115 protein-coding genes, 2 tRNA genes and 2 pseudogenes (2 of these 119 only partly in view) are annotated in these 110683 nt (G+C 69.9%); 62 read left to right on the forward strand and 57 right to left on the reverse strand.

What is annotated here, in order from left to right:
• From BLU27_RS00525 to BLU27_RS00540, 3 genes are all read left to right on the forward strand, one after another.
• A protein-coding gene (locus tag BLU27_RS00525) for a dolichyl-phosphate-mannose--protein mannosyltransferase (protein ID WP_092649531.1) crosses the window boundary here: on the forward strand, positions 1 to 114 show its 3' portion. Its footprint begins 1536 nt before the window's first position; the window shows 114 of its 1650 coding nt (coding positions 1537–1650); its start codon lies off the left edge, out of view; the stop codon is at positions 112 to 114.
• A 361-nt stretch (positions 115 to 475) separates the two neighbouring features.
• A complete protein-coding gene (locus tag BLU27_RS00535) occupies positions 476 to 1123 on the forward strand; it encodes a DinB family protein (protein ID WP_092649535.1) in 648 nt (215 codons plus the stop codon).
• An 89-nt stretch (positions 1124 to 1212) separates the two neighbouring features.
• Positions 1213 to 1857: a CBS domain-containing protein gene (locus tag BLU27_RS00540; protein WP_092649537.1), complete on the forward strand. Its 645-nt coding sequence runs from the start codon at positions 1213 to 1215 to the stop codon at positions 1855 to 1857.
• 22 nt (positions 1858 to 1879) lie between these two features.
• On the opposite strand, the gene BLU27_RS00545 is transcribed toward BLU27_RS00540, so the two are convergent.
• Positions 1880 to 2395: a hypothetical protein gene (locus tag BLU27_RS00545; RefSeq protein WP_092649539.1), complete on the reverse strand. Its 516-nt coding sequence runs from the start codon at positions 2393 to 2395 to the stop codon at positions 1880 to 1882.
• A 295-nt stretch (positions 2396 to 2690) separates the two neighbouring features.
• Positions 2691 to 4127: a GuaB1 family IMP dehydrogenase-related protein gene (locus BLU27_RS00550; RefSeq protein ID WP_092656953.1), complete on the reverse strand. Its 1437-nt coding sequence runs from the start codon at positions 4125 to 4127 to the stop codon at positions 2691 to 2693.
• A gap of 277 nt (positions 4128 to 4404) precedes the next feature.
• Between BLU27_RS00550 and BLU27_RS00555 the strand changes: the two genes are divergently transcribed.
• The gene (locus tag BLU27_RS00555; RefSeq protein WP_092649541.1) at positions 4405 to 5544 is read left to right on the forward strand and encodes an alpha/beta hydrolase; all 1140 of its coding nucleotides are present in this window, start codon (positions 4405 to 4407) and stop codon (positions 5542 to 5544) included.
• A gap of 14 nt (positions 5545 to 5558) precedes the next feature.
• Here BLU27_RS00555 and BLU27_RS00560 read toward each other — a convergent pair whose 3' ends face one another.
• Positions 5559 to 6260 (reverse strand): pentapeptide repeat-containing protein, encoded by a 702-nt coding sequence (locus tag BLU27_RS00560; protein ID WP_092649543.1) that lies wholly within the window; start codon positions 6258 to 6260, stop codon positions 5559 to 5561.
• 158 nt (positions 6261 to 6418) lie between these two features.
• Between BLU27_RS00560 and BLU27_RS00565 the strand changes: the two genes are divergently transcribed.
• A complete protein-coding gene (locus BLU27_RS00565; RefSeq protein WP_092649545.1) occupies positions 6419 to 6871 on the forward strand; it encodes an SRPBCC domain-containing protein in 453 nt (150 codons plus the stop codon).
• Between the two features lie 77 nt (positions 6872 to 6948).
• On the opposite strand, the gene BLU27_RS29450 is transcribed toward BLU27_RS00565, so the two are convergent.
• Positions 6949 to 7242, reverse strand: a complete 294-nt coding sequence (locus tag BLU27_RS29450; protein ID WP_092649547.1) for a hypothetical protein — start codon at positions 7240 to 7242, stop codon at positions 6949 to 6951.
• A 152-nt stretch (positions 7243 to 7394) separates the two neighbouring features.
• Between BLU27_RS29450 and BLU27_RS00575 the strand changes: the two genes are divergently transcribed.
• The 4 genes from BLU27_RS00575 (at position 7395) to BLU27_RS00590 (ending at position 10285) form a co-directional block, all read left to right on the forward strand.
• Positions 7395 to 8384, forward strand: a complete 990-nt coding sequence (locus BLU27_RS00575; RefSeq protein WP_092649549.1) for a phosphotransferase family protein — start codon at positions 7395 to 7397, stop codon at positions 8382 to 8384.
• Between the two features lie 7 nt (positions 8385 to 8391).
• Positions 8392 to 9771 (forward strand): MATE family efflux transporter, encoded by a 1380-nt coding sequence (locus BLU27_RS00580; RefSeq protein WP_092649551.1) that lies wholly within the window; start codon positions 8392 to 8394, stop codon positions 9769 to 9771.
• A gap of 65 nt (positions 9772 to 9836) precedes the next feature.
• Positions 9837 to 10073 (forward strand): hypothetical protein, encoded by a 237-nt coding sequence (locus BLU27_RS00585; protein ID WP_157728123.1) that lies wholly within the window; start codon positions 9837 to 9839, stop codon positions 10071 to 10073.
• A complete protein-coding gene (locus BLU27_RS00590) occupies positions 10070 to 10285 on the forward strand; it encodes a hypothetical protein (RefSeq protein WP_092649555.1) in 216 nt (71 codons plus the stop codon). The genes BLU27_RS00585 and BLU27_RS00590 overlap by 4 nt, the downstream gene beginning before the upstream one ends.
• Here BLU27_RS00590 and BLU27_RS00595 read toward each other — a convergent pair.
• Positions 10264 to 10869: a dihydrofolate reductase family protein gene (locus BLU27_RS00595; protein ID WP_092649557.1), complete on the reverse strand. Its 606-nt coding sequence runs from the start codon at positions 10867 to 10869 to the stop codon at positions 10264 to 10266. The genes BLU27_RS00590 and BLU27_RS00595 overlap by 22 nt on opposite strands.
• Positions 10870 to 11061: 192 nt before the next feature.
• Here BLU27_RS00595 and BLU27_RS00600 point away from each other — a divergent pair, with 192 nt between their 5' ends.
• Positions 11062 to 12264, forward strand: coding sequence for an MFS transporter (locus tag BLU27_RS00600; protein WP_277869324.1), 1203 nt, complete (start codon positions 11062 to 11064; stop codon positions 12262 to 12264).
• A gap of 49 nt (positions 12265 to 12313) precedes the next feature.
• Positions 12314 to 12748, forward strand: coding sequence for a VOC family protein (locus BLU27_RS00605; RefSeq protein ID WP_092649559.1), 435 nt, complete (start codon positions 12314 to 12316; stop codon positions 12746 to 12748).
• Positions 12749 to 12848: 100 nt separating this feature from the next.
• Here BLU27_RS00605 and BLU27_RS00610 read toward each other — a convergent pair.
• The 7 genes from BLU27_RS00610 to galU form a co-directional block, all read right to left on the reverse strand.
• A tRNA-Ala gene (locus tag BLU27_RS00610) sits at positions 12849 to 12925 on the reverse strand.
• Positions 12926 to 13050: 125 nt separating this feature from the next.
• Positions 13051 to 14178, reverse strand: a complete 1128-nt coding sequence (gene sepX / locus BLU27_RS00615) for a divisome protein SepX/GlpR (protein WP_092649561.1) — start codon at positions 14176 to 14178, stop codon at positions 13051 to 13053.
• Positions 14179 to 14327: 149 nt separating this feature from the next.
• On the reverse strand, positions 14328 to 15029 hold the full coding sequence (locus BLU27_RS00620) for a GNAT family N-acetyltransferase (RefSeq protein ID WP_092649564.1): 702 nt from the start codon (positions 15027 to 15029) through the stop codon (positions 14328 to 14330).
• Entirely contained in the window at positions 15026 to 15541 is a 516-nt protein-coding gene (locus BLU27_RS00625) for a MogA/MoaB family molybdenum cofactor biosynthesis protein (RefSeq protein ID WP_197681622.1), read from the reverse strand. The genes BLU27_RS00620 and BLU27_RS00625 overlap by 4 nt, the downstream gene beginning before the upstream one ends.
• Positions 15538 to 16041 carry a cyclic pyranopterin monophosphate synthase MoaC gene (moaC, locus tag BLU27_RS00630; protein ID WP_092649566.1) on the reverse strand — a complete coding sequence of 168 codons (504 nt, stop codon included), beginning with the start codon at positions 16039 to 16041 and terminating at the stop codon, positions 15538 to 15540. Before moaC ends, BLU27_RS00625 begins: the two co-directional genes overlap by 4 nt.
• Before the next feature lie 19 nt (positions 16042 to 16060).
• A complete protein-coding gene (glp, locus tag BLU27_RS00635; RefSeq protein WP_092649568.1) occupies positions 16061 to 17305 on the reverse strand; it encodes a molybdotransferase-like divisome protein Glp in 1245 nt (414 codons plus the stop codon).
• A gap of 129 nt (positions 17306 to 17434) precedes the next feature.
• Positions 17435 to 18379: a UTP--glucose-1-phosphate uridylyltransferase GalU gene (gene galU, locus BLU27_RS00640; protein WP_092649569.1), complete on the reverse strand. Its 945-nt coding sequence runs from the start codon at positions 18377 to 18379 to the stop codon at positions 17435 to 17437.
• A gap of 204 nt (positions 18380 to 18583) precedes the next feature.
• On the opposite strand from galU, the gene BLU27_RS00645 reads away from it, so the two are divergent.
• Entirely contained in the window at positions 18584 to 19219 is a 636-nt protein-coding gene (locus tag BLU27_RS00645; RefSeq protein ID WP_241827707.1) for a 5-formyltetrahydrofolate cyclo-ligase, read from the forward strand.
• Between the two features lie 72 nt (positions 19220 to 19291).
• Here BLU27_RS00645 and BLU27_RS00650 read toward each other — a convergent pair whose 3' ends face one another.
• A complete protein-coding gene (locus BLU27_RS00650) occupies positions 19292 to 21961 on the reverse strand; it encodes a penicillin acylase family protein (RefSeq protein WP_092649571.1) in 2670 nt (889 codons plus the stop codon).
• A 1075-nt stretch (positions 21962 to 23036) separates the two neighbouring features.
• Here BLU27_RS00650 and BLU27_RS00655 point away from each other — a divergent pair.
• The 9 genes and pseudogenes from BLU27_RS00655 to mscL all read left to right on the forward strand — a co-directional run bounded on the left by BLU27_RS00655 (position 23037) and on the right by mscL (position 32659).
• The gene (locus BLU27_RS00655) at positions 23037 to 25196 is read left to right on the forward strand and encodes an ABC transporter substrate-binding protein (RefSeq protein ID WP_092649573.1); all 2160 of its coding nucleotides are present in this window, start codon (positions 23037 to 23039) and stop codon (positions 25194 to 25196) included.
• An 87-nt stretch (positions 25197 to 25283) separates the two neighbouring features.
• Positions 25284 to 26270, forward strand: coding sequence for an ABC transporter permease (locus BLU27_RS00660; protein ID WP_092649575.1), 987 nt, complete (start codon positions 25284 to 25286; stop codon positions 26268 to 26270).
• Between the two features lie 13 nt (positions 26271 to 26283).
• Positions 26284 to 27402: an ABC transporter permease gene (locus tag BLU27_RS00665; RefSeq protein WP_092649577.1), complete on the forward strand. Its 1119-nt coding sequence runs from the start codon at positions 26284 to 26286 to the stop codon at positions 27400 to 27402.
• A 101-nt stretch (positions 27403 to 27503) separates the two neighbouring features.
• Positions 27504 to 28712 (forward strand): ABC transporter ATP-binding protein, encoded by a 1209-nt coding sequence (locus BLU27_RS00670; RefSeq protein WP_092649579.1) that lies wholly within the window; start codon positions 27504 to 27506, stop codon positions 28710 to 28712.
• Positions 28713 to 28720: 8 nt separating this feature from the next.
• Positions 28721 to 29815, forward strand: a complete 1095-nt coding sequence (locus BLU27_RS00675; RefSeq protein WP_092649581.1) for an ABC transporter ATP-binding protein — start codon at positions 28721 to 28723, stop codon at positions 29813 to 29815.
• Complete coding sequence (locus BLU27_RS00680) at positions 29812 to 30348, forward strand: hypothetical protein (protein ID WP_092649583.1); 537 nt, start codon at positions 29812 to 29814, stop codon at positions 30346 to 30348. The genes BLU27_RS00675 and BLU27_RS00680 overlap by 4 nt, the downstream gene beginning before the upstream one ends.
• A 174-nt stretch (positions 30349 to 30522) precedes the next feature.
• Positions 30523 to 30813, forward strand: a pseudogene (locus tag BLU27_RS00685) (FmdB family zinc ribbon protein); the annotation flags it as partial.
• A gap of 373 nt (positions 30814 to 31186) precedes the next feature.
• Positions 31187 to 32050 (forward strand): Flp pilus assembly protein CpaB, encoded by an 864-nt coding sequence (gene cpaB / locus BLU27_RS00690; protein ID WP_092649587.1) that lies wholly within the window; start codon positions 31187 to 31189, stop codon positions 32048 to 32050.
• A gap of 96 nt (positions 32051 to 32146) precedes the next feature.
• Positions 32147 to 32659 carry a large conductance mechanosensitive channel protein MscL gene (gene mscL, locus BLU27_RS00695; protein WP_092649589.1) on the forward strand — a complete coding sequence of 171 codons (513 nt, stop codon included), beginning with the start codon at positions 32147 to 32149 and terminating at the stop codon, positions 32657 to 32659.
• 48 nt (positions 32660 to 32707) lie between these two features.
• On the opposite strand, the gene BLU27_RS29455 is transcribed toward mscL, so the two are convergent.
• Positions 32708 to 32881, reverse strand: coding sequence for a hypothetical protein (locus tag BLU27_RS29455; RefSeq protein ID WP_172804840.1), 174 nt, complete (start codon positions 32879 to 32881; stop codon positions 32708 to 32710).
• 105 nt (positions 32882 to 32986) lie between these two features.
• On the opposite strand from BLU27_RS29455, the gene BLU27_RS00700 reads away from it, so the two are divergent.
• Both BLU27_RS00700 and BLU27_RS00705 read left to right on the forward strand, forming a co-directional pair.
• On the forward strand, positions 32987 to 33922 hold the full coding sequence (locus BLU27_RS00700) for an ABC transporter permease (protein ID WP_092649591.1): 936 nt from the start codon (positions 32987 to 32989) through the stop codon (positions 33920 to 33922).
• A gap of 25 nt (positions 33923 to 33947) precedes the next feature.
• On the forward strand, positions 33948 to 35003 hold the full coding sequence (locus tag BLU27_RS00705; protein WP_092649593.1) for an ABC transporter ATP-binding protein: 1056 nt from the start codon (positions 33948 to 33950) through the stop codon (positions 35001 to 35003).
• Here the strand turns inward: BLU27_RS00705 and BLU27_RS00710 are convergent.
• Positions 34991 to 35560, reverse strand: a complete 570-nt coding sequence (locus BLU27_RS00710) for a GNAT family N-acetyltransferase (RefSeq protein ID WP_092656961.1) — start codon at positions 35558 to 35560, stop codon at positions 34991 to 34993. The two genes, BLU27_RS00705 and BLU27_RS00710, sit on opposite strands and share 13 nt — an antisense overlap.
• A gap of 58 nt (positions 35561 to 35618) precedes the next feature.
• Positions 35619 to 36746 (reverse strand): LLM class flavin-dependent oxidoreductase, encoded by a 1128-nt coding sequence (locus BLU27_RS00715; protein ID WP_241827708.1) that lies wholly within the window; start codon positions 36744 to 36746, stop codon positions 35619 to 35621.
• 105 nt (positions 36747 to 36851) lie between these two features.
• Here BLU27_RS00715 and BLU27_RS00720 point away from each other — a divergent pair, with 105 nt between their 5' ends.
• The 3 genes from BLU27_RS00720 (at position 36852) to BLU27_RS00730 (ending at position 39646) form a co-directional block, all read left to right on the forward strand.
• A complete protein-coding gene (locus BLU27_RS00720; RefSeq protein ID WP_092649595.1) occupies positions 36852 to 37646 on the forward strand; it encodes an aldo/keto reductase in 795 nt (264 codons plus the stop codon).
• Between the two features lie 211 nt (positions 37647 to 37857).
• Positions 37858 to 38643, forward strand: coding sequence for a phytanoyl-CoA dioxygenase family protein (locus BLU27_RS00725; RefSeq protein WP_092649597.1), 786 nt, complete (start codon positions 37858 to 37860; stop codon positions 38641 to 38643).
• Between the two features lie 79 nt (positions 38644 to 38722).
• Positions 38723 to 39646 (forward strand): D-isomer specific 2-hydroxyacid dehydrogenase family protein, encoded by a 924-nt coding sequence (locus tag BLU27_RS00730; protein WP_092649599.1) that lies wholly within the window; start codon positions 38723 to 38725, stop codon positions 39644 to 39646.
• An 86-nt stretch (positions 39647 to 39732) separates the two neighbouring features.
• Here the strand turns inward: BLU27_RS00730 and BLU27_RS00735 are convergent, their stop codons facing one another.
• Positions 39733 to 41598, reverse strand: a complete 1866-nt coding sequence (locus tag BLU27_RS00735) for an MFS transporter (protein ID WP_092649601.1) — start codon at positions 41596 to 41598, stop codon at positions 39733 to 39735.
• Positions 41599 to 41724: 126 nt separating this feature from the next.
• On the opposite strand from BLU27_RS00735, the gene BLU27_RS00740 reads away from it, so the two are divergent.
• The gene (locus tag BLU27_RS00740) at positions 41725 to 41982 is read left to right on the forward strand and encodes a hypothetical protein (RefSeq protein WP_092649603.1); all 258 of its coding nucleotides are present in this window, start codon (positions 41725 to 41727) and stop codon (positions 41980 to 41982) included.
• A 237-nt stretch (positions 41983 to 42219) separates the two neighbouring features.
• Positions 42220 to 42295, forward strand: a tRNA-Arg gene (locus tag BLU27_RS00745).
• A 25-nt stretch (positions 42296 to 42320) separates the two neighbouring features.
• On the opposite strand, the gene BLU27_RS00750 is transcribed toward BLU27_RS00745, so the two are convergent.
• The 5 genes from BLU27_RS00750 to BLU27_RS00770 are packed head-to-tail and all read right to left on the reverse strand — an operon-like array spanning position 42321 to position 45654.
• On the reverse strand, positions 42321 to 42899 hold the full coding sequence (locus BLU27_RS00750; protein ID WP_092649605.1) for a site-specific integrase: 579 nt from the start codon (positions 42897 to 42899) through the stop codon (positions 42321 to 42323).
• Positions 42859 to 43437, reverse strand: coding sequence for a site-specific integrase (locus BLU27_RS00755; RefSeq protein ID WP_157728124.1), 579 nt, complete (start codon positions 43435 to 43437; stop codon positions 42859 to 42861). The genes BLU27_RS00750 and BLU27_RS00755 overlap by 41 nt, the downstream gene beginning before the upstream one ends.
• Positions 43434 to 43619 (reverse strand): helix-turn-helix transcriptional regulator, encoded by a 186-nt coding sequence (locus BLU27_RS00760; protein ID WP_241827709.1) that lies wholly within the window; start codon positions 43617 to 43619, stop codon positions 43434 to 43436. Before BLU27_RS00760 ends, BLU27_RS00755 begins: the two co-directional genes overlap by 4 nt.
• Positions 43620 to 43657: 38 nt before the next feature.
• Entirely contained in the window at positions 43658 to 45421 is a 1764-nt protein-coding gene (locus tag BLU27_RS00765; protein ID WP_197681623.1) for a replication initiator, read from the reverse strand.
• The gene (locus BLU27_RS00770; protein WP_092649609.1) at positions 45418 to 45654 is read right to left on the reverse strand and encodes a hypothetical protein; all 237 of its coding nucleotides are present in this window, start codon (positions 45652 to 45654) and stop codon (positions 45418 to 45420) included. Before BLU27_RS00770 ends, BLU27_RS00765 begins: the two co-directional genes overlap by 4 nt.
• Before the next feature lie 325 nt (positions 45655 to 45979).
• On the opposite strand from BLU27_RS00770, the gene BLU27_RS31055 reads away from it, so the two are divergent.
• On the forward strand, positions 45980 to 46117 hold the full coding sequence (locus BLU27_RS31055) for a helix-turn-helix transcriptional regulator (protein WP_422386118.1): 138 nt from the start codon (positions 45980 to 45982) through the stop codon (positions 46115 to 46117).
• Between the two features lie 677 nt (positions 46118 to 46794).
• Here the strand turns inward: BLU27_RS31055 and BLU27_RS28685 are convergent.
• Entirely contained in the window at positions 46795 to 47130 is a 336-nt protein-coding gene (locus BLU27_RS28685) for a hypothetical protein (RefSeq protein WP_157728125.1), read from the reverse strand.
• 574 nt (positions 47131 to 47704) lie between these two features.
• On the opposite strand from BLU27_RS28685, the gene BLU27_RS00780 reads away from it, so the two are divergent.
• On the forward strand, positions 47705 to 47989 hold the full coding sequence (locus BLU27_RS00780) for a hypothetical protein (RefSeq protein ID WP_092649611.1): 285 nt from the start codon (positions 47705 to 47707) through the stop codon (positions 47987 to 47989).
• 139 nt (positions 47990 to 48128) lie between these two features.
• On the opposite strand, the gene BLU27_RS00785 is transcribed toward BLU27_RS00780, so the two are convergent.
• Positions 48129 to 48602, reverse strand: coding sequence for a hypothetical protein (locus BLU27_RS00785; RefSeq protein ID WP_157728126.1), 474 nt, complete (start codon positions 48600 to 48602; stop codon positions 48129 to 48131).
• Positions 48603 to 48821: 219 nt separating this feature from the next.
• Here BLU27_RS00785 and BLU27_RS00790 point away from each other — a divergent pair, with 219 nt between their 5' ends.
• Positions 48822 to 49304: a hypothetical protein gene (locus BLU27_RS00790; protein ID WP_092649615.1), complete on the forward strand. Its 483-nt coding sequence runs from the start codon at positions 48822 to 48824 to the stop codon at positions 49302 to 49304.
• Between the two features lie 158 nt (positions 49305 to 49462).
• Here BLU27_RS00790 and trpD read toward each other — a convergent pair whose 3' ends face one another.
• The 5 genes and pseudogenes from trpD to BLU27_RS00815 all read right to left on the reverse strand — a co-directional run bounded on the left by trpD (position 49463) and on the right by BLU27_RS00815 (position 54533).
• Positions 49463 to 50143 carry an anthranilate phosphoribosyltransferase gene (trpD, locus tag BLU27_RS00795; protein WP_338417611.1) on the reverse strand — a complete coding sequence of 227 codons (681 nt, stop codon included), beginning with the start codon at positions 50141 to 50143 and terminating at the stop codon, positions 49463 to 49465.
• A 58-nt stretch (positions 50144 to 50201) separates the two neighbouring features.
• Positions 50202 to 50429 (reverse strand): annotated as a pseudogene (locus BLU27_RS30965) (hypothetical protein); the annotation flags it as partial.
• A gap of 295 nt (positions 50430 to 50724) precedes the next feature.
• Positions 50725 to 51273: an IS1096 element passenger TnpR family protein gene (locus BLU27_RS00800; protein WP_092649617.1), complete on the reverse strand. Its 549-nt coding sequence runs from the start codon at positions 51271 to 51273 to the stop codon at positions 50725 to 50727.
• 1130 nt (positions 51274 to 52403) lie between these two features.
• Positions 52404 to 53363, reverse strand: coding sequence for a hypothetical protein (locus BLU27_RS00810; protein WP_157728127.1), 960 nt, complete (start codon positions 53361 to 53363; stop codon positions 52404 to 52406).
• 177 nt (positions 53364 to 53540) lie between these two features.
• Positions 53541 to 54533, reverse strand: a complete 993-nt coding sequence (locus tag BLU27_RS00815; protein WP_092649623.1) for an ATPase domain-containing protein — start codon at positions 54531 to 54533, stop codon at positions 53541 to 53543.
• A 389-nt stretch (positions 54534 to 54922) separates the two neighbouring features.
• Between BLU27_RS00815 and BLU27_RS00820 the strand changes: the two genes are divergently transcribed.
• Positions 54923 to 56202 (forward strand): IS3 family transposase gene (locus tag BLU27_RS00820; RefSeq protein WP_092649625.1). Its coding sequence is split into 2 segments (ribosomal slippage): positions 54923 to 55226 and positions 55226 to 56202, totalling 1281 coding nucleotides; the frame shifts between segments, so codons are not numbered across the junction.
• Positions 56203 to 56230: 28 nt separating this feature from the next.
• Here the strand turns inward: BLU27_RS00820 and BLU27_RS28690 are convergent.
• Positions 56231 to 56983 carry a hypothetical protein gene (locus BLU27_RS28690; RefSeq protein WP_157728128.1) on the reverse strand — a complete coding sequence of 251 codons (753 nt, stop codon included), beginning with the start codon at positions 56981 to 56983 and terminating at the stop codon, positions 56231 to 56233.
• A gap of 203 nt (positions 56984 to 57186) precedes the next feature.
• Here BLU27_RS28690 and BLU27_RS00830 point away from each other — a divergent pair, with 203 nt between their 5' ends.
• The 4 genes from BLU27_RS00830 to BLU27_RS00845 all read left to right on the forward strand — a co-directional run bounded on the left by BLU27_RS00830 (position 57187) and on the right by BLU27_RS00845 (position 60951).
• Positions 57187 to 57609 carry an NUDIX domain-containing protein gene (locus BLU27_RS00830; RefSeq protein ID WP_092649628.1) on the forward strand — a complete coding sequence of 141 codons (423 nt, stop codon included), beginning with the start codon at positions 57187 to 57189 and terminating at the stop codon, positions 57607 to 57609.
• A gap of 451 nt (positions 57610 to 58060) precedes the next feature.
• Complete coding sequence (locus BLU27_RS00835; RefSeq protein ID WP_092649630.1) at positions 58061 to 58564, forward strand: hypothetical protein; 504 nt, start codon at positions 58061 to 58063, stop codon at positions 58562 to 58564.
• A 343-nt stretch (positions 58565 to 58907) separates the two neighbouring features.
• Positions 58908 to 59945 carry a hypothetical protein gene (locus BLU27_RS00840; protein WP_092656969.1) on the forward strand — a complete coding sequence of 346 codons (1038 nt, stop codon included), beginning with the start codon at positions 58908 to 58910 and terminating at the stop codon, positions 59943 to 59945.
• A gap of 55 nt (positions 59946 to 60000) precedes the next feature.
• Positions 60001 to 60951, forward strand: a complete 951-nt coding sequence (locus BLU27_RS00845; RefSeq protein ID WP_092649632.1) for a hypothetical protein — start codon at positions 60001 to 60003, stop codon at positions 60949 to 60951.
• Between the two features lie 9 nt (positions 60952 to 60960).
• On the opposite strand, the gene BLU27_RS00850 is transcribed toward BLU27_RS00845, so the two are convergent.
• From BLU27_RS00850 to BLU27_RS00860, 3 genes are read right to left on the reverse strand one after another with little or no spacing between them, the layout of a single operon-like run.
• Entirely contained in the window at positions 60961 to 61518 is a 558-nt protein-coding gene (locus tag BLU27_RS00850) for a putative immunity protein (RefSeq protein ID WP_241827710.1), read from the reverse strand.
• The gene (locus BLU27_RS00855; protein WP_092649634.1) at positions 61515 to 62366 is read right to left on the reverse strand and encodes a PHP domain-containing protein; all 852 of its coding nucleotides are present in this window, start codon (positions 62364 to 62366) and stop codon (positions 61515 to 61517) included. Before BLU27_RS00855 ends, BLU27_RS00850 begins: the two co-directional genes overlap by 4 nt.
• 37 nt (positions 62367 to 62403) lie before the next feature.
• Positions 62404 to 63006, reverse strand: a complete 603-nt coding sequence (locus tag BLU27_RS00860; protein ID WP_092649636.1) for a TIGR03086 family metal-binding protein — start codon at positions 63004 to 63006, stop codon at positions 62404 to 62406.
• Positions 63007 to 63092: 86 nt separating this feature from the next.
• Here BLU27_RS00860 and BLU27_RS00865 point away from each other — a divergent pair, with 86 nt between their 5' ends.
• A complete protein-coding gene (locus tag BLU27_RS00865) occupies positions 63093 to 64049 on the forward strand; it encodes a fructosamine kinase family protein (protein ID WP_092649638.1) in 957 nt (318 codons plus the stop codon).
• 11 nt (positions 64050 to 64060) lie between these two features.
• Here BLU27_RS00865 and BLU27_RS00870 read toward each other — a convergent pair whose 3' ends face one another.
• Positions 64061 to 64561 carry a GyrI-like domain-containing protein gene (locus BLU27_RS00870; RefSeq protein WP_241827711.1) on the reverse strand — a complete coding sequence of 167 codons (501 nt, stop codon included), beginning with the start codon at positions 64559 to 64561 and terminating at the stop codon, positions 64061 to 64063.
• Between the two features lie 106 nt (positions 64562 to 64667).
• Between BLU27_RS00870 and BLU27_RS00875 the strand changes: the two genes are divergently transcribed.
• Positions 64668 to 65075, forward strand: coding sequence for a VOC family protein (locus tag BLU27_RS00875; protein ID WP_241827712.1), 408 nt, complete (start codon positions 64668 to 64670; stop codon positions 65073 to 65075).
• 31 nt (positions 65076 to 65106) lie between these two features.
• Here the strand turns inward: BLU27_RS00875 and BLU27_RS00880 are convergent, their stop codons facing one another.
• Positions 65107 to 65811: a CG0192-related protein gene (locus tag BLU27_RS00880; protein ID WP_092649644.1), complete on the reverse strand. Its 705-nt coding sequence runs from the start codon at positions 65809 to 65811 to the stop codon at positions 65107 to 65109.
• A 94-nt stretch (positions 65812 to 65905) separates the two neighbouring features.
• Between BLU27_RS00880 and BLU27_RS00885 the strand changes: the two genes are divergently transcribed.
• The gene (locus BLU27_RS00885) at positions 65906 to 67297 is read left to right on the forward strand and encodes an acyltransferase family protein (RefSeq protein WP_092649646.1); all 1392 of its coding nucleotides are present in this window, start codon (positions 65906 to 65908) and stop codon (positions 67295 to 67297) included.
• A 49-nt stretch (positions 67298 to 67346) separates the two neighbouring features.
• On the opposite strand, the gene BLU27_RS00890 is transcribed toward BLU27_RS00885, so the two are convergent.
• Positions 67347 to 67769 (reverse strand): ArsR/SmtB family transcription factor, encoded by a 423-nt coding sequence (locus tag BLU27_RS00890; RefSeq protein ID WP_092649648.1) that lies wholly within the window; start codon positions 67767 to 67769, stop codon positions 67347 to 67349.
• A gap of 58 nt (positions 67770 to 67827) precedes the next feature.
• Here BLU27_RS00890 and BLU27_RS00895 point away from each other — a divergent pair, with 58 nt between their 5' ends.
• Positions 67828 to 69897, forward strand: coding sequence for a heavy metal translocating P-type ATPase (locus BLU27_RS00895; RefSeq protein ID WP_277869266.1), 2070 nt, complete (start codon positions 67828 to 67830; stop codon positions 69895 to 69897).
• Between the two features lie 4 nt (positions 69898 to 69901).
• On the opposite strand, the gene BLU27_RS00900 is transcribed toward BLU27_RS00895, so the two are convergent.
• Together BLU27_RS00900 and BLU27_RS00905 are read right to left on the reverse strand one after the other, a co-directional pair.
• Complete coding sequence (locus tag BLU27_RS00900) at positions 69902 to 70471, reverse strand: hemerythrin domain-containing protein (RefSeq protein ID WP_092649652.1); 570 nt, start codon at positions 70469 to 70471, stop codon at positions 69902 to 69904.
• 156 nt (positions 70472 to 70627) lie between these two features.
• Positions 70628 to 70894: a hypothetical protein gene (locus tag BLU27_RS00905; protein ID WP_157728131.1), complete on the reverse strand. Its 267-nt coding sequence runs from the start codon at positions 70892 to 70894 to the stop codon at positions 70628 to 70630.
• A gap of 329 nt (positions 70895 to 71223) precedes the next feature.
• On the opposite strand from BLU27_RS00905, the gene BLU27_RS00910 reads away from it, so the two are divergent.
• The 3 genes from BLU27_RS00910 (at position 71224) to BLU27_RS00920 (ending at position 72574) form a co-directional block, all read left to right on the forward strand.
• Positions 71224 to 71463: a LapA family protein gene (locus BLU27_RS00910; RefSeq protein WP_092649656.1), complete on the forward strand. Its 240-nt coding sequence runs from the start codon at positions 71224 to 71226 to the stop codon at positions 71461 to 71463.
• Between the two features lie 179 nt (positions 71464 to 71642).
• Positions 71643 to 71969, forward strand: a complete 327-nt coding sequence (locus tag BLU27_RS00915) for an SHOCT domain-containing protein (protein ID WP_092649658.1) — start codon at positions 71643 to 71645, stop codon at positions 71967 to 71969.
• Between the two features lie 221 nt (positions 71970 to 72190).
• Complete coding sequence (locus BLU27_RS00920; protein ID WP_092649660.1) at positions 72191 to 72574, forward strand: SHOCT domain-containing protein; 384 nt, start codon at positions 72191 to 72193, stop codon at positions 72572 to 72574.
• Positions 72575 to 72608: 34 nt separating this feature from the next.
• On the opposite strand, the gene BLU27_RS00925 is transcribed toward BLU27_RS00920, so the two are convergent.
• From BLU27_RS00925 to BLU27_RS00945, 5 genes are all read right to left on the reverse strand, one after another.
• Positions 72609 to 74171 (reverse strand): N,N-dimethylformamidase beta subunit family domain-containing protein, encoded by a 1563-nt coding sequence (locus tag BLU27_RS00925; protein ID WP_092649662.1) that lies wholly within the window; start codon positions 74169 to 74171, stop codon positions 72609 to 72611.
• Between the two features lie 160 nt (positions 74172 to 74331).
• Complete coding sequence (locus BLU27_RS00930) at positions 74332 to 75891, reverse strand: alpha-N-arabinofuranosidase (protein ID WP_092649664.1); 1560 nt, start codon at positions 75889 to 75891, stop codon at positions 74332 to 74334.
• Between the two features lie 30 nt (positions 75892 to 75921).
• The gene (locus BLU27_RS00935) at positions 75922 to 76452 is read right to left on the reverse strand and encodes a hypothetical protein (protein ID WP_157728132.1); all 531 of its coding nucleotides are present in this window, start codon (positions 76450 to 76452) and stop codon (positions 75922 to 75924) included.
• Positions 76434 to 76931 carry a hypothetical protein gene (locus tag BLU27_RS00940; RefSeq protein WP_157728133.1) on the reverse strand — a complete coding sequence of 166 codons (498 nt, stop codon included), beginning with the start codon at positions 76929 to 76931 and terminating at the stop codon, positions 76434 to 76436. The genes BLU27_RS00935 and BLU27_RS00940 overlap by 19 nt, the downstream gene beginning before the upstream one ends.
• Positions 76932 to 77089: 158 nt before the next feature.
• Complete coding sequence (locus BLU27_RS00945) at positions 77090 to 77656, reverse strand: NADPH-dependent FMN reductase (RefSeq protein ID WP_197681625.1); 567 nt, start codon at positions 77654 to 77656, stop codon at positions 77090 to 77092.
• 448 nt (positions 77657 to 78104) lie between these two features.
• Between BLU27_RS00945 and BLU27_RS00950 the strand changes: the two genes are divergently transcribed.
• Genes BLU27_RS00950 through BLU27_RS00970 form a run of 5 tightly spaced genes read left to right on the forward strand, consistent with a single transcriptional unit; the run spans position 78105 to position 82853 of the window.
• Positions 78105 to 79214 (forward strand): ABC transporter substrate-binding protein, encoded by a 1110-nt coding sequence (locus BLU27_RS00950; RefSeq protein ID WP_197681626.1) that lies wholly within the window; start codon positions 78105 to 78107, stop codon positions 79212 to 79214.
• A 25-nt stretch (positions 79215 to 79239) separates the two neighbouring features.
• Positions 79240 to 80082: an ABC transporter permease gene (locus tag BLU27_RS00955; protein WP_092649672.1), complete on the forward strand. Its 843-nt coding sequence runs from the start codon at positions 79240 to 79242 to the stop codon at positions 80080 to 80082.
• Complete coding sequence (locus tag BLU27_RS00960) at positions 80058 to 80897, forward strand: ABC transporter ATP-binding protein (protein WP_092649674.1); 840 nt, start codon at positions 80058 to 80060, stop codon at positions 80895 to 80897. Before BLU27_RS00955 ends, BLU27_RS00960 begins: the two co-directional genes overlap by 25 nt.
• On the forward strand, positions 80894 to 82264 hold the full coding sequence (locus BLU27_RS00965; protein WP_092649676.1) for an LLM class flavin-dependent oxidoreductase: 1371 nt from the start codon (positions 80894 to 80896) through the stop codon (positions 82262 to 82264). The genes BLU27_RS00960 and BLU27_RS00965 overlap by 4 nt, the downstream gene beginning before the upstream one ends.
• 22 nt (positions 82265 to 82286) lie before the next feature.
• Positions 82287 to 82853, forward strand: a complete 567-nt coding sequence (locus BLU27_RS00970) for a flavin reductase family protein (protein ID WP_092656975.1) — start codon at positions 82287 to 82289, stop codon at positions 82851 to 82853.
• 66 nt (positions 82854 to 82919) lie between these two features.
• Here the strand turns inward: BLU27_RS00970 and ku are convergent, their stop codons facing one another.
• Together ku and BLU27_RS00980 are read right to left on the reverse strand one after the other, a co-directional pair.
• The gene (ku, locus tag BLU27_RS00975) at positions 82920 to 83987 is read right to left on the reverse strand and encodes a non-homologous end joining protein Ku (RefSeq protein ID WP_092649678.1); all 1068 of its coding nucleotides are present in this window, start codon (positions 83985 to 83987) and stop codon (positions 82920 to 82922) included.
• A 124-nt stretch (positions 83988 to 84111) separates the two neighbouring features.
• Positions 84112 to 85215, reverse strand: a complete 1104-nt coding sequence (locus tag BLU27_RS00980; RefSeq protein ID WP_092649680.1) for a Gfo/Idh/MocA family protein — start codon at positions 85213 to 85215, stop codon at positions 84112 to 84114.
• Positions 85216 to 85386: 171 nt separating this feature from the next.
• On the opposite strand from BLU27_RS00980, the gene BLU27_RS00985 reads away from it, so the two are divergent.
• The 3 genes from BLU27_RS00985 (at position 85387) to BLU27_RS00995 (ending at position 87476) form a co-directional block, all read left to right on the forward strand.
• Positions 85387 to 86154, forward strand: a complete 768-nt coding sequence (locus BLU27_RS00985; protein WP_092649682.1) for a DUF4118 domain-containing protein — start codon at positions 85387 to 85389, stop codon at positions 86152 to 86154.
• Between the two features lie 46 nt (positions 86155 to 86200).
• A complete protein-coding gene (locus BLU27_RS00990; protein WP_092649684.1) occupies positions 86201 to 86437 on the forward strand; it encodes a hypothetical protein in 237 nt (78 codons plus the stop codon).
• 349 nt (positions 86438 to 86786) lie between these two features.
• Complete coding sequence (locus BLU27_RS00995) at positions 86787 to 87476, forward strand: DUF2267 domain-containing protein (RefSeq protein WP_092649686.1); 690 nt, start codon at positions 86787 to 86789, stop codon at positions 87474 to 87476.
• A 127-nt stretch (positions 87477 to 87603) separates the two neighbouring features.
• On the opposite strand, the gene BLU27_RS01000 is transcribed toward BLU27_RS00995, so the two are convergent.
• Entirely contained in the window at positions 87604 to 89553 is a 1950-nt protein-coding gene (locus BLU27_RS01000) for an ABC transporter substrate-binding protein (RefSeq protein ID WP_157728134.1), read from the reverse strand.
• Between the two features lie 33 nt (positions 89554 to 89586).
• The gene (locus BLU27_RS01005) at positions 89587 to 90408 is read right to left on the reverse strand and encodes a phytanoyl-CoA dioxygenase family protein (protein WP_092649690.1); all 822 of its coding nucleotides are present in this window, start codon (positions 90406 to 90408) and stop codon (positions 89587 to 89589) included.
• Positions 90409 to 90660: 252 nt separating this feature from the next.
• Here BLU27_RS01005 and BLU27_RS01010 point away from each other — a divergent pair, with 252 nt between their 5' ends.
• The 7 genes from BLU27_RS01010 (at position 90661) to BLU27_RS01040 (ending at position 94745) form a co-directional block, all read left to right on the forward strand.
• A complete protein-coding gene (locus BLU27_RS01010) occupies positions 90661 to 91326 on the forward strand; it encodes a MauE/DoxX family redox-associated membrane protein (RefSeq protein WP_092649692.1) in 666 nt (221 codons plus the stop codon).
• The gene (locus BLU27_RS01015) at positions 91326 to 91895 is read left to right on the forward strand and encodes a hypothetical protein (RefSeq protein WP_092649694.1); all 570 of its coding nucleotides are present in this window, start codon (positions 91326 to 91328) and stop codon (positions 91893 to 91895) included. Before BLU27_RS01010 ends, BLU27_RS01015 begins: the two co-directional genes overlap by 1 nt.
• Before the next feature lie 7 nt (positions 91896 to 91902).
• Entirely contained in the window at positions 91903 to 92175 is a 273-nt protein-coding gene (locus BLU27_RS01020; RefSeq protein ID WP_092649696.1) for a hypothetical protein, read from the forward strand.
• A gap of 15 nt (positions 92176 to 92190) precedes the next feature.
• On the forward strand, positions 92191 to 92751 hold the full coding sequence (locus tag BLU27_RS01025) for a hypothetical protein (RefSeq protein WP_092649698.1): 561 nt from the start codon (positions 92191 to 92193) through the stop codon (positions 92749 to 92751).
• A gap of 88 nt (positions 92752 to 92839) precedes the next feature.
• Positions 92840 to 93622 carry a hypothetical protein gene (locus BLU27_RS01030; protein WP_092649699.1) on the forward strand — a complete coding sequence of 261 codons (783 nt, stop codon included), beginning with the start codon at positions 92840 to 92842 and terminating at the stop codon, positions 93620 to 93622.
• Complete coding sequence (locus BLU27_RS01035; RefSeq protein ID WP_092649700.1) at positions 93619 to 94188, forward strand: twin-arginine translocation signal domain-containing protein; 570 nt, start codon at positions 93619 to 93621, stop codon at positions 94186 to 94188. The genes BLU27_RS01030 and BLU27_RS01035 overlap by 4 nt, the downstream gene beginning before the upstream one ends.
• Positions 94189 to 94208: 20 nt before the next feature.
• The gene (locus BLU27_RS01040) at positions 94209 to 94745 is read left to right on the forward strand and encodes an MSMEG_6728 family protein (RefSeq protein WP_241827713.1); all 537 of its coding nucleotides are present in this window, start codon (positions 94209 to 94211) and stop codon (positions 94743 to 94745) included.
• A gap of 45 nt (positions 94746 to 94790) precedes the next feature.
• Here the strand turns inward: BLU27_RS01040 and BLU27_RS01045 are convergent, their stop codons facing one another.
• Positions 94791 to 95588 (reverse strand): TetR/AcrR family transcriptional regulator, encoded by a 798-nt coding sequence (locus BLU27_RS01045; protein ID WP_092649704.1) that lies wholly within the window; start codon positions 95586 to 95588, stop codon positions 94791 to 94793.
• A 306-nt stretch (positions 95589 to 95894) separates the two neighbouring features.
• Between BLU27_RS01045 and BLU27_RS30755 the strand changes: the two genes are divergently transcribed.
• Positions 95895 to 96434: a WhiB family transcriptional regulator gene (locus tag BLU27_RS30755; RefSeq protein ID WP_206744631.1), complete on the forward strand. Its 540-nt coding sequence runs from the start codon at positions 95895 to 95897 to the stop codon at positions 96432 to 96434.
• Here BLU27_RS30755 and BLU27_RS01055 read toward each other — a convergent pair.
• The 4 genes from BLU27_RS01055 to BLU27_RS01070 all read right to left on the reverse strand — a co-directional run bounded on the left by BLU27_RS01055 (position 96333) and on the right by BLU27_RS01070 (position 101445).
• Positions 96333 to 97805: a glycoside hydrolase family 130 protein gene (locus tag BLU27_RS01055; protein WP_092649708.1), complete on the reverse strand. Its 1473-nt coding sequence runs from the start codon at positions 97803 to 97805 to the stop codon at positions 96333 to 96335. The genes BLU27_RS30755 and BLU27_RS01055 overlap by 102 nt on opposite strands.
• Positions 97802 to 98815: a glycosyltransferase gene (locus tag BLU27_RS01060; protein ID WP_197681627.1), complete on the reverse strand. Its 1014-nt coding sequence runs from the start codon at positions 98813 to 98815 to the stop codon at positions 97802 to 97804. Before BLU27_RS01060 ends, BLU27_RS01055 begins: the two co-directional genes overlap by 4 nt.
• Positions 98812 to 99945, reverse strand: a complete 1134-nt coding sequence (locus tag BLU27_RS01065; protein WP_092649712.1) for a glycosyltransferase — start codon at positions 99943 to 99945, stop codon at positions 98812 to 98814. The genes BLU27_RS01060 and BLU27_RS01065 overlap by 4 nt, the downstream gene beginning before the upstream one ends.
• A gap of 174 nt (positions 99946 to 100119) precedes the next feature.
• On the reverse strand, positions 100120 to 101445 hold the full coding sequence (locus BLU27_RS01070; protein WP_197681628.1) for a glycosyltransferase family 4 protein: 1326 nt from the start codon (positions 101443 to 101445) through the stop codon (positions 100120 to 100122).
• A gap of 127 nt (positions 101446 to 101572) precedes the next feature.
• Here BLU27_RS01070 and BLU27_RS01075 point away from each other — a divergent pair, with 127 nt between their 5' ends.
• Positions 101573 to 102151: a DinB family protein gene (locus BLU27_RS01075; protein ID WP_092649716.1), complete on the forward strand. Its 579-nt coding sequence runs from the start codon at positions 101573 to 101575 to the stop codon at positions 102149 to 102151.
• 44 nt (positions 102152 to 102195) lie between these two features.
• Here BLU27_RS01075 and BLU27_RS01080 read toward each other — a convergent pair whose 3' ends face one another.
• From BLU27_RS01080 to BLU27_RS01100, 5 genes are all read right to left on the reverse strand, one after another.
• Positions 102196 to 103389: an enolase C-terminal domain-like protein gene (locus BLU27_RS01080; RefSeq protein WP_092649718.1), complete on the reverse strand. Its 1194-nt coding sequence runs from the start codon at positions 103387 to 103389 to the stop codon at positions 102196 to 102198.
• Positions 103386 to 104231, reverse strand: coding sequence for an HpcH/HpaI aldolase family protein (locus tag BLU27_RS01085; protein WP_092649720.1), 846 nt, complete (start codon positions 104229 to 104231; stop codon positions 103386 to 103388). Before BLU27_RS01085 ends, BLU27_RS01080 begins: the two co-directional genes overlap by 4 nt.
• Positions 104228 to 105256, reverse strand: coding sequence for a 2-hydroxyacid dehydrogenase (locus tag BLU27_RS01090; RefSeq protein WP_092649722.1), 1029 nt, complete (start codon positions 105254 to 105256; stop codon positions 104228 to 104230). Before BLU27_RS01090 ends, BLU27_RS01085 begins: the two co-directional genes overlap by 4 nt.
• Before the next feature lie 69 nt (positions 105257 to 105325).
• Positions 105326 to 107380, reverse strand: coding sequence for a beta-galactosidase (locus BLU27_RS01095; protein WP_092649724.1), 2055 nt, complete (start codon positions 107378 to 107380; stop codon positions 105326 to 105328).
• A 154-nt stretch (positions 107381 to 107534) separates the two neighbouring features.
• Positions 107535 to 108251 (reverse strand): nucleotidyltransferase domain-containing protein, encoded by a 717-nt coding sequence (locus tag BLU27_RS01100; RefSeq protein WP_092649726.1) that lies wholly within the window; start codon positions 108249 to 108251, stop codon positions 107535 to 107537.
• Positions 108252 to 108404: 153 nt separating this feature from the next.
• On the opposite strand from BLU27_RS01100, the gene BLU27_RS01105 reads away from it, so the two are divergent.
• Together BLU27_RS01105 and BLU27_RS01110 are read left to right on the forward strand one after the other, a co-directional pair.
• Entirely contained in the window at positions 108405 to 109970 is a 1566-nt protein-coding gene (locus BLU27_RS01105) for an HNH endonuclease signature motif containing protein (protein ID WP_092649728.1), read from the forward strand.
• A 148-nt stretch (positions 109971 to 110118) separates the two neighbouring features.
• Positions 110119 to 110683 carry the 5' portion of a phosphotransferase enzyme family protein gene (locus tag BLU27_RS01110; RefSeq protein WP_241827714.1) on the forward strand. 425 nt of this gene lie beyond the right edge of the window, so only the first 565 of its 990 coding nucleotides appear in the window; the start codon lies at positions 110119 to 110121; its stop codon lies beyond the right edge, outside the window.

The following is a 110683-nucleotide window of genomic DNA, read 5'->3' on the forward strand; positions in this document are numbered from 1 at the left end:
GGGGTGACGCTGCTGGTGCTGCTGAACTTCGCGTACGTCTACCCGATCCTCACCGACCAGGTGATCCCGTACGACACCTGGCTGCGGAGGATGTGGTTCCGCTCCTGGGTCTGAGTGCCTGAGCGCCTGACCGTCCGGCTCGCCGTCCGCCTGATACCGGCCCCGTCCGTACCCGACGAGGCCGACGCGGCGGTCCGCGGCCTGCTCCCACGTGCCGACCTCGACCTCCTGCACGATCTCGCCGGGAGCCGGCGGCGGACCCCTACCCTCCAACGTGTTCTGGCCGGTGACCAGGTTGGAGGTGACAGCAGTCGAGGCATCGGAGCAGGTCGGCCGCGCCTGGTCGAAAGCGGTGGCTCTCGCGGGTAGGCGCCGGACCTGAGGGAACGCGATCGAGGAGGGCCAGCGAAAACCGACTGCGGACGTGGGCGTCCGGGTGACATGATCCCCGCGAGTTGACGATCGGGGAGGTGCAGTGGCCGGGAATTCGAACACGCATGGCGAACCGCGGATCGCGCTGCTGCACTGGCAGCTCGACGTCGCGTGGTCCCTGCTCGAGGTCCACCTGAGCGACCTCGACGATGCGGCCTACCTGTGGGAGCCGGCTCCCGGAGCCTGGACCGTACGCCGGGGACCGGACGGGCGGTGGACCGCCGACCGCCCGATGACCGACCTTTCCGTTCACCCCGAGCCGGCCCGCACGATCGGCTGGCTGACCTGGCGGCTCGGTTCCTGGTGGGCCGAGACGTCGGTCCGGTGCTTCGGCTCGGGGTCCGGCGGCCTCCGCTGCCCCGACGGGCCGGCCGACGACCGAGCCTCCGACGGCGACTGGCCCGGAGACGGCGAGGCGACGCTGGACTGGCTGCGCTCGGTCCGGGCCGGCTGGTGCAGCGGCCTGAGCGCCCTCGACGACGCCGACCTCGACTCCACCGCACGGGCGGAGTGGCTGCAGCGGGGAACCCGGCCGTTCGGGTACGTCGCCGCCTGGGTCAACACCGAGGTCACCCGCTACGCCGCCGAGATCGGCCTCCTCAGGAGCCTGCACCGGGCGGCCACCGATCCGTGGCACCGGCCGCGAACCGGTCGCCGCCCCGGGCCGGGCTGGCACCGGCACACCGCCTGACGCGTACGGGACCTTCGGCTCTACGACCTGCCCGGTGGCCCTCGTGACAGTGAGACCAGCCCGCGCATCCGAGGTCCGGCTGGAGTGAGATGACCGTCCACGTCGGCGACCGCATCGTCCTGGCCCACGAACCCCACCGTGCGCGCCGCCGGCACGGGACCGTACGCGAGGTGCTGGGCACCCCCGAGTCGCCGGAGTACCGCGTGGCCTGGGACGACGGGCACGAGTCGTTCATCTGCCCGGGGCCGGAGGCCATCGTCCTGCCCGCGGGGACCGACGACACCGACGACACCGCGCGCATTCCTGAGGCGAGAAGCGAGGAGGGCCAGGGCTCGGTAAGAGTGGGCCGGCACGATCCGGTCGAGCGGATCATGCGTTCTCCCGTACGCACCGTCGACGCCACGAGCACGCTGCGGACGGCCGCCGAACTCCTCGCCGAGGCCGAGGTGGGCGCGCTCGTCGTGAACCGGAACGGCGTACCCGTGGGCATCCTGTCCGAACGCGACATCGTCCGCGCCCTCGCCGGTGGCGGCGACCCGGACGAGGTGTGGTCCGCGGACGTGATCGGCATGGACACCGTGTGGGCCAGCCCGAGCGACCCGATCCTGCAGGTCGCCGGGCTGATGCGCCGGCACTACGTACGCCATGTGCCCCTGCGTACGCGAGTGCATCCGGCGGTCGTGGGCATCGTGTCCGCGCGCGACGTTCTCGCCGTGCTCTACGACAGCCGTTGAGTTTCAGGCCGACCGCCGAGCACTACGCCGGCCGCTGTGCCCCGTCCAGCCGGCGAATCTCGGCGATCACCAGGTCGAACACCTCGTCGACCGCGCGGTCGGCGAGCACGCTGGTGGCCTCGCCGGCTTCCTCGGCCCCCGCCTCCACGGAGAAGACCACGACCCGGGGCGGCAGGTGCAGGGACGTGAGCACGCCCATGACCCCGCCGGGCCCCGTCGTTCCCGGCTCGGGCAGACCGGGCCCGTGGGTCTCCATCACCGACTGCCGGATCGAACCCGGCGTGCCACCGGCTCTTGTCGACTCGACCATGATCAGCTCGGCCAGGCCGCTGTCCGCGCTCAGCAGGCGTACGGGAAGATCGGTGCTGGCCAGTACCTGCACTCCCTCGACGCTCGTCCGCTCACCGGACGCCCGCTGACCCGGGACCGGCTGCCCCCCGGTCAGCCGGTCTCCGGTCAGCCGCGCCACGATCCGCGGGCCGACGTCCCAGACAGCAGGCCCGGTGCCCCCACTTCCCACGACTGCGACGGTCAACATCGGACCCTCCCCCGGCTTCGGGCCGCTGCTGGCGCAACTTCACAACGCGGCAAGGGAAACCCCTCTCGCCCGCGGCGCGGCACTGCATCGTTCACCCCCGCTGCCGTGCCGCTGCGCCGAAGGGTTTCCCTTGCCACCTCACTTCAGCATCGGGCGGGACGGCTCAGGAGAGTCGTTGGTCACCGCGCCGAGGGACGTTCGGCTGGCGCGTCCCGGTTTGCCGGAACGCTCACGCTTGCCCGCCTCGTCACGCCGGAGCTTCCGCCATCGGGCCCGTGATCGCCGCTCGCGAAGATCACCAGCTGGTGGCGAGCGGCATTCCCTCGGCGAAGCCGGCCGCGGTCTGCACGCCGACCACCGCGCGGGCGTGGAACTCCTCGATGTCGGCCGCACCGACGTAGGTGCACGAGCTGCGTACGCCGGCGACGATCCCGTCCAGGACGTCCTCCACGCTCGGCCGCTCCGGGTCGAGGTACATCCTGGAGGTGGAGATGCCCTCGCCGAACAGGCCCTTGCGTGCCTGCTGGAACGGTGTGTCCTCCGCGGTGCGCAACGCGACCGCCCGGGCGGAGGCCATGCCGAAGCTCTCCTTGTAGAGCCGGCCGTCGGTGTCGCGGTGTGCGTCACCGGGCGACTCGTACGTTCCGGCGAACCACGAACCCACCATGACGTTGGACGCCCCGGCCGCCAGGGCGAGCGCCACGTCGCGCGGGTGCCGGACACCGCCGTCCGCCCACACGTGCTTGCCGAGCTCCCGTGCCCGGGTGGCGCACTCCAGCACCGCGGAGAACTGCGGCCGGCCCACGGCGGTCATCATCCGGGTCGTGCACATCGCGCCCGGTCCGACGCCGACCTTCACGATGTCGGCGCCGGCCTCCACCAGGTCGGTCACCCCCTCGGCGGTGGCGACGTTGCCCGCGACGACCGGGACCTGTGGGTCGAGCCGGCGGACGATGCGAAGCACCTCGAGGGTGCGTTCCTGGTGGCCGTGCGCGGTGTCGATCACGAGGACGTCCACCCCGGCGGTCAGAAGCGCCTTCGCCTTGGTCTCGACGTCGCCGTTGATGCCGATCGCCGCGGCGATCCGCAGCTTCCCGGCGGCGTCGACGGCCGGGGTGTAGAGCGCGGCCCGCAGGGCGCGTTCGCGAGTGAGGAGCCCCACGATCCGGCCGTCGTCGCCGACGACCGGAGCAAGCCGGTGCCGGCCGTCGTGGAGTGTGTTGAACGCGTCCTCGGCGTGGATGCCGTCGGGCAGGGAGAGCAGTTCGCGCGACATCACCGAGGCCAGCTGGGCGAACCGGTCGACGCGTTCGAAGTCGGCCTCGGTCACCACCCCGACGGCCCGGCCGTCCTCGACCACGACGACCGCGCCGTGGCCGCGCTTGGGCAGCAGGTTGAGCGCCTCGCCGACCGTGCCGGACGGCGCCATCGTGATCGGGGTGTCGTACACGGTGTGCCGGTCCTTGACCCAGCCGACCACCTCGGCCACCACCTCGACGGGGATGTCCTGCGGAATCACCGCCAGTCCGCCGCACCGGGCGATCGTCTCCGCCATCCGCCGTCCGGACACCGCCGTCATGTTCGCCGCGACGATCGGGATCGTCGTCCCGCTGCCGTCGGACGTGGCGAGGTCGACGTCCAGACGGGAGGAGACGATCGAGCGGTTCGGGACGAGAAAGACGTCGCTGTAGGTGAGGTCCTGCTCGGGGACGCGGTCGTGGAGGAAGCGCACATCCACCTCCTTGGGCGGCGGCTGGGAGTCGCCGGAGACGACTCGGGACACCTGAAGATTACGGCGCTCGCAGGCCGGCGCGAACGCCACGGCAGGACTACCCGGACCCGGTCCACCTTGCCCGGGTGCGCCCCGGAACGGCACGGTCACGCAAAGCTTCGCGGTGTCTGCGGGGCGAAGGTGGGGCTTCCGGGCCGGGTGACCGCGACGGGCCGCGGTGCAAAGGTAGGACGCGACCCGCGGGCCAGACCCGTGACGACCAGCGAAGGTGGAACCCATGACCCCCGAGTCCACGCCGGGAACCCGCGACGGGCAGCGTTCCCCGTCCGCGGTGCGCACCGCGGAGTACCCCTGGATCCACGCCGACGGCCGGGTGACCTTCGCCGTGCCGGCGCCGTCCGCCCGTACGGTCGAACTTCAGCCGGGCGGCCACGAGAGCGGACTCGCCGCCGGCTCGACGCTGCCGTTCACCCGCGGTGAGGACGGCCTGTGGATCCTGACCGTCCCACCGGTCAGGCCCGGCTTCTACTACTACTGGCTGCTCGTCGACGGTGTACCCACCAACGACCCGAACACCGAGACGTTCTTCGGGTACGGCCGGCCCACCAGCGGCCTGGAGGTGCCCGACCCCGGCAGCGACTTCCACGACCTGCTGGACGTGCCGCACGGCGAGGTGCGGACGCGGTGGTTCCACGCGGCGACCACCGGCCGCTGGCGGCGCTGCCTGGTCTACACGCCTCCCGGGTACGACGACGATCCGGGCAGGCGCTACCCCGTGCTGTACCTGCAGCACGGCGCCGGGGAGGACGAGCGCGGCTGGACCATGCAGGGCCGGGCCAACTTCATCCTGGACAACCTCCTCGACCGGGGTGCGGCCGAGCCGATGATCGTGGTGATGAACAACGGGTACGCGCTGGAGCCGGGCGAGGTGCCGGCCACTTCGGGGTCCATACCGGAACTGTCCGAACGCCTGCTCAACGCGTTCGGCGACCTGCTCGTGCGTGACGTCGTACCCATGGTCGACGCCACCTACCGCACCATCCCGGACCGGAGTTCGCGCGCCCTGGCCGGGCTGTCCATGGGCGGCCGGCAGGCGCTGTCGGTCGGGCTGGCCAACCCGGACACCTTCGCGAGCGTCGTGGCGTTCAGCGCGGCGTTGTTCGACCCGCTCGATCCGGAGACCGCCTTCGGCGGCGCGCTGGCGGACGCGGACGCGTTCAACGCGCGGACCAGGCTGCTGTGGCTGTCCGCCGGCACCGGCGAGCAGCGGTTCGACGAGGCGCTCACCTCCATGGAGTCGGTGCTCGCCAAGCAGGGCATCCGCCACCACACCTATCGGTCACAGGGCACGGCACACGAGTGGCAGACCTGGCGGCGAAGCCTGCACAACGTCGCCCCGCTGCTGTTTCGCGGCTGACGTACCCCGTCTCCTCAGCCGCCGTCGGGTTCTTCGCCGGTCCCGATGACGATCCCAAGGGCCCCGGCCAGGGCGTAGCTCAACGCCACCAGGTCGTCGGGATCGATCACGGCTCCGCGCAGGTTGGCCACGCCGCGCACGCCGGCGAGTACGCAGTTGCGCAGCCTGGCGCCGGTCAGGTCCGCCTGGGCGAACTGCGCACCGGACAGGTCGCAGTCGTCGAAGCGCGCGTTGCGCAGGTCGGCGTTGGTGAAGTCGACCTGGGTCAGCCGGCAACCGACGAAACGCACCGCGGTCAGCGTGCAGAACCGGAACGCGGACAGGTCCAGCCTGCACTGGTCGAACACGACGTCGCGGATCGTGCCGTCGGTCCAGTGCAGGCCGGTGGTGCGCAGACCCCGCAACTCGCATCTGATCAGCGAGGAGTTCGTCGTGACGAGGTTGGCGAGGTCGCAGCGTTCGAACCGGCAGTCGGCGAACGTCGACTTCGTGAGCACGCCACCGCGGAGTTCGACGCCTTCGAAGAGACACTCCTCGACGTCGCAGGAGGTGACGTCGCGCTCGGCGAGGTCGAGGTCGGTGTAGACGAGCCGGCGCAGGTGGCCCTCGTCGGCCAGGTCGTGGTCCGGCAGCACCGCGGGGGTCAGGTTCTTCGGCAGCCGGGGCCTCGCCGGCCGGCGGCGGGCGGGGCGCCCGGATCGGGCAGGGGGCGGCATGCGCCGACCCTACGAGTCACCACCCCCGGAATCGGCCGGGACACCAGGGCTGGTCCAGCCTCTGTATGCCGTACTGGCAATATACCCTGCCGGTGATATATGGTGACGCACGTCAGAGCCCGCAACCTCGCGCCAAGCGCCGAGAGACAGGAAGAGCGATGTCCGCAGACCGTGTACGAACAGCGAACGGCGAGATCAGCTCCCGGGCGGACGGGACGGCGACAGTGCGGTTCGAGCGTCGGCTGGCACATCCGGCAGCTGCGGTGTGGCGGTCGCTGACACGTACTGAGCATCTTCGGGTGTGGTTCGTGGAGATCCTGGACTACGACGCGTCACGGCTGCACTTCGCCGAGGGCGCGGAGCTTCGATTCGTTCCCAAACCTGACACCGGGCTGCCCGAGGGACACGGCGAAGTCCTCCGATGCGACCCACCACGCCTGCTGGAATACACCTGGGATCAGGAGACGCTGCGGTGGGAGATCCATCCCGACGGCGACTCCGCCTGCGTGCTGGTGTTCGTCAACACGGTCCCCGGTCCGGAGATCGCGGCGCAGGTCGCGCCAGGTTGGCAGACCGGACTGGACCGGCTTGCCGACTCACTGGACGCGTAGAGAGTCACGTGTGGCGGCGACGAGCGCCTGGTCCCCGTTCCCCTCGCCGCGGACGCCGTGTCCACAGGCGGAACCACTCAACATCCACCGCCGTCGCCACCTCCACCGCCGTCGCCACCTCCACCGCCGCAGTCCCCGCCCCATCCCCCACCGCCATCCACGCCGCCCACGTAGCCACCGCCGGTGTCCAGACCCCCGTGTCCCGAAGGCGAGCCGCGTGGCGTCGCGCGGGTGAGCGGCCGGCTCGCGCCACCGCCGTGCTTGTGTCTCGGCCCACGGTGTTTCCGATCGTGACGCGGCTTGCGGCCACGCGTGAGCAGGAGCACCACGATCGCCGCCGCGATCCCCACGCCCACCCAGTAGAGGCTCATGGCAATGAGAGTGAGCGCACGTGACGGCGATGTCCATGGCCGGACGAGACGGGCCGAGGTGGTTGCCACCCGGTGACCGGTGCCTTGTCGGTGTCGGCGGCAGCTGGGAGGCTTCGTCCGTAGCGTTCCTCCGGCGTCAGGAACAGGCATCGATGGAGAGCATCACCAAGAACCGCCAGTCCCCCCGGACCCTCAAGGCGATGGTCGCGCGCGCCTACGGTCCGGACCAGGTGCCGGCGGACGGCGACGGCTGGGTGAGTGAGCTGGGGCACGGCTGGTTCAACGTGGCGTACCGGATCCGTCTGCGTGACGGCTCCAACGTCGTCGTCAAGATCGCGCCTCCGGCCGGGGTCGAGGTGATGACGTACGAACGCGGTGCGATGGCCGTCGAGCTGGCGGCGCTGCGCCTCATCCGGGAGCAGACCACCGTGCCGGTGCCGACGGTCGACTTCGCCGACAGCAGTCACGAGCTCTGCGACGCCGACTACTTCTTCATGCCGTACATCGACGCCGACAACCTCGGCATCGTCAAGGAGAACTTGACACCGGCCTGTCTGGGCACGTACCAGGAGGCGCTCGGTGCGGCCAACCGCGAGCTCAACTCGATCCGTGGCAGGGCGTTCGGGCCGCTCGCCGGGCCTGGTGAGCCGAGTTGGCGCGTGGTGTTCACCGGGATGTTCGAGGACGTGCTCGGCGACGGCGAGCGCCGCCAGGTCGACCTCGGATGGGACTACGACGTCGTGCGCGAGGTGTTCGCCGACAACGCCGGCTCGCTCGAGGAGGTTGTCGAACCGCGGTACGTCGAGTGGGACCTGTGGGACAGCAACGTCATGGTCCGCGACGGGAAGATCATCAGCATCATCGACCACGAGCGCGCCTTCTACGGCGACCCGCTGATCGAGGCGGGTTTCGTGCCCACCCAACTCGCGGCGTTCGGTGACGCGACGGCGTTCATGCGCGGTTACGGGCAGGGCAAGCTCACCGAGACCGAGCAGGTTCGCCGGCGGCTGTACTGCCTGCACCTGGCGCTCATCATGGTGATCGAGACCGTCTACCGCGGGCACACCGACAGCGGTCAGTACGACTGGGCGCGCGAGCAGGTCGCGGAGCTCATGGGCCGGTTCGGCCACCGTTCCCGGTGAGGGCGCGGTGACCGCACCCCCGGACAGGCGTTCGCGGATCGACCACGCGTCAGCGCTGGGCGCCGCGCCCGTCGGCCGACTGCTGTGGCACGCGTGCTCCCAGACCACGCTGTCCGTGGGTGTCTACGGGATCTACGCGCTGACCAACGCGTGGTTCGTCGCGCGCGGGGTGGGCGCGCTCGCCATGGCCGCGGTCAACCTGGTCACTCCCGTGTTGCTGGTGCTCGGGGCGGTGTCGACGACGGTCGGGGTCGGCGGCGCCTCGCTGGTGTCACGCAGCCTCGGGGCGAACGATCCGCGGACCGCCGCGCGGGCTGCCGGCAACGCGTTCGTGGTGTTCTGGACGACCGCCGTCGCGGTGACCGTCGTGGGGCTGGTCGCGCTGGGTCCCCTGCTGACGCTGCTCGGCGCGGTCGGGAGCACGCGCACCCTGGCAGCCGAGTACGCGGTCGTCATTCTCGCCGGGGCGATCTTCTCCACCGGATTCTCCAGCCTGGTAAGGGCCGAGGGACGGATGCGCTTCTCGACCATGCTGTGGCTGGTTCCGATCCTGGTGCAGATCACGCTCGACCCGCTGCTGATCTTCGGAGTTCACCTCGGTGTGCGCGGCGCGGCGCTCGGCACCGTCGGCGGGCAGGCGGTGTCCGCGGTGATGAGCATGTGGTTCTTCTTCGTACAGCGGCACCGGCCTTACCGGATCGGCCTGGCCGACCTGCGGCCGCATCCCCCGACCATCCGCGCCCTGCTCGGCGTCGGCGCTCCGTCGTTCCTCGCGGGCTTCGGTGCCACGATGCTGGCGGTGCTGGTCAACACGACGCTCTCGCGGACGGGCGGCGCGACGGCGCTGGCGGCGTTCGCCGTGTGCGCGCGGATCCAGACGTTCGCGATGATGCCCCAACTCGGCATCAGCCAGGGCCTGCAACCGGTGGCCGGCTACAACGCCGGGCGCGGTTTGTACGACAGGGTGCTGCGCGCACGGACTCTTTCCCTGCGCGCCACGGTCGGCTACGGCGTACTCGTCCTCGTCGCGGTCGTCGTGTTCGCCGGCCCGCTCGTGGCGGCGTTCGTCGACGACGCAGGCGTCGCGGCGACGGCCCGCAACGCCCTGCGCATCATCGCGCTCGGGTTCGCCGTCGCCGGGGTGGCGCCACTGGTGTCGGCGTACTTCCAGTCACTGGGGCGACCGCGGCCGTCGTACCTGATCTCGATCGGGACCATCCTGGCGATCAAGGTCCCGCTCGTGCTCGCGCTCAGCCACGCAGGTTCGTCGGGCGTGTGGGTCAGCCTGGCCGCGGGCGAACTCGTGTCGGCCCTGGCCGCGCTGGTCGTCCTGCGACGGGTCCGACTCGATGGTCGAGGGTACTGGACACGCTCGCCGGATGGCTGAGGCAATGTCTGGTGGCCTCGCGAAGCCGGTGCGCCGGGGAGACACGGTGGAACGCGGGCTTCGGCGTGGAAGCCCCAACGCGCATGCTCTGCTGCGGCACCTCGTTCGACGGCAACCGGGACGTCGGCATCCTCGACTGGGACAGCATCGGGCCTTCCGACCGGGTGTGGGATCTGGCCTACGCGGCGCACCAGTTCGTGCCCTTCCACCCTCCCGCGGGCCTGAAAGCGTTCGGCTGGCACACCGAGCCGGACCGCGCCGCCCGGCTGAGGATGTTCGCGGAGGCCTACGGCTGTGGGTGACGCCCGAGGAGATCGTCGACCTCGCGGCACTCAGGTTGCTCTCGACAGGGGCCTACATCGAACACCAGGTTCGCGCCGGTGACCCGAGCTTCGAGGTACACCGCGAGGAGGACCACGCGCGGGGCTACCGGATCGCGGCCGAGTTCGTGCTGGCCAACCGGCAAGCACTGCTCGGCCGAACGCGATCTGCTCAGTCCCTGACCACCTCGTAGGTGAGGTGCGTCGCCCGCGGTGATGCGGTGACCTCCCGCTGGATCAGAGTCATCGGACCGACGAGTTCGAACAGCCGCGTGCCGCCGCCGAGCACCAGCGGCGACAGGTGGATGCGGAGCTCCTCGACCAGCCGCGCCGCCAGGCACTGGTCGATGACGTTCGCGCCACCCATGACCACGACATCCTTCTCGCCTGCGGCCCCCCGGGCCTGTTCGACGGCGGCCGCCACTCCCTCGGTCACGAACCGGAACCTGGAGGTGAGCCGCACCTGCGCAGGCTCTTCGTGGGTGACGACGTAGCACGGCGGTGCGGCCGACTGGTCCTGGTCGTGTCCGTACCCGACGTCGTCGCTCCAGCCGTGAGGCCCGTCCACGATGTCGTACAGCCGACGGCCCATCACCACCGCACCGGTCTGCTCGAAGCTGCGCACCAGCACCGCCTCGTCGGTGGCTGAACGGGGCTCCTCGAGCACCCACGCGTGGATCGCCTCGCCACCGATGCCGAGGCCGTGCTCCAGGTCCACACCGCCCGCGGTCACGTATCCGTCCAGCGACATGGAGATGTCGGCGATCACCTTGCTCATGTTCACTCCTCAGGGTCCGTTGCGGGCGTAGACCCGCCAGGTGTGCACAACTCATCGGTCGCGGTCAGGCTGTGCCGCGCGATGCCGAGCGCCGACCGATCCCGGTCGTCGGAAGGAAACCGGGACGGCATCGCTGTAACGTCGCCGGGCCGCGTTCTCAGGGGGCTTCGGGTGTCGGTGCAACAGCTCAGTGTGCGGGGACATCGAGACTTCCAGCGACTGTGGGCCGGCATGGCCGTCAGCCAGCTCGGCTCGGCAGTGGGCGGAGTGGCTCTTCCGATCGTCGCCGTCACGGACATGCACGCGTCGACCTTCCAGATCTCCCTGCTCGCGGCGTTCACCGCGGTCACCACCGCCCTGCTCGCGTTTCCGATGGGCAACTTCGTGGAGTTCCGGCGCAAGCGCCCGGTGATGATCGCAGCCGACGTGGCCCGTTTCGTGAGCCTGGCGAGCGTCCCGCTGGCCGGCCTGTTGCACGCTCTGACGTTCGCCCAGCTGTGTGTGGTCGCGGTGATCAACGCCACCAGCGGTATCGCCTTCGGCGGCGCGGCCCAGGCACACCTGAAGGCCCTGGTGTCACCGGAGCGTCTCGTCGACGCCAACGGACGACTGGAGTCCACCAACTGGCTGCGCATGTCGGTCGGTCCCTCACTGGGGGGTGCGCTGGTCGGCCTGCTCACCGCGCTCGGCACTCTCCTGATCGACGCCGTGTCGTTCCTCGCCAGCGCGCTGGCCGTCCGCCTGATCCGTCAACCCGAGCCTGCGCCGCCCGTCCGCGACGGCGAGCGGTCCCGGCGCAGCGAACTCGCGGGAGGACTGCACTTCGTCTGGGGACACCAGGCCCTGCGCAACATGCTGATCAGCTGGGTCTGTTTCGCGGGCGCGACAGCCATGTCAGGGCCCGTCACCACGATCTTCTACCTGCGCGAACTGCACTTCACGGCTTTCCAGTACGGCCTGCTGATGGGGTTGCCGTCCCTGGGCGGTGTCGCCGGAGCCCGGCTCGCCCGGAGGATGGTCGCCCGTTTCGGCCCGGTGCGCGTCCTGTGGTGGGCCAGCCTGCTCCGAGGGCCGTGGAACTTCCTGATCCCGCTGGCCACACCCGGCCTGGCCGGTCTGGTCCAGTGCGGGATCGGCTTCGCGGGCCTGCTGTTCTTCGCCGCGATGGCGAACTCCACCATGGCGAGCTACCGCCAGCTCACGACCCCGAACCACCTGATGTCACGCGTGTCCACGCTCTGGGTCTTCGCCACCACAGTTGCGCAGCCGCTGTTCATCCTCGTCGGCGGGCTGATGGCCGCCCAGCTCGGCTCGCGGGTGACCCTGGTCGTCTCCGCGATCCTGGTGTGCGGTACGGCGTTCCTGCTGCCACGGCAGGAGATCACCGGCCCGTGAACGACGACGTAGCTTCCCGGCTCGTGCACGGTGCCTCTATGGTGAGCCGATGACGTCGGTCAGGCAGGTCCAGGTCACCTTCGACTGCGCGGAACCCGAGCGTGTCGCTCGCTTCTGGTGCGAGGTGCTGGGGTACGTCGTACCGCAGCCACCGGAGGGGTTTGCCAGCTGGGACGACTTCGACCGCACGCTGCCGGCTGAGCATCAGGGTTCGGCGTTCGCGTGCGTCGATCCCTCGGGGGTGGGCCCTCGGCTGTTCTTCCAGCGCGTCCCCGAAGGCAAGGTCGTCAAGAACCGGCTGCATCTTGACGTACGGGCCGGCACCGGGCTCGTCGGTGCGGAGCGCCTGGCCGCGCTGGAGTCCGAATGCACCCGACTGCTCGCGCTCGGCGCGGTGCGGGTGCGGCTCCTCCCCGCCGACGACCACAACGAGTCGTGCATCGTGATGCAGGACGTCGAGGGAAACGAGTTCTGTCTCGACTGAGGGCGCGGGGCAGTCGCCGGCAAGGGGGACCGATGAGGTCGTACCTTCCGACGAACGCGCGAAGGCCCTGCCGGGTGATCCCGACAGGGCCTTCGACCTGTGGTGGAGCTGAGGGGATTTGAACCCCTGACCCCCTCGATGCGAACGAGGTGCGCTACCGGACTGCGCTACAGCCCCATCCCGTGTCACGTCCCCGCGGTGTGCGGCGCGGGCGGCGAACGACCAAGACGATAGCACGCGCACTCACCCAGAACGCCACCGCGTCCGCTGCCCCGCCGGGGACGAACCGACCGGAATCCGGCTCAGTCGCCCACTGCTCGCCGGCCGGCGTCGCCGCTGTCCCGCTCACCCTGGCCGGTCCGCCGGTCCGCGTCGGAACGATCACCGGCGCCGGACTCGTCGAGCAGCATCTTCGGCGCGTCGTCCGGCCGGGTCAGCAGGCCGTCGGCAGGCGTTCCGGCGGCGGCCCAGATGCCCGACTGGGCGAGATCTACCGTACGAACGGTCCGTGGCGCCTTGGCCTTGGTGACGTACGTCGGCAACGGCACCCGCACCGGGTCCCAGAGTTCGCCGGACGGCACCGCCGGTCCCAGCGACACCTGACTCGGCGCGACCGGGACGGGCGTCTCGACGGCCGGGCCAGGCGGCGCGGAGGGGACGGACGGTACGGACGGTGCATAGGCGGCCGCGGTCATCGGGGGCGTCTCGACGGTGACGTCCCGGCCCCGATCCTGGTCGAAGGAAGGGCGGGCCTGCCGCTCGGCCTCCCGGTCGACCCGGCCTGCGGGTGTGCTCCACGTCGCGTCCCGTCCTGCGACCCGGCCTGGGTCGTATGTCCCGCCGGCGCCGGCCCGCGCGGCGCGAGCAGGCATCGCGTGCCGGGAGACGGTCCGCGGCGACGGCGCTTCGCGGCGGTCGTCGAACCCGCGACTGTCGGTCGTGCGCCGGGCAACGGGCTCTTCCGCCCACCGGCGCGCCCGCTCCCGTCGGGCAGCAGCGGCCGAGACCACCAGGAACCCGGCGGTCAGCCCGACCGACACCAGGACACTCCACCAGCCGACGACGCCGGCCATCGACAGGACGGCCGCCAGCGTGGTCAGGACGGTGAGCAGGAAGAGCGTGCGTCTGCGGCGGGCTGCCGCGGAAACACCCGGAGCGCTTCCCCGCCGGTGCGCATGCGCGTAAGCCGGTGAGAACTCCGGAGAGGTCGAGGAGGTGCGCTGCGGTGGCACCGCAACCTGCCCACCAGACTCGGCCGGACGGGCACTTTGACGGCGAGCCAGCACGCGCGAAGTCGACGGGACGTCCTCGGAAGGGACGTCGTCGACCGGCCGCGCGGCGGTCGCCTCGTCGTGCCGACGTAACCAGAGGGGGACGAGGTAGACGGCCCACGCAGCCACGATCGCTGCATAGATCAGGCCAGTACCCACGCGTACGAACGTACGCAAAGAATCATGGAATCAGGCGCAAGTAACACGGTGTGTCGCCGGACTCGCCCGAGACTTGTCCCGGAGTCGTGCCGGACACGTCCCGGACTCGGCTCGGGTTGGTCCGACGTCGCGGCGTACCCCCTCCGGACTCAGCCGGGCGGCGCGTTGCTGCCGTGTTGCTCGGAACTCCCCCGCTGCTCCGGCGGGGTGCTTCGCTGCGCACGGCGCCAGCGGTTCAGCAGACCCTCGGGCACCTCCTCGGCGTTCAGCGCGAACGCCAGATGGTCGCGCCAGTCGCCGTCGATGTGGAGGTAACGCGGACGCAAGCCCTCCTTGCGGAAGCCGAGCTTCTCCACCACCCGAAGGCTGGCGGCGTTCTCCGGGCGGATGTTGATCTCGATCCGGTGCAGACCGAGAACGAAGAAGCAGTGGTCGGCGGCCAGCGCCACCGCGGTCGGCATGATGCCGCGCCCGGCGTAGGACTGGTCGATCCAGTAGCCGATCTGCGCCCAGCGGGCCGAGCCGAGTGTGATGCCGCTGACGGTCAACTGGCCGACGAGGCGTTCGACCTGCGTCCCCCGTCCGGGCGAGCCCGCCGGCACCGGCGGCTCGGTGTAGGTCACCACGAACGGCAGGCAGATGCCGGCGCGCGCCTGTGCCCGCAACATCCGCACCATCGACCGGAACGTGCGCGGACGCGGCTCGACGCCCGCCGGTGGCGTCGCCTCCCACGGCTGCAGCCAGCTGAGGTTGCGCGCGCGGACGTCCCGCCAGGCCCGTGCGTCGCGGGTCCGCAGCGGGCGCAGCCCGACAGGTCCCTCGGAAAGCCGTACCGGCCAGGTCCTGGTCAGCGTGCACCTCCCGCGTGATCGCCCCGTACGTGATCTTTGGGTACGTGGTCGCCGCCGGCCACCTGGTCGACGGCATGGACGAGCACCGGTGCGAGCACCGCCAGGCCGTCCCGCGCCCCTCCGGTCGAGCCCGGCAGGTTGACCACGAGGGTTCTGCCCGCGAGCCCGGCAAGACCGCGGGACAGGCTCGCCGCGGGTACGCCGTGCCCGAGACCATATGCCCGGATCGCCTCCGCCAAACCCGGAACCTCCCGGTCGAGCAGCGGCCGGGTGGCCTCCGGGGTCCGGTCGGTGGGGCTCAGGCCGGTGCCGCCGGTGGTGAGCACCACGTCGTACGCCGCGGCGACGGCCTCCCGCAGTGCCTGCCCGACGGGCTCGCCGTCGGGCACCACCCGTGGTCCGTCCACCTCGAATCCGAGGCCCGCCAGCCCCTCGACCAGCACCGGACCGGCCCGGTCGGCGTAGACGCCCGCGGCCGCACGGTTGGACACCGTGACCACCAGCGCTCTCACGAGGGCCGCCGCCAGTCGCCGGACACTCCGCCGGCCTTCTCCTCGACCCGGACGTCGGTGATCACCGCACCCGGGTCGACGGCCTTCACCATGTCGACCACGGACAGGGCCGCCACCGAGACGGCGGTGAGCGCCTCCATCTCGACACCGGTCCGGTCCGCGGTGCGTACGGTCGCCGCGATCTCCACCGCGTCGTCGGCCACTGTCAGGTCGACCTTGACACCGGTCAGTGCGATGGGGTGGCACAGGGGTACGAGGTCGGGTGTCCGCTTCGCGCCCATGATCCCGGCGACCCGGGAGACGCCGAGCGCGTCGCCCTTGGGCACGCCGTCACCGCGCAGCAGCGCGACGACTTCCGCGCTGACGAGCACCCGCCCGGTAGCGCGCGCCGTCCGGGCGGACACCTGCTTGCCGGACACGTCGACCATCCGGGCCTCCCCGGACTCGTCCACGTGGGTGAGACCACGGGGCCGTGCCGGTCGCCGAGCTGGTTCGGACATCCCGCCGCCTTCCTCTCGCTCAGCCGGACGACTGCCCGCCCGCGTCCTCGGCATCGAGCAACATGACATCCAGGGTCGCGCCCTCCGCGACCTGGGTGACGTCCTCGGGCACGATCGCGAGCGCGTTCGCCCCCGCCAGGCCGGCCACGAGGTGCGAGCCGGGCCCGCCGACCGGGGCCACGTGGGCGCGGCCGTCCTCGCCGACGGAGTAGTGCACCCGGGTGTACTGCCGCTTCCCCTCCGGCGAGGTCCACCCACCGGTCGCGGTGGCGGTGACCGTCGGCGCGACGTGCGGGGCGAGTCCCAGCATCTTGCGCAGCACCGGCCGCACGAACACCTGGAACGAGACGTACGCGCTGACCGGGTTGCCGGGCAGGGTGAAGATCGGCGTGGCGTCCTCACCGACCACCCCGAACCCCTGCGGCTTCCCCGGCTGCATCGCGACCGTGCTGAACTCCACCGTGCCGAGCCGGCTCAGCACGGCCTTGACCACGTCGTACGCACCGACGCTGACCCCGCCGCTGGTGACCACGAGGTCGGCCCGGATCAGCTGGTCCTCCAGCACCCGCACGAACTCCCGCTCGTCGTCGGGCACGCCGACAACGCGGTAGGCGATCGCGCCGGCCTCACGGGCAGCGGCAGCCAGGGTGAAGCTGTTGGAGTCGTAGATGGCGCCCACGCCGAGCGGCTGACCGGGTTCGCGCAGCTCCGAGCCGGTGGAGAGGACGACCACGCGAGGCCGCGGGCGTACCCACACGACGTCGCGGCCGACCGAGGCGAGCAACCCGATCTGGCGGGCGTCGAGCCGGGTACCGGCGCGCACCAGGAGCTGACCGGTGCGGACGTCCTCTCCGCGCCGCCGGATGTAGTCCCGCTCGCCGGGGGCGCGGGTGATCGAGACCTTGGCCACGCCGCCGTCGGTCCACTCCACGGGGACGACCGCGTCGGCGCCGTGCGGGATCGGCGCGCCGGTCATGATCCGCAGCGCCATCCCGGGCGCCAGCGCCAGTGCCTCCACCCCGCCGGCCGGCAGGTCACCGCTGACGGGCAGCACCACCGGGGAGCCCTCGCTCGCGGTCTCGACGTCCTGGCGGCGGACGGCGTACCCGTCCATCGAGGAGTTGTCGAACGACGGAAGGTCGAGCCCGGCCTCGACGTCCTCGCACAACGCGCACCCGTGCGCATCAAGGAGGTGCTGCTGGAACGGCGGCAGCTGCTGGACGGCGGCCAGCGCCTGGGCGAGGTGCTCGTCGACGGTTCTCACCGCGGATCCTCCGATCTCACCGCACGTACCGCGCGTCCTGTCCCGGCCGGGGCCTTCTCCACGACCCTGGCGTCCTGCTACCTGCCGTGCCTATTCGCCCTGCCTGGTTGCCCTGCCTGGTTGCCCTGCCTACTTGCCCTGCCGCCGGCCGCTCCGGCCGTTCTGCCCGTCCTTCTCCGCCACGAACTCCCGCAGCCAGGACAGGAACTCCGGTCCGAGGTCGTCCCGCTCGGCCGCCAGCCGCACCGTCGCGCGGAGGTAGTCGGCGCGGTCGCCGGTGTCGTAGCGGCGGCCGCGGAAGAGGACGCCGTGCACCGGGCCGCCTTCCTCCGCCTTCCGCCCGGCCAGCGTGCGCAGGGCGTCGGTGAGCTGGATCTCCCCGCCGCGCCCGGGCTCGGTCTCGCGGAGTACGTCGAACACCTCCGGCGCCAGCACGTAGCGGCCGATGACGGCGAGGTTGCTCGGCGCCTCCGACGGGTCCGGCTTCTCCACCAGGTCGGTGATCCGGACGACATCCTCGCGGTCGGTCGCCTCGACGGCGGCGCAGCCGTAGAGGTGGGCCTGGGACGGGTCGACCTCGATCAGCGCCACGACGCTGCCGCCCTTCTCGCGCTGGACGTCGATCATCGCGGGCAGCAGCGGGTCACGCTCGTCGATGAGGTCATCGCCCAGCAGGACTGCGAACGGCGAGTAGCCCACGTGCGGCGCGGCGCACAGGACCGCGTGTCCCAGCCCCTTCGGCGCACCCTGCCGGACGTAGTGCACGTCGGCCAGCCGGCTGGACAGCTGCACCTCGGCCAGGCGTTCCTCGTCGCCCTTCTCCCGCAGCGCCTCCTCCAGCTCCCACGCCCGGTCGAAGTGGTCCTCCAGGGCGCGCTTGCCGCGGCCGGTGATCATCAGGACGTCCTCGAGTCCTGCGGCGACGGCCTCCTCCACGACGTACTGGATCGCGGGCTTGTCGACTACCGGGAGCATCTCCTTCGGCGTCGCCTTCGTCGCGGGCAGGAAGCGGGTGCCGAGCCCAGCGGCGGGGATGACGGCCTTACGGACTGCGGCGGAAGCGGAGTGACCCATGCGCCGAACCCTAGTGGGTGTAGGGGTATTCGCTCCGGAGCACCGCCGAGCCTGGCCGTTGATCACTGCGCGTACAGCTTCGCCTACCGCGGTCGGTCACGATCTGTAGACACTGCCGGAAAATTTGCGCACGGTCGGTTTATCCGGTTGGTCATTTCCCGGAAGTGATGCGGTCACCCGAAGGTTGAGAGAAGATAACGAACCATGCAGGCCGAGAGCTTCCCGCCGCCTGACAGGCAGCTTGCCAAGGAGAAGATGCGCCGCCGCGTACTGGCCCGGCGGGCTCGGCTGCGTCCGCCCGACCTGCAGGCGGCGGCCGTTGCGCTTCGTGACGTGCTGCTCAGCGTGTCCGAGGTGAGCAGGGCTGCCGTCGTCGCGGCGTACGTCGGGGTGGGCACCGAACCCGGCACGGGTCCGTTGTTGGACGCACTCCGCCAGCGCGGCGTCCGGGTCCTGCTGCCGGTCCTCGAGCCCGACTTCGACCTCGACTGGGCGGTCTACACCGGACCCGACGGGCTGGTCCGAGCGCCGCGCGGCCTGCTCGAACCGGCCGGCCCACGCCTCGGCCCCACCGCGGTCGGCACCGCCGACGCCGTCCTCGTGCCGGGGCTCGCCGTCGACCGCTCCGGCATGCGGCTCGGCCGCGGCGGCGGCAGCTACGACCGGGTGCTCGGCCGGGCCGCCCGGGAGGCGTTCCGTTGCGCGGTCCTGCACGAGGGTGAGCTCCTGGACGACGACGTGCCCGCCCAGCGGCACGACCAGCGGGTGCAGGCGGTGGCGCTGCCTTCCGGGCTGGTGCGCTTCCCCCTCGCCAGGCACGAGAACACGCTCAGGGCCTAGGGTCCGTCCTGAGGTCCGCCGTTCGCCGGGCCTCCGGGTCGGTACGGAACGGTCCCGAGCGGTACGGATCGGCTAGGGAACCAGCGCCTGCAGGTGCGCGGCGGCCCGCTCCACCGCTGGTTTGGCGTACGGCCAGGCGAACGTGCCGCCGGCCTCCCAGGTTGGGAACTGGTCGTTGTAGTGCCCCGACCCCGGATGCCCGGAGATCCCGGTGAGGTTGACCCACCGGGAACGGTCGAAGTCGGCGAGGTCGACCACCATCCGCATCGACGGGACGGCCCGCACGTCGAAGCCGGTCGCGGCGTTCCAGGCCGTCGCCAGCACCGCGTCCGTCCCGCCGGGCAGGTCGTATGGCCCGCGGTTGAACAACCGCTCCAGCGGCGCCACCCCGCTTCGCCCGAACGACTGGTCGACGAGTTCCAGCCGGTGCAGCCGCCCCCACCGCCACTCGGCCGGGTCCTTGGCCAGCCGACGGGTGAGGTCCCGGCGGGCACCCTCCAGCGCCCGGCGCAGGATGTCGTCGCGGTCCTCGCGTACTCCCTTGGTGCGCACGTCGTCCCACCACTGGCTGTTCGGCTCGCGCAGCAGACCGCGCACGACCTCCCACCACCGGTCACCGCCGGACGGCCAGGCGGTCCTCGGCAGCTCGTCGTGGAAGGTGTGGCCGAGCAACCTCGCCCAGACCGCGTTGAAGTACGCCGCCGGTGCGGAGTCGGCGCCCTGGCTGTAGTTCCAGCCCCTGAAGAGCCGCTGTGCCTGCGCGGTGAAGGCATCCACCCGGATCCGCAGGAGGTACGGCACCAGCATGGCGGCCGCCTCGTTGCGGGTGTCGGTCTGGATGGCCTGCATGTCGGCCACGCCGAGCCGCCCCTTGCGGCGGATCAGCTCGGCGATCAGGTCGCCGATCCGGTCGCTGCGGTAGCCGTAGGACCAGTGGTCGGCGAGCTGGAAGGGGTACGACGCCGGCGCCACCGCCTGGTTGGCGGTGACGATGTAACCCCGCGGCGGGTCGAACTCGGCCGGCAGCCGGTCGAAGGGCACCCAGCCGGTCCAGTCGTAGTCGCTGCTCCACCCCGGCACCGGCCAGCGGCCGTCGCTTCCCTTGCGGATCGGGATCCGGCCCGGCGCCTGGTAGCCGATGTGGCCGTCGACGTCGGCGTAGACGAGGTTCTGCGCCGGTGAGTCGAACAACTCCGCCGCGGCGCGGAAGGACTGCCAGTCGCGGGCGGCGTCGATGCCGAACAGTGCCTCCGCGGCCCTGCCCGGCTCCAGCGCGGTCCACCGCAGCGCCACCGCGGTCTGCCAGCCGCCGGCGCGCGACCAGCGGCCGACCCGGGACCCTCCGATCGCACGGCCCACCGAACTGTTCGCGTCGGACAACAGCGGGCCGTGCCGGGTGGACCGGACGATGAGCTCCACCGGGTGCCGGCCCCTGACCTTGATCGTCTCCCGCCGGGTGGTCAGCGGCTCCCGGGCCCCGTCGTACAGATAGCTGTCGCCGTCGATCCGCTCGACGTAGAGGTCGGTGACGTCGGCGCCCAGGTTGGTGAGCCCCCACGCGATCCGGTCGTTGTGCCCGATCACCACGCCTGGCATGCCGGAGAAGCCGAAGCCCGCGACATCGAACGGACAGTCCTGGCCGACCACGCGGCAGTGCAGGCCGATCTGGTACCACAGCGAGGGCATCTGGGGAGCCAGGTGCGGGTCGTTGGCGAGCATCGGCTTCCCGGTCGCGGTGTGGGAGCCCGCGACCACCCAGGAGTTCGAGCCGATGCCGGCGTTCGCGCCGTCGCCGACACCGAGCGATGAGGGCGCCGCGGCGAGGAACGCGCGGGCCTCCCGCAGCGCCCGCGCGGAGTCGGCGGGCAGGTCCGCGCGCAGGTCAGAATTCCGGCCGGCAGTCAGGTCGGCGGGCAGGTCTGCGGCGGCCGACGGCGAGTCGGGCGCCGGGGTGTCCGACTCGAGCGGGACGCCCGCCACGCGGCCGGGCATCCGGGCCGACCCCGCGCCGGGAACGGGACCGGACTCGCCCGCGCTGTCCGCCGTCGGCAGCCGGGTGACGATCGGCGGGTGCCGGTCGAAGGGGTACGCGGGGTAGAGCTGGTCGACGCGCTTCGGAGCGACCCTGGCCGAGTCGAGCGCCCGGGCGATCTCGTCGTCGAGGTTGCCCCGCAGGTCCCACGCCATCGCCTTCAGCCACGCCAGCGAGTCGACCGGTGACCAGGGCTCGGGGCGCTGCTCGGGCCCCAGCAGGCCGAGGGTGTACTCCACCGACAGGCGCGAACCGCTGTGGGTGTCGAGGTAGGCGTTGACGCCGTCGGTGAACGCCAGCAGGTAGCCGCGTACCGACGTCGGCAGCTGGGGGTACTCCTGCGCCGCCACCCGGCGCCAGCCCATCGTGCGCACGAACCTGTCGGTGGACACCAGCCGCGGGCCGAACCACTCCGCCAGCCGCCCGGCGGTGAGGTGCCTCCGGAAGTCCATCTCGTAGAAGCGGTCCTGCGCCTGGACGTACCCCTGGGCCTGGAACAGGTCCTCGGGGGTGTCGGCGTAGATCTGCGGTACGCCCTGCGCGTCGCGCCGGACCTCCACGGCGGCGGACAGGCCGGGCAGCCGCGCCTCACCGTCGTACCCGGGAAGCGACCGCCGAACCGCGACGATCACGGCGGCGCTGCCCGCGACCAGAACGAGCGCGAGCAGGGTCGCCAGGGCGACCGCGAGGCGCACCAGTCGTCGTTGCACGCTCCGCAGCCTAGTGGTTACACCAGGACGTTCAGGGCACGTCCAGGACACGCCCCGGACACCCCGGACGACGATCACAGCGGCCGCGACCGGCGGCGCAACAGCCACGGCCCACCGCCCGTAGCCCGCCGCCGCGGGCGGACCGGCCGGGAATTCGGCGCACGGCGATTAACGGAAATGCGGGAAAGCCGCCGCCGGAGAAACAAAAAACGGCAGCACAATTGAACGACGACAAAACCAGGCGCCTCGAAGAATAGCCCCCGACCGCCGTCGGTCGCGGAAGTATGGCACAACATCCGCAACGCCGTGGTCAAGAGGTGAACGTAGAGCCGGATCCGCGACGTCCCGGATCCGAAGGGTGGCCACCCGCCCTCGACCGGGACCGGCCAAGAACTTCACCGGGACCCCTTGCACTACAGGGCTTCCGACCGGTATAAGCAGATCACTTCGCTGGCTTCCGACCGCCCGGCCGGGGCGTCCGAGAAGGTCTGTGTGGGATCGATTCCAGCACGTAGCGCATTCTTGCCACAACCGGTTGTAGTTCCTTCCACATTCTGACGTTTAGTTTCTTCCAGACCCTTGGAACCCCGCCCCGGGCGGCATTAACATGCCCGAAATTACGCGCAGGTCTCCGAGTTGGGAGGCCTGACGCGCAGTGTCCGGAAGAGGTAACGAGACGGTCGCAAAACGATGACAATTCACCAGCACGCAACGCGGGTTCTGCGGGGGGATGCTCCCCGCCAGTGCCGTGCTGCCGTCTGCGCACCGCATGGCTCGCGCCGATGCGCTGGGCCTGTCGCCTCGGCGAGCCGGGCATGACCAACTTCACGACGCCGGGGGCCACGCCCACCAGGGCCGCCGCCCACCGCGCCGTCGTGACACCGGGGGGCGCCTGCGTTGGCTCTCTCCTGACCACTGCACAACGCGCACACGTATCCACGCGACCGGGGCGTCCAGATCGTCCTGCGGTGGGATCGCGCGGTACTGAATCACTTCGGGTTCGGCCAGTCGGCAACCTCCGGCGGTCCCTCGGGATGCCGGCCCGCAGCGCCTTGAAGGAAAGGGCACAGATCAAATGACCGGAAAGGCCATGCTCAACCGGCGGACGTTCCTTTACGGGTCCGCCGCCGCCGCAGGTGGCGTCATGCTCGGTGCGTGTTCGAGCGGCGGAGGCTCGACCTCCGGTGGCGGCCCGAAGAAGGGGTCGGGCGGTGGTGGTGGCGGCAACACCACGGCCGCCAAGGGTTCGGAGACGAAGGCACTTCCCAAGCCGTCGAAGTTCCAGGAAGCTCCGATGCTCGCCGAGCAGGTGAAGGCGGGCAAGCTGGACGCGCTTGAGAAGCGTCTCCCCGAGAACCCCTTCGTGATTCCCCACAAGTGGGTCAAGCCGGGCAAGTACGGCGGCAACCTGCTGATGATCAGCCCCTCCGCCACCGGTGGTGCGATCGACGCCTCCAACAAGGAGTACATGTACGGCCACACGCTGCTGCGTTGGCTGAACGACGGTCTGGCCATCACCGGTGGACTGGTCGAGTCCTGGGAGCACAACGCCGACGCCAGCGAGTGGACCCTGCACTTCCGCAAGGGCCTGCGCTGGTCGGACGGGCACCCCTGGTCCACCGAGGACATCATGTTCTGGTGGAACGACCTGGTGCTCAACACCGATCACAGTGAGACTCCGCCGGACGAGTGCAAGTCGGGCACCGGCAAGGTCGCCCAGCTGAGCGCGCCGGACGAGAACACCCTCAAGATGAAGTTCGACGCCCCCGCGCCGCTGACCGCCGACCGGCTGGCCATGTGGGTGAAGGGCACGAACGGCAACGGGCCCAAGTGGATGGTGCCGGCGCACTTCGCCAAGCAGTACCACCCGAAGTACAACAAGAAGGTCGGCAAGAACTGGGCATCGGCCGGCGGGCTCTTCGAGACCAAGGTCGATTTCTCGCGCAACCCCGACTGCCCGACCATGACCGGGTGGCGCCTCAAGTCCCTCAAGGAGGGGCGCACGATCGTCTGGGAGCGCAACCCCTACTACCACTGCGTCATGCCGAACGGCGACCAGCTCCCGTACGTCGACACCCTCAACATGTCGATCGTCCAGGACAAGCAGGTCGGCAAGCTGCAGATGCAGCAGGGCAAGCTCGACTACGTGCACGGCGCGTTCTTCGGTGTGGACCTGCCCGACATCTCCGCGATGAAGCAGTCGGCCAACACGTCCAAGCTGGACGTGATCTTGTGGGACGGCGGCTCGGGCACGAGCTCGGTCTTCTTCTTCAACTACGACCACAAGGACCCGAAGTTCCGCAAGCTCATCCGGGAGCCGAAGTTCCGCAAGGCGCTGTCGATGGCGACCAACCGGGCCGACATCCAGAAGGCGATCTACTTCAACACCGGTGAGAAGACCACCGGCACGCTGAGCCCGAAGGCCAAGGAGTACGTCGCCTACGACGAGGGCAAGCAGGTCTACCAGCAGTGGCGGGACTCCGCGCTGAAGTACGACCCGGAGGCGGCCAAGAAGCTGCTGGACGAGCTCGGCGTCGTCGACAAGGACGGCGACGGCTTCCGCGAGTTCCCCGACGGCAGCAAGCTGAAGATCTCGCTGGACTACCCCGCCGACACGGTGGACGAGCACAAGAAGAAGAACGCCTACCTCGAGCGGGACTGGAAGGCCATCGGCATCAAGGCCCAGCAGAACCCCGTCACGCCGGAGGGCTGGGGCGACCTGTGGAACACCGGCAAGCTCACCTCCACCACCGCGTGGGAGGTGGGTGACGGCCCCAACCACCTCGTCTACCCGCAGTGGCTGGTGCCGATCGAGAACAGCCGGTACTGCCCGCTCGAAGGTCAGTGGTACAACGTCCGCGGCACGCCCGACGAGGGCAAGCAGTTGAACGTCGACCCGTTCAAGCGGACGCCGCCGCGGATGGAGCCCGAGAAGGGCGGTCCGATCGAGCAGCTGTGGAAGATCTACGACAAGACCAAGGTCGAGCCGGACGAGATGAAGCGGACCAAGATGGTGTGGGACATGATCAAGATTCATGTCGAGCACGGTCCGTTCTTCCAGGGCTCGGTCGCCAACACTCCTCGGGTCGTACTCGCCCGCCAGGGCCTGATGAACATCCCGAAGAAGGAAAACCTCGCCCAGGGTGGGTTCGCCAACCCGTGGATCCACCCCACACCGGCGGTCTATGACCCCGAGACCTTCTTCTGGGACAACCCCGACCAGCACAAGGTCTAAGGCGCACACGTGGGTGGGGGCGCCGATCGGCGCCCCCACCCTCTGCCGCCTCGCCCCACCGGGATCGACTGATCGGGAGACGCACAGATGGTCGTTTTCATTGTTCGGCGTTTGCTCTACATGATCCTCACGCTCTTCATCATCTCGATCGTCAGCTTCGTGATGATCCAGGCGCCGCCCGGAGACGCACTGACGGCCGAGATCCAGCGACTGCGCAGTATCGGCAACAACGTGTCGCAGGACCAGATCGACGCTCTCAAGACGCGCTACGGCCTGGACGACCCGGTGATGGTGAAGTACGGCAAGTGGATCGGCGGTTTCGTGAAGGGCGACTTCGGTCAGTCGTTCACCTACCGCCAGCCGGTCGGCGACCTCATCTGGGGCCGTCTCGGGCTCTCGGTCATGCTCGCCGGCGGCGCGCTCGTCATCGCCTGGTTGATAGCCATACCCATCGGGGTCTACTCAGCGACCCATCGATATTCGTTACCCGACTACATCATCACTCTGTTCCAGTTCATCGGCGTGGCCGTGCCCGAGTTCCTGCTGGCACTGGTCGTCCTGGTGTTCGCCGCGAGGTTCCTGGGGTCCGACGTCGGCGGGTTGTTCTCCGCGCAGTATCAGGACGCCCCCTGGAGCGGCGCGAAGTTCGTCGACTTCCTCAAGCACCTGTGGATTCCGCTGGTCGTCATCTCCGCGAGCAGCACCGCCTGGCTCACCCGCGTGATGCGGGCCAACCTGCTGGACGTTCTGAACCAGCAGTACGTCCAGACCGCCCGTGCGAAGGGCGTCCTGGAACGCCGGGTGATCTGGAAGCACGCCACCCGCAACGCCGTGCACCCGCTCATCATGGCGCTGGGTACGACGTTGCCGGTCCTCATCTCCGGTGAGGCGATCGTGAGCATCGTGCTCAACCTGCCCACGACCGGACCGCTGTACCTGCAGGCGCTGCTGAACCAGGACATGTATCTTGCGGCCACGCTGCTGATGTTCTTGTCGATGCTGCTGATCGTCGGCAACCTGCTCGCCGACATCGCACTGGCCTGGGTCGACCCCCGGGCCCGGTCCGCCGAGTGAGAGGGCGCCACTGATGGCGATTCTGCAAGAACCAATCTCCCAAGAGCACGCGGCGCCCGTGGAGAAGGGCTCCGACGTCGGCGAGATCCCCCAGTGGCGGTTGATGGCGCGGCGCTTCAAGCAGAGCAAGCTCGCGGTGGCCGGCGGGATCATTCTGCTGGTGATGTACGGCATCGCGTTGTTCGCGCCGTTCCTCGCGCCGTACGACGCGAACGCCGTCAACTCCGACCGGGCCAACGCCTCACCGGCGAAGCTCACCTGGAAGGGCGGGCCGGCGGTCTGCGGCGTGGCCCAGACGCTGAACAAGGACACCTTCACCTGGGAGTACAAGACCGACTGCAACAAGCCGACGCCCATCCACTTCTTCGTCAAGGGTGCCGACTACAAGATCTTCGGTCTCATCCCGACCACCACGCACCTGTTCGGGGTGGACAAGCCCAACACCGTCTACGTCTGGGGCGCCGACGACCAGGGCCGGGACATCTTCAGCCGTACGATCATCGGCTCGCGGGTCTCCCTGACCATCGGTCTGGTGGGTGTCGGTATCGGCACGATCCTGGGCGCCATCATCGGCACGATCTCCGGCTACTTCGGTGGCCTCGTGGACAACGCCCTCCAGCGCATCATCGAGATCATCCTCTCGGTGCCGACGCTGCCGCTGTGGGCGATGCTGGCGGCGATCCTTCCCCGCGACATGACGGTGACCAAGCGATATCTGTTCATCACCGTCATCCTGTCGCTGGTGGGCTGGGCAGGCCTGGCCCGGCAGATCCGCGGAAAGGTGATGTCGTACGCCGGTGCGGACTACGTGGCCGCGGCCCGGGCCGCCGGCAGCGGGCACGCCCGGGTCATCCTCACCCACATGGTGCCCAACGCGATCAGCCACCTGGTGGTGGTGACCATGCTGGCGATTCCGACGACCATCATCGCCGAGACGTCGCTGTCGTTCCTCGGTATCGGCATGCTTCCACCGGCGGTCAGCTGGGGTGTGCTCCTGCAGGACGCGCAGAAGGTGCAGGCCGTCCAGCAGTACCCCTGGATGCTCATCCCCGCCGTGGCGGTGGTGCTGGCGGTGACGTGTTACCAGCTGCTCGGTGACGGCGTACGCGACGCGGTGGACCCCTATGGCTAGGCCGTACCCGCACACCATCGGCATCCGCGGCACGAGCGAGGCGGGGCGCCACCTGGGCGTCCCGGCCTCGTTCGGCAACGAGGAGAGACAGGGGTCTCGACATGAGTGAGGCAACCATCAGCAACCCCTCCACCAAGATGGCCGCCGACGCCGTCGTCAGCGTCCGCGACCTGCAGGTGGAGTTCCCGACCCAGATCGGCGTCGTACGGGCGCTGAACGGCGTCACCTTCGACGTTCCCCGCGGCCGGGTCCTCGGGATCGTCGGCGAGAGCGGCTCCGGCAAGAGCGTCACCGCCCGCGCGATCCTGCGGATCATCGAGCGGCCGGGCCGGATCACCAACGGCGACATCCTGTTCCGGCCTGGTCTGGAACGGAAGGGCGGTGGCCGGGCCACCAAGCGCAACCGGGGCCGCACAGGAGGGGCCAAGGAAGCCGCGCCCGAGGCCGGCACGACGGACGGGAGCGACACCGCGACGCGGGCGCCCGCCGAGAACTCCCAGGGCGTGGTCGACCTGACCTCGCTCGACCCGACCGGTGACCGGATCCGGGCCATCCGCGGCCAGGAGATCTCGATGATCTTCCAGGAGCCGATGACCTCGCTGAACCCCGTCTACACCGTGGGCGACCAGATCGCCGAGGCGATCCTGCTCCACCAGACGCCGGACCGGAACGAGGCCAACAAGCGGTCCGTGGAGATGCTGCGCCGGGTGGGCATGCCCAACCCCGAGCGCATCGCCAAGAGCTATCCCCACCAGCTCAGTGGTGGTATGCGTCAACGCGCGATGATCGCGATGGCGCTGTCGTGCACGCCGACCCTGCTGATCGCCGACGAGCCGACCACTGCGCTCGACGTGACCACCGAGGCGCAGATCCTGGAGCTGATGCGCGAGCTGCAGGACGAGTACGGCATGTCGATCATGTTCATCACCCACAGCATGGGCGTCGTGGCCCAGTTGTGCGACGAGGTGGTCGTCATGTACCTCGGGCGGGTGGTCGAACGCGCTCCGGTCGACGACATCTTCCACGACCCGAAGCACCCCTACACCGTCTCGCTGCTGCGGTCGATCCCCCGGATCGGCGTCAACCGCGGGACGCCGCTGGAGGTCATCAAGGGCTCGGTGCCCGATCCGTACTCCGTCGTTCCGGGCTGCCCCTTCCACCCGCGCTGTCCAAGTGCGATGAAGGGGTTGTGCGACACGGTGCTGCCGATCGAGGCTCCGGTGGAAGGAAAACCCGACCACAACGTGCGGTGCCACCTCTACCCGGGCAGCACACCTGCCGAGGCCGCGTCCGCCGCCGCGGGCAAGTAGGAGGAATCGTGAACGACGTTTTGCTCGAGGTCACCGACCTCAAGAAGCACTTCCCCATCAAGCAGGGCTTCCTGAGGCGGACCGTCGGCCACGTGAAAGCCGTGGACGGAGTCAACCTCTCGGTCAAGCGCGGCGAGACCTTCTCGGTCGTCGGGGAGAGCGGTTGCGGCAAGAGCACCACCGGCCGGACCATCCTCCGGCTGGAGGAGCCCACCGACGGCTCGGTGGTCTTCGACCACTCCGAGCTGGGCAAGGTCAACATCGAGAAGGCCGACAACAAGACACTGAAGCGGATCCGGCCGGAGATGCAGATCATCTTCCAGGACCCGTTCTCGTCGCTCGATTCGCGGATGACGGTCGGCCGGATCATCGCCGAGCCGATGATCATCAACAACACGCTGTCCGGGCGGGCGCTGCGGGACCGGATCGCCGAGCTGCTCACCGTGGTCGGGCTGCGGCCCGAGCACGCCAGCCGCTACCCGCACGCGTTCAGTGGCGGCCAGCGCCAGCGCATCGGGATCGCCCGGGCACTGGCGCTGAACCCCAAGCTGATCATCTGTGACGAGCCGGTGTCAGCGCTGGACGTGTCGGTGCAGGCCCAGGTGCTCAACCTGCTGGAGGACCTCCAGCAGCGCTTCGACCTGACGTACCTCTTCATCTCCCACGACCTCAGCGTGGTCGAGCACATCTCGGACCGGGTCGCGGTGATGTACGTCGGGAAGGTGGTCGAGGTCGGCACCACCGACCAGCTCTTCTACAACCCGAAGATGCCCTACACCGAGGCGCTGCTGTCGTCCCTTCCGCAGCCGGACCCGCGCAAGCGGACCCGGCCCACGCTGCTCACCGGCGACGTGCCCAGCCCGGCCAACCCCCCGTCCGGCTGCTACTTCCACACCCGGTGTCCGTACGCTCAGGACATCTGCCGGACCGAGGAGCCGCCGCTCCGCGACACCGGTGACAACCACATGGCAGCCTGTCACTTCTCCGACACCCTCGAGCTCAAGGGCGCGAGCCGCCTCACCGAGGTCCCGGTGGCGCCGGAGGTCATGACCAAGCAGGCGGAGAAGCAGCAGGCGCAAAGGCAGCAGGAGGCAACGAAGTGACCACTCCCGTCCGCGAGGGGCGGCCCCGGTTCACCGGGGTGAGCACCTACCAGGACCCGATGGGGCGGTTCTCGTTCCGGTTCCCGTCCGACTGGTACCAGTTCGAGTTGGACGAGGACCGGGAGGGCGTGCTGTTCTCCCCCGAGGAGGACGACCCCAAGACGTACTTCGCGGCGTGGGTCAGCAAGCTCGACGACCACGTGGTCGCCGAGGACCTGGACACGATCCGTGAGGGCATCGAGGCGGGGCTCGCCCAGCTGCCCGGGTGCGAGGTCGAGAGCCGCAAGGACGACCTGCTCGGCAACCTCGTCAAGCTGGAGCGGGTCTACACCTTCGAGGAGGAGGGCACCGTCCGGAAGCGGCGGGTCTGGACCCTCTACGTCGACACCTGGCGGATCGTGCTGGTCTGGCAGGGTTCGACCGTCGACGAGTACGACTACTGGCTGCCGATGGGCAACTACTCGTACGCCACGTTCGAGATCCCCGAGGCGCTGTGGTTCGCCACCGACCGGGACCTGAAGGCGTTCGACTGAGGTGCCGCGCCGGTGGAAGTCCGGTGATCGTCGTTGGTCTCCGAGGCAAGGACGGCTTAGCAGTCCTTGCCTCGGAGTGCTAATCTTTGCTGCGGTATCGCCTTGGCCAGGCCGCCTTCGACCGGGTCGCCGAGGCCGGCGAAGGTCTTCAGACCGTGCACATGGAGGGTGGCAGTGCCTACCTATCAGTACTCCTGCGTCGACTGCGGCGAGCAGCTTGAGGCCGTCCAGAAGTTCTCCGACGACCCGCTGACCGTGTGCCCCGCGTGCAGCGGCAAGCTTCGCAAGGTCTTCAGCGCCGTCGGTGTGGTCTTCAAGGGTTCCGGCTTCTACCGCACCGACAGCCGTAACGGCCAGCAGCGGTCCGGTGGCAACGGCAGCAACGGCAGCAAGGACTCCGGGTCCAAGGAGTCCAGCGGGTCCGGCAAGGAGTCCGCGAGCACCTCGTCCGACTCCGGTTCGTCCGGCTCGAACGGCTCCTCCGGCTCGGGCAGCGGGTCCGGCAAGGACTCCGGGTCCAAGGCGGGCACCGCCAGCGGCTCCGGATCCTCCAACGCCGCCTAGTTCGTTTCCTGACCGCCGGCGTGAGCCGGCGGAACTTCGTTCGTACGCACTGCCGCCCTCGGTCGAGGGCGGCAGTGCGTATGTCCGGGTCAGGTGGGCCGTCGTGGGCCGGCCGTCCGCGCCGGCCGTCCGTGCCGGCCGTCCGTGCCGGCCGTCTGTGCCGGCCGTCCTGGGCGGCCCCGGTTTTCGTCCACAGACCGTGGTTCGGCGCTTCTGAGCGGCCCGGCTGTGGACAACCGCCTCCGGGTGAGCTCGGCTGCCTAGCCTCGTTGGCATGTCCCGCCGCCGCTTCGTCACCTCGCGCCCCGACGCCTCGCCCACCGACCCGTTCGGCGCGGGTGGGCTGTCCTCGGCAGCCTCGAGTGCCGGCCTGCCCGGCTCCCCCGGGCGGGCACACGACCGCACCGGCCGGCGAGGGGTCCTGAGAGAGGTCACCCGGGCGATCTCCCGGCATCGCCGACTGGTCGCGGCCGGGCTGGCCGCCGCGGGCGTCGCGCTGGCCCTTCACCTGCTGGCACCCGAACCCCCGCGCACCGTCGCCGTCCTGGCGGCAGCACGCGACCTCTCCGGCGGTGCGCCGCTCACGCCGGCTGACGTGCGCGAGGTCGCGCTCCCTCCCCAGGTCGTCCCCGCCGGTGTCCTGCTGCCCGGCGACCCGCGCTCCGGTGGGCCGGGACGCCGCGGTGCCGTGGTTGCCGGTCCCGTCCGGGCGGGCGAGCCGCTCACCGACGTCCGGCTGCTCGGCCCCGACCTGCTGGCCCGGGTGCGATCCTCCACCCAGGTGGTGGCGGCTCCCGTACGCGTCGCCGACCCCGGCTCACTTGCCCTCGTCCGGCCCGGCGACCGGATCGACCTGCTGGCCGCCGACACCGGCGTCGACCAGGCGGCTGCCCGTCCGGCCCGGGTGGTGGCCACCCACGTCCGGGTGCTCGCACTGCCGGGCAGCACCGGCGAAGGGGCGAACGGCTCGGGAGGCGACGACGGCGAGCCGCTCGGCGGCCTCGGCTCCGGCGGCTCGGTCGAGACCGGCGGCGAGGGCGGCCTGGTCGTGGTGGCGGTGCCGGCGGAGACGGCCGCCGACCTTGCCCGCGCGGCCGTGACGTCGCGGATCTCCCTCGTGCTGCGGGCGGTTCCCTGACCCCGCCCCGGGCCTGACTCGGACAGCGGGTGATGTGGCGAAGCCGGGGGACGGTAGGTTCCGGCAACGACCGAACACGGCCTGGGAAGGAGCCCGATGTTCAAGGGGTTCAAGCAGTTCCTGATGCGCGGAAACGTCCTCGACCTCGCGGTCGCGGTCGTCCTGGGCGCGGCGTTCACCAAGATCGTCACCGGGCTGCTCGACGGTTTCATCAACCCGCTGGTGGCGGCGATCTTCGGCAAGCCCGACCTCACCAACGTGGGAGGCTTCACGGTTCACCACGCGCACTTCAGCCTCGGGCTGATCATCGACGCGGTGTTCAACTTCCTGATCATCGCCGCCACGATCTACTTCCTCGTGGTGGTGCCGGTCAACCGGCTGGCGGCCCTGCGCCGGCACCGTCACGACCCCGAGGCCGCCCCGGAGGTTCCACCTGCCGAGGACATCCTGCTGCTCCGCGACATCCGCGACCTGCTGGCCGAAGCGCGCGAGCAGCGAGACGGCCAACATGGCCGTGCCGGCGAACTGCGGCGAGACGGAGCCGGCGACCAGAGCCCGGGCCGCGACCTGCCACCGGCTCCACCCGGGCAACCGACGGTCTCCCGCTGACGGCCGCCCCCAGCCGGGCTGGGGTTGCCACTGCTTCCTACCGGCTTCCTACTGGCCGTGGTGGGGCGGCACCTCGTCGCGCAGGCGGCGGTCGGCGTCGTCCTCGGACCCGTCCCGGTCGCCCCAGCGCTCCGGGTCGTCCTCAGCCGCTCGATCTGGCAGCAACGGGCCGATCGCATCCGCACGTCGGCCGGAGCGGCGAGGCTGCCTGGGTTCGTCCATGTCCTCGATGATGCCTCCTCGTCGCGGCGCCGGGGTGATCCGCCCCGCCCACACCTTCCCCGTCCCCGTCACCTGGCGGAACGGGGGCCGACCTAGGATCCCGGCATGGCCCGACGGACCGGTGGACCCGCTCCGCGCACCGGTCCCGACACCGGTGCCGGCCAACCGGGCTCCGCCGGCTGGTCCCCCACAGAGCAGGACGCTCAGCCCGACGGCGCACGAACCGCCCAGAGGGAAGCCGGCGAGCGGCGCCGGGCCGGCGTGCGCGCCCGGGTTCCCGTCGTCCTCGCCGTTCCCGCCTTCGTCGGGTTGGCATTCCTGGTCGTCCCGCTGTTGGGCCTGGTGGTCCGGGCACCCTGGTCCGGACTGGTCGAGGAGCTGGGCCGGCCGGAGGTCTGGCAGGCCCTGCGGCTGTCCCTGGTGTCGGCCACACTCGCCACCCTGGTCGCGCTGGTGCTCGGCGTCCCGCTCGCCTGGGTGCTCGCCCGCAGCACGCTCCCGGGTCGCGGACTGGCGCGCGCCCTGGTGACCGTCCCGCTCGTCCTGCCCCCCGTCGTCGGTGGGGTCGCGTTGCTGCTCGTCCTCGGCCGTCGCGGCCTGGTGGGCCAGTGGCTGGACGCGTGGTTCGGCCTGTCCCTGCCGTTCACCACCGCGGCCGTGGTCCTCGCCGAGGCCTTCGTCGCCACGCCGTTCCTGGTGCTGAGCGTCGAGGGAGCCCTCAGGGCGGCGGACCGTCGTTACGAGGACGCCGCCGCCACGCTCGGCGCCTCGGGCTGGCTGACGTTCCGCCGGGTCACCCTCCCCCTGGTCGCCCCCGGCGTCGCGGCCGGCGCGGTGCTCGCCTGGGCCAGGGCGCTGGGCGAGTTCGGGGCCACGATCACGTTCGCCGGCAACTTCCCGGGGACGACGCAGACGATGCCGCTCGCGGTGTACGTCGCGATGGAGACCAGCCCCGACGCCGCCATCGTCCTCAGCCTCCTGCTCCTCGTCGTCTCGGTGGTGGTGCTCGCCGCGCTGCGCGACCGCTGGGTGCCCCGATGAGAACGACGCGAACGGGTGAACGCCGATGAGTCTGCGCGCCCACGTCGTCGTCCGGCGGCCGGCTTTCACCCTCGACCTCGACCTGGCCGCGGGCCCCGGTGAGGTGGTCGCGCTGCTCGGGCCCAACGGTGCCGGGAAGTCGACCACGCTGCGGGCGCTGGCCGGGCTGCAGCCACTGAGCGCGGGCGAGATCCACCTCGACGAACGGGTGCTCGACCGGCCGGCGACGAAGGACTACCTGCGCGTGGACCAGCGCCCGATCGGCGTGGTCTTCCAGGACTACCTGCTGTTCCCGCATCTGTCCGCGCTGGACAACGTGGCGTTCGGTCCGCGCGCGCACGGCGTGGCGAAGGCACCGGCGCGGGCGGCGGCACTGTCCTGGCTGGAACGCGTCGGGCTCGCCCATGTCGCGGGCGCCAGGCCCCGCGCCCTGAGCGGCGGGCAGGCGCAGCGGGTCGCGCTGGCCCGGGCGCTCGCGGTGAAGCCCCGTCTGCTCCTGCTGGACGAGCCGCTCGCCGCGCTGGACGCCGCCACCCGGGTGGACGTCCGAGCCGACCTTCGCCGGCACCTCTCGGCGTACGACGGAACCTGCGTCCTCGTCACCCACGAACCCCTGGACGCCATGGTGCTTGCCGACCGGCTGGTCGTCCTGGAGAACGGCCGGGTCACCCAGTACGGCTCACCGGCGGAGGTGGCCCGTACGCCGCGCACCGAGTACGTCGCCCGGCTCGTCGGCCTCAACCTCTTCCGCGGCCACACCGACAAGGCCGGCGTCGTACGCCTGGCCGACGGCGGCGAGCTGACCACGGGAACGCGAGCGGCGGGCGAGGTGTTCGTGGCGTTCGCACCGTCGGCGGTGGCGTTGTACCGCACCGCGCCCGGGGGCAGTCCGCGCAACTGCTGGCAGGTGGACGTCGCCGGCGTCGAACGCCACGGCGACCTCATGCGCGTACGCCTGACGGGCCGGCCGCCGGTGCTCGCCGACGTCACCGCCGACGCGGTCGCCGACCTCGGCCTGCAGCCGGGCGCCCGGGTCTGGGCGAGTGTGAAGGCGGCCGAGATCCGCTGCTACCCCGCGTGACTGTCGGCCGGCCGGGCTCGGCGCATGCCAGCGGCTTTGATCCGGTAGAGCACGTTCCGCCGCAGCGGACCGTCCGGCACCGAAGGATCATCGAAGTCCTCAGCGGGATCGCGGGTCATGCCGATGCGCCGCATCACCGCCTGCGACCGGTGGTTCCCAGCTGTCGTCACGGCCAGAATCTCCGGCAGTGCGAGCGTCCCGAAGCCGAACGCCAGGGTGGCGAGCGCGGCCTCGGTGGCGTAGCCGTTTCCCCAGGCGTGGCGAGCAAGCCGCCAGCCGATCTCGACCCCGTCGAACGGCATGTCCTCCTCCACCGGGTCCAGGCCCGCGAAGCCGATGAACGTCCCAGTGGCGAGTTCCTCGACGGCCCACCATCCGTAGCCGCGCTCGTCGAACTCCGCCTGGAACATCTTCACCGAGGCCGCGCTCTGTTCGGGTGTCAGCAGGTCACCCAGGTGCTCACGGACGGCCGGGTCGGCGTTCATCGCTGCCCACGGTGCCAGGTCGGCGGCCTGCCAGCGGCGGAGCAGAAGGCGATCGGTGCGAATGTCGGTCACGGGATGAGCGTGCGGGCGCGGCGAGCCCGAGTGCAAACCAATTGCATCCGGTCTCCGGCTACCCAGCGCGGGATCCGCCCTTGACGCCTCCGCCGGTCCAGGCCTGGGCGAGGAGTTCGAAGCTGCGCAGGCGTTCGGGCAGTCCGTGCGTCATCGTCGTCACCATCAGCTCGTTGGCGCCGGTGGCAGCCACCAGGTCGGAGAGTTCGGCGAGCACGGACTTCGGGTCACCGATCGTGGGCCTGCTCGGGCCCTGCTCGATGATCCGGAGCTCGGCGTCGGTCCATTCATGGGCGGCGGCCTCCTCCGGCGTGGGCGTCCGCCGCGGACGGCCGGTGTACAGCGAGACCTGGGCCAGCCGGGCCGGGCGGGCGATGGCCTCCGCCTCCTCGGCGGTGTCCGCGACGTACGCCGACTGGGTGACCATCGCGTACGGCTCGGCCAGCCGCGCGGACGGCCGGAAGGTCGAGCGGTACAACTCCATCGCGGGCAGCGTGTTGGCCGCGCTGAAGTGGTGGGCGAACGCGAACGGCAGCCCCAGCATCCCGGCGACCTGCGCGCTGTAGCCGCTGGACCCGAGCAGCCACACGTCGGGTGCCGAGGTCGCCACGGGCGTCGCGCTCATCCGCCGCAGGGCGAGCCGTCCACCGCCCTCCCCGATCCCCAGCAGGTCGAGCAGGTCGGCGAGCTCCTGCGGGAAGTCCTCGGCGCCGAGCCCTTCCTTCGTCCGGCGCAGCGCCGCCGCGGTCGCCGGGTCGGTGCCCGGCGCGCGGCCGATGCCGAGGTCGATCCGCCCCGGGCTCAGCGCCTCCAGCATCGCGAACTGTTCGGCGACCACCAGCGGCGGGTGGTTGGGCAACATCACCCCGCCCGAGCCGACCCGGATGCTCCTGGTCCGCGCGGCCAGGTGCCCGATGAACACACCCGGTGACGTGGACGCCACTCCAGGCATGTTGTGGTGCTCGGCCACCCAGAAGCGGCGGTAGCCGAGTTCCTCCGCCCGCTGGGCTAGGGTCGCGGCCGCGTTCAGCGCCTCCGCGCTCGTATGCCCCTCACCGACCGGGGCGAGTTCGAGTACGGAGATCGGGATCCGGCCGGTCGACGAGGCGTCGGCGAGGTCGGTCGCGTCTGCCGGCCGGGTCGGCGGCTGGACCGCGGGCTGAGGCTGGGACATCGAGTCGGACACCCTTCGAACGTACCTCCGCGAGCCGGTTCGGCCACATCTGGCCAGCCCGCCCCCGCCACGCCCACTGGTTGGCGTTCGGCGGGTCCCACGGGGTAGGACCGATGCATGACTGACATCGGCCTGTCCTCCCAACTCACCGCACCGCTCTCCCCCGACGCCCGCATCCCGCTGATCGGGTTCGGCACCTGGCAGCTCTCCGGCGACGAGGCCCGTCAGGCCGTCAGCTGGGCGCTGGAAGCCGGCTACCGCCACCTCGACACGGCCACCGGCTACGGCAACGAGGACCAGGTTGGCGCCGCACTTCGCGACAGCGGCGTACCCCGCGACGAGGTCTTCGTCACCACCAAGCTGCCACCGGACCACGTCGGCCGGGAGCGGCAGACCCTCCAGGAGAGCCTGGACAAGCTCGGCGTGGACCACCTCGACCTGTGGCTGATCCACTGGCCGCCGAACGGCACCGCCGGCGTCGAGTCGTGGAAGGTGTTCGTCGAGGCGCAGAAGGAGGGCCTCGTACGCCACATCGGCGTGAGCAACTACTCCCTGGACCAGATCGACGAACTCACCTCGCAGACCGGCGTGACGCCCGCGGTGAACCAGATCAAGTGGAGCCCCGTGCAGTTCGACCGCGACCTGCTCGAGGGCAGCCGGGAACGCGGCGTCGTCGTGGAGGGCTACAGCCCGTTCCGCGCCGCCAAGTTGGACGACCCGGTGCTGACCGGGCTCGCCGACAAGTACGGCAAGAACGTCCCGCAGGTGATCGTGCGCTGGCACCTGCAACGCGGCGTCGTGGTGATCCCCAAGTCGGCCAAGCGCGAGCGCATCGAGTCCAACATCGACGTGTTCGACTTCGAGCTGTCCGCGGACGAGCTCACCGCGATCGACAACCTGTCCGAGGCGTGATCGGTCGAGGTGATGCGGACGACCTGTGATCGGGAGGCCGCACCGCTGAACCGCTGAACCGACGCCGCACCCGGCCCGGACCCTGGCTCCCGGGCCGGGTGCGGCGTCAGCCGTTTCGGGCCAGGCGGCGACCGCAGGCGGCCAAGAGGTGGAACACCCGCCCGGAGGCGGCGAACCATGGTGCACGGGAGACGACCGAACGGAGCGCACCATGGACATGGCGACCGCACTACGCGACCTCGCCGTCACCGACGAGACCCTGTCCACGAAGGAGAAGGACCAGCTCGACCGGGACGGGTTCCTCCCGCTGCCGGGCATCCTCAGCTCCGAGCAGGTCGCGGCGTTCAACGCCCGCCTGGCCGAGCTCACCGCCGCCGAGGGCGAGCGGGCCGGCCTCGAGGTCCACCAGGAGGAGGGCGCGGACCGGCTGTCGGACCTGATCAACAAGGACCCGATGTTCGACGTCTGCTTCACCCATCCGCGGGTGCTGGCGGGGATGGGTCACGTACTCGGCGACTTCAAGGTGTTCTCCCTCAACAGCCGCGCCTCCCGCCCGGGCAAGGGACTACAGGCCCTGCACGCCGACTACGGCGAGCCCGTCCAGCCTGGTGCGTACCGTGTGTGCAACTCCATCTGGCTGCTGGACGACTTCACCGCCGACAACGGCGCCACCCGTGTCGTTCCGGGCTCGCACCGGTGGGCCAAGCTTCCCGGCCAAGAGATGGCCGACCCCAGGGATGCCCACCCCCACGAGGTTCAGCTGCTCGCGCCCGCCGGCACGGTGGTGATCTTCAACAGCCACCTGTGGCACGGCGGGACACTGAACAGCTCCGACCGTCCCAGGCGTGCGATGCACATGGCCTTCTGCACCCGAGACCTTGCCCAGCAGCTGGACCAGAAGGCCTACATCCGTTCCACGACGTACGACCGGCTCAGCCCCGCTCAGCGGTTCCTGCTCGACGTCACTGCCGAGGACGTCGCCCGGCGGGCAAGCTGACAACGACGGCAAGCTGAGGTTGGCGAAGGGCCCACCACCGCTGGTCGCGGGTGAGACCGGCGCGGAGATACTGGGACGCATGACCTCCGGTGCACGTACTCCCAAGATCTACGTCGGCCCGCAGCAACTGCCCGAACTCCTCGAGGCCGTGAAGACGGCCGGCGGGGAGGTGACCGACGATGCCGCGCAGGCCGAGGCGCTGGTGTGGTGGGGCGGCTCGCCCGAGCAGTTCGAGGACGTCGACCACGACGGCATCCGGTGGGTGCAGCTCCCGTCGGCCGGCATCGAGTCGTGGTTCCGGGCCGGCATCTTCACCTCCGGCAAGGTGTACACCTGTGCGGTCGGCAGCTACGCCGACGGTGTCGCCGAGCACACGCTGGCGCTCATGCTCGCCGGCGTACGCCAGCTGCACACCCTCGCCGGCGAGCGCACCTGGACGGGCGTGCGGTCGGGAACGCTGCTGGACTCCACGGTCGGCATCGTCGGCTGCGGCGGGATCGGCCGCGCGCTGATCCGGATGCTGGAGCCGCTGCGGGTACGCGTGCTGGCGATCACCCGGTCGGGTACGCCGGTGCCGGGTGCCGCTGAGACGTACACCCCCGACCGGCTGGACGACGTACTCACCGCCTCGGACGTGGTCGTGATCGGCGCCCCCTCGACCCCCGAGACCAAGCACCTGATCGGCGCCCGGGAGCTCAAGCTGATGCAGCCGCACGCCTGGCTGGTCAACATCGCCCGGGGCTCGCTGATCGACACCGACGCGCTGGTCGAGGCCCTGCGTACGGGCAGCATCGCCGGCGCCGGCCTGGACGTCACCGACCCCGAGCCGCTGCCGGACGGCCACCCACTGTGGGACGAGCCGCGGGCGCTGATCACGCCCCACTCGGCCAACCCGCCGAATCTGCTCATCCCCGGACTCACCAAGCGGGTGCACGAGAACGTCCGACGCTACATCGCGGGCGAGGACCTGGTCGGGCTGGTCGAGGTGGAACGCGGCTACTGAACGCCGGCGGGCGCGCCTGTCGTCGACCGGCGCGCCCGCTGCTCCTGCTCTGGTGCCCTGGTGCGTGTTGCTCCCTGGTCGTTCCCCTAGCGGTTCTGGTCCGCAGGCGGGCCGAACTGCCGGCGACCCGTCTGCCTGACGAGACCTTCGGCGACGGCGGTCCGCAGCGCTGCGTCGAACCTTCGGGGTCCCCACCGGCGGGCGCCGAGCTCGCGGAACAAGGCGTCGCGGTCCATCGTCCCGCGATCGCGTACCAGGTTGGCGATCCGGGCGACCTCCTCGTCGAGGGCACGTTCCCCGGCCACGCGGCTCTGGCTCGGCGAGGTGCCGGAAGCGTGCATCCCGGGCGAGTAGAACGACGTACCCGGGCCGGGGCGATACCGCTGCGTGCGCAGGCGTTCGGACCGCCGGGCGATGCGTTCGTCGCGTTCGGCCTCGGCTGCACGCGCCCGCGCCCACTCGTCGTCCTCGGGTCCTGCTTCCGCCTGCTCCCCCGCACCCGCACCTTCGTCGGCCTCCTCCGCGGTGAGCGGGCGGGCGATGTTCTCCAGCGACTGCTGCTCGGCGCGCACCCCGAACACCAGCTCGGCGATACCGCCGAAGGCCATCGCGATGGCACCGATGAAGAAGCCCAGTGCCACCAGCCCGAGGTTGCCGCTGTGGATGAACTGGCCGAACAGCAGCGGCCCGGTGATGCCGCCGATGGCCGTACCGACCGCGTAGAACAACGCGATCGCGAGCGCCCGGGTCTCCATCGGGAAGATCTCGCTGACCGTGAGGTACGCCGAGCTGGCGCCGGCCGAGGCGATGAAGAACCCGAGGGCCAGCAACACGATGAACGACACGGAGCTCAGCGAGTTGCTCAGGAGCAGGAAGCCGACCACGGCCGTCACCACAGCGGCGCCGAGATAGCTGCCCGCAATCATCGGTTTACGTCCGACAGTGTCGAAAAGCCTTCCCAGCAACAGCGGACCGAGGAAGTTGCCGACCGCGAACACGGCCAGGAAGAACGGCACCGAACCGGACGCCACCTTGAAGTACGTGCTGAGGATGGTGCCCAGGTCGAAGGTCACCGCGTTGTAGAGGAACGCCTGCCCGATGAACAACGCCAGGCCGAGCAGCGTGCGGTGGGGGTACTTCTTGATCGCGACCTTGGCGAGCTCCCGAAAGGGGATGGTCTTGCGCTGGCGAACCGTGATGCTCTCGCCGGGTTCGGGAAGATCCTCGTCGGCTTCGGCGCGAACCTCGCGTTCGATCGAGTCGACGATCTTCTCCGCCTCGTCCTCGCGCCCGTGGATGAACAACCACCGCGGGCTTTCGGGGACGTGACGGCGGACGATGAGGATGGCCAGGCCGAAGATGCCACCCAGCCCGAACGCCAGCCGCCAGCCCAGGTCGGTGGCGAAGAGGTCGGAGAGCAGAACGATCGCGGCCAGGCTGCCGAGCGCGGAACCGACCCAGTAGCTGCCGTTGATGGCGATGTCCGTCTGGCCGCGGTTGCGGGCGGGGATGAGCTCGTCGATCGCGGAGTTGATCGCGGAGTACTCACCGCCGATACCCATGCCGGTGAAGAACCTGGCCAGGAAGAAGTACCACGGTGCGAACGCGAACGCCGTGGCCACCGTGGCGACGATGTAGACGCCCAACGTGAGCAGGAAGAGCTTCTTGCGGCCGAACCGGTCGGTGAGCTGACCGAACAGCAACGCGCCCAGGCAGGCGCCCAGGACGTAGATCGCGGCGGCGGTACCGATGTCGCCGGCAGTGAGGTGGATCCCACTGCCCTTCTCGATCATCCGGGAGGCGACCGAGCCGACGATCGTCACCTCGAGGCCGTCGAGGATCCAGACCGTGCCGAGACCGATCACCACCCGCCAGTGGAAACGCGACCATGGCAGGCGGTCGAGCCGGGCCGGCACCCGGGTTCGAATGGTGTCCAACGTGGTTGACGACATGAGCAGTCCGTTTCACTCGCTCAGACAAGGCGGATGGGACGCGTGCAGAGATGCTCCGCACGCGCCGGGGGGACTTCCTCGCGGCGAAATGGCGTACGTCCAGGTGGCGCCGTAGGATGCGCCGTCATGGTGCGCTGTCGGGTTCTCGGCCATCGGTATCGCTTCTCGGCCGAGGGCGAGACCATGGTCTGGCGGTGCCAGCGCGGCTGCGGTGCCGCCGGCAGCAAGAGGTACCCCACCGCCTCCGACGCCGTCCGGTACGCCGCCGCCTTCGACCGCGAGGACAGCAAGGATCTCGGCCGGCGTGCCCCGCTTGTCGGACTGCTCCCGCTTCGCGTGGTGCGCGCCGTACGTGCCCTGCGTGAGCGCCGGGCGAACGGCTGACCAGGCTCCGGGCCCGGCCTGCGGGCGCGTCCGGGGGCCCACCAGGGGGCCTACCAGCGGGGCTCCTGCCAGGCCTGCTACTGGGCGTACGTCTGCCGGGGGCCGGGACATGGGCGGCAACATACTCCTGCGAAACGGTTGTCGCAGGTCTCATCCGGGCGGCCCCGGCGGTACAGTCCACACCGGGCAGTCCTGGGCATTGGTGCCCCTCCGGCGCCCGGTAAGGTGAGCAACCGCGCCCTCGTAGCTCAGGGGATAGAGCAACGGTTTCCTAAACCGTGTGTCGCAGGTTCGAATCCTGCCGGGGGCACCAGCAGAACCGCAGGTCAGCGACATGATCACCGGCCGACCTCCGCCCTCGTCGCCTCCGAACCGTCGTTCTGGCCACGTTCTGGCCACACCCCCGACTGGCCCGCGACCTCGTTGAGCCGCGCCGCCCAGGTGTCCATCTCGTCGGGGTACAGGTGGCCATACAGGTCCATCGTCATGACCACGGACGCGTGGCCGAGCACCCGCTGGACGACCTTCGGCGGCGTGCACGCGGAGATGTAGAGCGAGGCGGCCGTGTGCCGGAGGCCGTGGATGGTGAACCCATCGAGGCCGGCCGCCTTCACCGCCGGCGTCCACACCCGCTGCCGGAAGTTGCCGACCCGCAGTGGCCCACCTTCGGGGGCGGTGAACACCAGCGCGTCACGATCGCGGCCGGCGACCAGGGCGCCGAGCTCGTCGCGGAGTGCAGCAGGCAGCGGGACCGACCGCGACTGGTGAGTTTTGGGCTTCCCCTCCACCAGCTGGCCGTCGATGTCGACGTACGCACGCCGCACGTCCAGCCGCCCACGCGCCAGGTCGAGGTCACGAACGCGGAGCGCGATCACCTCACCCCAGCGCAGCCCTGTGTAGGCAAGGGTGCGGACCAAGGTGCCGTATGGACCGGCCTCGTCCGAGCTTGGCCACCTCCTCGTGACTCAGGAACCGCCGTTCCCCCGACGACACCAGCTTCGGCAGCTTGATGCCGGCCACCGGGTTCGCGAGTAGCCGACCGGTCCGGATCGCGTGCTGGCACACCGAGGAGAACACGTATACCGTCTGCCGCACCTGCGACGCCGACAGCCCCGACGAGGCAAGGTCAGAGATCCATTCGGGCAGCATCCCGGCGACCTTGCCCATCGGGATCCGCTCCCACCGGGGCAACACTCGCAAGTCCAGCAGCCGCCGGTACGACGAGCGAGTCCGCGGCTTCAGGTGCAAGGTGCCGTCGAACCACTCCCGCGCAACGGCGCCGAACTCCACCCGCAGCGCCGCCGGGTCCACCCACTCACCCCGCGAGAGCCGCACCTTCTGGTCGGCAAGCCACCGTTGCGCGTCGAGCTTGCGCCGGAAGCTCTTGTTGCGCTCCCGCCCATCCGGGCCGCGGTACCGGGCTCGCCACTTGTCGCCGCGCTTCTCCACGCTCATGCGGCGGTCGCCTTCTGCTCCTCCACCCAGGCATATACGTCGGCCGGGTCGTAGCGCAGATGCTTCCCGATCCGCGCGGCCCGAGGACCGGTGCCGATGTAGCGCCACCGGTACAGCGTCTCGACCGGCACGCCCAGGTACTCACACACCTGGGCGGGCGTCCACAGTCGCTCGTGACTCACGCTCCTGATCCCTTCCCTGCAATGCAGTCCGATGTGCGTCAACCCGAAGTTGCGATCTCCAGCCGTCCGACTTGCCGCCGCTCGCGGGCCATGGCGGCTGCGGTGTTGGCGAGCATGGCGTCGCCGGTGGTGTGCCAGCCCGAACCGGCGAACACGAGTTCACCGACCGACTCCAGGACCTCGTTCTCCTCGAGGTGCTCGGCCGACTCGTGGTGGGCGCGGCGGTAGTCGACGCGGGCTTGGCGGAGTCGTTTGAAGGTGGTGGAGTAGCGGCGAGACTTGGAGAAGAAGTGCCCGCCGTAGCCGAGCATGTGTGCCCACCGCCGCAGCGCGTAGTACTTGCTGTCCCGCCACTCCTGAGCCGACTGGTCGCCTTTCTGGCTGAGCCGCCAGCACGCCTCGATGAGCCGTCCGGGGTGGGTGTCGTTGGCGTAGAAGTCGACCGTCTCGTCGGTGATCTTGCGGGAGGTGTGCCCGGCAGCCTCGGTCGCCTTCGTGGCGTACTTCGCCAGATACCCCGCCACCGCGGGGCCGGACAGCAACCGCCGCCGTCCATGCTTGTCGAGCTGGCCGGTGCCGCCGGTGGCGTCACTGTGGTCGAGCTCGTCGACGACCCGTTCGCCGGACAACTTGTCCTCACCGCGAAGCCGTACCGGTCGGACGTCCACCTGCGATCCCCACCGCAGGAGCCACCCGTCGGGTCGGTCGACGAGGGTACGGCCGTCGTGGTCGTGGACCACGTGCGGCGGGGTGCGGTACGCCGTTGCGGCGAGGGCCTGTTCGAGAATCCAGGACAGCAAGAACACGTTCGCCCAGTCAGGCGGCGGAACTACCAGGTCCGTGTCCAGAGGGTGGATACCGTCGAAGCGAGCGAGGACGTGGAAGTGGACCAGGCCGCGGCGCTGGAACTCCGCGACCTTCCCGAACGAGATCCGCACCGGCACCTTCGACGAGACCTTGCCCGTCTCGGGGTCCTCGACCCGTTCGGCGTAGCCGTGGCGGCGGGCCCACTTCCGCAGCTCGCGGTTGGCTTTCATGGTGGTGTAGCGCCACAGTTCGCCGGCGAAGGTGTTCCACACCGCGTGGTGGTCGTAGTCGTAGCAGTCCGGGCACAGGGGCCGGCCGAGCCGCTCGTCCCCCTCGGCGTGGCTGGTCATGCACCGCATGTCGACGCCGTGCGGGCACAGGTCCGGGGCACGACGAGCCCGGCAGGGTTCGGGCTTTCCACTCTTCTTGTTGGTGCGGGTGGTGTGCACCACCCCGAAGCCGGGCGCGGTGGCGGTGGCGAACACCGCCGGATGCCCCGACACGGTCTCGGGGACGCCTTTGCCGCCGCGCATCCCGGCGAGCACCAGCTGGTAGGCATCGGCGCGGTAGATCTCCGAACACGACGGACACACCGACGCCCGGCGATTGCCGCAGGCCTTGTAGATCACCCCGTCGGGCATGTCCTCGGTCACCGTCTTGGTCTCGGTGACCTCACCCGTTCTGGTGTTGACGTTGGTGGTGCGGACCATGCCCGCCAACCGCACAGGCTGAGAACAACCCGCCGCCGAATGCACGTGCGAGAGCCAGCGCCGGTAATCGGGCGAAGCACCGCGGACCATCGCGGTCGTCGACGCGGAGAACCTGTCCGCGCCCCGCAGGTCCGTGAGGTCCAGTCCGTCGGGCTTGGGTCGGGGCGGGGTGTGCAACCAGACCGCGCCGTTGGCGTCGACGGTCCGGATCGTCTCGGCCACGGCCACCGCCCCCGCCACCGTGGGTGTGGTGTCGGGGGTGATGGTCGCCGTCGAGTCGGTCACCCTCGCCGTCCAGCGTTGTTCCGCCGGTCGGCGAGGTGGGTGATTTTGCGGTCTTCGGGTCGGGTGCCCTCGCGTGCCGCGCAGGCCGGGCACAGTGCGTTGTGACCGTCGACGGCCCAGCCGAAGTCCGCCAGATCCTCCGGCTCACACGGCATCTCGTTGTGGTTGGTCTCGAACTCGGCGTCGCAGGAGTCACAGGCGGCGCCCCACCACTGGTACGAACGCACGGCCATGGCTGGGCTTCCTTCTTCGTCTGATGAGCGTGGCAGATGTCGCTGCAGGTTCCTCGCCATGGACTGCAGGCGGAACCGCAGGACACCGAGGTCCGTTGCCTGGAATCAAATGGAAGGAGGCACCATGCCTCACCACACGCCACCGTGTGGCCACATGTACGCGCCCGATTCGAAGAAGCTCAAGCCGATCTGACGGCGAGCCGTGCGCAAACTAGGTTGCCCATGAAGAGGGCTGGTCGTCCGCCCTGCGGACAGTTCGACCATGGTGGGACGGATGAGTCCCGTTGTCAAGAAGAACACGTCCCTGGAAGATGTAGGCATGGAAATGTCGAAGGTGCTCCGAGGCCGACGCCGTGAGCTGGGGTTGTCACAGGCGCAGCTGGCCCAGGCAGCCGGCGTGCACATGCGACAGATCCGAAGATACGAAGCAGGCGACCAACAACCGTTGTTCCCGTCGCAGTAGCCATCGCAAAGGCACTGGACATCTCACTCGCCGAGCTCGCCGGCATGCCCACTCATCCCATCCCTCCACCGGAGACCGGTGGGCGTCCTTGCAGACGTCGAAGAACCACGAGCACCTCGACCTCGAAGCCGACTAATGTCGAGGCCGGCGCAACACACTGAAGAGCTCGGGATTATCCGCTACGACCAACCTGGCTTGGGGCACATGGAGGGGCACGCCGCGCTCAGTCCATGCGTTCGAACCAGGACGAGGACAGGTTCGTGGGAGGGCCAGGCGATTCAGGCTGTCTCGGTCCGGACGCTTCCACTTCCACTCGTCTGTCTCGCGGTGCCTGGATGGCGTCGCCAAGGTCACAAGGTGACGTACCGGCCGTACCAGTGAGCCGAGCTACGCATTACGAGTGGGTTCTCGTGCGCCGGGCCTCGCAGCGCGTGTCTGACGCCGAGCATGGTTCGAGGCGGCGAGACTTGATCATTAACGGCTGCTGTGGGCCGGTCGGGGGCACGTCAGGGGCACAGCTCCGCCTGGACGACGGTCAGCTTGGGAATCTGAGGCGGGTCGCGCTCGACCGGCGTTCTGCCGCTCGCGAGCGTGCTCCGTGGGTGCCCGGGATTGACCCCTCAGAGCCCGTGACGGATAGCACGCGGATAGCACGCAGATGGCACGCCGGCCGGGGACTAGCAACGTGCATCGAAGCCAAGGAGGTTGTCCTCACCGCTACGCCAAATCATGGCGGTATAGGTCAGGCCGTCGGCGTCCGGCTGAGGGCCAGGCGGCGCCTCACTTGAACGGAAGTGCTCACGGATTGACGCCCAGAAGAGCTCGCTCCGTTCTGCAGGGATCCACACCATGGGCCGTCCGAAGCCGTGCACCACGATGCGCCGGCCTTCGCGCAAGAGTCGCTCGACATCCTGCACACTCGCCCAGCCGGCGCCGGAACGAATCCAGACCCTGCCCTCGTCATCCCACAGTCGGTCACCGTGCACCCGGTTCCGGGATACATGCTTGGCCACCGGGCAATGATGCCTTGCATGACCTCAGCGGCCTGGAGTGACCTACAGGATCCGGTCCTGGCCCGCCGTAACGGCACGTGGATGGCACGGCCCGATCCATGGCCGACGCGCGGGTTAGGAACCCATCCTCGCTCGTCCAGACCTGTTCGCTGGCAGCTCGTTTACGCGGCCAGGACGGCTCGGGCGCCATTGACAGTCCGAGATCATCCGGGATGGTCTTGCTCGTAGTTGCACGGGGGTTGCACGGGTGGAGGGTGCTGTAGATCGCTGCTGTACTCGTGCTGGCGGGGGTAGCCTGCGCCCGTGGCCACCGAGGAGTCTGCGCCGGCGTGGTCGGCCGACAGGATAGGACGACAGCTGCGCGCGTTCGCGGACGAGCTTGAAGGCGAGCTGGGCCCCCCTGCACGGTGCGACGCCAGTGGGAGAGCTTCGACGAGGGGGCCGGCCCCATCTTGGGCCGGGACAGGTCGGCTCTGGTCGTTGCCGTTGCTGTACTTCGCTCCTGTACGCGGCTCCTGCGCGATGGGCCTTAACCCGCTCGCCTTCGAGTGGGCTCACGTCGGATGATGGCGACGTGGACAAGACGGAGGCCCGGCGGCTGGCGGTGGACCGGATCGCTGAGCTACGTCAGATGTCGTACGCAGAGCTTCGTGATCGCTTCCTCGACCAGCCACAGTGCGACGAAGTACGCGCCGTATCCGGCACCGTCTACCAGGTAGAGACCGAGGGGTTCTGGGACGATCAGGAGGCGGTTCACCTGAGGATCTTGGTCTACGTGGATGACGGTGGCTGGGCAGCGTTCTCTCCTGTCGGAGATAGCTTCATCGTCGCGCCAGACGGCTCCTTCGTGGGTGAGTAGCCCCTCCAAGAGATCCGACTGACCTCATTATCCGTAGAGACAGGCAGCTTGATCGCGAACTGCTGCTTTGCGCTCCGATGCTCGTCGACCAGGTGCTCATCGTCGCCCGATGTGGCAGGTCGTCGGGGTCACGCTGGGGTCAGAATGAACATCCATCAAGGCGCCTTCTCGGCGGCTGGGGGATTATGGCGTTGGGATCCGCGCCGCGGGTGAGGAGCCGTTCACGGACTTCGCTGTGTTCCCTCGGTGTCAGCGCCATCCACAGCCCAGTTCCTGTGTCGCTCGCGCTGTAGATCTGCTCGTCGGACTCAGCCCAGCCTTCCGCACTGATTGTGAACGGTGACAGGGCCACTACCAGGTCGAACTGATCGTCATCGCTAACATCCAACTCGATGCCGGTGTCGCTGGTGTGATGAAGTTCGGCGAGGTCGAGCAGAGCGCGGAGGGCGACTTGCGCCTGCTCAGGCCACGGACTGTCGGAGATGGCGTCTATCCAGACGCGCCGAAGCGCTCCGCGCACGACACGCAGGCCTTCCTGGTGAGCGGCGATCGCGGTGGCCTCATCGGCGTCGTCGGCAAGGGCGAAAGCGGACCGACCGGCTGACATTGCCACGGCGCCTCCTTGAGCAGGGCCTTGGACTCGATTCTGGCGGACCTCGGCTAATGGCCCGTGAATGGCCCGGCGAGGGGCGGGTTAGGAACCCATCCCCACTCGTCCGTAGCGGTCCGCCGGTCGTTCGTTCACGCCTGCAGGAAGGCTCGTACGCCCGGTGATGGTCCAAGATCATCCATGGCTGTCCCGCCGACTGTTGCACGCAGGTTGCACGCCTGGGTGGCGCAGGTCGTTGGCGCCAGGCTGGTTCAGGTTGAGGAGGCCGAATCGGTGCCCGTGGTCGTGCGGAACTGCCATGATCGCGTCATGTCTTCCAACGCTTGGGCAAGCCGCTCGTTCGTCGTCCGCCTCCCGATCGGTATCGCCGCGATTGTCGGCGCGTTATTGGTCGGTGGGCTGGTTGGCGTGAAGCTGCCTGTCGGAGCGAAGCCTGTCACAGTCAGTCGGGGGACAGCCTTCTTCCGCAACACCGACAACTTGGGCACCTTCCAAGCCAACAGGGGCGGCGTCAGCGCGCTAATCCCGGGAGAGGTCGAGTGGACGGACAGGAGCAGCCGCCGCGAGAGCGGTTCGGTGCCGAGTTGCCTTCGACGACGCGGCGAGGAGGCTGTGGCGCAGGCGTCAGTGGAGGCCGGCTACACATGGCTTCGGCTGCCGGACGGCGGATCTTCCCTGATCGTCGGATGGATCCGCTGCCTGTGATGCGGGTACGGCTGGTCCCTTCGTCCCGAACTATCGGCGGCAAGGTTGATGGCGGTCGTACGGGCGCGAGTCACGCCATTGCACGTCGGGATAAGTCGGTTCTGGTCGTTGTCGTTGCTGTACTCCGCTGCTGTGCGACCCCGCCCAGAAGCGGCGACCTATCGAGGCGCAGACGTGGTTGTGGCTGCGGCGATCCATCGCGCGAGTACGTTGGCCGCCGCACCGGAGTTGACGGCCTCGGCGCAGTGGGCGAGCGCCTCTGTCAGATCCTGCGACAAACATTCTTCCGTGGGATTCATCGCCACAATGGCGGCTGCGGCGTTGAGAAGCACGATGTCGCGGACTGGGCCGCGCTCACCGTCGAGGACTCTCCGGACGGTGGTCGCGTTCTCTCTAGCGTTCCCGCCGCGCAGGTCGGATTGCGTGGCCTGAGGTATGCCGAGGTCCCTTGGGTCAAGCTGCACTCGGCGGCCTACCTGGCCGTCTCGAACGACCCAGATCTGTGAGGTCGTCGTCGTGGTCAGCTTGTCCATCCCGTCGTCACCGCGAACGACCAGGGCCGTACCTCCTCGCCGCGCCAGGACGCCCGCGACAACTCTGGTCATCTTCGACGGCGCAACACCGACGAGCTGGTGCGGAGGCCGCGCAGGGTTGATCAGAGGGGCCAGCACGTTGAACGCCGTCGGCACACCCAGTTCGCGTCGTGTCGGGCTCGCGTGGCGCAGACCCGGATGGAATTTGGGCGCGAAGCAGAACGTGATGCCCACCTCTTCGGCCATTTGAGCTACCCGCTCGACCGGAAGATCGAGGTTGAGGCCTAGGCACTCTAGGACATCCATGGGCCAGACCCGCGATTTCCTCCGCTGTCTCCCCTTTCGCCCGCAAGGCCACGAGGAAGGCAGCAAGACGAGCAGGCGAGGCGTCGTTACGGATGACCTGGGCCATCACCCAGGAGGTATCCGCCATGCTCAGATCAGAGCCGGCCAGGAGAGCGCTTAGTAGAGCAGGCCACAAGCGAGTCGACGACATCTGCCGCATGGTGCCAGCCGACTCCTGCCTGTCGCCACCGGCCGCCATCCAGCGGACGGGATGAAGGAGCGGCAGGGTTTGCTCGGTGTCCTGCATCGGGTCGCGGAGACCGGGGGGCCGTAAGCTTCCGCGGCTCGGGCGGGTTCCTGGCCTGCCCGTTGTGCCCCGAGCCGGTCCCCCGGTCTTAGGGTCCTCGATCCGAGGGAGGTGGGTAAAGCCTGCCGGTTCGGCGACTACCTCAGCCACGCTCCCACACCGTCGTGTCGCCCGGTGAGCCCGAGGACGGCGCGCCAGCGCCGCCCGCAGGGCGGCCGGGCGACTGCGCCGCGTCAGCGGCGCCTTGACACATCAGAGCCCAGCTCGGCAATGAATGCCCTAGCGTGTTGGCCAGCTAATCTCTGCGTTCGTGTGGCCCCCACCACGGGAGGATCGGCGGCAGCTCGGCGAGGAGCTGCGCTGGCTGCTTCGGTGCCGGCAGGTCGCCATCGTCGCCGTCCCACCGGCGCCCGTACTGATCAGGCAAGTCACCCCAGCCGAAGTACGGGACCGGTTCGGTGGGCACCACACCCAATTGGTCCAGGGGATCGATGCGGCCGGTGGTGACGGTGCACAGGTGCGCCCAGTTGTCGCCGAGGTCGAACACGTACGCGAACTGTTCACCCGGGCTGAGGCGGCTCAACTTGGTCCTGTGGCTGTCGAGGCTGCCATCCGGCGCCTCGCCGTCCCACCGATCCAAAGCGGTGATCTCGGTCCTGTCGGCGAGGGTGAACACGTCCAGGTGGGCCAGGTCCCACCGGGCGAACGCCAGGTTAATCGCATCGGCGAGCTGGCCGAAGGAATGCGATCTCGCGGCCGCGAAAATGCGGCCAGGGCGGGGCCACAGGTCCGTGCCCCTCCCACCGACCAGCTCTACCCGGACCGACAACCACGTACGAGCCACAATCAACTACCTCCACGCCCAACGACGACGACCGAAAAGTCTATTGAACGACTCCGGTGATGAGTTTCCCTACGTCTTTAAAGGCGGCCTCACGGCCGCCGCGCGCCCGCCTGAACGGCGCCGGCCCTCCCTCCGCGCCTTCGGCGCCGGTCGGCCGGCGCGGCTGGGCGCGACAAGAGGGCCGCCAGAACACTGGCGACCCTCATCAACGTCCCGCTACGCGGGACCAGAACCGTGCGTGGCTGGTGGCGGGCCGGAGGCTTTACCCACCTCGCTTGGCCCGGGACCCGAAGGCCGGCGGCCCACGGCGGGCGGTCAAGGGCGGGCAGCCAAGCTGCCCACCGCGCCCGGGCAGGCTACGGGCCGCCGACCTCCCGGACCAAGCCAGGCCACCGGGTAAACCCTCCGCCCCTCGGAGCTTCCTGAAGCGCTGCAGGTGGTCTCGTGGGCCGGGAGGATGGCGACGTGGGCACGAGTGACGCCGGCGACGAGTGGGACGAGCGCCACAAGCAGCGCGTCCGCTGGATGACCTACGCTCGCCCATCACCAGGCGGATGGAGACCGCCAGCAGGAGTCCGACCCGGATGGAACTGGACCCCACCCGATGGCGTCGAACCGCACCTCGAGCGAGTACCGCGATGGGCACGAATCTGGTTCTGGACACCATGGCTCGACCGGTACGCCTACGAGTGGCTCTGGCACCGCGGCGGCTTCGACGTCCTCCCTCCCGACGCTCCAGGGCAGGCTTGAAAGTGGCCGCATTTTGGCCACACGGCATCCCCAGGAGACGCCAAACGATCACCAATGGCGTCAAGAGAAGCCGCAGGTCAGCCGCCATTTTGAGCCTAAACGAGAACGCCCGGACCAGCTTCCTAAACCGTGTGTCGCAGGTTCGAATCCTGCCGGGGGTACCGACAGAACCGCAGGTCAGCCGCAATGCGGATGATCAGCTTCGCCTCATTCCTCAGCCTCCCGGGCCCGGCCGTGCAACCAATGTGCAACATCATCCCGTGGGCAACCTGTCCAGGCTCGCCGCGATCTCCACGTCACGACCGGCCATCCGCAGCCACGATGGAGAACACCTCGCGCCATGACCGAGAGCGTTACGTCACATCCATCCGAGGCCTGCACTACTCATGAGCGATGGAGGGAGTGCGCGGGATGGATTCGACCACTCGAGCAAGTTGCTCAGCGGCCAGAGGCTCGTCGACTGCGAGACTCCATCGCCATGCGTCGTCGGACCACTCGTGGCGGTGTCGACCGGCAGTCCGCTCACGCCACCAGGCCGGCTCGCTACTGGCAACCGGCCACCTCGCTAACGACGGATACCCGGGCACCTCGAGATGAACGCTGAACGCACCGGTCTGCGGGTCACCGTGATCCGCGGTGTAACCCACGCCGTCCGGCCACCAGCGCGGAACCGGCAGCTGCTGCTCCGCCAGCCACTCCTCTGACTGTCGTAGGGCGGCCAGCTCGTCCTCATGATCCTCGTCCACCGGGCCGTCCCAGGTGAACAGCGCAGGCTCAAGTTCCACATCCGGGTGAAACTCGACGGCTGTGACATGGGCCCCAAGCTCGGGCACCTGCATCCGCAGCACTGCGCCGGTGGCATCGTCGACGGCGACCCGCAGCAGGTGCGGCTTGCTGGTGTTTTCGGGCGACGCTGCAAGCCTGAACTCCCAGCAGGGACGATCCGCTACCTCGACTGGGACGGGCGGGCCCTGCGGGACGGAGAAGTCGTCGCCTCGGGTGAATCGCTCCACCCGATCGTCATCGTTTCCCAGCAGCGTCGCCGGATGACCGCCGAAGTCCGCGAAACCCATCGTGGGGCGATGAAGCCGCAGCATCCCCCCACCGGGCCGGCGCAGGTATGTCCACTCGGAATCCTGAACGTGGCGCACACCCGCCTGGTCCTCGACCCGCCACGAACGCGGAGCCGCGTACCAGAACCGACAGCTCCCCTCCTCGACCTGTCCATACTCGTCCGCGTCGACAGGTTGGCGATACTCGACGACACCAACTGCCGTCCGCACGCCGAAAGCAGCGATCCGACCCAGTGCCTGTGCCCAAGCCGGCGGCTCGCGATCCATGGCCACAGGTTAGGGCCTCGGTCGAAGCCACAAGCCGATCGCGGTCTGATGTCGCACATCATTCGACCGAGCACACGGGTCCAGCGCTGTTGTCTTGACTCAGGAGGTGCTTGGCGGATCTGTGGAGCAAAGTGCCCATGCAACGGGTAGCTCGCTCCTTCCAGTTGCCGGAGGACTTCACACCGATAACGCCGAAGACCAATGCGTCCGAGCTTCTCTGGTCGTGCCAGGTTCCGCGGGACTGGAGGACGGTATGGTGCGTTGGCGTTCCCCGGATAGTTCGACGAAGCGTATTTCGATGTTGACGTCGGCGAGGCTGGCGATCTCGGTTGCGATTGCCGGTGTGGGGGTGGAGGAGAAGCGACCGCTGGGTGCGGAGGTGAGCAGGGTGGTGATCTCGCCTTGGCGGAGCACTGCGCCCAGGGCGATCACGAAGTCCAGGAGTCCCCGGGGTGCGACGATGCGTTCGAGGGCGGAGAGTGTGTCGACGACCATCCTGTTGGGTTCGTAGTCCTCGATTTCTCTCCGCATGCCGAGGAAGTGGTCCTCCAGCGAGGCTTCCTCCGGGTAGGAGGAGACGACGCGGACCAGTCCGGACCTCTCCATCGCTTCCAGGTCCATGCCCCACCCTCGTGCGTTGCGGACGAGGCGGTCGTGGGTCTCGTCGTAGGTGTAGAGCAGGCACTTCTCCCCGGCCTCGAACGCAGCGTTGGCGAACATCAGCCCGGCCAGCGTCTTGCCGGCTCCGGTGGGGCCGGTGAGGAGCGCGATCGCGTCCTTGTAGAACCCGCCGCCGCACATTTCGTCCAGGTCTGGGGTGCCGGTGGACACCTTCGCGGCGGAGGCCTCCTCCCGGGGAGTGAGGAACGCCAGCGGGATGATGACCATGCCCTGGGTGGGGTCGATGGTGAACAGCCACTCACCGGTGCGGTGCGGGGCGCCGCGGAACTTGACGATCTCGATGGGTCGGCGACGGCGTTCGGCCTGGAGGACGTTCCGCAGGACGATCACGTTGTCCAGGACGAATTCCTCGACTCCGAGGTGGGAGACCCCGTCATGCTCCTGGAGGCGTTCGGCGGTGAGGACATAGATGATGCCAAGGGCTTTGAGATGGTTGGAGAAGCGGAAGAGTTCGGTACGGACCTCCCCGACATTCGGATAGTGGGACAAAAGGACGCATCCGGCGAAGCCATTGGTACCCCCAAAATCAGCCTGATATTAGGGGCCGATGCAGTATCCGGCCGCTATCCGGCCGACGGGAAAGGCATTCAATTCACGACACGCCCGCCGGTTGAATCATCACAGCGCTGATCGGAAGATCACCAGACCTGTCCCGGACTCTTGTACCTCATATCAGCCACCACACCGAACCGGACCGCCCGGACACAGGGTCCTACGAGCCGACCTTTCACCGGCATGTGCGCCCAAAGGCCACGTCGGCACCCACCGCCGGATGGACCTACACGGCTCCGAACGGGGACGAAATTCCCTATCCCTTTAATTTCTGAATCGCCCTGGGTCGCTTGGAGGCTCCTGACCTTGGATACGAGGATGGAGCCATGCCGAAGGAGCAGGTGCCTGGGAAGCCGCAGACGCGGCGGTACAGCCCAGAGGAGAAGGCTGCGGCGGTGCGGATGGTGCGCACGTTGCGGACCGAGTTGGGGTCTGAGCACGGGACGGTGCAGCGGGTCGCGGAACAGTTGGGCTACGGGGTGGAGTCCCTGCGGACGTGGGTGCGTCAGGCCGACATCGACGACGGCGCGAAGCCTGGGATGACCTCGGCTGAAGCTGCGCGGATCGCTGAGCTGGAGCAGGAGAACCGGGAGCTGCGCCGGGCGAATGAGATCCTCAAGCGTGCGGCGTCTTTCTTCGGGGCGGAGCTCGACCGCCAGCACAAGAAGTAGCTACCTTCATCGACGCGAACCGTCACGTGGTGTTTGAGGGTAGGGAGCTTGGAGTCGAGCCCATCTGCGCGGTCCTGCGGTCCGCAGGAGTGCGGGTGGCGTCCAGCACCTACTACGCGATCAAGTCCCGCACACCGTCGGCGCGGGCACGCCGCGACGCACAGCTGCGGGCGGTACTGCGCAAGCTGTGGGAGGACAACTACTCCGTCTACGGGGCACACAAGTTGTGGAAGGCGGCCCGACGGGCCGGGCACGACATCGGCCGGGACCAGACCGCCCGGCTGATGCGGGCCGAACACATCGCCGGCGCCCGCCGCAGTAAACGGGTGATCACCACCCGTCCCGGTGAGGGCATACCGCGGCATCCGGACCTGGTGCGGCGCGACTTCACCGCCACCGCGCCGAACCAGCTGTGGGTGACCGACCTGACCTACGTGCCGACCTTCGCCGGTGTCGCCTACGTGTGCTTCATCGTCGACGCGTTCTCGAGGGCGATCGTGGGCTGGCGGGTCGCCTCCCACATGCGCACCCAGATGGTGCCCGACGCGATCGAGATGGCCCGATGGTCACGGGGCACCCGGCTGGGTGGGCTGCGCTGTCACTCCGATGCCGGGTCGCAGTTCACCAGCGTGCGCTACGGAGAACGGCTCGCCGAGATCGGTGCGGTGCCCTCGATCGGCACGGTCGGGGACTCCTACGACAACGCCCTGGCCGAGACGGTCAACGGCTACTACAAGACCGAACTCATCCGCGGCCCAGCACACACGGGCCCGTGGCGCACCGTCGACGACGTCGAATTGGCCACCCTGGGCTGGGTGCACTGGCACAACACCACCCGGCTCCACGGCTACCTCAACGACCTACCGCCCACCGAGTTCGAAGCAGCGTTCTACGCTACCCAACAGGGCGACAAGCCACTGGCCGAAATCACATAGCCAGAGCCTCCACAAGACCCAGGGCGATTCATTCCGCGTCTCGAGGGCGGTCACGGCCGCCGCGTGCCCACCTCGCCAGCCCGGCCCACGGAGTATCCCCCTGCCGAGGCTGCGACAGTTCAGCGGCCCGCCGCGCTACGTTGAAGACATGCCCACCGCCGACGACGGTCGGCAGTACGAACCGATCGAGATCCCCCGAAGGCAGCGGATCGCCCTGACCTTCCGGCAGCGAGCCGCCCAGACGCGCGCGCTCGCGGCGCGGCTGCGGAAGGGAGCGTCGGAGAGAAGGAGACTCCTCGCGGCCCAGGAGGATGAGGCCGCCACGGGGCGCCGCCGAGCACGGGACGAACGCGCCGCCGCCACCGAAGGCCGCGAAGACTCCACCAAAGAACGGCACCGCAAGACCTACATCCGCAACGTGGCGTCCGACGCCCGCCGTCGGCTCGAAGAACTTCGATACATCGAAGCCGACGAACGTTCGCGCGCCGGCGACCAACGAGACCAACTCGGTAACCAGCGCAACCACGAGGCCGACGAACGCGACCGCGATGCCGACGAACGTGAACGAATCGCTGACAAACGGGAGACAATCGCCGACCAGCGCGACCGCGAAGCCCACCAACGGGAAAGACTCGCAGACGACCGCGAGCGCGACGCAGACCAGCGCGACCACGAAGCCGACCGGCGTGACCGCGACGCTGACCGGCGTGAACAAGCCGCCGACGAACGCGAACAAGCCCTCGACGAGACCGGAGGAATCAGCCACGAGGGCGACAGTCATGGCGGACCCCATCACCCCCGCGCCACCTGACGCCGCTCAAGCCGGCCACCCATCCACCGGGCCGTTCACCGGCGATCCATGTCAGGCCCCACGCCCGACCGCAGCAGCGTGGCCCGGGACGGCGAGGGCGGTGTGGTCGAGCGCATGAGCGGTACGGAAGACCTTCCCTCCGGGATGTCTGCGTTCGCGCCTACCATGCCGCCATGGTCGCCCGGATTCCGATCGCAACCGCCGCACTTGTGCACGACGGTCTCGTGCTGATGGCCCATCGCCACCCAATGCGTCAGGCGTATCCCGACCGCTGGAGCCTTGTCGGCGGACATGTCGAGCCGGGCGAGTTACCTCGCCAGGCCGTCATTCGGGAATGCCGCGAAGAACTCGGTGTTCACGTCCACGACCCGCTGCCCATCCCGATGACAGTCAGCGACTCCGCCCTCGACATGCACGGGTTCCTCATCACGCGTTGGGACGGGGAACCCGTCATCGCCGCGCCCGAGGAGCACGACGATCTTCGCTGGTTCCGGCCCAACGATCTCGCAGACCTGAACCTGGCCCACCCGGAAAGCCTGTCGAGCATCCTGAGAGCCGTCCGGGCCGCAACCGAAGAGCGACGGGGGACGGAGTGAAGGTGATACCCCGGCCCGGCGTGGCCGCTGGTTTGTCGGTCTGACACCCAGCCGCCGCCGCGAGAGACACCACCAGAAGCCCCGCGCGCAGCAACCGTCCCGAAACGCCGACACCGCATCGCCAGGTTCCTCGCAAGCCTGGCCCCTCCGGTCGACACGCGAGGCCTCTCATTCGCATCGCCCGGGCTGCCCGGTCGCCCGATCGTTGGATCGCCAAGTGGCGTTGGGTGATGCAACGCCACGTCCAGCACACCGGCACCCGAGAACCCGGTGCCGTCGCGCTGGGATCGCGACAAACCTCGCATCTCCTCGCCTCCCGCCGACCTCCGGGCGATATGCGTAGGTCTGCGCTGTGACCCTGGCCGTCGCGAGTGGGGCACCCACGCCGGTCGCGTGCGGCAGGATGATTCGTGGAGCCGACTTCTGCTGGACGCCTGGGGGGAGGAGTGCCATGAACCAGGCTGTTCTCAACTCGATGACCGCAGCCGAGCGCCGCCTTGTTGCCGAGACGTCGCGTGAGGCGATGGCGGATCTGGACGAGGAGGAGCTGCTCGCGCTCCATTCCCGGATCCGGCGGGCACGCTCGAAGTACGTGTCCAAGTACAGGCGAAAGGCCAGCCGGACCGTGGTGAAGCGTGGCGGGCGGGGATTCAGCTATCCGAAGAACCAGCGGGACCGGAACAAGGCCGAGATCTTCGAGGTGGCGCTCGCATCGGTCAGCAAGCAGGTCGGCCAGCATGCCACCCGGGCCGCGGACGAGCTCAAGGCGTCCCGCCTGGCTGCCGCCCGGTCAGGCCAATCCGGTCCGGCGAAGACAGCTCCGCGGGCTGTGTCCTCACGAAGGCCCGCGACGTCTCGGCCACGGGGGGTCAAGAAGACGACCGGGGGCATCAAGAAGGACGCGTCGAGCCGCGCAGCGGGGGCCAGGCGGCAGGCCAGGCGAGATTCCCGCTGAAAGAACGAGTTCGGCGGTCAGCGGTGCCTCGAGGGAGTTGTCGAAAGGCGGTACGCCGTTCCCCGCCATCAGCAGGCCCCCAGGCTGCCCAGGACGGGCCCACCCTCGGGTTCAGTGCACGGTACGCCGCATGACGCAGTTCCCGCTGCCCTTGCTGCGAAGGAATTCGAAGCCCGCCCGTTCGAACAGGGACCGGGTGCCGTTGTAGAGCACCGCTCGGCTCTCCCATCGTCCCGGCGCAGCTGTTCCCGTACGCCGTGCAGGATCGCACAGAACCCGGACGAGATCGGGTCGGAACACAATTGGAGTGGTGCGAACCGACCGGGCAGGCGACCATGTCTGCGTGCTGAGGGACCAGAGGCTGCCCCCGCAAGGCGGACTGCCGCCGGCGGACGGCGTCGGTGGGACCGTCGTGGAGATCGCCTGCGACGAGTCCGGGTTCTCCGGCACCAACCTGCTGGACACGGCCACCCCGTTGTTCACGCACGCGAGCGTCGACCTGCGGGTGGACGAGGCGGACGACCTCCTCCGGGCGCTGCGGTCCGGGTCCGGATGGTCGCTCAACGAGTTCAAGTCCGGGAGATTCCTGCGCAGCCAGCGTTCGAGTGACGCGCTGGAGTGGTTGCTGACGGCCCTGCACGGCCGGGCGCACGTCCACCTGGTCGACAAGGAGTACTTCCTCGTCACCCGCATCGTCGACCTGTTCCTGGTCGAGCCCTCCTACGCGGCGGGTACCCGGCTGACCCAGGAGCACCGTCCCGCCGCCCTCGCCCTGTACCGCGCGGGACGATCGGGCGGTCACGACTGGACGGCGTTCCTCGCGGCGTTCGTCAGACTGGTGCGTACGAAACGGCAGCACCAGCCGGATCGCAACGTCATGGAACGCTTCTTCCAGGCGCGCGACTCGCTGGCCGGAGCCCGGCTCGGCGCCGAGGCCGACGTCGTCCTCGATGCGCTCACCCGGGCGCGCGTGTGGGAAGTCGTGAACCGGCTGATGAACGACGACCGCTCGATCCCGCCACCGCTGGAGCCGATGCTGCCGGCGCTGGCCGAGACAGTCCTGTTCTGGAGCGGCGGAACACGGCGGGTGCTGGTGATCCACGACGAGCAGAGCGCTCTCACGGCCGGCCGGTTGCGGCGTCTCCAGCAGGTACTCGCCTACGGTGCCGACTCGCCGGCAGTCGACCCGGACGAGGGCGAAGCCCCGTGGGCGAGGGAGTCGCCGTTGGCCGGCCTGGTGACCGTCGACTCCCGGGACGACCCGCGAGTTCAGGTCGCCGACCTGCTGGCCGGTGTCGCCCGGCGGACACCGAACGTCGGCGGCGACGGCCTGCTCCGGCCGTTCCTCTCCCCTACGTCGCTGCGAGATCCCGAGGGATGACGAACGTGTCGATTCCGGCAGTACGACGTCCGGGATCGGCGCTACTTTGTCCGGCATGAACGAGCGAACCCCGCCGATCGACTGGCTGCTCGACTCCGACCCGGCGCTGCGGTGGCAGGTCCTGCGTGATTTGACCGACACGCCCGCCGACGCGGTGGCCGCCGAGCGTGCCCGGGTGGCGAGCGAGGGCTGGGGAGCCCGGTTGCTGGCCGCTCGCGACCCGGACGGCCAGTGGATGGGAGGCGCGTGCTTCCCCGGCCGCGGCGAGCCGCCGAAGGACGGCAGCCAACCATGGACGTCGACCCTGCCCGCCATGATGGAGCTGTACGACTTCGGCCTCGACCCGGCCTGCGAGACAGCTCGCGAGATGACCTCGCTGGTCGCCGCGAACTGCCGCTGGGAGTACGACGATCTGCCCTTCTTCGACGGCGAGGTCGAGCCGTGCATCAACGGCCGCACGGTCGCCCTCGGCGCCTACTTCGGCGCCGACGTGAGCCAGATCGTCACTCGCCTGCTCACCGACCAGCTCCCCGACGGCGGATGGAACTGCTGGACCGAACACGGTGCCAAGGTGTCGTCGTTCCACTCGACGATCTGCGTGCTCGAGGGACTGCTGGAGTACGAACGTGCCACCGGCGGATCGGCGGAGCTGCGGGCCGCGCGGCGCGGCGGTGAGGCGTACCTGCTCGAACGCGCGCTGTTCCGCCGGAGAACCACCGGCGAAGTGGTGGACGACGCCTGGTTGTCGTTCTCGTTCCCGACCAGATGGCACTACGACGTGCTCCGTGGGCTGGAGTACTTCCGCGCGGCCGACGTCAGGGACCCACTGCTGGACGAGGCGGTAGAACTCGTACGCTCCAAGCGCCAGGGCGACGGAACGTGGCTGCTGGAGAACACCCATCCCGGCGCGGTGCACTTCCGGCTCGAGGACGGCGACGGTCGGCCGAGCAGATGGAACACCCTGCGGGCGTCCCGGGTGCTCGCCTGGTGGGACCGGCGCGGCTGACGCGTGGCGTCAACCGAAGGCCGAGCGCAGTGACGCGTCCAGCTGACGGATCAGTTCGCCGACCCGGCCACCTCCGCGCGGGGCGGGCGGATAGCGCCGCAGTACTTCCACCACGGCGGGGTCCGCGAGGGACCGGGCCCGTGCGAGGTGGTCGGCGCCGGCGGCCGGATCGTCTCCGGCGGACAGCTCGAACGCCCGTGCCGCATGGGCCGCTGCCCCGAGGATGTGCTTGACCTGGGTGGCTTTCGCCAACGGGTGAAGGAACGCCGCACCCGCCGCCGCGAGCCCCGCCCGAGCAGCTTCAGCTGCCGCAGCCTGTCCTGCGTCGCGCGCCTGCGAAGCCGCGCGCTGGGCCGCCCAGGCGTTGTCCCGCAGTGCCTTGGTTCGCTCGGCCCCGTCCGCGAACGCCTGCGCGGCGTCGATCGCATCTCGTGGGCGTTGGTCGTCCAGGCGTTCACGTTCGAAGATCACCAACGCCGGTCGCGCGCACGCCACGGCGTAACCGGCGACCTCTCGAAGCTCGGCCAGGCTGAGCTCGACCGTCGTGGAGCCGTCCGCCATGGTCATCGGGTCCACACGTCCGCCGGCCGGCGGCCCGGCCGGAACCCGAAGTGCTCGACCATGGCCACGGCTTCGGGGAAGTTGTTGGCGAGTGCTCGTGGTTCGTGCGCGTCACTGCCGAACGTGATCGCGCGGCCGCCCTCCTCGCTCCACCACTGCGGAATCCACGGGCGCAGCTGACCGCCGACATTCATCTCCAGCGCACGCCCGCTGCCTGCCAGCGCGCGCATCGCCTGCCGGAAGCCGTCCTCGAACCGCCTCGGTTCGAACGGCCCGTTCACCTCACGCGGCCAGTAGCGAACGGCGTAGTCGATGTGGGTGAGCACCTCGAAGGCATCGGAACCGTCGACCATGCGGGGCACCTCGGCGAGGTACTCCCAGATCACCTTGTCCGCCGGCCACATCCCATACAGGGTGGGTGGTTCGTGCCGCCGGCCGTCGACCACCAGCGTGTGCAAGGAGCCGTTGACACGATCCAGTTTCGACACGTCCAGTACGTGCGACGCCACCTCCTCGTCAAGGTGCGGTTGCCCGAACTCCACTCCGGTGAGAATCCTCAGGTCGCGGAAACTGCGCCGGCAGCGTTCGATCGACTCGAGGTAGCCGTCGACCTCCAGGGGCGGAGGGACCAGCGTCTGGTCGGGGCCGACCAGACGCTGCAGGTGACCGGCCAGGTCCGTGGGATCGACCTGCCAGCCCACGAAGTCCAGGTGCTCGGTGAACACGACCGCCGATAGGCCGATCCGCGCCGCGCGTGCGCAGGTCCGCTCCATGGTCCCCGCTGCCGGCGAGTCCGGCCCGCCGGTGTCCCAGGAGTACTCGCTGTGTACGTGGGTGTCCGCCGGAAGCGTCATGCGTACGCACCCCCTGCCGATGCCCGCTGGGCAACGCTCACCAGGCGGCGTTCGGGACGTTGCGGCCGAGCAGCGCGGCGAGCCGGTCGATGGCCGGGGCGTCGTCGGCGACCGGCTGCGAGGCACCGAACGGCCCGCGTGGTCCGGTCCGGGCCCTGCCGACGTTCGCCTGCGTGAACGCCAGCTCCTGCTCGGCCAGCGCCTCGGGAAAGTCCGCCGGCTGCCCGGTCGCCTGGGCGAGGTCCCAGCCATGGACGAGAGTTTCGGTGGTCCGCAGGTGTACGAGGGCGGCGCCGGGAACCTGGCCGACCGGCGAGGGATGGATGCGTTCGAGCACCCCGGGCTGTTCGAAGGCCGCGATCAGGTCGTCGAGGGACTGGCTGCCGGCCGCCGGCGGATCGGTGCCGAGCCGGTCGACCTGGCTGAGCCGGGCGCGTTCCTCCGGCGGCGGAAGGTCGGCGCCGCCAAGGACCGCCGCGGTGAGGATGTTCCCGGCGACGAGGTGGTTGAGCAACGTACGGACGTTCCAGTCCGTGCACGGGGTCGGTGCATCCCACTGGTCCGCACGGATGCCGGCCACGATCCGGTTGGTCACCTCGCCTGCTGACCGCAGGGACTGAAGAGCGGCCGTCGTACTCATCCACGGCTCCTTCCGGCGAGCAACGATGATGTGCTCGACAATCTAGGGCAGACCTCCGACAGGACGGTGGCGGTACGCTCCGGTCGATGGCCACGACACATCCGCTCACCGCTGCATCGACCCTGCGCGCGGTCGAGGGCGCGGCGTCGGCCCACCTCGGCCGGCCCTGGACCGCGACCGGCTTCGCCGACCTGGACGACCGAGCGTCCCACCCGTGCGGAATCTTCCGGGGCGAGCCGTTCTCGGTGTTCGTCAAGCTGGACCGGACGCTCGCGGACAGTGAGCAGTTCACCGCGGAGCTACGAGGTCTGGAGCTGCTGCGGCGACGTGCCGGAGTAGGCACTCCCACCCCCGTCGCCACCGGGCAAGTACGTGTTGACACCGGTTCGCTGCTGTTACTGGAAGCGATCCCCGAGGTGTTCCCGCAGGCACGTTCTGCCGAGCAGTGGCGGTCGATCGGCCGGGCACTGGCGACGGTGCACCAGGTGCACGGACAGCGGTTCGGCCTCGCCGAGTTCGACGGGTTCTTCGGACCGCTGCCCCAGGACAACCGTCCGGTCGACACCGGCCTCTGGCCGGACTTCTACGCCGAGCGCCGGGTGTTGCCCCGCCTGCGGCAGGCGGTCGACAGCGGCCATCTACCGCCCGACCTGGCCCGGGACGTCGAACACCTCGTCGGCCGCTTTCCCACACTCTGCGGACCCGAACCCAAACCGACCCTGCTGCACGGCGACGCCCAGCAGAACAACTTCCTGACGCCGAGCATCGTCGCCGGCACGGCAGCCGATGCCGTGCTGCTCGACCCCGCGCCGTCGTTCGGGCATCCGGAGGTCGACCTGGCACTGGTCGACTACTTCGCACCGGTTCCGGAGGACGTCTTCGACGGCTACCGCGAGATCACCCCGATCGACCCGGACTTCGCGCAGCGACGCGAACTGTGGCGGGTGTTCGGCTACCTCGCTGTGATCACGGTGGACGGCGCGTCGGCGTTCGGGCGTCTGTTCGTCGACCGGCTGGCAACGGCGGTCCGTCTCTACCGATAGCGGCGTGCGGCTCAGTCGGCCAGTTTGAACGCCAGGTCGGTCTCCCACCTGTTCAGGTCCGGCTCGTCCTGCGGGTCCGTCAGGTAGATCTCGAGCCGGGCGGCCCAGCGCTCGCCGGCCGGGCTGTCGGTGACGTCCCAGTGCAGGTCCTCGCTGTCGGCCCACCTGAGCAGCGCCCCCGTGGCGTCGACCAGCTCGTCGGGATGGCCGACGTGCCGCAGCGTGGCGTACCGGCCGGCCGGAAGTACTCCGCACCGGACCCGGTCGTCACCGGTGACCTCCTCGGACACGGGTACGCCGACCTCGATCTCCAGGTCGCCGTCCATGTCGATCACGTTGTACTTCCACAGCGGGGCGCCGGCTGGCTCGATGCCGCGTGCCTCGAGCCAGCCGAAGACCTCGGCGTTCAGTGGCGGGAGGGTGGCGGCCATCCGGGTCATCGGGACCGACGCCGTGATCGCGACGTAGGGTTGCGCGGCGCGCTCGACGATCCTGGGCTCGCTGGTCTGCACGGTCGGACCTCCTCCTTCGGCTTCCCCGGATCCCCCCGGAACCGGAAGCAAACCAGACCGGCCGTCGTCGGGTCTACGATTCGGGGACACTCTGCTGGGAGGACTTGTGACGTCCAAGGCCCGCGAACCCGTCATCTCACTCATGCTGGCCGTGCCCGACGCTACGGCCGCAGCGCGGTGGTACGCCAAGGCCGTAGGTGCCCGTGAGTTGTGGAACCTCGGCTCGGTCGTCGGCCTGGAGGTCGAGGGGGCACCGATCTTCCTCGGCGAACCGGAGAAGAACGGCTGGGCCAGTCCCGGCGAGGCCGGCACGACGACCGTCAGGGTGGAGGTCTTCGTGGACGACCCGGACAACTTCGTCGCCCGCGCGGTCGCCGCGGGGGCGAACTGCGACGACCCAGTACGCGACCACCAGATGCCGTGGGGAGCGCACCGCCAGGGCGCCTTCTTCGACCCGTTCGGGCATCGCTGGCTGGTCGGTGACCGCTCTCCGCTTGGCCCGCATCCCACCTGAGCCCGGACAGGTCGGGACGCTCGGCGGCGGGTCAGATTCGCCGTGCCGTCGCCAACCGCACCGGCCGGGTCTGGTCCGTCCACGCGCCGAGCAGCGCGCCACCCTGGTCGTCACCATCGGTGCGGTCCGTGTCGCCGGTGTCCCCGCCCGGAAGATCCACCAGCCGAAAGATCGTGAGCTCCAGCCCGGGGATCCGTACGACCGTGCGTCCGCTGCCGCCGGCGTCACCCTGCTCCCCCACCGCGTTCACGTCCTCGACCGCCTCGACGACCGAGGGAGTCGCACCACGCGTACCGGTCCCCACCACCGAGACGGTGGGCGTACGCCGCTGCGGACCGTCCGCGACGCTGCCCTCGACGAGTTCCTCCGCCTGCACCGCGTGCCCGAGAACCACCGCGGCCAGCGCGGACAGGTAGACCGGATCACCACACCCGTCGTACACCCAGCGCCGGCCCAGGACCGAGTGGTCCATCGTGCCCACCAGGAACGGCTCACCACCGGCGAGCGGGGCGCCCCGGTAGGTCAGCGGGACCTGCACCACCTGGCCGTCTGCAGTGCGAACCAGCAACGTCTCGATGCCCACCTCGCCACGCGGGTCGTCGAACCTGTACGCCCCCACGGAGGCCGGCTTCTCACCCGGCGCTCCGGCACCGGCGAACCAGGTCTGCTTCGGCAACCAATCGCCGAGGAGCTCGAGCTTGGTCGGACGGATCTCGGCTCGGTGGATGACGGCCACGGCGGCTCCTTCGTTCGTACCCGAAACGCCCGATAGGCACCCAAGTCTGCCCCATGCGTAACCCGCCCCCGCAGGGCGATCCTAGGCTCGAAGCGTGCACAGGCTGCGGGATCTCGCCGACCGGACGCCGGCGTCGCGTGAGCGCTACGTCGACCTGTTGCGTGCACTCGCGATCACCGCAGTGGTTCTCGGACACTGGCTGCTCAGCGTCGTCACCTACGACACCCACGGACGGCTCACCGGACACTCCGCGCTGGAGTCGTTGCCGTGGGCGTACCCGATCACCTGGGTGGCGCAGGTGATGCCGATCTTCTTCGTGGTCGGTGGGTACGCCAATGCCGCTTCCCTGCAGGCCCATCGCCGACAGGGCGAGAACGCCACCGACTGGCTCCTCGGCCGCACCGGCCGGCTGGTCTCGCCGACCTCGGCATTGCTGGTGACGCTCGCCGCTGCCGGCCTGGTGGCCAACCTGGCGGGAGTCCGGTGGATGGGGCTCTCGCCCGGCCTGGTGCGGTTCGGAGTCTGGGTGGCATCGATCCCACTGTGGTTCCTCACCGCGTACCTGCTGGTTGTCCTGTTGGCCCCGACGATGTACCGCCTGCACCGGCGGTTCGGCGTCCGGGTGGTCCTCGTCCTCATCGTGCTGGTCGCCGTGGGCGACGTTGCGCGGCTGGCGGGCTCGGAGTCGATGGCCGCCGGCAACTTCGTCTTCGGCTGGCTGGTCATCCACCAACTGGGCTTCTTCTGGCGGGACGGGCAACTTCCCGACACCCCGCGGGTGTGGATCCCCTTGCTGGTGGGCGGTTTCGGCGTGCTGGCGTTGCTGACACTCGTCGGCCCGTATCCGGTCAGCATGATCGACGTGACCGGACAGCACCCGCACAACGCGTCTCCGCCCACGCTCGCGCTCCTCGCCGCCGCGACCATGCAACTCGGCCTGGTCCTGATGCTGCGCAGACCCGCCGAACGCTGGCTTCACCGGCCGAGTCCGTGGCTCCTGGTGGTGGCGGTGAACTCCGTGGTGCTGACGATCTTCCTGTGGCACATGAGCGCGGTAGTTGTGCTCGTCGGCGTACTCGACGCTCTGCACGTCCTGCCCACCCCGGCGGTGGCGACCCTCCCCTGGTGGCTGTGGCGACTGCCGTGGCTGGTCATGCTGTCCGCGTCGCTGGCCCTTCTGGTGGCGATCTTCGGACGCCTGGAGACCCGGCCACGTCCTCGCCCCACCGAGACCCCGCGCGGTCTGCCGGACGGCGTGGCCCGCACTGTGAGCCGCACGGCACCACGCCTCGTCCTCGCCGCCTCGGGATACGTGGCCGTCATGCTCGGCCTGCTCGACAACAACCTCGCGCCGAACACCCATGCGTACCTGTTCGGCATGCCGGCCGGGGGACTCCTGTGCTACTTGCTCGGCGCGGGCACGCTGCGACTGCTCCGCTCGGTTGCGACGACCTCCGTCAGCCGGGAGAAGCCGTCCGAACCATGACCGGCCCGGATCGCCCGCCGGGCGACGTCGAGGGCGGCGCGGTCCTCGGTCAACTGTGGGCAGCCTGGCCGGAACGCCGCTCGCCGGAGTGCCGATAGCCGGAGTGCCGATGGCCGGGAGGACCCTCAGTGCCGTCGCCGCCGGCGGGCAGGTCGCGATCGAGATGGTCGGCGTGGAAGAGGCCCTGGGTGAGCAGCCGGCGTACGTGCTCGTCGGCCGCGGTGTAGTAGACGAACGTGCCTTCGCGGCGCCCCCGCACCAGCCCGGCGAGGCGGAGCTTGGCCAGGTGCTGGCTGACCGCCGTCGGGGTGGCGTCGGCGAGTTCGGCGAGACAGGCGACCGACGACTCACCCTGCAGAAGCGCCCAGAGGATCCTGATCCGGGTCGGATCGGACAACAGCCGGAACGACTCCGCGGCCAGGTGGACCTGCTCGTCGTTGGGCATGTCGAAGTCCGGCAGCGACTCGTGCATGGCGCCAGCATAGTCCCGTACCTTCATACCTGCGTGTATGCGCAGGTATGCTGCCACGGTGACCGTCGACGTCAACTCCTCCCCCGCCGGGTCCGCCGCGGCATCCGACTCCCACGACACCGCCCAGGCCTGGGCGGTAGGGCAACCTTCGCGCTGGTGGCACGGCATCTGGTCGCTGCCGGAGGTGCGCTGGGCGGTGATCGCGACCACATTCTTCGCCGTGGGCGGGATCTGCCACCTGGCCGGGGCACCGGCCTGGCTGTGGTGGGGGCTGTACCTCACCTGCTACGCCGCCGGCGGCTGGGAGCCGGGCCTCGCCGGACTCCGTGCGCTGCGGGACAAGACCCTGGACGTCGACCTGCTGATGGTCGCCGCGGCGATCGGCGCCGCCTCGATCGGCCAGGTCTTCGACGGCGCCTTGCTGATCGTCATCTTCGCCACTTCCGGGGCGCTGGAGGCGGTGGCCACCAAACGCACCGAGGACTCGGTACGCGGGTTGCTGGACCTCACGCCTGAGCGCGCCACCTGGCTGCGGCTCACCGAACAGCCCAAGGGTGCCGAAGGCAGCAGGGAGGCGTACGGCAACGCCGTGGAGGAACAGGTCGAGGCCGCCTCGCTGCGGGTGGGCGACGTGATCCTGGTCCGCCCGGGCGAGCGGATCGGCGCGGACGGCCAGGTCGTCGTCGGCGCCAGCGCGGTCGACCAGGCGAGCATCACCGGCGAGAGCATCCCGGTGGACAAGCGCCCTGGAGACGAGGTCTTCGCAGGTACGTCGAACGGCACCGGCGCCCTGCACGTACGGGTGAGCCGCCCGGCGGCGGAGACGGTGATCGCGCGCATCGTCGCCATGGTCGAAGAGGCCAGTGCCACCAAGGCGCGCACCCAGCTGTTCATCGAGAAGGTCGAGCAGCGTTACTCCGTCGCGATGGTCGCGGCCACGGTGGCGTTGTTCGCGCTGCCGCTGCTGTGGGGCGTCGCGTTGCAGGACAGCCTCCTGCGTGCCATGACGTTCATGATCGTCGCCTCGCCCTGCGCGGTGGTGCTTGCAACGATGCCGCCGCTGCTGGCCGCCATCGCGACCGCCGGGCGGCACGGGGTACTGGTGAAGTCGGCGGTGGTGATGGAACAGCTCGGCACCGTCGACCGGATCGCGTTCGACAAGACCGGCACGCTGACCGAAGGCCGCCCGCATCTGACCGGCGTACGGGTTCTGCCTGGTGGCCACCTCACCGAGGAACGCCTGCTGGCGTTGGCGGCCACCGCCGAGCAGTACTCCGAACACCCGCTGGGCGCGGCCGTGGTGCGGGCGGCTCGCGACGCGGGCCTGCCGCTCGGAACCCTGGCGGACTTCACCTCCGAGCCCGGCCGGGGCGTCCGCGCGCGGGTGGACGGACTCACGGTCGAGGTGAGCAGCCCCGCGCACCCCACGTCCGCCGGCGTGCGGTCCGACGACAGCGCTGTGCGTACCGTCGCCACCGAACTCCAGGACGCGGGTCACACCGCTGTGGTCGTACGCGTGAACGACGTGCCCGTAGGCGTACTGGCCCTGGCCGACCGGATGCGCCCCGGTGCGCCCGAGGCGGTCACCCACCTCACCGAACTGACCGGGACCGCACCGGTCCTGCTGACCGGTGACAACGCCCGGGCCGCGAACCGGCTGGCCGGGCAGGTGGGGATCACCGGCGTCCGCGCGGATCTGCTGCCCGCCGACAAGGTGGCGGCGGTCCACGAACTCCAGGGCGACGGAACCCGGATCGGACTGGTCGGCGACGGTGTGAACGACGCACCCGCACTGGCGACCGCACACACCGGCATCGCCATGGGACGCGCCGGGGCCGACCTCGCCCTGGACACCGCCGACGCCGTGGTGACCCGCGACGAACTGGCGGGGATCCCCGCGGTGATCGCGTTGGCGCGGCGGGCCCGCCGACTGGTGGCCGCCAACCTCGTCATCGCCGCGGCGTTCATCGCCGTCCTGGTGGCGTGGGACCTGCTCGGCGACCTGCCGCTGCCGCTCGGCGTCGCGGGCCACGAGGGTTCGACGGTGATCGTCGGCCTCAACGGCCTGCGCCTGTTGCGCGGCGCCGCCTGGCAGCGAGCCCTGCGCGTCGGCGCCCAGCGCAGCTGAGTGGTCAGCCCTTGTTCGAGCGGCTCCAGTCGCGGACGGCGTCCCGCATCCGGTCGAACACCGCGACCGGCGGTCCGAGCAGCATGTTCCCCACCGCGGACTCACCGGCCGCGGGGTGCGGACGGGTCGGCGCGATCGCCTCGGCAGCTCGCAACGCTCCGGCCATCTTGCGCAGCTCGTCCTCCGACACCGCCTTGCGCAGCTGGGAGAACTCCTCGCGTTCCTCGTGGTCGGCGTGCGCGCTCACCGCCTCGGCGAGTTCGGCCAGCTTCCCGTCGAACTCCGGGTGGTCCACGCCGAGGTCGTGGAGGTGGGCGAGCTCCTCCTTCGCCTCGGACTCCTCCTTCAGCCGGCCCGCGACCACCTTCTCACCGGAGGGGATCTTCTCCCGGGAGGCCGGGTGGACGATCTCCTCCTCGGCGGTCTCGTGCACCGCGAGCAGCCGCACCAGGTCCGAGAACAACTCCTCCTTGCGCTTCCCGCGCGCTTTCTGCACCTTCGCGAAGAGGTCGCGGATCTGCTCGTGCTGCTCGAGCAGCAGGTCGACGACGTTCTGTTGCCTGGTGTCGGTCATAGCGTTCGTCCTCATTCATGTCGGGGAGACCGCCGGGCCCAGGTGCCCGCACCGCGACCAAGCGCGGCTACGGCGGGGGTCGAAGACACCGGCACGTTCTCCCATGGCGTACCACCGGCACCGCCAGCCAAACGGAACGGCGCAGTCCTGCGACTTTCAGGCCACCCACACGAGGTCGGCCGGCCACGGAAACGTTTCCGGACACCGGCCGGTACCGCGTTTCCTCCACGCCTGCCAGCTGCGTTCGGGCGCGACCTGAACGACTGGAACGCCCTCCGGGCCGGGCACGACGTCCGAGGCCGCCCGGTGACCATGGGTGTAGTGGGCGGTCTCGTTCTCCTCGTCCACGTCGATGAGGACGACCCGCCGGCCGGCCAGATGCGGCTCGGTGACCGCGGGGCGGGGCCCCTTCGGGCCGGTCACCTCACCGCCGGGTCTCGCCGACTCCGGTTCCGGGCCCGGTTCCGGCTGATCTGGGCCTTCCGAATGATCCGGCCGGTTGGTGGCGGCCAGGTCTGCCACAGCCGATTCCCCCATACAACTCGACGCCGCGGCGGGTGCCGCTCGGCTGCTGCTCAACCGAACCTCCTGTACCCACACCGATCGGGATCAATCGTGCGGACGCGGAGGTCGGACGGAGTGCATCACGTGGGCCGGACACCTACCGGGCGGTTGCCATCCATTGATCTGCTGTCCCTTCGGGCGAGTGCGCGCAGGCTGGAGGTAGGCGTTCAACCGCGTAGGGGGATCTCGTGAACAGTACACAGACAGACCAGGAACGACAGGGATTCTGGGCACGGCCGAGCGTCCGCCGGGCGGCGAAGTTCGCCGTCGTCGCCTTGATCGCGTTGGTCTTCATCTTCGAGAACACCGCGATCACCACGGTCAGGCTGCTCGTACCGGAGGTGACGATGCCGCTGTGGGGTGCCCTCCTCATCGCCTGGGTGCTCGGCCTGCTGGCGGGCACGCTCAGCATCCGCCGCCGCCGCTGAACCTCCGATCCGCCGACGGTCCGCTCTCCGGGACCGGCGTTCACCGAGATCGGGTCGTTCGGCAGGTGTCGGCAGACCTGCGGCTCTGCCTGCCGGCGATCACCGATGCTCACGATGGCCCTACCGCGTCGACCGGCGCAGGGCCGCGTCGACGGTCGCCCGCGGATCGGAGACGAGCAATGTTCTGGTACGGCGCCGGCATGGGCTGGTGGGGCTACGTACTCATGACGATCAGCATGATCGTGTTCTGGGGCCTGCTGATCGCCGGAGTGGTGGCACTGGTCCGGTACGCCGGCCGCGGCCCGCTGATCGGCCCGGGCGGTGAACAGCCGCGCGTTCCCGCACAGGGGCAGGCTCCGGCCCCGCACGCGCCGCCGCCGGCCACGCGTCCGACTCCGGACGATGTTCTGGCCGAGCGCTTCGCCCGCGGCGAGATCGACGAGGACGAGTACCGCCATCGGCTCGACGTCCTCCACGCGACCGGATCCGCCTCCGCGCGGCACTGATCCGACGCGACCGAATCTCCAAGTGCCACCGAGGGTTCGGCGGTTCTCGTGCCACGGCATCGAGGTCGCCGCCGGCCGTCAGGTGTTCGTTGACACCTGCACGGTCACCGATGACCTCGACCACTGGACAGCTGCATGCCTGAGTTGACATACCGGAAGCCGCACACAGATGCCTACCATGGAAGGAGCCGTGACTCCATGGCATCAATGGGGAGAGCATCATGGACTACCCACTTCTCAACGCATTTCTCACCATGTTCTGGTTGTTTCTGTGGATCCTGTGGATCTTCCTTCTGGTGAAGGTGATCACCGACATCTTCCGCAGCCAGGACCTCGGCGGCTGGGGCAAGGCCGGCTGGACACTGTTCGTCATCGTGTTGCCGTTCCTCGGAGTCTTCGTGTACCTCGTCGCGCACGGCCGCGAGATGAGCGAGCGCGAGATGACCCGGGCCAGGGAGCAGGAACAGGCGATCCAGGAGTACGTCCGGTCGACGGCGCGGGTACCCAGCCAGGCCGACGAGTTGGGCAAGCTCGCCCAACTGCGCGACCACGGCGACATCTCCGATGCGGAGTTCCAGCAGGCGAAGGCGAAGATCCTCACCTGACCCGGGGTGGCCAGGGGCCGGGCGATCGCCGGGATCAGTCCGGTGAGCTTGTCTGCCGGCCGCCCCCGTGCGCGTACTGGTCCGCGTTGTCGTGGGCGGGATGGGCCCGGCCGGCGGGCCCCGCCGCGAACGCCCTGAGCAGGTTGGCCGTGACAACTTCGACGAACCGCCAGGTGCGGGCCTCGAAGCGCTTGGAGTGCGACAGGGCCGGAACCCACCGCAAGGTGCCCGTGGCGAAGACTCCGGCCCCCGAGTCGTCGGTGTAGTAGGAGGAGTTGGCCCAGGTACTTCGCGCCGAACCACACTGGACCGCTGAGTTGGAGAGGATCTCGATCGGCCGTGGTGTCGGATAGCTCAGGTCCAGGCGGTCGGACTCCACGCCCACCAGATGGGGAAAACTTGAGCCCTTGCGCACTCCGGTCCTGACGAACAACCAGTTCTTCGGGTTGACCACGACGAAGGCGGCGTCGGCCGGGAAACAGTCGTAGACCAGGCCGGTGAGTTCGCTTTCCGGCCGCGGGTCAGGTGGCAGCCGCCAGTCCTGCGTCGTGTCCGTCGGATCCCGCTTCCGCATCGGGTCCTCCGAGTCGGACTTGAAGCAGACCACCAGCCGGTTCGAACCGTGCGGCGTCCCGGCGAACCGGATGTGCCGGAAAACGGCGTTCGCGCCGAGGAACGCGAGGTTCGTGCCCGCGTCGCGCGCCCGGATCGCGTTGTCCCGCATCGCCTTCGACCAGTACTCGTCGTGGCCCAGACTGATGACCGCCCGCGCGCCGGCGAGGAGTTTCGGCTCCGTCGCGAGTTCCACGTCGGTGATGTAGGCCAGCGGGAGGTTCATCCGCTCCGCGAACACGACCGCGGCACGCTCCCCGGTCATGAACCGCGAGATGCCGGCGTCGTCGTAGGGCCGGTCGAAGCTCACCGCCCGGGACCGGTCCGCGAACCCGGTCGGTCCCTGGTAGAGGTCGTAGCCACCCCACAGGTTGTACGCCTGCCAGGTGGTGACCGCGTTGACCAGCACCACCTTCCCGCGCGTTTCGGTGGAGCGGACCGTGACCGGGACGTAGCGCTCGTACCCCGCGGTCGAGATCAGCTTGATCAGGTAGTTGCCCTCCGGCCAGCCTGTCGTCCGGACCGTCATCGACGGTTTCCACGCTGCAGCGGTCACGGTGTTGAGCGGCCGCGTCACGACCGGATGCGCCTGCCGGTGCCCTCGCATCGCCGGAGACCGCCACACCTCCCGGCCGCCGGTGCCGCCGTACCATCCGATCCGGTACGCCACGGCCCGGAAGCCGTCGGCGGTCGTGGAGACGAAGAGCCGGAAGGACTCACCGGGCCGAACCGCGATCCGGTCGGCGTATCCCTCGATCGCCGCATTCGGCCCCTTCTTGTCAAGCTTCCATTGCGTCGTCCCGGGCCGGGAGTTCTCGACCTCGGCCGCGGGGCGGGCTGGAGTCGGCTTCGCGGACGCGCCACGGCCGGGTGACGGCGAGGACTTCGGGCCGGCCGCACCCGAACACCCCGCCGTCACCAGGACGAGGGCCGCCAGTGCCAGCCAGGCGACCGCACCTCCAGTTCGCCGACACCTCGCAGCCACCGACGCCGCCCCCGATCACGAGTCACGATCCAAAGATCACTCATCGCGTCGATACCCATTCGGTGCGGCACTCACCCGTCGCCCCGGCCGGTCCGGTCAGCCCCGGTCAGGCCCGGTCAGGCCCGACCAGGCCCAGTCAGCTCCTGTCAGGCCCAGTCGGTCAGCCGACTCGTCCGGCGAGCGTGACGAACGAGTGCGGTGGCAACTCGACCGTCAACCCGACACCGAACGCACCGGCCTCCCGATCCGCCACGGTGAAGCCGTCGAACGACGCCGGCACCACGGCGTCCGGTTCCCCGGGCCGGTTGTGGCCGTCGATCGCGGCGGCTGTGAGGATCCTGCCGGTGAGGTCGGCGACGACGCCGCCGCGCAGGTCGAAGTTGACAGTGACGGGCTCGCCGGCGTCGAGGTTCGTCAACGACACCAGCAGGTCGCCGTCCTTGACGCTGGCCGACACCGAGAGCGTCTCGAGTTCACCCCGCAGCTCGCCCTCGCCGTACGCCCGCGACGTCCCCTCCGTGGACAGGTGCACCGAAAGGTTGTGGGCGTCCTGGTGCCCCTTGTTCATCTCGAACACGTGGTAGGTCGGGGTCCGGACGAGCTGGTTCCCCTCGGTGAGCAGCATCGCCTGCAACACGTTGACCGTCTGCGCGATGTTGGCCATCACCACCCGGCGGGCGTGCTGGTGGAAGATGTCGAACGTCACGCTGGCGACCAGCGCGTCGCGCAGGGTGTTCTGCTGGAACAGGAAGCCCGGGTTCGTTCCCGGCTCGACGTCCCACCAGGTGCCCCACTCGTCGACCACCAGGCCGACCTGTGCTCCGGAGTCGTAACAGTCCATCACCCGGGAGTGCCCGGCGAGGATCTCGTCCATCGCCCGGGCAGCGGCCAGTGTGCGGTAGTAGTCGTCCTCGGTGAAGTCGGTGGCGCTTCCCTTGGCGTGCCACGGCCCGGCCAGGGTGTAGTAGTGGAGCGAGATTCCCTGGTAGTAACCCCGCGGCCGGTTGGTGCAGCCCAGTGGGTTGAGCGCCTTCATCAGCGCCTCGGTCCAGGCGTAGTCGCGGTCGTGGGCGCCCGCGGCGATCCGGTAGAGCTTGTTGCCGGCCTGGTCGCGGCAGTACGTCGCATACCTACGGGCCAGGTCGGCGTAGTGCTCGGCTCGCATGTTGCCGCCGCAACCCCAGGCCTCGTTCCCGATTCCCCAGAACGGCACCCGCCAGGGGGCCTCGCGCCCGTTCGCCCTGCGCAGGCGAACCATCGGGTTGTCTCCGTCGCGGGTGAGGTACTCGACCCACTCGCTCATCTCGCGCACGGTGCCGCTGCCGACGTTGCCGTTGACGTACGGCTCCGCGCCGAGCAGCTCACACAGCGCCATGAACTCGTGCGTGCCGAAGTGGTTGTTCTCCTCGACGTCGCCCCAGTTGGTGTTGATCATCGTGGGGCGTTCGTCCTTGGGGCCGATGCCGTCCTTCCAGTGGTACTCGTCGGCGAAACAGCCACCCGGCCACCTCAGGTTGGGGATGTTCAGCGCACGCAGCGCCTCCACCACGTCGAGGCGAATCCCAGCCTCGTTGGGGATGTCGGAGTCCGGCCCGACGTAGAAGCCGCCGTAGATGCAACGGCCGAGGTGCTCGGCGAAGTGCCCGTACAGGTGTCTGCTGATCTGTGGCCCGGGCAGGTCGACGTTGACAACGGCGCGGGCTGTGCGTCGCGTAGGCATGGTGCAGCCTATCGACGGGCCATCCGGCGGCTAGCCCTCCGTCGTGGCCGTGTCCGGCACCGCCGAACCCTCCGGCACCGCAAGGAACTCGATCACCGCCATCGCCAGCGCGACCGCGACGGCGAGCCACCAGACGACCACGGCCGTCGGCTCGTTCCACAGCACGAAGATCAGGGCGGCCACGACGACGGCGGCGATCCGGGCCACCGTGCGGTAGGCGTACACCCAAGGCCCCACCGGCCCGGTGCGCAGTCCGATCGACTCCGACTTGCTGCCGCCGGCCAGTCCGAGGCCGGCAGCGACCAGCATCCGGCGATGGCCGCGGGCGAGGAAGACACCGAGTCCGAGGAACACCACCGCCAGCACGGGCAACGCGACCCCCAGGCGGTTGAGCAGCGTGTAGCCCCGCTGCGCCTTGACGAGCTGTTTGCTCTGGGCCACCGGGATGCTCGGGTTGATGTTCGGAAGCTGGTTGACGATGGTCAGTCCACGGCTGGCCAGATCCTTCTTCGCCACGTCGATGAACGGCCCGAGTTGCAGGTTCACCGTGCTGCCCGACACGACCACCGCCTTCGACTGACCGACAGGACCTTCACCATCTGCTGGTGCGCGGTCGTGTTCACCTGCACCCACACGTGCGCGAACTGGTCACTGCGTACGACGTCGTGGAGCCGGGACCGCACGAAACCGTGGATGCCGTCCGTCATCGGACCGACCAGCGCCTTCAGCCGATCGGCGACCAGCGGCGGGAAACCGGCGCGAGAGGTCAACGCGCTGACCGCCTGACCGATCAGCCGGTCGACCTGGAGCGGGGGGAAGATCGCATCGGTCGCCTTGGTCGCGACCGTGTTCTGGGCGGCTGGTTCCCTCGCCAGCGGGGCAACGGTCTGGATGTACCTCTGCGTGTCGGTGACCTCGGTCCTGACCCAGGCCCCTGCCACCGCTATCGGTGCGAGCAGGCTGCCCAGCACCACCAGGACGACGGCCACCGGCCCATCGCAACCTCCGGCCGCCACGGCCACCAGGACAGACGACCGCACGCGCGCTTCCCCGTCGGCGACTTCCATCTTCCGCGCCCGACGGCCCGGGTGAGCAGAGCCGAAGGTCCGTCAGCGGGCCGCCGCCCAGCGGGCAGGGTCACGAGGAACGCCACCACCTCGGCCGGCTGGACCTCGCATACCTCGTCAACCTCGCATTGTCAGCGAGCGACGGCGAGCTCGGCGCTGTCGGCCGGTCGGAGCAACTTCGCCAGCGTCGGCGCCTCGGTGCGCAGCCACTCCTCCACCATGGACGCCGGGTCGGCGAGGACACCCTCCTCGACCGCGAAGGCTCGGGTGGGTGTGCTCGCCCCCAACTCCACCAACAGCGGCCGCAGGTGGACGTCGGCGACCAGCCGGTGGATCGGGGCACCTGCCACCGTCACCGGCACCGCCGCCACCCCGCTCAGCGCGCCACCGCCGAGGCGGTCGAGGAACGACTTGAGCAGTCCGGTGTAGCTCGCCTTGTAGACGGGTGTGGCGACCGCCAGCACCGAGGCGGAGGTAACTGTCGTCAACGCTTCGTCGACCGCCGGGCCGCCGTCGAGGACCGCACCGCCGAACTCCGCCAGGTCGATCACCCCAAGGGCGGCGGCGGGCAGTCCGAGGGAGTCCACCAGCCGCGAGGCGAGGTACTCGGTCAGCTCGCGAGTACGGGAGTTCCTGCGTGGGTTGCCGACCAGGGCGACCACGGACGCGGCCGTGTCGGCGACGGGCGAGGGTGTCACGAGTCCTCCATGGGTCTCGGTACGAGAACAGTCGTCTCAGCTTTCGGATACCATAGTAATCCAGTAGGAATTAGTCGCTATGGTGATTGTCATGTGGGCAGCGCTCCTCCTCACCCAACGGCGTGAGATCGACCTGATGCACGTCGCCAGCGCGACCTGTCGCTGACGTCCGGACGGGTTCGTTCGGCGGAACCCCTCTCCCGCACCATCGCGCACCACCTCACCAGTCGTCCGGCGTCCGTCCGCCACCGCGATCTCGGCTGCGGAGGCCGGTCACCCCTGTCCCGGCTGACCGAACCGGACGGCTCACCCAGCAAGCCACAACCCAGCTGGGCGGAACCGGCTGGGCGAAGCCGGCGCCAGCTCGTTCCATCACCTCGCACCGACGGCCGGTCGTGAAGCCATGCCCGCGACCGCGCCGGATCCCCACACCGCAAGGAGTCTCGTGATGTCCACGCCAGTTCCGCGTGCGCGCCGCACATTGCGCGCAGGTCTTGCCCTGCTCACCGGCCTCGTCCTGCTGACCGGATGCGGGTTGAGCAAGGCCGACTCGAACGGTTCGGAAGGTACGAACGGATCCGGGGGCGGGGCCGGTGACAGGAAGCTGGCCCTGAACGCCCCGCTGCCGACGACCGTGCCGAAGGGAACGACGCTCACCATCGGCGATCCGGCCACCCAGAAGGCCCTGGAGCTGTCCGGACAGATCGACAAGCTGCCGTTCAAGGCGAAGTGGGCCAACCTCAGCGGTGGCCCGCAGACCACCGAGGCCTTCCGCGCCGGCGCCCTCGACATCGGCTCCGTCGCGGACATCCCGCCGATCCACGCGACCTGGACCGGACTGCACGTGCGAATCGTCGCGGCGAAGTTCCGCGTGGACCCCCTTAATCACCCGATCTACCAGCTGGGCATCGCTCCCGGGGTGAAGGTGCGGTCGCTGGCAGACCTGCGTGGAAAGCGGATCGCCTACAGCCCCGGACAGGCACAGGGTGCGCTGGTCCTGCGGGTTCTGCAGAAGGCCGGGCTGAAGAAGTCCGACGTGACCTTGGTGGAGCTGCCGAGTACCGGCGACGTCTACCCCAACGCCCTCGCCGGCAGGCAGGTCGACGTCGCGCCGATCGGCGGCGTGGCCATCAACCGGTACCTCGGCAAGTACGGCAAGGACGGCGGCAGCACGATCCCGCACGGCCTGCGCGACGACCCCAGCCACCTCTACACCCAGGTGGCCACCCTGGAGGACCCGGCGAAGGCGGCGGCGATCCGTGCGTACGTGCAGTACTGGGCCCGCGCCCAGCTCTGGATCGACAGGCATCCGCAGGAGTGGATCGACGGCTACTACGTGAAGGACCAGGGCCTCACCGAGGAGGACGGGCGGTGGCTGGTCAAGGTGTCAGGCCATCCCGACATCCCCGCCGACTGGTCCGACGCGATCGCCCGCCAGCAACAGACCGTCGATCTGCTCGCCCGCGAGACCGACAAGCCGAAGTTGACAGCGGCGGACCTCTTCGACCGGCGGTTCGCCCCGGTCGCCGCCGACGCCATCCGGAACGAAGCGCCATGACACTCGTGAGAGGGCTGACCAACCGATGACCACCACCGCACCGCCCGTCCGGATACCGGCGCGGGCCACCACCACCGCACCGGTCCGGCGTGCCCGCCGGCTGGGTCCGGGACGGCCCATCCGGTTCGGCTCCGCCATCGGTCCCCTGCTGCTGCTCGCCCTGTGGTCGGCCGGATCGGCGACCGGCCTGATCGATCCGCGGATCCTGTCCGCTCCCTGGACCGTGGTCGCCACCACCATCGACCTGGTGAACGACGGCCGGCTGCCGGCCAACCTGGCCGTCTCCGCCCAGCGGGCCTTCCTCGGTCTGGCGATCGGAATCGGGGTCGGCACCGTACTCGCCCTCGCCTCCGGCCTGAACCGGCTGGGCGAGGCACTGATCGACGGACCGATCCAGATCAAGCGCGCGATACCTTCGCTGGCCTTGCTCCCGCTGCTGATCCTGTGGTTCGGGATCGGGGAGACGATGAAGGTCGTCACCATCACCCTCGGCGTGCTCGTCCCGGTCTACATCCACACCCACAACGGCCTGCGCACCATCGACAGCAGGTACGTCGAGCTCGCCCAGACCGTCGGTCTTCGCCGCTCGGAGTTCATCCGCCGAGTGGTCCTCCCCGGTGCGCTCCCGGGCTTCCTGCTCGGGCTGCGCTTCGCCGTGGTCGGGGCCTGGCTGGCCCTCGTGGTCGTGGAGCAGATCAACGCCACCAGCGGAATTGGCTACATGATGGAGCTGGCCCGCACCTACGGCCAGACCGACATCATCGTCGTCGGCCTGGTGGTCTACGGAATCCTCGGGCTGGCTTCCGACGGCGCCGTCCGACTCGTGCAGAGGAAGGCGCTGACATGGCGACGTACGCTGGCCGACTGACCGATCACGTGACAGCCGAACGGCAACCGAGGACCGTCGGGCCCGCGACGACCGCCGGACCCGCGGTGGCCGTCCGCTCCCTCGTCCGGAGGTTCGGGCAGCGGCTCGTCCTCGACCACCTGGACCTGGCGATCGAGCCGGGAGAGTTCGTCGCCCTGCTGGGTCGCAGCGGCTCGGGCAAGAGCACGCTGCTCCGCGCGCTGGCCGGACTCGACCACGACGTGGAGGGCACCGGACTCGTCGAGGTGCCGCGTAACGTCTCGGTGGTCTTCCAGGACTCCCGGCTGCTGCCGTGGCAACGCGTGCTTGACAACGTGACGCTCGGCCTGTCCGGAGCGGGAACGACGGACAGGGGCCGGGAGAGCCTTGCCGAGGTCGGGCTGGCCGGCCGGGAGCAGGCCTGGCCGAACCAGCTGTCCGGCGGCGAACAACAGCGCGTCGCGCTGGCCCGCTCGCTGGTCCGTGAGCCGGAGCTGCTCCTCGCCGACGAACCGTTCGGCAGCCTGGACGCGCTCACCCGGATCCGCATGCACGGACTGCTCCGCCAGCTGTGCGAGCGGCACCGTCCGGCGGTGCTGCTGGTCACCCACGACGTCGACGAGGCGATCGCCCTCGCGGACCGGGTGCTGGTGCTCACCGACGGCCGGGTCGACACCGAGGTCGAGGTGACGATCGACCCGCCGCGCGACCCGTCCGACCCGCGCTTCGCCGCACTCCGTTCCCGGCTCCTCGCCCACCTGGGCATTGTCAACGGTGGCTTGCAGCCCACCGGACCCGACCTTGTGTCCCGTCGACCCGAAGAGGTCTCCCGATGAGCACATCCAGCCGCAAACCCCTTCACCTGAACGCGTTCCTCATGAGTACTGGCCATCACGAGGCGTCGTGGCGACTGCCGGAGAGCAACCCCCACGCCAACACCGACGTCGAGCACTACCGCGAGCTGGCAAGGATCGCCGAGCGGGGCACCTTCGACTCGGTCTTCTTCGCCGACAGCCCTGCCCTGTTCGGCGACGTGGGCAGGCGGCCTTCGGGCTCGCTGGAACCGACCGTCCTGCTCACCGCGATCGCTGCCGCCACCGAACGCATCGGCCTGATCGCCACCGCGTCCACCACCTACAACGACCCGTACAACCTGGCCCGCAGGTTCGCCTCGGTCGACCACGTGAGCGGCGGTCGCGCGGGATGGAACGTCGTGACCACCGCCTCGGTGGACGCGGCCCGCAACTTCGGGCTGGAGGAGCTCCCGAGCCACCGCGACCGATACGCCCGGGCGGCGGAGTTCCTCGAGGTGGCGCGCCGGTTGTGGGACAGCTGGGACGACGACGCGGCCCTTGCCGACAAGGAAGGTGGGGTGTGGGCGGACGCGTCGCGCGTCCACCGCGTCGACCATGCCGGGGAGTACTTCCGGGTGCAGGGACCACTCAACGTGCCCCGGTCGCCGCAGGGTCATCCCGTCCTCGTCCAGGCCGGGTCGTCGGAGGACGGGAAGACCCTCGCCTCGGAGTACGCCGAGGCGGTGTTCACCGCGCAGCAGACCCTCGCCGACGCGCAGGCGTTCTACGCCGACCTGAAGGCGCGGGTTGCCCGAGCCGGGCGTGATCCCGAAGCCGTGAAGATCCTTCCCGGCATCGTGCCCGTCCTCGGTGCGACCGAGGCCGAGGCCCGGGCCCGCGAGGAGCAACTGGACCAGCTGATCGTGCCCGAGTACGCCCGGGAGCAGTTGGCCCGCACCCTTCGCGTCGCCCCCGACGACCTGCCGCTGGACCGGGAACTACCGGCGGACCTTCCGGACGAGGACGAGATCGAGGGGGCCAAGAGCCGCTACACCCTCATCGTCACCCTGGCCCGCCGGGAGCGACTGACCGTACGGCAGCTGATCGGCCGGCTCGGTGGCGGCCGCGGGCACCGGACGTTCAGCGGTACGCCCGAACAGGTGGCAGACGCGCTCGCGGAGTGGCACGCCAAGGGCGCTGCCGACGGATTCAACGTCATGCCGGCGGTGCTGCCGAGCGGGCTGTCGGAGTTCGTCGACCACGTGGTGCCCATCCTGCGCCGGCGCGGCCTCTTCCGTACCGAGTACACCGGGACGACGCTGCGCCACCACTACGGCCTGGACCGCCCGGTCAGCTCCTTCGCCCGTGACCACGACCGGACCCACCAACTCGACCTGCTCGGCGCCTGAGCCGGTGTCCATGGAGGACCTGATGACCACGTTTCTCGAAGCACCCTCCGGTATCACCCCGGACCTCTACCGCGCGGTCTTCCGCCGGTACGCCGCGGGGGTCGTCATCGTCACCGCGGACGCGGGGTTCGGCCCGGTGGGCTTCACCGCGACGTCGCTCGCGTCGATCTCCCTGGATCCGCCGCTGGTGTCGTTCGCCCTGTCCACCAACGCCTCGAGCTGGCCCACCATCGCCGCCGCCGAGAGCGTGGTGGTCAACTTCGTCGGGGCGCACGACCACACTCTCGCGGCGAGGTTCGCGACCAGCGGTATCGACCGTTTCGCCGGCCCCACCCGGTGGTCGCGGCTGCGCACCGGTGAGCCGGTGCTGGACGACGCGGCGGGACACCTGCGCGGGCGGATCGACTACCGCTACCCGGTCGGCGACCACCACCTGGTGGTCGCCGAGGTCACCGCCGCCGCCACCAGGCAGCACGCGCCGCTGGTCTACCACGCCGGAACGTACGCCACGGTAGGGCCGACGCCAACGCACGCTCCGACGTCGGCGCCATCGCCAGTGCCCACACCGGCGCCGGCACCGCCCGCCTGACTCCCCTTTCCGGATGCGAGCGCCCCGCCCGTGATTGACCACGGGCGGGGCGCAGACGTGCGGGTCTCAGGACGCCTTCTGAACCGCCTTCTGCAGTTGGGCTCTGGTCATCTTCGACCGGCCCTCGATGCCGAGCTCGGTGGCGCGGTCGTACAGGTCCTGCTTGCTGAGCTCGGCGACGTCGGCCGACCTGGAGCGCCCGCTCGCACCGTCGCCCGCCGCCTTCCGCGTGCCCGCCCCGCCGCCGCCGGACTTCGCGGCCTTCTTCGCACCGGCCGACTTCTTCGCGGTCTTCTTCGCGGCCTTCTTGGCGCCCGCATCCGAACGCCCTGCACCGCCGCGTCCGGACCGGCTGCTCCTCGCCTCGTCGACGCTGCGGCGCAACGCGTCCATCAGGTCGACGACGTTGCTCTCCTCCGGCTCGTACTCCTCGACCTCGATCTCCTTGCCCTTGGCCTTGTCCTTCACGATGCCGAGCAGGCGTTCACGGTAGGTGTCGTGGTACTGCTCCGGCTTCCACGGCGTGGTGAGCTGCTCGATCAGGTTGACCGCCGCCTTGACCTCACGCGAGTTGCTCCGGGTGGTCGAGGGCAGGGAGTCGACCACCTCCTCCGGGTCGCGTACCTCGTCGGCGAACAGCAGCGTCTCCAGCACCAGCACGCGCTTCCAGGGCCGGATCACCGCGAGGTACTCCTTGCCGCGCATCACGAACGAGCCCACCCCGGCCAGGCCGGACTGCTCCATCGCGTCGCGCAGCAGGGCGTAGGCCTCGTGCGCGCTCTCCTCCCGCGGGGCGAGGTAGTAGCTCTTCTCGTAGTAGACGGGATCGATCTCGGCGAGGTCGACGAAGTCGGTGATCTCCAGCGAGCGGGACCTGCCCAGGCTGGCCGAGTCGACCTCCTCCTGGGTCAGCGTGACGAACTTGTCGCCGGGTAGTTCGTAGCCCTTCACCACGTCCTTGTACTCGACCTCACGGTCGGTGCCCTCCGCGACGCGCTTGTAGCGCACCCGGGCGTTGGAACCGGCCTCACGCTGGTGGAAGGACACGTCCTTCTGCTCGGTCGCGCTCAGCAGTCTCACCGGGACGTTCACCAGCCCGAAGCTCAGCGATCCGTTCCAAATCGGACGTGCCATGTCGTTCACCTCTGCGCTGTGTGGAGTTCGGGGTTCGAGGTTTGGGACTTCGAGGTTTGGCGTTTCGAGGTTGGGGTTCGAGGTCGGTTGTCTGTGTCAGGTCGTCTACCCCTGAGGGCCCGCGCTACCCCCCGGGGGCGGGCGCCCAGGGTTGGGGTTCGGTGCGGACGGTCTCGCCGGTACGCACGGCCTGGGCGATCATCATGCCGAGATAGTGGTCCTGGCAGGCCTGCGCCAAGCCGTAGAAGCCGGGGCCGCCCGCCGCGTGCTCGACCATCCGCGCCAGGCAGGTGGCGATGGCGATCTCGTCGTCGTACAACCTGGCCGGCGCGAACGGGTTCTGGTAGACCCACCGGTCGCCGGCCATGATGCCCTGCAGGAAGTAGCCCTCGGCGTTCTCCCACTCGCCGCGGTTGACCCGGGTGAGCTCGAAGTCCAGCGGAGTGCCGGACGGCTCCTGGACGCGGACCCGCCGGTCGAAGATCTCACCGCGGTGGCCCCGCACCGACACGTGGTTGGACCTGATCCAGGACCGGTGCTGGTTGGCGGTGAAGTCGTAGCAGCCGAGCCGATCGCCGAAGTCCAGCCAGGCGAGGTCGCGTTCGGAGGTGACCAGGACGTCCTCGCGCGGAGGGCCTTCGCGGGTCGGCCCGGCCACCCACGGCGACTCGAACCGCATGCCGCGGATGACCGCGTCGTCGTAGCCCACGCCGAGGAAGAGACGCAACAGGCTGACGGCGTGGTAGAGGTGCGAGAACGACACGGTGGCCTGGGTGACCGGGCCCAGCCTGCCCTCCCGGATCAGCGCCAGCCGCGCCTGGTTGACCGGGTGCAGGTGGTACTGCTCGGCCACCTGGACGCGGGCGCCGGTCCCGGCGAGGTCGGCGTACAACCGGTGCAGGCCGGCAAGGTCGGGAGCGGGCGGGGTCTCGGCCAGGACGGGCATCCCGCGCCCGGCCAGGTCGCGGATGTAGTCGGCGCCGGCCGCCGCGGGCACGGACACCACGACGAAATCGGGGAGGTCCGGACGCGTGCGGGCCAGGAGGTCGTCGAGGGTACGAAACGTCGGAACGTCCCACCGGCGTTCCATCTCCCGGCCGCGCTCGGCGTCGCGCACCACCAGCCCGGCCACCCGGAACCGCTCCGGCAGCGCCCGTGCGATCCGCAGGAAGTACTGCGCCCGGAAGCCGGCGCCGCCGACGACCCCGAACGTCGCCACACCGGTCATCACCTGCTCCCTTCCAGCCGAGGTGGCCGGACGTTCCCTCGCCGGGGCAAACCCGGCGAACCCGTCGCGGACCGCCCGTCACGGCGCAGATTACCCGCGTCCCACCGGCGTCGCCGACGCTGCGACGCGGAGGCGGCGACGCGGAGGCGCCGTGAGCGGTTTGATGGAGGCATGCGCGCGGAGTCCTTCCTGCAGACACGCCGCACCTGGGTCGGTGCGGTGGCCGCCGTGCTTCCGCTGGTGGTGTGCGCGGCGCTGGCGCCGTTCCGGGAGAGCGTGGCCAACACCGACGTCGCCCTGGCCCTGGTGCTGCTGATCGTCGCGGCGGCCTCCACCGGCGTCCGATGGGCCGGGGTCGTCGCCGCGGCCTCCAGCGCGGTGTGGTTCGACTTCTTCCTCACCCGGCCGTACCACCAGCTCACCATCGCCAACCGGGAGGACGTGGAGACCGCCGTACTCCTGGTCACCGTCGGCGTCGCGGTCTCCGAGATCGCCCACTGGGGACGCCGCCAGCAGGCACGCGCCAGCCGCCAGGAGGGATACCTGTCCGGGGTTGTCCGTACGTCAGCCGCGGTCGCCGCAGGCCGGGAGTCACCGGACTCCCTCACCTCCCACGTCGCCCACCAGATCACCGACGTCCTGCGGATCGACGACTGCCGCTTCGACCCTTCCGGCGGGAACGGCGGTGACGGAATGGCGACGATGGACGGCGACGGCCACGTGACCCGGCACGGGCGCCCGCTGGACGTCGACAGGTACGGACTGCCGACGGACGCCGAGACCTCGCTCGTCGTCCGCAGCGGCGGCGTCGTACACGGCCGGTTCCTGCTGGTCGCGGCGACCGAGGTGGTGCACCCGACGCTGGAGCAGCGGCAGGTGGCGGCCACTCTCGCCAGCCAGCTCGGCGCGGCGCTGTCCAGGCCGAGCACCCAATCGTGACGCCGACGCTCTGGACGCCGCCCGGCGCACCTGTCACCGTGCGGGCATGAACGGAATCGTGGGACTGGTCCTGGTTGTCGCGGCACTGGTCGTCCTGGGAGTTGCCCTGATCGTGGTCGGGCGGCGACGAGAACGTCGCGGGTCCGCAGGAGACCTCGCCACGCCGCGCGACGACGGTACGACCGGCAACGACCTTCCCCGCGCTGGCGAGGACAAGGGCCACGCCTGGTTCTCCGGTGGGTGGGGCGGCGGCGACGGCGGCGCCGGAGGCGACGGCAGCTGAGAGCCGCGGCCTTTCGTGACAACCGGCCGGGCGCATCAGAGGACCTGTAGAACAATTTCCCTTCGCCGGCATTGTCCGGATCAGGTAGCTGGGGGTCGTCCAGACGATCTCTCGACCGTCCGGGCCTCTCAGCCCTCTCGGGCTCCCTCGCTTGCTCCACAGGCCTTGTTACCAAACTCCCACGCCTCGCGGGCGCCGCGTAGGGCAGAAGGTCCCCACCGGCCCGTACGGCGGACATCCCGGCGGCCGGGACGTCCGGCCGGGCCGTTCGCCCCTGGCTCGGCGGTGGCGCGTCGTCGAGCGTGGAGGGAAACCATCCGAGTGCCGGCATGTTTCCCCGGAGGCGACGATGACGATCCGCCCACACGCCCTGGCCCGTGCGGAGAACACCACCCACGCCTGGCTGCACACCGTCGCGCAGGAGCTGGGCAGCGACGACCCGGAGTTCACCTTCCGGGCAGTGCGCACCTGGCTGCACTGCGTCCGGGACCGGCTCACGGTGGAGAGCGCCGCCCACCTCGCCGCCCAGCTGCCCGAACTCCTGCGCGGCGTCTTCTACGACGGCTGGTCGCCCAGCCGGGTGCCGACGAAGGCGGACGCGGAGGAGACCGCCGAACGTTTCGCGCACGAGGCGATGATCCCGCTCGGTGAGGTGCACCCCGTGGCCGCCGCGGTGACGGCGGCGATGCGCGAGCAGTTCTCCCCCGGCCAACTGGACACGACGTTCGCGAATCTGCCGGTACGCCTGCGGGCGTTGTTCGAACCCGATCCCGACCGCGCACCCAGTGGTGACGGACGGACCGGCGGCCGCGGTGAGCAGACCGCCGAACGCGTTCCCAGTCAGCGCAACCGTGCCGAGGCCGCCGTCAACGAGAGGTTGGCAGACTTCGAACGCCACCTGCAGGCGCTCACCGAGGCCGTCCGGGTACTCGCCGTCGGGATGGAGGAGGTTCCCGTCGACGAACCGTCCACCCAGCGGGCCGCGCGAGCAGCGCGCCGGGCACACCAGCTGCTGCTCGCCGCCGGCCGGGAGCTGTGACCACACCGTTCCGCTCGTACCGAGTGCGGCTTCGCCCCCGCGCCGCGTAGAAGCCTGCCGGGCCGGTGTGGACGTTGGCCCGGATCATCTCGAAATGGGGAGTGTCCCCGTAAACGTGCCTCCTGGCTCAGCTCGGCTTTATGTAGTACTGGCAGGGATTCGTCGGGGCGGGCGACATGTAGACCCAGGCGCCCTCGGTGGTGAACTTCGGCCAGTTGCCGATCTTGTTCGCCACCGTGCCGTAGCCGTTGGGCAGCATCGCGATCCCGATGGCGTGGAAGCGCTGCTTGGCGATCCGCAGGATCTCCTTCATCAACCGGACCTGTTCGTCCATGTCGGACGTCGCGTTCACCTTGTCGTACAACGCCATCTGCTGCCGGACGTCGGCCGGCGGACGCTCGCCGGCCTTGCCCTTCGTGTTGTACCACTCCGCCCACTTCACCCCGAAGAACGAGTACGGGTTGAGCAACGGCAGGTAGTTGTAGGGGTTCAGCAGCACCACGCCGTCCAGGCCACCCTCTCCCGCCCACACCGAGAAGTCGTGTTTGTTGGCCTGGCCGCGTTCGACCACGATCTCCGGGCTGCCGGTGTTGACGTGTGCGTCGATGCCGACCTTCTGCCAGAAGTTGACCACCAGTGCCAGCACGTCCGCCCAGGTGGGGACGATGGTGGCCACGTCGACGAGGAACGAGATGGGCTTGCCGTCCGGTCCCAGGCGCACTCCCCTGGCGTTCTTCTTCGGGTACTCCTTGTCCAGGATCTCGTTCGCCTTGGCCACGTCGTACTCGGTGTACTGCGTGGCCATCTCCTTGTCGAGGTAGGTCGACTCCTTGCGAGGCGCCACCTGCCAGGGCTCACCCTGCCGCTGGAACACGGCCTTGATGATCTCCCGCCGGTTGATCGCGTACGACAACCCGACCCGGAAGTTGCGGTTGTTGAAGATCTCCCGCTTGACCGGGTCCTCGTGGGTGAGGTTGGGGTAGATGCAGGCGACGTTCATCGCCTCGGGCACGACGTCGAACAGCCGGAAGTTGCCGCGGTCGCGGTACTTCGCCACGACCGGCTTGTCCTTCAGCTGCGGCGTGGAAACGTCGATCTCGCCGTTGAGCGTCTTGAGCAGAGCGGCCTCGTCGTCGCCCACCACCTGGTAGACGATCCGGTCGATGTAGGGCAGCTGGCTGCCCTCCGGGTCGACCTTCCAGTAGTACGGGTTGCGTTCCACCACCACCTGGGACTTCTGGTCGGAGGAGGTGGTGAGGACCCACGCGTACAACGTCGGCTTGTGCGGGTTGCGGCCGAAGCTCCAGGTGCCGCCCACGTCCTGCAGGACGGCGATCCCGTCCTTGAAGCCGATCTTCTTGGCCTCGGTGGCGTGCTGGGGGTTGTACTTCGGGTGGAAGCGTTCGAGGTAGTGGCGGGGGTAGTCGGTCAGTGCCGCGCCGCGCCGGGTGGCGAGGTAGTTGACGAACGTCCCGTTGGGCTTTGTGAAGGTGACCTTGACGGTGTGGTCGTCCACCTTGGCGGCCTTCATGTCACCGAACGGCGGGACCGAGGTGATCCGCTTGTCCATCAGGATGTCCTGGACGGCGAACACCACGTCGTCGGGCCCGAACGGCTTTCCGTCCGACCAGCGCATGCCCTCGCGGAGCACGAAGACGTACTCCGTGCTGTCGGCGTTGACCTGGTAGCTGGTGGCGATGTCCGGGATGACCTTCTTGAACGTCGGGTCCCAGCGCACGAGGTTCTCGTACCCCGCGAAGGAGTAGATGGTGGCCGCGTCGCTGTAGGCCTCGCCGGACAGCCGCAGGTGCCAGGCGCCGCCGTACCTCCCGACCTTCTCGTTCGGCTGCACCACCAGCGGTTTGCTGGGCAACCTGTCCTTGACAGGGGGCAGTTTCCCGGCCTTGACCTGGGCGGCCAGCGCGGGTGGTTCCTTGGTCTTCTTCGCCGTGCCGGCGTCGGAGTCACTGCCGGTGGGCTTGGTGGACAGGAAGCTGCACGCGCTTCCGGTCACCGCGACCGTCACGGCGACACCACCCACCCGCAGGACGTCCCGTCGGGTCACCGCTCCTGTCATGTCCGCCTCCTGGGCTTGCAGCCGCATCGGGGTCTACCAGCGATCCAGGCCCAGCAGGCGCCGGCCCAGTGAGGTCAGCTCGGCCGGCCGGCCGCGCGCCGCCTCGATCCCCCGGGGGTCGCCGGGGAAGGCACGGTGGTGTGCGGGCGGGCGGTTCTCCTGCCAGGCGGCGATGCGTGCCTGCCGCGCCTGCTCGTCGTTCTCCCGTGCGGGGTTCATCGAGATGTACTGCGCCAGCCGGGGCCGGTCGGTGTGGTTGTCGCCGTTGCCGTGCGCCAGCAGGCTGGTCCAGATGACCATGTCGCCGGCGCGCAGCGGCACCTGCACCGGAGTGTGCTCGGTCAGGTCCGCCTGGCGGGACCGGCCGTACTTCTCCAGGTAGGAAGGGAGGTTCTGGTAGATGCTCGGGACGCACTGGAAGCCACCCATGTCCTCGGTGGTGTCGGCCAGTGCAAGCACGCCCTGCACACCGAACGGGATGTCGGGATACCGCTCGAGATCGGTGTCCCAGTGCAGGAATCCCCGGTGGTGGTAATCGGGGTAGTCGGGAACCGACGGCGGTTTGAGGTTCGTACGGTCGATGCTCACCCAGAGCCGTTCGCTGCCGAAGATCTCGGCGAACACCTCGTGCACCCGCTCGTCCTGACGGGTGTCCCACATCGACTGGTAGTGATACATCTCCACCATGCCGGTGGGTGCGATCCGGTCCGGGGCGTACCACGTCCTCGGGTCGTTCGGGTCGGCGCCGGTGTGGCGCCAGATGTCTGCCACCACGGCGTCCACGTTCTTTCTCGGGACCACGCCGGGCACCACGACGTAGCCCTGTTCGTCGATGCGGCGACGAAGTTTCGACATGCGGATCTCCTCGGCCGGAGCCACTGCACGCGGAATTTCGCCTTCTGCCTAACAGGCGGGATCGGGGCCGTCAAACAACTGGCCGCCCACGGTCAGCAATCAACCGACGCCGGACCCGTTTGGCGGCTGTGTGCGGGTTGGGAAACCAGCAGTTGGCAGTACGAGAGCCCGCAGGCGCATGCGCACACAGCGGGTTCGCCGCTGCCCCGGCCGGACACAAACCGACGGCCGGACAGACCTGAGGGGGTTCGGGTGGGTGCGCTGCGATCCGTCGCGGACCTGGTCTGCTCGGCTGTCGCCGTGGCCGGTGGCCTGCTTCTGCTGTGGGCCGGTCTCGGCCACGCGCGCGAGTTCGGCCGGCTCCGGGCGACTCTTCTGTCACACGGCCTGCTGCCCGGTGGACAGCGCCGCGCCGGCGCGGCCGTGCTCGTGGCGGCCGAGGTCGGCGTTGGCGGTGCCGTCATCACGGGCGTCCTGTCCTCGTTGCGCGGGTCCTCGGCTCTGCCGAGCAGGCTCGTCCTGCCCGCGATGGTCGGCGAGGCCCTTGTCTACACAGGATTTCTGGCGTACCTGACGGTGTTGCGCCGCGTCCGTCCGGGAGCGGCCTGCGGTTGCCTGAGTGGCGACGGGCCGGTCCGGGCACCCGTCCTGGTGCGGGCCGGAGTGTTCGCCGTGGCCGCGGCGGTCACCGCGCCTCTCGCCCGCAATCCCACTCCGTTCCTCGGCAGCCTGACCGGGCTGGGTCGGCTCGCGTCGGTGTCCGTACTCGTCCCGGCACTGGTCCTCGCCGTTCTCGCCGCCCTGCTGCCCGGCTCGCTTCGGGTCGCATCGGCAGCCCAGGCGACCAGCGCCGACGCGCCCGGCGGCCGTCCGCTCGCCCAACCGTCGTCTCGAACCACCTCGCTCCGGAGGCAGTGATGGAAGCTCTTGTCGGCGCGGTCGTCCTCGCCTGGTTGGCGTTGGTGCTCCTCGCCTTCGCGATGGCCGGCATCCTGCGCCAGCTCCGCGACCTGCAGGCCGCAGTCGCCGCGGCCGGCGTGGTGGGCCTGGCCGCCGCGACGGACGGTGGAGCGGACGGTGTGGGAACGATCCCGGACAAATCCGAGACGCCGCTGTCGGTACGCCCACGAGACGATGCGGTGTGCGCCGTCGTCCTGCTCGTGGACGACAGCTGCCCGGTGTGCGCGGAGGTCGCGCCCCACTTCGACGACCTGGCGAACAAGTCCTCGGCGGCGGTGGACTTCGTGGTGCTCGCCCGGGCGCCGGTGGCGAAGTTCACCGGGCTCACCGGCGCGCGGTTCGTCGCGGACCCGGCCGCCTGCCACCTGCTGGACCCCGGCTGGCGGCCGGCGATCGTGGTCCTCGACCGGGCCGGTGCCATGGTGACCCGCGAACCGGCCGGCTCGAAGAAGGTCGTCGAAGCGGTGGTCACCGACGCCGAGGCGCTGGCCGAGGCCTCCACCTCGGCCCGCACCCGGGACGGCTGACGTCGCCATGTCCACCAGGGAAGAGTCCACCAGGGAAGAGTCCACCAGGGCCGGGTCCACCGGCGGCGGCGCCGTCGGGGCCGGCGCCGCCGGCGGGACCCGCTCCCCCCGCGCGCGCCGGCGCCAGACCCATCCGCTGGTGCCCGGTGCCGTGCTGGTCCTGGCAGCACTGGCGGTGCCCGCTCTCACCTACTTGTGGGCGTTCGCCACCGCGCCGGTCCTGCTGGCCTGGGTCGTGCTGGCCCTGGCCGCGGGCTACTCCATCTCGGGTTCGGTATGAAGCCACAACTCGGCGATGCTGGTCTCGTCGGTCTGGCGAGAACGTTCCCGGTGGTGGTTCAGCGCCGGCCTGCTGGCCGGAGGCCTCACCAGCTCGGTGGTGGCGGTGGCGCTCGGCCTGTTGGTGCGGCCGGTACTGCGCCCGGTCCCGGCCTCGGTGCTGGTCGCCGCGGTCGCCGTCCTGGTCGGCCTGAACGAACTCGGCGTCCTGCGGCTCCGGCTGCCGCAGAACGGCCGGCAGGTTCCGGAGTCGATCGGGGACGACGGACCCCGCTACGGCGCCCTGCACTTCGGCTTCGAGATGGGCACCGGCGTGCGCACGTACATGACCACCGGCCTTCCCCACGTGCTGGTGCTGGCCGTGGCGCTGTGCGCGACCTGGCCGCAGGGGCTGGCCGCCGGGCTGGCGTTCGGCACAGGGCGGGCCGCCATGGTGCTGGCCCGGCACGCTCATCGCGACGACGGCCACTGGGACGCCCAGCTCGCGGCGTACGACCGAACTCTGCGGCTGCTGCTCACCTTCGCCTGCTGTTGCGTCCTGGCCGCGGTCCTGCTGGCCGCCACCCGAACCGGCTGACCGGCCTCCCACCCTCCATCGCCCCGACCCGACGCGACTGACCCGCCCTGACCGGCCCTGACCGACCACGATGACGACAGGAGTCACGGTGCACCACCACCAGTACGCCGCCGAACGAACGCACTTCCGCGCCGCGGACGGCAGCCGGGTGACGCTGTGCGCACCCGGATACGACCTGACCGAGCCGTGGTCGGCATCGGTCCGCATCACCACCAACCGGCCGTACGCGGGTACGCCGGAAGGTCTCGACCTGCGCCACCTGCACATCGCCAGGGCCGGCAACTACGACCACGTCCTCGAGCGCGTCGTCGACGGGCACTGGAGCAACGTCGTCCAGATGCAGGGGGGACAGTGCATGATCGGCCACAGCGACTCGGCCGACCAGGGCCTCGCGGTGTGGCGGGGACCCTGGCACGAGGCGGCGACCTGGCTGCCCGACCCGAAGATGCCGGGTTCGCACGTACTCCGGTACTTCGCCGGGCTGGGCTTCCACGACAGTCCGCACGGCCTGCGGGTGATCGCGGCCCGGCCCGCGGTGCACAACGTCGAGGTGCTCGAGGTCAGCAAGCGGGTACCGGAGGTCGGTCACCTCGACATCCGTCAACCCGCCCTTGCCCACCGGCTGGTGCCGGTGTGGTCGGGCGCACCGGTGCCCACCGGTGAGGTGTGGGCCGAGGAGGTTTCCCCCTGGTCGGAGAAGTCGCCGGCCGGGTCGGACATGGTCGTCATCCACGCCACCCCGTCCACCGTGACGACCCTCCCCGGCGAAGGCGACCACAAACACCTCTGCGAGCGACGGGTGGAGTTCCTGCACCGGGTCACCGAAATGTGCTGGGCACGCGAGAGCACCCACAAGGAGAAATGGTCATGACCGCTGACATCCCCACGATCCCGAGCGCGAGCACGCCGCCCGCGAACGCCACGCCGAGCGCGGTGCGCAAGCTGATCGAACGCGACCACATCAACCGCCGCAGCCTGCTCAAGGGCGTCCTGACCACGGGCATGGTGCTCGGGCTGAGTGCTCTCGACCTGCTGCCCGGCCGTAGCGAGGCGCAGGCCAGCCGGCACGGCGGTGATCCGTGGGAGTACTGGAGCAACTGCCGCGACTACAGCAGCGGCTCCCAGCGGACCGACTGGCGGTGGTGCAACCCCGACGCCGCGCGGGTGAGCAGACGCTACTGCAAGCCCGACATCAGGCGGCACCGCACGGCCGTCGACGGCACGTGGCGGGACGAGTGTGAATACGAGGACTACCGCATCGACTTCCGGTGCTGGAACCTCGCCGGCACCGAGGTCGTCAACGCCTGGGTCTGGCGGCGCGGGCAGTCCGGCGGCAACCTGCCGAGCGTGATCTGCTCCGACGGCAAGACCTACGTCCTGAACGACTGCGGGCCGGACTATCACTACAAGTCCGCGTGCCGGGAGTACCTCGAGTAGGCCACGGCAGGCCTGCCGCGGTGGCCCGGAGGTCGGCCCGGGCGGGGTTCGCCCGGACGGGGTTCGCCCGGGCAGGGTCGGGAAACACGCTGGGGATGCAGACGTTCCTGCCGTACGCCGACTTCGCCGCCTCGGCCCGGGTCCTCGACCAACGTCGGCTGGGCAAGCAGCGGGTCGAGGCGCTGCAGGTGCTGCGGGGGCTCACCGTTCCCGACTACGGCTGGCGGCACCACCCGGTGGTGCGGATGTGGACCGGCTACCCGGAGGCACTGGTGAGGTACGGGCTGGAGGTCTGCCGGGTCTGGACGGGAACCGGACGTCAGGACACCTGCGCCACCAGCCTGCGGGCGGACTTCACGCAGTTCACCGGGCGCGAGGAGATCCGCGAGCAGCCCGCCCTCGCCGGCGCCGGTGAGCTGCCGCCGTGGCTGGGGGACCCGGACTTCCACCGCAGTCACCAGTCCGCGCTGGTCCGCAAGGACGCCGCGACGTACGGCGACCTCTTCCCCGGCGTACCTCCGGATCTGCCCTACGTCTGGCCGAAGTCCGACCGCTGAGTCGGTGCGGCGACGCGGGTACGCAGGACGCCCGTACGGGCGAGATCAGCTCCGGTCGTTGGCCAGCAGCCGCTCGATGCGGTCCAGCATGTCCTCCAGGGACAGCTCGAACTCCAGGTCGGTGTGGTCCTGCGACAGGAGCGTCTCCAGCCGCTGGATGTGGGGGTAGCCGTCCAGCGGCATCGGTGAGGGCGGCGGGGAGTTGGCCACCTCGGTCAGGGAGTCCTCGGCGACGGTGCGGCCACTCATCGTGGACACCTCCAGCAGGAGGTAGCCGAGCAGGTAGCTGGTGAAGGCGCGGTAGGCCATCACGGCGTTCTCCATGCTGAACCCACGGTCGACGAGGGTGGCGAGGAAGTCCTCGACGACGTCCAGGCTGCGCAGCGGCGGCCGCAGCCAGGGCGCTGCCGGGTGCCGGGTGGCGATCAGCGGGAACAGCTGCGGATGCTGGCGGGCCAGCCGGCGCACGGCGTGCGCGAGCCACTGGAGGTAGGCCTGCCAGCCCGGGCCGGCGAGGAGCTCGCGCCGGGCGCTGTCCACGTGCAGGCTGTCCACCATCCGGCGGACGATCTCCTCCAGCAGGTCCTCGCGGCCGTTCACGTAGCGGTAGAGCGACATCGCCTCCACGCCGAGGTGCTCGCCGAGGCGGCGCATGGTGAGCATCGCCAGGCCGTGCTCGTCGACGTACTCGATCGCGGCGGAGACGATCAGGTCGCGGTTGAGCGCGCCGCGCCCGGAGGCCTGGTGGTCGTGGGTCCGCGCCGGCCCGGCCGACCGCGTCGACCCGGCCGACCGCGTCGACCTGTCACCGCCTGGTGCTTGCGGTGTCCCGGGTGGGTTCATGGGGACGCTCCTGTCTGGCCGTGGCGCCGCCTTGGCGTGTCCACACCCCTGCGTACCACCTCATCGGCCGATGCGGCGTTTGCGCAAGGCCGCTTACAACGTAAGGTTGACCTCGACGGCGTGGCTTACACCGTAAGCCACCTGCGGACCCGTGTCAGAGGAGGAAGCGGCTCGAGCAGGAGCGCGAGAACGCGGGGGTGAGCGCGGGAACGGGGACGTACCGATGCAACTCGGACCGAAGCAGCGGATTGGGGTTCTCGCATGGCGCGACGGCGTGCCGCCGTCCCAGGTGGTCGAAGAAAGCCGATGCCCGCCCGGTCGCGGGCGTGGCATCTGGAGGCTGCCTGCGTCCACGCACCTGACGGGCTGTTCTACGGGCCGGAGGGCGAGAAGCCCCCGGAGCGGTTGGCCCGCGAGGCCCGCGCACTGGAGTTCTGCGCCGCCTGCCCGGTCCTCGAACCCTGCCGCACGCACGCCCTCGCACTGCCGGAGACCTACGGCGTGTGGGGTGGGACCACCGAGGCCAACCGGAACGCCGTCCGCCGCGGGCGGATCAGTGCGTCCGCCCTGCCGGCTCCCGGGCCGGCCCGGGTGACGGCGCGGGCGTCGTCACTGCCCGCACCCGAGTCTGCGACCGCGACGGTCCAGACGTCGTCATTGCCCGCACCCGAGTCTGCGACCGCGACGGTCCAGACGTCGTCATTGCCCGCACCCGAGTCTGCGACCGCGACGGTCCAGACGTCGTCATTGCCCCATCGCGGCGAGCAGCGTGCCGACGTCGACAGTGGCGAAGCCGACCCGGGTGTCGCTTGCGCCGTAGGGCAGCCAGAGCGTCCCGGCGTGTAGCACGCCGCCACACGAGTAGACGACGTTCGGCACGTACCCCTCGCTCTCCTCGTCCTGCGGCGCGAGCAGCACCCCCGGCAACTGGGCGATCACGCGCTCCGGCCGGTGCAGGTCGAGCAGCAGCGCGCCGATGGCGTACCTCCGCATCGGCCCCACCCCGTGGGTGAGCACCAGCCAGCCCGCCTCGGTCTCCAGCGGTGAGCCGCAGTTGCCGACCTGGGTGAGCTCCCAGCCGAGTCGCGGCACGTGCAGCGGTACCGGCTGCTGCCAGCGGTTCTGCCGGTCGAGCGCGCTCAGCCCGATGGTCTCCCCGTCGGAGCGGCACAGGGCAAAGTGACGGCCGCCGACAGTACGCGGGAACAACGCCATCCCCTTGTTGCGCGCGGCCGGCCCGCGCACCGGCGTCACCTCGAAGTTGCGCAGGTCGGCCGTGCTCAGCATGCGCACACTGATGTGCCTGCCGTCGTACGTCGTGTAGGTCGCGTGGTAGGCGACCTCGCCGTCGTCGGCAACGAACCGCACGAATCTCGCGTCCTCCATGCCGTTGCTCTCGGTGGCCGTCAGCGGCCACAGCACCCGCTGGCTCAGCGGCACCTCCTCGGGGAAGGTGACGGCGTAGCTCGCCGAGGCGGCCCACCGGAGCCGGTCCACCGCGACCGCCTCCTCCTCGTCGGCCAGGAGGTTCGCGGGCAGGTGGGACAGTGCACGGTCGAAGTCCTCGTCGTCGAACACCTCCGGCAAGGAGGCGAGGACGGCCGCGGACATCTTGTCGTTCCAGCCGTCCTCCTCCAGCCCGGAGGCGAACAGGTCCCGGCGGTGCCGGGTGCCCGCTCGCCGACCGGCCAGCAGCGGGCCGCGCCGGTCGGCCACGTCGAGCCGGCCGTGAGCGGGGTCGAGCACGCCGGTGGCGAACCCGATCGAGGACAGGTGCCCCTCCCCGATCTGGCGCAGGCTGATCGCCACCCGCAGCTGCCCGGCGGAGAGGCCGGACTGGTCGGGGTGGGGCACCATCGACGGGTTGCACAGCGCCGCCGCCTCGACGGCGTACTCCTGGCTGCAGTACGCACCGACCAGCAGCCGCGCCGTGGGTGACAGCTCGGCGTGCCGGTCGATGCGTGGGCGTACGAGGTCGTAGTGGTGCAGGAACGTCATCTCCAGGTCGTGGTGACGTCCCCCGAAGTGCAGCAATGTCTGCTGCAGCAGCCGGCCGGTCTCCTCGTCGTCGAGGCGGACGACCCGCTCCACCAGCGCGGAGATCCGGGCGCGGACGAGGTCGTCGTCCTCCCCCGGCACGAACGGCCGGATGATCACCCGACGGGAGTCCGGGGCCAGCACCAGGTCCAGCCGGGAGGCCAGGCCCGGTGCCGTCACGACAGGCGCCTGGCGTGCTGCAGGGTGGACACGAGCGCGAGGGTGGACTCCGCGCCCTGGTTGGGGTTGGGGCCGGTCGGTGTCAGGCCGTCGTAGCTGCCGCCGGTGGTGGAGTCCCACATGGGTGTGCCCAGGTCGTTGTCGCCGAGGAACCACGCCACCGCCTGGCTGATGCCGTCCTCCCACGCGGGATCACCGGTCGCCTCGGCCGCGGTGGCGCAGGCGTCGGCGAAACTCGCCACCTCGATCGGCTGCTGGTCGTGGCGGTTCCGGGGCCCGTTGCGACGGTATCCGCCGACCGCGATCACCGACAGCCGGTCGCCGGTGCGCTGGACGTCGTGCAGCCAGCTGAGCATGCGCAGCCCCGACTCGAGCACCTGGTGGTCACCGCCCAGCTTGCCCGCGGCGATGACCACCTCGGCCAGCGAGGCGTTGGCGTAGGTGAGGTGCTCCTGCGGCCACGGCCAGTCCGGGTGGTCGCCCGGCTCGCCGACGGCCTTGGCGGCATCGGCGAGCAGGGCGGCAGCCCCCTTGTGGTCGGGGCACGCACGGAGGACCTCGGCCGCACCGAGACCGGCGAACGCCATCGCGCGCACTGCCCAGGACCGCTTGGTCGCCCCGAGCTCAAAGGCGATCATGGCCTCCTTGCGGATCCAGGGAGCGGGATTGCGGGCCGCGGCCGTGCCGAGCCCCCACAACGCCCGCCCCCACCAGTCGCCGAGGGCCGGTCGGTCGCTCCACCGCCGGTCGTGGCCCAGCCGGTTGCGGAACGCGCCGGTGTGGTCCTGGGCGTGGGTGAGGAACGTGAGGTAGATCTCCGCCAGCCGGACCACCTCCTCCGAAGGGTCCGGCTCGCGGCTGGTGACGACGAGTCCACGGGACACGTCGTCGGTGCAGTAGCCGTGCTCACGTCGCACGATGGCGTTGCGGGAGTGCTCGAACAGCCCGGTGTCGTCCGACATCCGGATGACGTGGCTGAACGACGGCGCGGGCGCGATCACGGGGGTCACGACGGCAGCGCCGCCGCGGTGTAGCGCCGCGCGGCCAGGAGACGGGTGGCGAGGGTGTCGTAGCGGTCGGCCACCGCCGGCCAGCTCAGCGTCGAGGTGGTGCTCGCGCCGACCATCCCGCCGGCCAGTCCGGGCTCGGTGAGGATCCGCCGGACCGCCGTGGCCAGTGCCACCGGGTCCTGGTGGGGAACCACCAGGCCGGAGCCGTCCGCGAGCAGCTCCACCGCGTGCGGGAAGCTCGTCGCCACCACGGGGATGCCCGCCGCGACCGCCTCGATGAGCACGCCCGAGGTGACCTGCTCGCGCGAGTCGTACGGCAGCACCACCACGTCTGCGGACCGGATCAGCCGGTTCAAGGACTCGGTGTCGCGGTAGATCGCGTCGTACGTCACGGAGTCGGCCACGCCGAGTTCCTCGCCGAGCCGCTGCAGCCCGTGGCGGTACGCCTCGCCGTCGCGTTCCAGGATCTTCGGGTGAGTGCGGCCCGCCACGGTGTACGTCGGCCGCGGGTCGAGGTCGCGCAGGTGCGGTAGCGCTCGCAGCGCCCACTCGATGCCCTTGCCGGGCCCGAGAAGCCCCCACGTGAGCAGGTGCGGTGCCGTGCGGGCCTCCGTCGGCCGGGTGACGTACTCGGGGGCGCCGTGCGGGATGACCGTCACCTTCGCCGGGTCCACGGCGTACCCGGCCACCAGCCGGTCGCGCGCGGCCTGGGTCATGGTGACCACCGCGTCGGCCATCGCGCCGATCTGCTCGAGCAGGATCCGCTGCCGGAAGCTCGGGTTGGTCAGGACGCTGTGGAGAACCACGATGCTCGGAAGCCGCAGCCGTCGCAGCAGCGGCAGGACGTCCTGGCCGTCGGGTCCGGGGTAGATGCCGTACTCGTGCTGGATCACCGCCACGTCGAACTGGTTCAGTGCCGAGGCAGCGCCCAGCCAACCAGTGGCGTGGGCTGCCGACCAGGTGTGGACGACACCCGGCGCGGAGCGACGGTCGTCACCCTCCGTGAGAACCCGGACGATCCCACCGCCGACACCACCCGCGGTGAGCTGGGCGGCGAGTGCGCAGTTGAAGGTCGCGAGACCGCACTGTGTCGGGGGGTGAGTACTGAGGAAGCCAAAGCTGGTAGCCATACCGTGCCTTCTACTCATGCGCCCGGGCGGCAATTACTGCCACACGGGGGAAGGCGCCAGCCGGCCGGGCTTTCCGAGGCCAACAGAAAACGGGTTCAGCGGGGCGCCTTCCTACGAAATCGGCCTCCGCGAACCTGCACCGGACCCGGTCGGGTCTCTTCGGCGCCTGCGAATTTACCAAGGGCTCAACTCGGTTGAGGCGATATCGCGATAGACACGCACGTATTCGTCGACCATCCGGTCCACTCCGAAGCGTTCTTCCACGTGTTTGCGGCACGCGGCCCGGTCAAGTGAGCCGACCACGCGCACCGCCCGGACGGCCTCCTCCACGGTGTGCACCAGAAACCCCGTCACCCCGTCGTCCACGACCTCCGGCATCGAGCCCCGGCGGAACGCCACCACAGGAGTTCCGCAGGCCATCGCCTCAACGACCGACAGCCCGAACGGTTCGTCGAAGGAGATCGGATGCAGCAACGCGAGGCTGCTTCCGAGGATCTCCGCCCGGTCCGCAGGACCCACCGAACCGAGGTAGCGCACCCGGTCGCCATCGATGTGCGGGCGCACGCGTTCGATGAAATAACTCTCATCCTGAACAATCCCGCAGATCGTCAACGGCAGGTTGGCGCGGCGTGCGATCTCGATCGCCTCGGCGGTTCCCTTGTCCGGATGGATCCGCCCGAACGCCACCAGGCCCGTGCCGCCCCCGGGTGCGTACGGGAGCTCGGTCAGGTCGATGCCGTGGTGGATGGTGGCGACGTAGTCGAGTCCGGGAGCGCGGTCCGCGTCGGAGATCGAGACGTACGACGACCTGGCGCGGGCGTAGGCGGGCAGGATGCCCCGGCCGGAGAAGCCGTGCACCGTGGTCAGCAGCGGCGCCCGGCAGTGCGCGGAGAACGCCAGCGGCAACCAGTCCAGATGGCTGTGCACGAGGTCGAACTCACCTGAACGTTCGAAGGCGTACGCGATGTGCATCGCCTCCCACACCCGGCCGTCGAGACCGGGATCCTCGGCGTATCCGTTCGGGCAGATCCCGTCCAGCGAGGCGCCGGTGCGCGAGTCGAGAGTGGCGAACAACGTGACGTCGAGGCCGCGGGCGACCAGCCCTTCGGTGAGCAGGCTGGTGACGAGTTCCCAGGGGCCGTAATGACGTGGTGGGGTTCGCCATGCGACCGGGCCGAGAACGGCGACCTTCATCGGACGATGGTGAAGGGGAGGCTGAAGAGGCATAGCGGACAGGATAGGTTCGCCGCGATCGCCGATCACGGAATTTGGCCTTTGCGTCGGACGGCTTTCCCGAGCCGACGAGAAGCCGACGACGTTGCCGGCAAGCCGACGAGGAGCCGCCGACAAGCCCGCGACAAGGCGCGCGACGAGCTGTTCACAAGCTTCGACAATCGCGCGCCGGACAAACTTCACGCGATCTGGAATGAATGTCTTTGACGCCGGGTATGAATACTGGTTCGGACACTCCTCGACCGGCCAGGAGCCGGCGGGCGTCACTGACGCTCCGTGACGTCGATCTGCGCCCGGGCCCGGGCTCGAGAAACTTCCGAGGCGCCGGCATTGAGGCCAGAAGGTGGCCGGTAGGGCTCCTACCTTCGGATCAACCCCTCCGGAAAGGAACACCATGAGCGCCTCGACGACGAACCAGCCCGCGTCCGCCGGCCTGTCCGCCAACCCGTCCCCCGCCGCGTCCCCGTCCGTGTCCGTGCAGGCCACCGGCGAGCGGGCCGACCTGCTGGCCGCCCTGGCTCAGGCACGGCACTTCCTGCGTTACACCACCCGCGACCTCACCGACGAGCAGGCCGCCATGCGCACCACCGCGAGCGAGCTGTGCCTCGGCGGCCTGATCAAGCACGTCGCCAGGTGCGAGGAGAACACCGCCCGGTTCATCGTCGAGGGGCCTTCGGCGATGGCGCCCGGCGACGTGGCCGGGTGGATGGAGCTGTTCCGGATGCAGCCGGGTGAGACCCTCGCCGGCCTGCTCGAGGCGTACGCCGAGGTGGCCCGCCGCACCGACGAACTGGTCGTCTCCCTGCCCGACCTCGACGCCACCCAGCCGCTGCCGGAGGCGCCGTGGTTCGAGCCCGGTGCGCGGTGGTCGGCCCGCCTCGCCATCCTGCACATCGTCGCCGAGACCACCCAGCACGCCGGGCACGCCGACATCATCCGGGAGTCCCTGGACGGCGCGAAGACCATGGGCTGACCGAATGCTCGCCGCAAGGCCGGCCTGACAGCCCTGTCGACCGCTCAGTCGAACAGGTTTCGCACCAGGCGGTGCAGGTCGGCCTTGCCCTCGATCCCCACTCCCGGACGGTCGCCGAGCCGGACCCGCCCGCCGGTCACCGGCGCGTCGTCGGCGAACCCGCCGAACGGCTCGAAGACCCGCGGGTACGACTCGCACCCGCCGAGGCCGAAGGCCGCCGCCACGGCGAGGTTGTACAGGTGGCCGCCGTGCGGCACGCAGCGCTCCGGCGACCACCCCGCATCGGCCAGGCAGGTGAGCATCGCGGCGTACTCCGGCACGCCGTAGCTCAGTGACGGGTCCATCTGCAGCACGTCGCGGTCGGCGCGCAGGCCGGCGTGGCGGAGCAGGTTGCGCACCTCCGGCACCGCGAACAGGTTCTCGCCGGTGGCCAGCGGACCGGGACGGGCCTCGGCGAGCACCGCGTGGCCGAGGTAGTCCAGGGGGTCCAGCGGCTCCTCGTACCACCTCAGGTCGTACGCCGACAGCGCCTCGGCGTACGAGAGCGCCGTCGGCAGGTCGAACCTCCCGTTGGCGTCGACGGCCAGCCGGCAGCCGGCGGGCAACAGGTCGAGCACCGCCTCGACTCGTTCGACGTCCTCGGCGAGCGAGGCGCCGCCGACCTTGATCTTGACGTCGCGGTAGCCGAGGTCGAGGTAGCTTCGGATCTCCTCCCGGAGCGTGCCGACCGTGCCATCGGGGTAGTAGTAGCCGCCGGCGGCGTAGACCCAGACCGAGTCCTCGCGCGGCGCGGACTCGGGTGCGGACTCGGGCGCGGGCCGGTCGAAGCGGCTCCGCAGCAACCGGTGCAGCGGCTGACCGGCCGCCTTCGCCGCGGCGTCCCACAGCGCCATGTCCATGATGCCGACGGCGACGGCCCGGTCGCCGTGCCCGCCGGGCTTCTCGTTCGTCCGCATCACCGCGTTCGCGGCCACCGGGTCCAGCAGGCCGGTGTCCGGGTCGACCAGCCGCTCCGGCGGGCACGCGCGCAGCCGCGGGAGCAGCCGCCCGGTGAGAATGCCGGTCTGGGCGTAGCGGCCGTTGGAGTTGAAGCCGTAGCCGACCACGCGCTCGCCGTCGACCACGTGGTCGGTCTCCACCGCCACCACCGAGACCGTCATCGCCGAGAAGTCGATGACCGCGTTGGCGAACCCCGAACCGATCGGCGCCTCGGCGACGCGGACGTCGATGATCCTCACTTCGCCGCCCCGGCTGGCTTTCCGCCGCCGTGAGCCGGTGCCGCAACCTGGGCTTGCGCCTTCGCACGCACGTCCTCGATGCCGGCCCGGAGCGCGTCCTGGTAGATCCACAGGTCACCGCTGTAGGCGAACATCGTGAAGCCGCGTTCGGCCAGCATCGCCGCCTCGGCAGCGGTTCCGGCCATGAAGCCGGCCACCTTGCCGTGCGTGCGCGCGGCCGCCGCCACCCGGTCCAGACCGGCGAGGTAGTCCGGGTGGCCGAACTCGCCCGGGATGCCCATGCTGGTGGTCAGGTCGTACTGCCCGACCCACAGGACGTCCACGCCCTCGACCGCGGCGATCTCCTCCACGGCGGCCAACCCGGCGGCGGTCTCGATCTGTGTCAACACGAGGTTGTCGGCGTTGGACCGGCGCATGTAGGCGGCACCGTCACCACGTACGTAGTCGTCGTGCGCGAGGCCGAACGCCGCGCCGCGCACTCCGGCCGGCGGGTATTTCGCCCAGGCCACAATGGCGCTCGCCTGGTCGGCGGACTCCACCATCGGGACCATCACCCCGCGGGCGCCGGCGTCCAGCGCACGCGAGATCTCCGAACGGTCGGTAGTTGGAACCCGGACGTAGCTGTCGGCTCCGGTGCCCCGCGTGGTGGCCACCAGTGTGCCGATGGTCTCCCACGTCCAGCCGGTGTGCTCGGCGTCGTAGATGACGAACGACGCGCCGGCGCCGGCGGCCAGCCGTCCGATGCCGGCGGTGGCGAACTCGAACACGAACGTGCCCACGACGAGGTCGCCTGCCCGGATCGCCTGTCGCACGTGGGTCTGCGGGGACTCTGGCTGGTTCATCGGCCGGCTCCTTCAGTCGGGACGGGTGCCGCCCACGCCTGCGGGTTGATCACGTGTCTGGGACGTCGCCCGGCGGCGACGTCGAGGATCGCCTGCACCGCGCTGCGGCCGTTGCCGAGCGCGAGCTCGTCGGTCCAGGCGATCGCGTGCGGTGCCAACAGGACGTTCTCCAAGGCGAGCAGGGGGTCCTCGGGGGAGGGTGGTTCGGGATCGAACACGTCCAGTGCGGCACCGGCGATCCGCCGCTCGGCCAGCACCCGGGTCAGCGCCTGCTGGTCGACGACCGGGCCGCGGGCGACGTTGACCAGGAACGCCGACGGCTTCATCCTGGCCAGCCGTTCGGCGTCGATCAGCCCGCGCGTCTGCTCCGTCAGGGCGCAGGTGAGGATGACGAAGTCGGAGTGGGCCAACAGGTCGTCGAGGTGGACGAGTTCGACGTCGGCCCGGGCCGCGGCCGAGGTGTCGGCGTACGGGTCGGCGGCAAGCTGGAGCATGGCCAGCGGGGCGCAGACCCGGGACACCTCCTGGCCGATGTTGCCCCAGCCGACGACGCCGAGGGTGCGGCCGGTGACGCCGACCCCGAGGTGGTCGAGCTTGTCCTGCCAGCGCCCGGTGCGCACCAACTGGTCCTTGGCCCGGACGCGATGGGTCAACGCCAGCAGGAGAGTGAGCGCGGAGACGGCCACCGGACGGCGTACTCCGTCTGGCGTGATGGTGACCACCACGCCGGCGTCGGTACACGCGGCGACGTCCACGTTGTCGAAGCCGACGCCGAACCGCGCCACGATCCGCAGCAGGTCGGCGCGGGCCAGCGACGCGGCACTCACCCGCGGGGTGAGCACCAGCAGGCCGTCGTACGCGGCGACGGCCTCGGCCGGGAGTTCGTCGAGCTCTTCGGTGCCGGCCGGCAGGAACTCCCACTCCACGCAGGGCACCTGTTCCAGCGCCGACAGCCCGATGTCACCCCAGCCGATGCTGCCGTCGGCCGCGCGGAAGTCGCGGGTGACTCCGACCCGGAAGGTCATCGCTCGTCCCCCTTTCGTCCTCGGGCCGTCGTCGGGCCGTCCTCGGGCGCGAGCGCCCGTGGCGGGCGGTCAGCTCGTCGGCTCGGCCAGGACCAGTACGCCGCGGTGGGGCACCGACGCCTCGCCCTCGTACGTCCGCCCGGTGAGCAGGTCGGTGTGCACGCCCGGCCGGAGCCGGACGCGACCCGGCTCCGCACCGTGGTTGAGCAGATAGAGCAGGCCCTCTCCCGACGGGCCGACCCGGCGGGTCACCTCCACCCCGGCGGGAGGCGGTGCGCCGCCGGCGAGCGGCGAGCCGATGCCGACCTCGGTGCACAGTGCGGTGAGGAGGCGGCGCTGGCCGTCACCGGTGAGCAGCGTGGGCAGGTAGTACGCCTGACCCTGGCCGTAGGAGTTGCGGGTGAGCGCCGGCTCGCCCGCGTAGAAGTCGCGGGTGTACTCCCCCACCGGCTTCGCGCCCTCCAGGAACAGGCGCTCGCACAGGATCCCGGCGGGTAGCTCGGTGCCGGCCGGCAACGTTCCCACATCGACACCGAGCCGGACCGCGTTCGTCCGGTCCGGCGGGAGTGCGTCGGTCTCCTCGACGGTCAGCCCGAGCACGTCGCGCAACGGGCCGGGCGCGCCGCCGGGGTGGACGAGGTCGTGCTGGTCGACCAGCCCGGTGAACGCCGTGGCCACCAACGTCGCTCCGGCCCGAACGCGCTCGGCGATCGCGGTGGCGACCGGCTCCTCGACCATGGTGAGCACCGGCGCCACGATCAGGTCGTACGCCGAGAGGTCGGCGTCCGGCGCGAGCACGTCGGCCTGCACGCCGAGCTGGTGCAGCGCGGTGTACGCCGAGCGGCACTGCTCGAGGTAGTCCAGGTCGACGCTCGGCCCGCTGGAGAACCGCAGGCTCCACCAGGTGGGCCAGTCGAACAGGACCGCCGCCTTCGCGGCGACCCGGCCGCCGATGGTGCGGGTGCCGAGGGCCGCCAGCTCGCGGCCGATCTCGGCCACCTCGCGGAACACCCGGGCGTCGGAGCGGCCGTGGTGCTCCACCACCGCGCCGTGCAGCTTCTCGATGCCACCGCGGGAACGCCGCCACTGGAAGTACATCACCGAGTCCGCGCCCTGGGCGACCGCCTGGTAGGACTGCAGCCGGAGCAGGCCCGGCGGCTTGATCCAGTTGTAGGGCTGCCAGTTCTGCTGGGAGGGGCTCTGCTCCATCAGCAGGAACGGCCGGCCCTCCCGCAGGCCGCGCATCAGCGCATGGTTGAACGCCACCGTCTCAGGCGGGTCGTTCGGGCGGGGGTAGTTGTCCCACGACACGATGTCGAGCTCGCGCGCCCAGCGGTGGTAGTCGAGCGGGAAGAACGCACCCATCAGGTTCGTGGTCACCGGGACGTGCGGGGTCACCTCGCGGATCACCGCCACCTCGGCGCGCAGGCAGTTCAGCAGCGCGTCGGAGGCGAACCGGTGCCAGTCGATGCGCAACGCCTGGATGGCGCGTTCGCCCTTGCTGACCGGGGGTTCGACCTGCGCCCAGTCGGTGAACGTGTGACCCCAGAACGCGGTGTTCCAGTTGCGGTTGAGCTGGTCGAGGCTCCCGTGCCGCTCGCGCAGCCATCGGCGGAACGCTTCGGCGCACAGGTCGCAGTAACACAACGTGCCGTACTCGTTGCCGATGTGCCACAGCTGCAGGGCCGGGTGGTCGGCGTACCGGGTGGCGATCTTCCGCACGAGGGCGGTGGACAACCGGCGGAAGTTCGGTGAGGACGGGCAGAACGTGTGCCGGTTGCCGTGCCGGCGGCGGACGCCGTCCTCGTCGACGACCAGCACGTCCGGGTAGCGGCGGGTCACCCAGGCCGGGACCGAGGCGGTCGCGGTGGCGAGGTTGGCCCGGACTCCCTGCGCGGCCAGCTTTTCCAGCACGCGGTCCAGCCACTCGAAGGTGAAGGTTTCCTCGTCCGGCTGCAGCGCGGCCCAGCCGAAGACCGGCACGCTCACCGTGGTGACGTGCGCCGCCCGCATCAGGCGGACGTCCTCGTCCCACACGTCCTCGGGCCACTGCTCGGGGTTGTAGTCGGCGCCGTAGAGGACCTGGCCGAAGTTCACGTCCGCGTCGCGGTCGTCCTGCGCCATCCCTGCCGTCCCTTCGCCGTGGTTTCGTGCCCGGTCATCCTCCCATCCCGGCCGCGAACGGCGGGAGGACCGCGACCGGCCGTTGATCGTCAAGTGCCCGTTGCGGCGCTTTCGGAGAGCGACGAAAGCTCAACGTACGCAGGCGAAAGCGGGCTCAGCGATCGACGATCCTGGGCTGGTGGCCGTCTTCGGACAGCGCTCGGCTCGCCCCACCCTCCGATTCGACCGCCGGCTCGGCCAACGCCTCCACCAGGCGCAGAAACCGTCGGACGGCAGGGCTCACGTCCTCGGGAAGATCCACGCCGAGTCCGGCCAGCCGCGAGACGAGCCCGTCCATCCGGTCGGCGAGCAGCCACAGCACCCTCACCTGCGAGCGAGGTCTCTCACCTGCCACGGACGCGGGGCGGCCGGTCGCGGTCGCGCACCGGTCAGCGGGTGGCGTGACCCCGGCGAACCGGGTCACCCCGTCCAGCGACCGAACGGCGTACGCCAGCAGGGTCTCGCAGCCGTCCGGGTCGTACTCCCCGGGGAAGAATGACGTCAGGAACGCACCGCCGGCCGGCGCGTTCTGGGGCGCCTCGGTCAGCAGCGTGGGAGTGCCCAGGCGGCTCACGAACCGGCCGCGCGGGGAGGTTCGCACTCGCTCGTACGTTGTGGGCCGGTCCGGACCTCCGGCGGTCGTGGCCAACGCCCCGTCGGCCACCACGACGGTGACGTCCAGGTCGCTCAGGCCGTCCGCCGCACCACGTCCGACGGAGCCGTGCAGCCAACCGGCGGACACTCCCGGATCGTCGGCCAGCAGCCGGCCCAGCCGGTCCGCCAGCCGGGCCCGCTCCTGCTCGCGCCGCGCCAGCCCCTTACTTACGTTCACGAACGCAAGCCTCCCACCTTCATCACGGGGAGGCTCGCAGGATGTCGGCACCCCCTTCGGGACCAGACCGGCACGGCGACTCGCCTGCACCAGAGAGAGATATCGTCCAGCAGAGAAGAGATCCTTGTCGGTGGTCGCCGATAGCATTCGTGCATGAGTTCGACCACCCAGCAACCATTCGGCGGAAGCGGAGGCACACCGCTGCATCCGTTGCTGGCTGCCTTGGGCATGGTCACCGCCGGCAACGACGTCGTGTTGTCCACGTCGGTGGTGTCGTTGACGGCCGAGCAGGCCGGGCAGGCGCTGGAGGTACTGGGCCGGGAGATCGCCCGACTGCAGGCGGCCCAGCTGAAGGTCGTCCGCCAGGCCGAGGCCTGTGACGTCGGCAAGATCACCGGGGCGCCGAACGCGGCGGTGTATTTGCGGACGGCCCTGCGGATGAGCAGGCACGAGTCCTCGGCTGTGGTGGGGTTGGCCCGCGACCTGGACATAGCGGTCCCGTCGACCGGGGAGGCGTTGGCGGCTGGTGCGGTGTCGGTGCGGCAGGCGCAGGTCATCGCCGACGCGGTCAAGAAGCTCCCCGACTACGTGGGCGCCGACGAACGGGTCGAGGCGGAGGGGTTCCTGATCGGCAAGGCCCGCTTCCACAATCCGGAGGAGCTGCGGGTGCTGGGTACGAAGCTTCTGGAACGGATCGCGCCGGAGGAGTACTACCGGCAACTGGGCGAAGAACTGGCCAGGAAGGACCGCACAGCCGAACAGAAACGCTCCCTGCGCTACTCCCCGAACGGGGTCCCGCAGTCGGAGTCGGTACACATCAGCCTCCCGGCGTGGGAGATGGAACTGCTCCGCAAACTCATCGAACCCCTCGCCGAACCCGTCAAAGGAGCAGACCCAGACAGGCGGCCCATCGACCAACGCCGCGGCGACGCATTCGCCGAACTCATCGGCATGCTGGCCGCTGCTGCGAAAGCGCCCGTCCGTGGCGGCAGACCACCACAGGTCGCGGTCACCATCCCACTCGACACCCTCCTGAAGGGCACGGGTGCCGGGACGGTCGACGACACCGCCACCGTGATCCGCCCCAGGCCGTGCACCTGCCCCTGCACCGACCCCAAGCACGCCAAACAGAGCACCAAGAAGCCCGCCAACACCGAAGAGCCGACATCGAAGGAGACCGAAGGTCAGGCGGAAGACCAAGTAGGTAAGGAGAAACGGCGATCAACCGAACCCGAGAAGGGTCCGGCGGAGCCGGGCGCTGCCATCGACCCGCACGACGGGTGCCCGACGTGTGGAGGTGGCGGGTCAGCCCGCTACCTCGGCACCGACGGCAAACCGATCTCGGTCGCCACCGTGCGCCGGCTGGCGTGCGAGGCCGACCTCATCCCCGTCGTCCTCGGCGGCGACGGGCAAGTCCTCGACCTCGGCCGCTCCGACCGGTTCTTCAAAGAACACCAACGCCGCGCACTCGCCATCCGCGACGGACACCACTGCAACTTCCCCGGCTGCCAAATCCCCGAACCACGCTGCATCACCCACCACATCAACCCCTGGAACCACGGCGGCCCGACAGACCTCGCCAACGGCGTACTCCTCTGCCGCCACCACCACACCACCATCCACCACAAAGGCTGGCAAGTCCGCATGGGCACCCACGGCCACCCCGAATACACACCCCCGGAATGGTCCGATCCGAAGCGACGCGTCCTTCGCTCCTGACGGCGAGGCGATCGGCCCTTCGGCGGGTCGCGTGGGTCCCGGTCATCTACGTACACGAGCCCTCCTTACGGCGAAGACTCCCCCATGGCCGGGTTCGGTCAGGTGGGAAGTCGTGCACGCGGGCTCACCGGCTTCGTAGCCTCCGGGGATGGCCGAACCAGCTGAAATCGATGACATCAACGTCGCACACTCCGCGCTCCGGGCGTGGGACTCCGTCGTCGGGAACGCACATCCGGAACCCATGCCGCTCGTCCACAACCAGGTCTGGCAGGTCTTCGCCGAGGACGGCCGGCGCTATGTGCTCAAACGCCTTCCCGAGTTCGCGCCGGGTGCCGGGCCGGTCGACACCTTCCGCGTACTGAGTCATCTGCAGGCCGCCGGGGTGCCTGTCGTCCTTCCCGTCGTCACCGACCAGGCCACCATCCACACCGTCCAGGCCGACCGGACGTACTCGCTTTCTTCCTTCGTACCAAGCGATTCCGGCAACCACGAGCTCGGGCCGAGCGCGGGGGAAACGTCCTACGCGGTCGGTGCCGCGATCGCGAAGCTCGACCGTGCACTGGCCGAGTGCCCATGGCAACCGAAGTCCTACGTCGACGACCCGGTGCCCCAGGCTCTGGGTGAGGCTCTTCCGTCGCTGCCCCCGGAGCTGACCGGACCCGTCGCACCACTGGCCAGGCACCTCGGTGCCACCGCGTCCGGGCTCCCTGTCC

The sequence above is a fragment of the Actinopolymorpha singaporensis genome (assembly GCF_900104745.1).
Taxonomy (GTDB): domain Bacteria; phylum Actinomycetota; class Actinomycetes; order Propionibacteriales; family Actinopolymorphaceae; genus Actinopolymorpha; species Actinopolymorpha singaporensis.

Bases quoted from the DNA above. Each gene is read 5' to 3' on its own strand.
- BLU27_RS00595 (WP_092649557.1), bottom strand. From the start codon at position 10,869: ATGAGCAAGGTGATCGCCGACATCTCCATGTCGCTGGACGGATACGTG.
- galU (WP_092649569.1), bottom strand. From the start codon at position 18,379: ATGGGTCACTCCGCTTCCGCCGCAGTCCGTAAGGCCGTCATCCCCGCC.
- BLU27_RS00740 (WP_092649603.1), top strand. From the start codon at position 41,725: ATGGTGCGCTGTCGGGTTCTCGGCCATCGGTATCGCTTCTCGGCCGAG.
- BLU27_RS00965 (WP_092649676.1), top strand. From the start codon at position 80,894: ATGAGCACATCCAGCCGCAAACCCCTTCACCTGAACGCGTTCCTCATG.
- BLU27_RS30755 (WP_206744631.1), top strand. From the start codon at position 95,895: ATGCCCGCCCGGTCGCGGGCGTGGCATCTGGAGGCTGCCTGCGTCCAC.
- BLU27_RS00770 (WP_092649609.1), bottom strand. From the start codon at position 45,654: ATGGCCGTGCGTTCGTACCAGTGGTGGGGCGCCGCCTGTGACTCCTGC.
- BLU27_RS00990 (WP_092649684.1), top strand. From the start codon at position 86,201: ATGAACGGAATCGTGGGACTGGTCCTGGTTGTCGCGGCACTGGTCGTC.
- BLU27_RS00545 (WP_092649539.1), bottom strand. From the start codon at position 2,395: ATGTTGACCGTCGCAGTCGTGGGAAGTGGGGGCACCGGGCCTGCTGTC.
- BLU27_RS01065 (WP_092649712.1), bottom strand. From the start codon at position 99,945: ATGGCTACCAGCTTTGGCTTCCTCAGTACTCACCCCCCGACACAGTGC.
- BLU27_RS01095 (WP_092649724.1), bottom strand. From the start codon at position 107,380: ATGGCGCAGGACGACCGCGACGCGGACGTGAACTTCGGCCAGGTCCTC.
- BLU27_RS00735 (WP_092649601.1), bottom strand. From the start codon at position 41,598: ATGTCGTCAACCACGTTGGACACCATTCGAACCCGGGTGCCGGCCCGG.
- BLU27_RS01000 (WP_157728134.1), bottom strand. From the start codon at position 89,553: ATGACAGGAGCGGTGACCCGACGGGACGTCCTGCGGGTGGGTGGTGTC.
- BLU27_RS01005 (WP_092649690.1), bottom strand. From the start codon at position 90,408: ATGTCGAAACTTCGTCGCCGCATCGACGAACAGGGCTACGTCGTGGTG.
- BLU27_RS00555 (WP_092649541.1), top strand. From the start codon at position 4,405: ATGACCCCCGAGTCCACGCCGGGAACCCGCGACGGGCAGCGTTCCCCG.
- mscL (WP_092649589.1), top strand. From the start codon at position 32,147: ATGTTCAAGGGGTTCAAGCAGTTCCTGATGCGCGGAAACGTCCTCGAC.
- BLU27_RS01015 (WP_092649694.1), top strand. From the start codon at position 91,326: ATGGAAGCTCTTGTCGGCGCGGTCGTCCTCGCCTGGTTGGCGTTGGTG.
- BLU27_RS00835 (WP_092649630.1), top strand. From the start codon at position 58,061: ATGAACCAGGCTGTTCTCAACTCGATGACCGCAGCCGAGCGCCGCCTT.
- BLU27_RS00720 (WP_092649595.1), top strand. From the start codon at position 36,852: ATGACTGACATCGGCCTGTCCTCCCAACTCACCGCACCGCTCTCCCCC.
- BLU27_RS00955 (WP_092649672.1), top strand. From the start codon at position 79,240: ATGACCACCACCGCACCGCCCGTCCGGATACCGGCGCGGGCCACCACC.
- BLU27_RS00920 (WP_092649660.1), top strand. From the start codon at position 72,191: ATGGACTACCCACTTCTCAACGCATTTCTCACCATGTTCTGGTTGTTT.
- BLU27_RS00970 (WP_092656975.1), top strand. From the start codon at position 82,287: ATGACCACGTTTCTCGAAGCACCCTCCGGTATCACCCCGGACCTCTAC.
- BLU27_RS00850 (WP_241827710.1), bottom strand. From the start codon at position 61,518: ATGACCATGGCGGACGGCTCCACGACGGTCGAGCTCAGCCTGGCCGAG.
- BLU27_RS00540 (WP_092649537.1), top strand. From the start codon at position 1,213: ATGACCGTCCACGTCGGCGACCGCATCGTCCTGGCCCACGAACCCCAC.
- BLU27_RS28690 (WP_157728128.1), bottom strand. From the start codon at position 56,983: ATGACTGTCGCCCTCGTGGCTGATTCCTCCGGTCTCGTCGAGGGCTTG.
- BLU27_RS00960 (WP_092649674.1), top strand. From the start codon at position 80,058: ATGGCGACGTACGCTGGCCGACTGACCGATCACGTGACAGCCGAACGG.
- ku (WP_092649678.1), bottom strand. From the start codon at position 83,987: ATGGCACGTCCGATTTGGAACGGATCGCTGAGCTTCGGGCTGGTGAAC.
- trpD (WP_338417611.1), bottom strand. From the start codon at position 50,143: ATGGATGTCCTAGAGTGCCTAGGCCTCAACCTCGATCTTCCGGTCGAG.
- BLU27_RS00855 (WP_092649634.1), bottom strand. From the start codon at position 62,366: ATGACGCTTCCGGCGGACACCCACGTACACAGCGAGTACTCCTGGGAC.
- BLU27_RS01105 (WP_092649728.1), top strand. From the start codon at position 108,405: ATGAGTTCGACCACCCAGCAACCATTCGGCGGAAGCGGAGGCACACCG.
- BLU27_RS00755 (WP_157728124.1), bottom strand. From the start codon at position 43,437: ATGAGCGTGGAGAAGCGCGGCGACAAGTGGCGAGCCCGGTACCGCGGC.
- BLU27_RS01035 (WP_092649700.1), top strand. From the start codon at position 93,619: ATGACCGCTGACATCCCCACGATCCCGAGCGCGAGCACGCCGCCCGCG.
- BLU27_RS00725 (WP_092649597.1), top strand. From the start codon at position 37,858: ATGGACATGGCGACCGCACTACGCGACCTCGCCGTCACCGACGAGACC.
- BLU27_RS00890 (WP_092649648.1), bottom strand. From the start codon at position 67,769: ATGCACGAGTCGCTGCCGGACTTCGACATGCCCAACGACGAGCAGGTC.
- BLU27_RS00930 (WP_092649664.1), bottom strand. From the start codon at position 75,891: ATGCCTACGCGACGCACAGCCCGCGCCGTTGTCAACGTCGACCTGCCC.
- BLU27_RS29450 (WP_092649547.1), bottom strand. From the start codon at position 7,242: ATGAGCCTCTACTGGGTGGGCGTGGGGATCGCGGCGGCGATCGTGGTG.
- BLU27_RS01085 (WP_092649720.1), bottom strand. From the start codon at position 104,231: ATGAACCAGCCAGAGTCCCCGCAGACCCACGTGCGACAGGCGATCCGG.
- BLU27_RS31055 (WP_422386118.1), top strand. From the start codon at position 45,980: ATGTCGAAGGTGCTCCGAGGCCGACGCCGTGAGCTGGGGTTGTCACAG.
- BLU27_RS00645 (WP_241827707.1), top strand. From the start codon at position 18,584: ATGCAGGCCGAGAGCTTCCCGCCGCCTGACAGGCAGCTTGCCAAGGAG.
- BLU27_RS00670 (WP_092649579.1), top strand. From the start codon at position 27,504: ATGAGTGAGGCAACCATCAGCAACCCCTCCACCAAGATGGCCGCCGAC.
- BLU27_RS00565 (WP_092649545.1), top strand. From the start codon at position 6,419: ATGTCCGCAGACCGTGTACGAACAGCGAACGGCGAGATCAGCTCCCGG.
- BLU27_RS00810 (WP_157728127.1), bottom strand. From the start codon at position 53,363: ATGGATCGCGAGCCGCCGGCTTGGGCACAGGCACTGGGTCGGATCGCT.
- BLU27_RS00980 (WP_092649680.1), bottom strand. From the start codon at position 85,215: ATGACCGGTGTGGCGACGTTCGGGGTCGTCGGCGGCGCCGGCTTCCGG.
- BLU27_RS00575 (WP_092649549.1), top strand. From the start codon at position 7,395: ATGGAGAGCATCACCAAGAACCGCCAGTCCCCCCGGACCCTCAAGGCG.
- BLU27_RS00665 (WP_092649577.1), top strand. From the start codon at position 26,284: ATGGCGATTCTGCAAGAACCAATCTCCCAAGAGCACGCGGCGCCCGTG.
- BLU27_RS00860 (WP_092649636.1), bottom strand. From the start codon at position 63,006: ATGAGTACGACGGCCGCTCTTCAGTCCCTGCGGTCAGCAGGCGAGGTG.
- BLU27_RS00605 (WP_092649559.1), top strand. From the start codon at position 12,314: ATGACGTCGGTCAGGCAGGTCCAGGTCACCTTCGACTGCGCGGAACCC.
- BLU27_RS00985 (WP_092649682.1), top strand. From the start codon at position 85,387: ATGCGCGCGGAGTCCTTCCTGCAGACACGCCGCACCTGGGTCGGTGCG.
- BLU27_RS01025 (WP_092649698.1), top strand. From the start codon at position 92,191: ATGCTGGTCTCGTCGGTCTGGCGAGAACGTTCCCGGTGGTGGTTCAGC.
- BLU27_RS00730 (WP_092649599.1), top strand. From the start codon at position 38,723: ATGACCTCCGGTGCACGTACTCCCAAGATCTACGTCGGCCCGCAGCAA.
- BLU27_RS29455 (WP_172804840.1), bottom strand. From the start codon at position 32,881: ATGGACGAACCCAGGCAGCCTCGCCGCTCCGGCCGACGTGCGGATGCG.
- moaC (WP_092649566.1), bottom strand. From the start codon at position 16,041: ATGTCCGAACCAGCTCGGCGACCGGCACGGCCCCGTGGTCTCACCCAC.
- BLU27_RS00900 (WP_092649652.1), bottom strand. From the start codon at position 70,471: ATGACCGACACCAGGCAACAGAACGTCGTCGACCTGCTGCTCGAGCAG.
- BLU27_RS01020 (WP_092649696.1), top strand. From the start codon at position 91,903: ATGTCCACCAGGGAAGAGTCCACCAGGGAAGAGTCCACCAGGGCCGGG.
- BLU27_RS00995 (WP_092649686.1), top strand. From the start codon at position 86,787: ATGACGATCCGCCCACACGCCCTGGCCCGTGCGGAGAACACCACCCAC.
- cpaB (WP_092649587.1), top strand. From the start codon at position 31,187: ATGTCCCGCCGCCGCTTCGTCACCTCGCGCCCCGACGCCTCGCCCACC.
- BLU27_RS00830 (WP_092649628.1), top strand. From the start codon at position 57,187: ATGGTCGCCCGGATTCCGATCGCAACCGCCGCACTTGTGCACGACGGT.
- BLU27_RS01075 (WP_092649716.1), top strand. From the start codon at position 101,573: ATGAGCGCCTCGACGACGAACCAGCCCGCGTCCGCCGGCCTGTCCGCC.
- BLU27_RS01090 (WP_092649722.1), bottom strand. From the start codon at position 105,256: ATGACCTTCCGGGTCGGAGTCACCCGCGACTTCCGCGCGGCCGACGGC.
- BLU27_RS00845 (WP_092649632.1), top strand. From the start codon at position 60,001: ATGAACGAGCGAACCCCGCCGATCGACTGGCTGCTCGACTCCGACCCG.
- BLU27_RS00560 (WP_092649543.1), bottom strand. From the start codon at position 6,260: ATGCCGCCCCCTGCCCGATCCGGGCGCCCCGCCCGCCGCCGGCCGGCG.
- BLU27_RS00705 (WP_092649593.1), top strand. From the start codon at position 33,948: ATGAGTCTGCGCGCCCACGTCGTCGTCCGGCGGCCGGCTTTCACCCTC.
- BLU27_RS00660 (WP_092649575.1), top strand. From the start codon at position 25,284: ATGGTCGTTTTCATTGTTCGGCGTTTGCTCTACATGATCCTCACGCTC.
- BLU27_RS00915 (WP_092649658.1), top strand. From the start codon at position 71,643: ATGTTCTGGTACGGCGCCGGCATGGGCTGGTGGGGCTACGTACTCATG.
- BLU27_RS01045 (WP_092649704.1), bottom strand. From the start codon at position 95,588: ATGAACCCACCCGGGACACCGCAAGCACCAGGCGGTGACAGGTCGACG.
- BLU27_RS00655 (WP_092649573.1), top strand. From the start codon at position 23,037: ATGACCGGAAAGGCCATGCTCAACCGGCGGACGTTCCTTTACGGGTCC.
- BLU27_RS00950 (WP_197681626.1), top strand. From the start codon at position 78,105: ATGTCCACGCCAGTTCCGCGTGCGCGCCGCACATTGCGCGCAGGTCTT.
- BLU27_RS00865 (WP_092649638.1), top strand. From the start codon at position 63,093: ATGGCCACGACACATCCGCTCACCGCTGCATCGACCCTGCGCGCGGTC.
- BLU27_RS00700 (WP_092649591.1), top strand. From the start codon at position 32,987: ATGGCCCGACGGACCGGTGGACCCGCTCCGCGCACCGGTCCCGACACC.